Origin of the sequence: Moorella sp. E308F (assembly GCF_006538365.1) — a bacterium.
Taxonomy (GTDB): domain Bacteria; phylum Bacillota; class DSM-521; order Neomoorellales; family Neomoorellaceae; genus Neomoorella.
Genome location: NZ_BJKN01000001.1, coordinates 774,126 through 874,638, shown reverse-complemented (window position 1 = coordinate 874,638; position 100,513 = coordinate 774,126). Strand labels below are relative to the sequence as shown.

Sequence of the window (100,513 nt, the reverse complement as noted above, 5' to 3'; positions counted from 1 at the left end):
TTGTTTTTTTCTGCCCGATACTCCGTTTTGCTTATTCTTCCCTGGGACGCATGGTGGGGAATAGGATAACGTCCCTGATGGAAGGGGAGTCCGTCAGGAGCATTACCAGGCGGTCGATGCCGATACCCATACCGCCGGCCGGGGGCATACCATATTCCAGGGCGCGCAGGAAATCTTCATCCAGCATGTGGGCTTCTTCATCACCAGCGGCCCTGGCAGCCATCTGAGCCTCAAAACGCCGACGCTGGTCCAGGGGATCATTCAGTTCGGAGAAGGCATTGGCCAGTTCCCGCCCGGCAATAAAGGCTTCAAAGCGGTAAGTTAGTTCCGGGTTTTCTTTTTTCCTCTTGGCCAGGGGAGAAATGGCCACCGGGTAATCAAGGATAAAAGTGGGCTGTATCAGATGGGGTTCCACCCTGGTCTCAAAGATTTCGTTCACAATTTTACCCCAGTCCAGGCCGGGTTCGAGTTCCACGCCCAGTTCCGTTGCCGCCCGCCATGCCTCTTCCCTTGTTGTTATCCGGGAAAAGTCCACTCCGGTATACTTTTCAATGGCTGCAAACATGGTTAACCGCGGCCAGGGCGGGGTCAAATCCAGCTCTTCGCCCTGGTAGGTAACGGTGGTCGTCCCTACTGCTTCCCTGGCGACAAAGGCTACCATCTCTTCCAGGAGGGTCATCATATCTTCATAGTCGGCATAGGCCTGATACAACTCGATCATGGTAAATTCGGGATTGTGTTTGGTAGATATGCCTTCGTTGCGAAAAATGCGGCCCATCTCGTAGACCTTTTCCAGGCCGCCGACCAGCAACCGCTTTAAGTGCAGCTCCAGGGCAATACGTAAATAGAGATCGATATCCAGGGCATTGTGATGGGTAATAAAGGGCCGGGCTGCTGCGCCGCCGGGGATGGTATGCATGCTCGGTGTTTCCACCTCTAAAAAGCCCTGGTTGTCCAGGAAAGTGCGTATGGCCCGTAAAACCCTGGCTCTGGTAATAAATACCTGCTTTACTTCCGGGTTAACAATGAGGTCGAGATAACGCTGTCGGTAGCGCAAATCTACGTCCTTCAAACCGTGCCATTTTTCCGGCAAAGGACGCAAACTCTTACACAGCAGGGTTAGCTGATGGACTTCCAGGGAGATTTCCCCGCGGTGGGTACGAAAGACCCTGCCTTTAACACCAATAATGTCGCCGATGTCCAGTTTGCGGAAAAACTCATAGGTTTCCGCCCCAACATTATCGATACGAATATAAAGCTGGAGCCGTCCGTCCCGGTCCTGCAAATCAGCAAAGGAGGCTTTACCATGGCCCCTGATGGCCATGATACGGCCGGCCAGGGTTACTTCTTGCCCTTGCAGTTCTTCAAAATGCCGGTGAACGGCTGCTGTGGTATGGGTACGCTCAAAACGTCCCCCGTATGGGTCGATGCCCTCCTCCTGAAGTTCCTTTAACTTTTCCAGGCGCACCGCTATTAAATCGTTCTCGACTTCCAAATTATTGTTCCCCCTATTGCCCTCTGGTTATATTTACTATCTGGTAACGCAGGGTTCCGGCCGGTACCTGAATATTTATTATTTCTCCAATACGATGGCCCAGGATGGCCTTGCCTACCGGCGACTCGTTGGAAATCCGATTCTCTGCCGGATCGGCTTCCATAGAGCCGACAATTTCGTATTGCAGTTCCTCCCCTGCGTCCAAGTCCTTTAAAGTGACCCGGGAGCCGAGGGAGACAACGTCACCAGGTACCTCGCTGGCGTCAATAACCCTGGCGTTACGCAGCTTTTTTTCCAGGGTAAGAATACGGCCTTCAATGAAGGCCTGCTCGTTTTTGGCGTCCTCGTATTCAGAGTTCTCGCTGAGGTCGCCGAACTCAATGGCCTGCTTTAAACGTTCGGCGACCTCCCGCCTTTTTACAGATTTAAGGTACTCCAGCTCTTCTTCCAGCTTCTTCAATCCGCTCAGGGTTAATAAGGTTTCTTTTTCTGCCATCCTCTCGCTCCCTTTCAATTACCGCATCACTTATAAGCACCGGTGCTATCTCAATATATGTCCTTTTTCGCTCCTTTATGCGGCCGATCCACAGGTCCAAGTACCATAACAAGCACCGGAGGTTGCCCCAGTGCTTGTTGTGCCATAGTCCGCTCGTTTACTGGTATTATAGGCTTGCCCGGTTACCATGTCAATACCTTTCTAAAAGTTAACGAGGCAGGGCTGCTTTGCGTCGGGCCTGCTCGCGGATGGCTGCCACCCTGGCTTCGGAAACCGGGAGCTCAAAACTACGGAAGCCGGCCACGCGAAAGCCGTGTTTGGCCGCCAGGCGGTTAATGGTATCAATCTGTTCTACCGTTAACTCTCGGCCCAGGGTAAAGTTTTCAATTCTCCCCTCCAGGGCCAGGATCATGGTTTCGGCCATGCAGGCATAGGCTAAACCCGGCGGGTAACCAAAATTAAAGTTAAAGTTGACATTGCCCGGTACCTCGACCACCCCGCCGTCAATCACCAGCACGTCGTCGCGCATCTCGGCTACTCGCCGGGAAACATCCCGGGGCCGGGCTACGTCGCAGACTACCGCTCCCGGCTTCAGGTCCCCGGGCTCAATGATGGTGTCTACCGCTGAGGTAACGGTGATAATAACATCGGCGCGACGGATGGCTTCCTGGGAATGGCTGGTTATCCTGGCCTTTACACCAGTCATATCCTTTATCTCACCGGCCAGGCGGAACAGTTTAGCTTCATTGCGGGCAACAAGGGTTAGATGCTGGCAGCGCCGGGCCAGGATTTTAGCGCACACGGCGCCAATGGAACCTGTGGCCCCAACAATAGCTACCTCGGCCCGGGGCAGGTCAATATCCATCATGGCCGCCGCCTTTTCCGTAGCTTCTATGGCCGTAGCTACGGTATAACTGTTGCCCGTGGTCACCGCTATATTTAAATTGCGGGCCACGGTAATCCCGGCATCGCCGACTACGGAAGTCATGGCCCCCAGGCCCAGGATCTCGGCGCCCAGTTTTTCCGCCAGGCGGCCGGTGCTAATAATCCGTTCCATTACAAATTTTTCCGGCAGGCTTACCATCTGGCGTGAAGTCAGGGGACAGGCTACAAACCACCCTTCAGTTTCTGCGTAGGGAGAACGGACGCCGGTAATGTGCGAGGTTTTCAAAGGGGGGAGATAACGTGTCGCCCGTTCCAGGAGACTGGAGGGCAAGTGGCGGGCGAGAGGAAATTTCCTGGTAATATCACTGATATCCAGGGGGTGGATCATGAAGGCGAACTTGTGCAAGGAATGAGCCCTCCTTCGAAGAATAGATAGGGGAAGCGGCAGGTTTGTCGGAGGCCGCCCTCCTCCTTCTCCTGCGTCCGCTGGTGGCGCAGCACCGCCGCGGGCGGCTTTCCCATAATGTAGCTCAATTCAAATTTACGATGCGTGGTTTAAATTCCAGCCGGTCCAGGAGGCGGTTGTAATCTTCCGGGGTGACATCCTCCGGCTTTTTTCCGCTCAAGGTTAAGAGCACGCCTTCCATGACGTTGGTACCGAAGGAGCGGCCGTTAAATTCCGGCGTGGTAGTTATCAAAGTTTTAATACCCCGGCGGCGCAGTTCTTCGATGTCGGCGCTGGTAACGGTATTGGTGATTATTACCCGCCCCGGCAGCTCCGGGGGAAGGTAACGGCGAATAAAGAGGAAATCCCCGGCAACAATCTCCGCCCCTTCGTAATAACGCTGATAGCGGTTGTCGATCTTCTCCTGCTCTTTACCCGTAGGATAAAGGAGTTTAAAGGGCAGCAGGCGTACAAAGGGTGCCGCCAGGTAGGCCACCCGCTGGAATTTTGCCAGGGAACGGATGGGTACGGGTATACCCAGGCCAAAAATCAGGTCGCCGCAAATAAGATCGGCCCCGGCAGCGTCCAGGGCTTCAGCCATGCCAAAACGGTCGACGGCGCTAACCATGAGCACCCTTTTCCCCCGGAAATCCAGGATACCTTCCCGGGCCAGGTAGGCTATCACCCGGCGCTCCAGGGTATCCTTTAAGCCGCCGCCGTCCACTATGGGAGTCAGCCGGGCCGCCCGGACTATTTTAGCCGCATCCCGGAGGAGATAACGCCTGGTGCCTACCCGGATGTAGAGGTCCATCCCTCCCAGGCCGAAGGCATCCACCTGCCCGTCCAGTTCCCGGATAAGATTAATCATCCGCTCCATATCGCCGTCGGTACCGATGCGCTCGATGCGGAACTTTTCTCCCAGGAATTCAGCTTCCACCTGGTGATCCCGTTTAGAGGAACCCAGGCTGATGCTGACCACTCGTTTCATTTTTTATCCCTTCCTTTGTTTTTTCCCAGCTGGCGTACCAGGGCGCGCAATCCCTCGACATCTACCTCCCGGTCACCCTGGATGGGGGAAGGGCCGATCTCCACGCCCACCACTTCTCGTCCCAGCAGCGCTTCGCTGACCTTGATGCGGTAGTCGGAACCGATAATGATGACGACATCGTAGTCCCGCACCCGGCCTACAATCTCCATCAGCTGGTTCAACAACTCCAGCCCGCTTTTCTGGCGGACAAAATCCCAGCGCTCGGCATCGGTTAAAAGTAAGATGTATTCTACGCCCTCCTGCCGCAGCATATTTTCCAGCTCGGCTTTATTGGCTACCGGAAAACCTACCACAGCTATACGTCGGCCGCGCCGTACCTCGCCCAGGGTTTCTAAACGGGAGACAAAGGAGCGGTCGACGCCTATCTGCCGGGCTGTCTCCTGCTGGGAAAAACCCTGGCAGCGCAATGTAAAGATGCGCTCCAGGATGGAGTTAATCTTGCGCCGGCTGATAAGCCTGTCGCCAATCCGGATCAGGTCCATTAGAAAGTCTACTCCTCTGTGCACAGATATGTGCACAGGGAGATTATAACAAAATAAAACCGTCCTGGCAAGGTAGTTTAGCAGGTCCCTCAACAGACCGCTCCGCGAGGACGACAGAGCGAGCAAAACAATCTTTTCAAAACCCGTACATCATCGGCTTTCCGCAAACTATCACTTGCATCAAAAACATGGTATAATGGTATCAAGAAGAAGGTGATCCCTTGCCGGAAAACGAAGGGCAACCCCCGCCTCCCCACCACCCCCACGACAAGGGGTATCGGCAGCTCCTGGCCGACAAAAGAGTGTTCCTGGAACTCTTAAAGACCTTCGTCCGGGAAGAATGGGTGGCGGCCATCGACGAAAACGACCTTATCCTGGTGAATAAATCCTACGTCCTTCAGGATTTCAGCGAGAAAGAAGCCGATGTCGTCTACCGGCTCAAGACCAGGGATAATAATGTCATCTTTTACATCCTGCTGGAGCTGCAGTCAACGGTAGACTATCTGATGCCCTTCCGCCTTTTGCTATATATGGTCGAAATCTGGCGGGAAATCTACAACAACACCCCGCAGGGCGAACGGGAGAGCAAAAATTTCCGCCTGCCGCCCATCATACCGGCAGTGCTCTATAACGGGGCTAATAACTGGACGGCGGAACTATCCTTCAAAGAAATGCTAGACGGTTACCAGAATTTCAGCAGGCATCTGCTGGACTTCCACTACCTGTTGTTTGACGTCAACCGTTACAGCGAAGAAGAGCTCGTCAAAGCTGCCAATGTAATCGCCAGCATATTTTTACTGGACCAAAAAGCCAAACCGGAAGAACTGATGATACGCCTCCAAAAACTAGCGGGAGCAATAAAGACCATGACTCCCGATGAGTTCCGTCATATAACAACCTGGCTGAAGCACGTTATCAAACCTAAAATGCCAGCCGGCATACAGGCAAAAGTGGATTGCATCCTGGATGCCAACAACCCCTGGGAGGTGGAACAAATGATTAGCAACCTGGAAATAGCTCTGGATGAAATGAGGCAAGAGATTTTATTGCAAGGAAAACTGGAAGGAAAGTTAGAAGGAAAGTTAGAAGGAAAGTTAGAAGTAGCCAAAAACTTACTCCTGCTCAACGTCGACGTCAACACCATTATCAAGGCCACAGGGCTTACCCCGGAAGAGATAAACACCTTGAGAAGGCAACTTGAACATTGAACTTCTCCAGGTTTTTGGCTATTATAACCGTGTTTCTACCATCGTAGCTTTGAATTAGCTAACGAAATCACCGCGCATCGTAGCTTTGAATTAGCTAACGAAATCACCGCGCTGAAGAAACAGCTGGAGCAGTAATTTTATACGTGAGGTCGGCCAGGATAGACACGGCTATAAGCATTCAGGGTGGCGATGACTTCCGCCGCGGTATCGAGGGTATATAGGTGCTGGCGCAGGCGGGCTGCCCCCGGTAAACCCCGCAGGTAACAGGCCAAAACTTTCCGCATTTCTTTTACTGCCTTCTTTTCACCTTTCAGCTCTACCATCATGTTTAAATGGCGAATGGCCATAGCCATACGTGTGGCTACATCCGGTGGTGGAGGTTCCGACCGGCCTTCCAGGCGGGCGCGGATGGCCGTTAAAAGCCAGGGATTGCCTATCGCAGCCCGGCCTACCATGACGGCGTCGCAACCTGTCTGTTCCAGCATGGCTACGGCGTCTGCCGGTGTCCTGATATCACCATTGCCAATGACCGGTACCGGTACGGCTTCCTTTACCCGGCGGATGCAATCCCAGTCGGCCTGCCCGCTGTAAAACTGGCTGCGGGTGCGGCCGTGGATGGCTACCGCCGCCGCCCCGGCTTCAACCACCGCCCGGGCTGCCTCGATAACATTTACGGAATTTTCATCCCAGCCCTTGCGCATTTTGACCGTTACCGGCACCGGGCCGGCAGCCTCAACCATGGCGGCGACAATGGCCGCTGCCAGGGGTAGATCGCGCATCAAGGCCGCTCCCTCGCCATTTTTCACTATCTTGGGTGTCGGGCAGCCCATATTTAAATCAACAATATCCGCCCCAGCGGCCACAGCCAGTTTGGTAGCCCTGGCCAGGATTTCCGGCTCGCGGCCGAAGAGCTGGACAGTAACCGGGCCAGGTTCGTCCTTTACATCCAGGAGCGCCCAGGTAGCCTTGCTTTGATAGATAAGACCCTGGGCGCTGATCATTTCTGTATAGGTTAAGGCCGCCCCCGCTTCCCTGGCGAGGTGGCGAAAGATGCGGTCGGTAAAGCCCGCCATGGGTGCCGTCACCAGGGGTGCGGCCAGGGTAACCGGGCCAATTTTAACTGTTGCGCTCATAGACAATCCGCAAACCCTCCAAGGTTAACAGGGGATCAACCTTATCGATGCAGCTAACTTCAGGTGCTATCAAGCCGGCCAGGCCGCCGGTGGCTACCACCACGGCCCGCCCCCCCATCTCGGCCTGCATGCGCTTAACAATTCCTTCTACCTGGCCGATAAAGCCATACATTATCCCCGCCTGCATGCAGGCTACGGTATTTTTACCGATTACCTGGGGCGGCCTGACGAGTTCCACCCGGGGCAGTTTGGCCGCCCGGGCAAAAAGGGCATCCGTAGCGATGCCAATCCCGGGAGCGATGGCCCCGCCCAGGTATTCGCCGCTGGCGGAAATGGCGTCATAGGTGGTAGCGGTCCCGAAGTCCACGACAATGGCCGGGCCACCATACAGTTCATAGACGGCCACGCCGTTGACAATCCTGTCGGCACCTACCTCCCTGGGGTTGTCAAAGCGGATGGGCATCCCGGTTTTTACCCCGGGGCCGATTACCAGCAGCCGGCAGTTAAACTGATCTTTAAGCATCATGGTCAAAGTCTGGGTCAAAGTCGGCACCACGGAAGCCATGACCACGGCTTTAATGGCCTCCAGGTCCACCCCCTGGTAATGGCACAGTTGACGTAAAATCAGGCCGTATTCATCGGCTGTCTTCTGCCGGTCGCTGGCTACGCGCCAGTGGCATTGCAACTCCTTACCTTTATAAAGGCCAATGACAATATTAGTATTGCCGATATCTATGGCCAGTAACATGGCCTCATCCCCTCCATTCTTTTCAACTTCAATTATTCCACAGTACCCGGCTTTATCCTCTTTCCTGCCGGTAAAAAAATAACCCCGTTAAGGGGTTAGTTACCATCGGCAATAACCGCCGGCCAGCCAGGGGCAACCGGCGCAGAGGCGACCGGCCGCATTTTTATCAACTTTGCGGCCAACAAGTTCCCAGGCCGCGGCCCAGGTCAGGGCGGTACCGGGTACCAGGCCCAGATGCTTTAGCACCAGGTTATCCCGCGCCACCGCAGTGGTACAGTTATCTGTACCCTGGTTGGGGCAGGCCCGGCACCAGACATCATAATCATTAATGATGATTAATAGCGATTGGGGACTGAATAACTAACTGCTTTCCCCAGACTGCTCTTCCAACTCACGGGCTGGTAGATACCCTGCCTGCTGCAGCGCCCGCCGGACCTGGAGGCTGATGGCTGCTGCCAGGACCAGTTTGGCCAGGTCCAGGGGGATGTAGGGCAGAACCCCCAGGAGAAGACCTTTCATCAGATTAAGATGCAGGAGGTACATCAACTGTAAAGTACCCAGAACGTAGATTACTACCAGGCAGGTGAGCATGCCGGCAGCCAGGCGGCCGTAACCCGGCTCCCCTTTACCCCTTTCCAGGACCAGGCCCATGAGGTAGACCCCCAGGGCAAAACCCCAGAGGTATCCCCCCGACGGGCTGGCAAAGGCCGCCAGGCCAGCTCCGCCACGGGCAAAGACGGGTAAACCAATGGCCCCCAGAAGTAAGTAAACGAGCATGGCCAGGGTACCTCTATTTTTACCCAGGATGGCACCGGCCAGGAATACTCCCAGGACCTGGCCGGTAATGGGTACCGGTGAAAAGGGCAGGGGAATAGCCACCTGGGCCAGGACGGCTACCAGGGCGGCAAAAAGGGCCACCAAGGCCATATCTTTAGTACGCATAGAAGATTCCTCCTCCTAAATCAGCTATTGCGGGCTGGCATTTTCCAGCCCGCAGCTTACGGCGGCTCGCTACCGCAAATGGTTTCTTGTTTTTATTGTTAACCATTTGCTATATATAGGTTAACATATATGACAAAAAATTTAGCTTGCCGTCCGCAGGCTCACCTCCCCTGCGGTAAAACGCCGGACCTCACTACCAGCACCCCGGACCAGCAGCGCGCCCTCAGCGTCAATATCTACAGCCACGCCCCGGAAAACTTCCCGCCAGGAGTTAACCTCCACCTCCCGGCCCAGGGTCACGCTCGCCTCTTTCCAGGCCCGCCGGACAGGATCGAAACCCTCCTCCTGCCAGCGCTCATACCATTTTTCCAACTGGTACAATATCTCCTGGAATAAAGGCAGCCGCGCCACCGGTCGCCCCAGTTCTAAAAATAAAGAGGTAGCCAGGGGTCTAACCTCGGGGCTAAAATCATCCGCCTCAACGTTGACGTTTAAGCCTGTACCCAGGACAACATACTCGAGGGCATCAATTTCGGCTTTAATCTCCGTCAGGATGCCGCAGACTTTACGCCCGCCGGCCAGGAGATCGTTGGGCCACTTGATACCCGGGGGGAGGCCAGTTCTCTGGCGGATGGCTGCCGCCACGGCTACTGCCGCCAGCAGGGGCAGCTGGGAAGCCAGGACCGGAACCACCCGGGGGCGCAAGATAACCGAGAACCAGATGCCTTTTCGGGGCGGCGAGAGCCAGGAACGCCCCCGCCGGCCGCGGCCGCCTGTCTGGCCCTCGGCGACGACCACTGTCCCTTCCGGTGCCCCGCCGTCGGCCAGTTCTTTGGCCACCTGGTTGGTAGAACCCACTTCGTCGTAATAGTAAAGGTTCCGTCCCAGCCAGGACGTCTTGAGGCCTGCGGCCACTTCCTCGGGATAAAAGCAATCCGGGACGGACAGCAGGCAATAGCCGCGGCGGGTCTGGGCATCAATCCGATAGCCTTCCTGGCGTAAAGCCTGGATATGTTTCCACACGGCCGTCCTGGTGATGGCAAGCTTTTTGCTCAGCTCTTCACCAGAAATGTATTCGCCCCGGCGGCGGCGCAGATACTCTAATACCTGTTGCTTGCTGCCTTCTATGCCCATGATTATATTTTAATCTTCCTTTTTATGGTTGTCAACTATCCGCCCGCCATCTGGGTTAACATTTTTCCTGTCTTTCTTCACACCCAGACTTCCCGCGGCTGTTCCCCGCCCCTGACCTCGCTTATTTTATTCTGGCCATCCAGGAGAATGACCCGCGGTTGATAGGACCTGGCCTCGGCGTCGGTAAATATACCGTAGGAGATAATGATGACAACATCGCCGGGCTGGACCAGCCTGGCGGCGGCCCCGTTGGCGCAGATAACCCCGCTGCCGGGAGGCCCGGGGATGGCATAGGTTTCCAGGCGGGCGCCATTATTATTGTTGACCACCTGCACTTTCTCGTTGGGCAAAATATCGGCCGCGGCCATCAGTTCGCTGTCGATGGTAATACTACCGATATAATTGAGGTTAGCCTCGGTGACAGTCGCCCGGTGGAGCTTGCTTTTCATCATGGTGCGCCACATCGTCTTTTACCTCCAGGGTCAAATTATCAATTAAACGGGTGTTGCCCACCCAAACGGCCAGGGCCAGCAGCACCCGGCCCTTGATTTCGTCTAAAGGTTCAAGAGTCTCTGCGTCATTTACCGCCACATAATCTATTCGCGTCCCGGGCCGGGATAAAATTTCCTGAGCCATGGCTTCCCGGACTACGGCAGCACGGCGTTCGCCAGAGCGGATAAGGTCGGCCCCGATGTTCAAAGCCCGATAGAGGGACAGGGCTGATTGGCGCTCTTCCGGGCTTAAATATTTGTTCCGTGAACTTAAAGCCAGGCCGTCGGACTCCCGTACGGTGGGAACGGTGATTATGTCAACCGGAAAATTTAAATCCCTGACCAGGCGCTTGATCACTACCGCCTGCTGGTAATCCTTGAGGCCGAAATAGGCGCGGTCGGGTTGGACGATATTAAATAGCTTGCTGACCACCGTAGCCACGCCCCGGAAGTGACCCGGCCGGGAAGCGCCACAGAGAACTTCCGTCAAGCCCTCGACCTGGACATAGGTGGCATAGCCGGGCGGGTACATTTCTGCTACCGCAGGGGCAAAAATGGCGTCGACACCCGCGGCAGCAGCCAGCTTTTGATCCCTTTCCAGGTCCCGGGGATAACGCTCCAGGTCTTCCCCGGGGCCAAACTGGGTCGGGTTGACAAAAATGCTCATAATAACGACGTCATTCTGCTCCCTGGCCGTCCTGGCCAGGGTTAAATGGCCCTCGTGAAGGTAACCCATGGTCGGGACCAGGCCTATGCTCTTGCCCTGTTGCCTGGCTGCCGCCACAAACTTGCGTACCGCGGCAATTGTTGTCAACAGCTCCAATACCGTCAGCTCCTTTAAAAATAAAATCTTCTGCCCGCCTGCTCATCGCATCAAATTTGGTAGCCAGGATTTGCCCGAACAGGGCTACCTTGCGGGCGTCGATGCTGCCTTTACGGCCGGCCAGGTCGGCCGTATAGCGTCCCAGGGCGCGGTAAATCTCGCCCAGTTCGGGAACAGCGGCTTCCATGGCCTTTAAATGATCCCTGATGGTAACAAAGTCGCCCCTGGCAATGGGACCGGTCAGGGCCTGGGGAATTCCCTTTTCATTAATATTATCTAAAGTGCCTTTAATTAATGGCGCCAGGGCCCGGGCCGCCATCTCCGGTTCCATGCCGGCCGCCTGCATGAGCCGGCGACTTAAATCTATGAGGCTGACCAGGTAGTTGGAAGCGACGCAGGCGGCCGCATGGTAAAGGGGTTTGGCCCCGGGGCTGATGAGGAAATACTCACCCCCCAGTTCGGTTACCAGGCGTTTCCCCAGAGGCAGGGCTTCCCGATCGCCTTCCAGGCTGAAAACCGACCCGGGGAGGTTGGCCACCGCCCGGTCGGCATCGGCACAGGACTGGAGGGGATGGAGGCTCAAGGCCAGGGCACCGGCCCGCCGGGCCGGGTCCAGGACGGCTGAAGTTAACGAACCGCTCATATGAATGACCGTTTGCCCGGGGCGAAAGCCGTTTCTCGAGGCAATGGCGGCTGCCACCGGGCCGATGGCCTGGTCACTGGTGGTAATAAAGATCAGGTCGGCCTGCCGGGCTACTTCTTCCGGCTGCGCAAAGACCGGGCAGGCCAGCCTTGCTGCCGCCCGCCGGGCTGAAGCAGGGGTACGGCTGGCTACACCGGCGATGGTGTATCCCCGCCGGCGCAATAATATGCCCATCCCCGTACCGACAGCTCCGGCTCCAATTATGCCCACCCGCATAATTGCGACGCTCCTCCAAATAAAAAGCTTCCGACGAGCTGCCGGAAGCTTGATTCCTCATTCACCCGTCTCGGTCTTAAATAGATCCAAGCGGTATAATTTTAAGCCGGTATTATCGAAGGATAAATGCGTGCACTCCTTAAAGGTAGCGCCCAATTTTATTCTAACACCTGAAACCACTATACGGCAATACTTCCTGCCCGGGAAAACAGTCTTTAGCAGCCACATCTGCCCGCCGGCCATCCGGTAAAATAAGGTCCGGGGCAATTTCTGCCAGGGGTATCAGGACAAAGGCCCGCTCTTGCATCCTGGGGTGGGGAATCTGCAGGTCGGGTTCATTAACTGTTAAATCATCGTAAAGCAGGATGTCAATATCAATGTTGCGGGGACCCCAGCGCTCCCGCCGCACCCGGCCCAGGCGCTGCTCTATAGCCAGGACAGTCGACAGCAGCTCGCGCGGGTGCATGGAGGTTTTGATCCTGGCCACTCCGTTTAAAAACCATCCCTGGCCCGTCTTGCCCACCGGGGCCGTCTCATACCAGGAAGAAAGGCGTTCCACCTCGATCCCTTCGGTGGCCGTAAGTATTGCTACGGCCCGCTGCAAATGCCCTTCCCGATCACCCAGGTTGGAGCCCAAACCCAGGTAAGCCGTTGTAAAATCTTTCCCCTTTACCGGCATGCAATCATCCCCGCCATACAGGTTGGCCAGTAATAGCATATCCCTGCCGGCCTGCCTGTACACAGTTTTTACAAAAATGGATCAGGGTTCAGCTTCCACAATTAAAACAGAAGGATTGGTCAGGAGGCGGATAACCTCGCCGGCGCGGCGCCGGGGCTGCAGCACCTCAACCACCGGCCGCATGGGCACCTCCGGCTCCTGGGCTATTACCCGGGCTATTTCACCGGTCGTTAACCGCACCGTAGTGCCCACCGGGTAACTGGCAATAGCTTGCAAAAAGACTCGTACCAGTTTCAGGTCCAGGTTACCCATGGTGCTTTCTACCATTAATAATTCCATGCCCTCATGGGGAAGATACCTGGGGCGGTAGCAGCGGTCGGTAGTTACAGCATCGTAAACATCGGCGATAGCCACGCACCGGGCCGCCAGGCTTAACTCTTCCCACCTTAATCCTTTAGGGTAACCGCTGCCGTTGCAACGTTCATGATGATCCCGGGCCACCCGGCGAACTGCTTCGCTTACCACGCCCTCCAACCGCTCATAACCGGCCTGGGGATGGCTCTTGATAAGAGCAAACTCCTCGGCAGTTAACTTGCCCGGTTTTAATAAAACTTCAGGCGGTACTTCCAATTTGCCCACGTCGTGGAGCATGGCGCCAACGCCGATGACCAGGAGTTCTTTCTGGGAAAGGCCCAGTTTTAAACCCAGGAGGGTAGCCAGAACAGTCACATTCAGAGAGTGGCGTGCAGAGTAAGGGTCCAGGTCCTTAAGCATGGCCATCTGCAAAAACATGTTCTGGTTGTCCTGCATCCGGTTGAGAAAGTCGGCTACTATCTCCTGGATATTTTTAACCTCCAGCTGACTCCCCAGGCGGCAGCGGTGATAGACATCGCTCAGAGCTTCCTGGGCTTCCTGATAAATTTCCCCTACCGGCCCGTCAGGTAAATGGGGTATCCTGGCCGGATTCCTCTGCGGCGACGGATGGTAATAATCCCCGGTACGCTGGACGGTTGCAGAATGAAAATCATAAATTTGGGTTGTAGCTCCTGCCAGTTTATCCAATCCAGCCCCGCCTCGCCGGGGAGAATTGCCATCCATTGCGTACCTCCGCCTTTTTTTGTTAATTACTGACTGTAATAAATTTTTTTCGACACCAAATATGGATTTCCTGCCAGTGCCATTTTAGATTTGTAACAAGAACGCAGCCGATTATTTGATGAAATCGCTTTATAATTGTGACCGAGGTCACAGTTTGTCTTCGCGCCCTTGTTTATGATAAAGGTGTCTTTAGAATTCCACCAAAGGGGGAGAAACCATGTTTTGTTACCAGTGCGAGCAGACGGCCGGCGGTACCGGCTGCACCAGGGTAGGCGTCTGCGGTAAGAACGAAGATATCGCCAGCCTCCAGGATACCATCCTTATCGGCCTTAAGGGTATTGCCGCCTATGCCTACCATGCCCGGGAACTGGGTGCCCGGGACGAAGAAGTAGACGCCTTTATGCACGAGGCACTTTTTACCACCCTAACCAACGTCGACTTTGATCTTAACCGTCATATAGAGATGGCCTTAAAAGTCGGGGCCATGAACCTCAAGGTCATGGAATTATTGGATAAAGCCCATGTAGAGCGTTTCGGCGCCCCGGTCCCGACGAAGGTTTCTACCGGCACCAAGAAAGGACCGGGCATCCTCGTTACCGGCCATGACCTGCTGGATCTCTATGAACTCCTGCAGCAGACGGAAGGTACGGGGATTAATGTGTATACCCACGGCGAAATGCTGCCGGCCCACGCCTACCCGGAATTGAAAAAGTTCCCTCACCTGGTGGGCAACTACGGCTCGGCCTGGCAGAACCAGAAAAAAGAGTTTGCCGAGTTCCCCGGCGCCATCCTGGGTACAACTAACTGCGTGTTAATACCTGCGGAATCTTACCGGGAGCGCATGTTTACCTGCGGCATTGCCGGCCTGCCGGGAGTAACTCATATTAAAAACCGCGACTTTACGCCGGTTATTGAAAAGGCCAAGGCCCTGCCGCCCCTGGAGGAAAAGGCCGGCGGCGAGCTGACCACCGGTTTCCATCACACGGCTATCTTAAGCATAGCCGGCCAGGTGATCGAGGCCGTCAAGGCCGGCAAGATCCGCCACTTCTTCCTGGTGGGCGGCTGCGACGGGGCCAAGCCGGGCCGCAACTACTACACCGAGTTTGTGGAGAAGGTGCCGCAGGACTGCGTGGTCCTAACCCTGGGCTGCGGCAAGTACCGCTTCAACCACCTCGACCTGGGCGACATTGACGGCATCCCGCGCCTCATCGATATAGGCCAGTGCAATAACGCCTATTCAGCCATCCAGGTAGCCCTGGCTCTGGCCGAAGCCTTTAACTGCAGCGTCAACGAGCTGCCCTTGAGCCTGGTCCTGTCCTGGTTCGAGCAGAAAGCAGTGGCCATCCTGCTGACCCTGCTCCACCTGGGGATTCAAAACATCCGCATCGGCCCGTCCCTGCCGGCCTTCTTAACACCCAATGTGCTGAAGGTCCTCCAGGAAAACTACAACCTGAAGCCTACTACCACGCCGGAACAGGACCTGAAGGACATCCTGGGTTAATAATAAAACGCCACGTAGCTTAAGTGCGCTACGTGGCGTTTTTTCACAGGGGCAAAACCTTTACGGAGAAATTTTAGCCAGCCGTTTCAAGGCCTGAAGCTTATCAGTCCGGCCGATCTTTGCTGATGCCAGGGCCTGCTCCAGGACGGCAATGGAGCGATCGTACACCCGGCGGTCCACCGGGTAGGGGTGGCCGTCCTTGCCGCCGTGGCTGAAGCTGTACCGGACCGGATCCCGGAAGCTGGCCGGTGCGCCGTAGGCCACCTCGGCAACCATGGCCAGGGCGCGGACGGTTTTGGGACCCACGCCTTCCACGCCCAGGACGGCGGCAAAATCCCGGGGCTGGGCGGCATATACTTTGAGCAGGGCTTTATTGAGGTAGCTCGCCCGGGGAACATCATGACGCCAGGGGAGAGGGAGGTTGGGCAATTCCCTTTCCAGAATGCGGTTAAACTCGGCTACTACCTTTTGCGGCTGCTCCCGGGCCAGCTCCGTCACCACCTGGCGGGAGGCTTGACCCTCGCTGGCCACCATGTTCAGCACCTCACCCTTCACGTCGCAGCAAACAGCGGCATGGGGTTCGCAGACAAAGTCCCTTAGCCCTTCGCCCAGCCAGTGGTAGCGGCGGGCCAGGCGCGTGGTTTCATTCATCCCCTGCTGGACGACGGCCCACCGGCCGTCAAAGGTGAAGATAAAGACGTGGTGGTAGAGCTGGTAGCCGTCCTGGAGGGCCGTATTGTCGACTTTGGCGGCCATCCTGCTGGCGTAAATTAACTCTCCTGGTTGTAAAGAAGTCAGGGCCAATCTGTCGGCCGCCGTTGCAATTTCCTCCGGTGTCCGGCGGGAAGTACGACCTTTGCCCCCGGCAATGACAAAGCCCAGGTCCTTTTCCCGGCCGCGCAAACCCTCCTTAAGGGCGCCGCAGAGGGTGGTAGTTAAACCCGAAGAATGCCAGTCAAAGCCCAGAACGCAACCGAAGGCCTGAAACCAGTACGGATCGCTCAAGCGCCGTAACACCTCCCGGGGACCGTATTCCCGGACAATAATCTCCAGGATGGCCGGCCCCAGGCGTTTCATGCGTTCAAAAAGCCAGGGCGGGCAGTGGCCGCCGTGGAGGGGCAGGCTGGCCGTACCGGTACGCATTAAAAACCTTCCTCTAAAACCCTAGTATATGTATTTAGAATTTCTTGCGAGAAAAGCACAAAGCGTACTTCGGTAAAGATGCCCGGGTTGGCAGCTAAAAAATCCTTAACTGTGGCCAGGGCGATGCGGGCCGCCCGCTCCACGGGGAAGCGGTAGGCTCCAGTGCTGATGGAGGGAAAAGCCAGGGATTTTATTCCCCGCTCCCTCGCTAGCTGCAGGCTGCTGCGGTAGGCGCTGGCCAGCAGCTCGTCTTCTCCTTGCCGTCCGCCGCGCCAGACAGGCCCGACGGTATGGATAACGTAGCGCGCCTTGAGCAAGCCCCCGGAGGTGATGACCGCCTGGCCAACGGGACAACCGCCCTGTTCCTCCCGGATGCGGCGGCACTCTGCTGCTATGGCCGGTCCCCCGGCGCGGTGGATGGCGCCGTCGACGCCGCTGCCACCCCACAGGCCGGTATTGGCGGCATTGACAATGGCCTCTACCTCCTGCTCGACAATATCCCCCTGGAGGAGTTTTAGCAGGGTACCGGCAATGTTGACTTCCGTCATTACTAAGACCCTCCTCAAATAGCCTTAGAGCGGCTGGTAACCGCCGCTATTGAAAGCCTGGCTTTTAGTACCCCGGTCTGCTGTTATGTCAACTCCGGCTTTACTCATGCCACGGGTTCCGGGGCCAGATCGACAAATTTGGTGAATTCAGGTAAAAAGGCCATTTCCACCGTTCCTACAGGACCATTGCGGTGCTTGGCTACGATAACTTCGGCAATCCCCTTTTTATCGGTGTCGGGATCGTAATACTGGGGCCGGTAAAGGAAGATAATCACGTCAGCATCGGCCTCAATAGCCCCGCTCTCCAGGAGATCGGCCATGACCGGACGTTTATCCTGGCGCTGCTCAACACCGCGGTTCAACTGGGATAGGACCAGGACGGGAACATTCAATTCCCGGGCCAGGGCCTTCATGGCCCGGGAAATGATAGCAATTTCCTGCTGGCGGCTGTCCACGCGGCGGTGGGCCTGCATAAGCTGCAGGTAGTCAACTACCACCAGGCCCAGGCCGCTTTCCGCCTGCAGTCGCCTGGCCTTGGCCCGGACCTCCAGGGCCGAGACGGCCGGGGTGTCGTCAATATAGATGGGGGCTTCTCCCAGGATGCCGGCGGCATTGACCAGACGCGCCCAGTCGTCTTCGGTTAAGTAGCCCGTCCGCAAGCGGTGCTGTTCCACCATGGCTTCGGCGGCCAGCATACGCTGCACCACCTGTTCCCGGGACATCTCCAGGCTGAAAATGGCCACCGGCAACTTTTGTTTAACAGCCACCTGCTGGGCAATGTTGAGACAGAAGGAGGTCTTTCCCATCCCCGGCCGGGCGGCGCAGATGATGAGATCAGAGGGCTGCAGGCCGGAAAGGATTTTATCCAGGTCATGGAAGGTGGGTATACCGGTAACTTCACCCTTATGAGCGCTTAAACGCTCCAGATGGGCAAAGGTTTGCATCAGGACATCTTTAACGGGCACAAAACCGCTGCGGCGCCGACCCCCGGCCACCTCAAAAATTAGACGTTCAGCCTCATCTAAAATCTGGTCCACATCGCCGGCCTGACTTAAGGCCAGTTCGGTAATGCGCCCGGCTGCCTGCACCAGGGCCCTTAATGTGGCTTTTTCCGCTACCAGGCGGGCATAATAGCCGGCATTGGCTACACTGGGTACATCGCCCGTCAGGGAGCTCAAATAGGCAGCCCCGCCTGCCACCTCCAGCTGCCCCTGGCGGCGAAGTTCTTCCGTCACCGTCAGGAGGTCGACAGCCTCACCGCGCTCATTGAGATCCAGGATGGCGCGATAAATCAAACGGTGGGCTTCCCGGTAAAAGTCTTCGACTTTAAGGATTTCCAGAACGGTAAGCAGGGCTTCCCGGTCCAGCATAATGGCCCCCAGGACGGATTGCTCGGCCTCCAGGCTCTGGGGAGGAAGCTTTTCCAGTTCGCCTGCCATGGTTTTCAGGCTCCTGCCCGGGACCGCCGCCGGCCCCTGGCCCTGGCCGCCGGCATCAGGTAATCCAGGGCCTCGGCTACATTTTCCACGGGCTGGACGGCAATCCCTTTGAGACCAGCCGGTACCTCGGCTGCATTTTCCGCTGGAATTAAAACCATCTTCATGCCCGCCTGCTTGGCGCCATAGATTTTCTCCAGTACGCCGCCTACCGGCTTGACTTTCCCCTGGATGGAGATCTCGCCGGTGACGGCAATGTCCTGGCGCATCGGCCGCTCCTGGACGGCACTGATAATGGCCGCGGTAATGGCCAGGCCGGCCGAGGGCCCGTCAATGTTGGCCCCGCCGACAATATTGACGTGGACGTCATAGTTGTATAAATCCTCACCTGTCAGCAGGCGAAATACCACAGCGGAATTAAAGACGGAGTCCCGGGCCATGCTGCCGGCCGTTTCATTAAAGCGGATGCTCCCTTTCCCCGGTTCCCGGGCCGGGAAGGCCATCGCCTCAATCTCCAGGACTGAACCTACAAAACCGGCTACGGCCAGGCCCATGACGCGGCCCACTTCCAGGGTATCCCTGGCCTTCACGGTAACGCAGGGCGTCAAGCGGGCGCTTCTTAAAACCTGCATGACATGTTCTGCTGTAATCAACCGGCGCCGGCGGCCCTTTTTCCGCTGCTGTTGATAGAGACTGAGGCCGTAAGCTTCGGCCAGGATGTTGATGGCCTTACGGCCTTCAATGGTATATTCGGAGATTAGTTCCGGTACCGCCGGTTCCAGTTTGACCCCCAGCCGGCCAGCGGCTTCCCTGATAATAGTCTGGATATGGACAGGGGTGAGGGGTTCAAAAAATACCTCCGCGCACCGGGAGCGCAGGGCCGGGTTTAGCTCTTCCGGCTCCCGTGTCGTAGCGCCGATAAGGATAAAATCAGCCGGCGCCCCTTCCTCAAAGAGTTTTTTAATATAGCGGGGAACACTCTCGTCACTGGGGTCATAGTAGGAGGAATCAAATTCTACCCGCTTGTCTTCCAGGACTTTGAGGAGCTTGTTGAGAAGCAGGGGATCCATTTCCCCGATCTCGTCAATAAAGAGTATGCCCCCGTGAGCCTCAGTCACCAGCCCCAGCTTGGGCTCCGGCACCCCGCTCTCGGCCAGGTCCCGCCGCGCTCCCTGGTAAATGGGATCATGAACAGAGCCCAGGAGGGGGTTGGTCACTTCCCGGGGATCCCAGCGCAGGGTGGTACCGTCCACCTCGACAAAAGGTGCCCCGGGTTTAAAGGGGGAGCTGCTTATTTTCTTGGCTTCTTCCAGGGCCAGTCGCGCCGCCGTCGTTTTCCCCACCCCCGGCGGGCCGTAGATGATCATGTGCTGGGGAAAGGGGGAGGTGAGTTTAGCAAGTATTGACTGCACGGCCTGATCCTGGCCGACGATTTCCTCCAGGCGCCGGGGCCGCAGGGCTTCCAGGGCTGTCCGGGACAAGGTTATCTGGGACATCTTTTCCAGAATAGCCAGTTTTTTAAGGGTCTGGGCGTTTTCCGGCCCGTTATTTTCCTTTAGAACCTGGCGGCGAACCTCCTGGATGTACTCTTCATGGCGCTCCTGCAGCCTTTCGGCAATGCGCTGCTCCAGCTTTTCTTCCACCGTCCGCCGGGCAATAAAGTCGGCTATTTCTTCCTGCAGGGCGGTCAGGATCCGGGGTATCTCTTCTTCGGCCGGTAAATCAACGATGGTAGGGTCTTCATAGATCAATTTTTCCAGGGCCAGGACCCTGGCCGCCAGGTCATCGGAACGTATTAAATCCAGGGCTTCCAGCTTGCTGGCCCTTAAAACTACTTTCTCCGTACCGTAAATATCACATAATACACCATATAAAGCGGCCACCTGGCGATCCAACATATGACGATCGCTGGCCAGGACGGGCAAAATCTCTTTGGACATTCTTTTTAACTCCCCTCTGCCACCACCTGTACCCGCAGGCGGGCCTGGATTTCAGGATGCAATTTCAGGGTAACTTCATAGCTACCCAGGGCCTTGATGGGTTCTTTAAGATCTATTTTACGCCTGTCGATATCCACATGAAAAGTGTTTTTAATTGCCTGGGCTATCTCTTTATTGGTAACCGAACCAAAGAGTTTGCCCTTATCACCGGCGCGGGTGGTCACCTGTACCACAGCACCATTGAGCAGACCGGCCTGACGCCGTGCCTGTTCCAGTTCCTGGCTCTTTTTCTCCTCCTGGCGTTTCTTTTCCAGGTTTAACTCTTTCATACGCCCGGCAGTAGCTTCCACCGCCAGGCCCCGGGGCAAGAGATAATTGCGGGCGTAGCCCTCAGCCACTTCCACCACTGTCCCCCGGTTACCGAGTTTGGGGACATCAGCAACTAAAATAACCTTCATAATGCCTCACTCTCCTTCACCAGGCGAATTGATGCGCCGCCGGTAACTGAAAAACGGGTCAAATAAACCCAGGGTTACCAGGGAAACCAGGGCCATCGGGAGATTGATCATGGCCACAATAACCAGCACCGCCTTGAGAAAGGAAGCCAGTTTCAGCCGGTAAAAAATAAAGCTTACCGCGGCCAGGCCGTTACCCGCCAGCAGGGGCAAATATACATAAAGGATATTTATCCCTACCTTGCGGGCAAAAGCCAGGCCGTAATAATCTCCTAACTGCCACAGGCCCAGCCCGGCAATTACCCCCCAGATGGCGTGCCAGGGTAACTGCCAGTAACGGAAGGGCGGCAGCCCCCTCTCAATAAGGCCCAGGCGTTGCAGAACCTTTTCAGCTACCAGGTAATTAACGAAGGCGGCCAGGATAGAAGCAGAGATTAAAATCCCCGGTAACAGGAGTTTAAGGAGATTGATCATGCCGGTCAGGGCGGCCTGGAACTGCTCCGGAGTCATTCCCGATTCCAGCATTCCCGTACGGCGGTAAAATTCCATGGTATAGTTGACTGTAGCCTCAAATTCCTGGAGCAGCCCCCCCAGGGGCAATCCCGTCAGTTTAGAAGTCAGGACCAGGCTCAAAAGCAAAGAAAAGAGGGAAACCACTCCCCCGGCAATCAGCACCAGGCCTGGCCGGGCCTTAACTTTAAAAAGGTGACCGTAGACCAGTCCCAGCCCGGCAAACTGGACAAATAGCAATGTCGCATTTAGCGGCCCGGTAAAAAAAGCTATAGCCAGGCCGGCCACAAAGGTAGCCATTACCCCCAGGCGCAAGCTACGGCGTACGGTAAGGACAACAATGGGGACCGTCCAGATAATATTGGTAAATACCTGAAAAAGGGGTATAAAATAGCCCGTGAGCACCAAAACCACCGTCAGGGCTGCCATGAGGGCCCCTTCAGCCAGGGCTGCTACCCTACCTTCGGTCATGAAATTATCACCCAATTATTATCCATTAATTAAGCGAATATAGAAAAGAGGGAGTTGCTGTCCTCCCTCATGAACTTCGCCTTTATTATTCAACCGTATATGGCAACAGGGCCAGGATCCGCGCCCGTTTTATAGCCGTAGTAAGCTGGCGCTGGTGATGGGCACAGTTGCCGGAAATACGGCGGGGTAAAATCTTGCCCCGTTCGCTGATATAACGGCGGAGGCGGTTTACATCCTTGTAGTCTACCTGCTCAATTTTATCGACGCAGAAGCTGCAAACCCGTTTCCGGGAACGTTTCTTGTCACGCGCCAAATTCAGTTCCACCCCTTTACCTAAAAAGGTAAATCATCTTCGCCCATATCTACTTCTGTGCCAATATCGCTAAAATCCTGGCTGAAGCTATCAGCACCCATACCCGCAACGGGATTAACCCCGCTCGGGCCCTTTCCATCCTTGGGCCAGTCAAGGAAACGGACATCGTCGGCTACAACATCAGTAGCCTGGCGTTTCTGGCCATCGGGCGTTTCATAGGTACGCGTCTGGAGACGGCCTTCAACTGCCACCAGGCGGCCTTTATTCAAGTGGTTGGCACAGGTTTCTGCAAGCTTTCGCCACACGGTGATGCGAATAAAATCTGTTCCCCGTTCACCCTGCTGGTTGACATAATTCCTATCTACCGCCAGGGTAAAGGTTGTTACGGCGATACCGCTGGCCGTATAGCGCAGTTCGGGATCCCGCGTCAGCCGGCCAATTAGAACTACCCGGTTTAACATACCTCTCCCACCGCCCCTGTCTTTTAGCTGGCTTCTTCCAGACGCGTGATCAGGTAGCGAATTACCTCATCGGTAATCTTTAATACCCGCTCCAGTTCCTGGGCAACGACCGGCGTGCCTTTAAACTTCATGAGGACATAATAGCCCTCCCGGTACTTGCGTACCTCATAGGCCATCCGCTTTTTGCCCCACTGGTCTACCTCGATAACCTGGCCGCCCTTGTCGGCTACCAGCCGGGTAAATTTCTCCACCACTGCTGCCGTAGCTTCGGCTTCCAGGTCGGGCTTAATTACGAACACAACTTCGTAATTACGCAAATGACAGCACCTCCTCCCTGTGGACTTATGGCCCCACCCACCGGTGGAGCAGGGAAGCTTTTCTGGTTGATTATAGCATAATTGATCCCGGAGGGCAAGGTTGAGATTTGCTAGGTCGGGAACCATAACCCCCCCTGACCTGGAGGGCGGGTGATAATATCTTATCTCTTACCCTGCCGGCTGCCGCCGCTCCAGCCAGCAGGGTAGGGATAGATTAAGGCAGTGTTGACCGTGGTCCTTCTTGCCAGGGAAAGGGAGATGAGGGGTTATAGAAGGTAGAAAACCTTGTGAAATAGCCCTGGAGCAAATTATTGGCTGCCACCATTTTCTTGCTTTCCGTCGGGATAATCCTCTATAAGAGGATTATAGAAAATATCTACAACATTAACACAAAAACCCTCTATTACCCCGGAACGGACAATTCCTTCTTTCTCAATTTCCTGGTCCAGTTTAAATTTGCCTTCCACCAGGGAAAAAACCTGAATGGATTTATCCTGGGGATCTATAATCCAGTACTCCTTGACGCCATGTTTTCCGTAAACCTTGTATTTCTGGCGCAGGTCATAATAGGCTGTCGTGGGGGAAAGGATTTCCACCACCAGGTCCGGGGCGCCCTCGATCTTTTCAGGTTTAATAATATCCATCCGGTCGCGGGCAATGAAAATAATGTCCGGCTGGTAGGTTTCAGTTTCCTCGAGATAAACATCCATAGGCGCATGTAAAACTATACCTAAATTCTTTGCGGTTACATAAGCGACCATTTTAAATTCGAGCTTCATAGAAATAATCTGGTGGTAAGAAGTCGGCGATGGTGTCAATACCAGTTCCCCCCCGATGAGCTGGTAAGGAGCTCCCTCCGGTAGCCGGCAGTAATCGTCGTAGGTATAAACCTTATCTTTGCTAACTGCTATTTCCTTTAGGGCCAGGCTCACTATTGCCACCTCCCGCCTTTTTGCCTGAAGATATTTTACCGCTTCGCTTGGTGACCAATAACCTCTTTTACCATTACTATAATTCCACTTCTAACACGCGGTTGAAATAGGCAGGCATATACTGCCGGACACGGGCATAATCGGGCATGGTTTCGTAATCAAATTTCATCAGGACCGTTACTTTTGTTCCCTGCTGAAATTTACCGCTTTTCCGCAGGATGTTTTTAATGCTCTGGTCCAGCTCAACCAGGGTGCGACCCCTGGCCTCAAAACCAGCATCACCGGCTATCCATTCCCTCCCGTTGTGGATGAGCCTGACTTCTATATCTGCCCGCATTATCCTTAAGCTCCTTTGCCGTGAAGAACACAAAATATGACCGTAACAATAAATGATCTAGCGTTCCTGCCAGGATGTCCGGGCCAGGGTCAATTCCAGTTCCTTTTCCGGGCAGGTGAGGCGGTGGAGATACTGCCTGATGCCCTTCCCGGCTTTTACTTCCTGGCACTGGCTGAGGATATGATCGCCGTAACGGGCGTCTTTTTTATATACAACCTCAATGGTGGACGGAAAGGCCTGCCGGTGAACCTCCATGGGCACGCTCTCCAACAGCCAGTGGATATACCTCTTGTTATTGGCATGGTGGTTGATATCTATGTCTGCTGCGCCCACAGTAAATGCTGCCATCATAGTTGGGGTTTCCAGGCCAGGTAGCTCGCCAAATCCTTCCGGAATGGCCGCCTCAGGATAAAGCCCGTAAGGTTCACTTATCTCAGACGGTATCCGCAGGGGCTTTTTGCTGGCGATATCCAGGAAGATCCACACGGACGCGGCCCGGCCCAGGAGGTTACCCCCGGCATCATGGATGTAAAAATTGCGGTAAGCGAAACAGCGCTGGAAGCGTTCCACCCAGGTGGTGACGGTTATCTTTTCCCGCCAGCGGGGGTAGCGGTTCATCTGTAGATGGTAGCGGTAGACGACCCAGCCCCGTTCGGCGGCGTTTAATCTGGCAATGGTGTTGCCTACCGTTTCTGAATGCCAGGTGGCCGTTTCTTCCAGGTAACCCAGGATGGTGACCGGTGAGGCTTCTAACATAAAATTGGTTTCGTAATAGTGGACTTCATAGGACCTCTGGTATGTACTGACCAGCAAATTTATCACCAGCGTCTATTTGAGATTACCAGTTTATTGTATCATAACAAAGACCTGCGGGCCAGCGCCAGCTATTATCGTTTGGGCCCGTTTCTTGATCAGCTCCGGAAACAGCTAGGATAGCCGACTTCCTCATTGACCGGGGCATTGCCAGCTTCCAGCTACTTCAGCCGGGAAGTAATTATACCCAGCCTGGTTTCATTTTGTTGAACTGCCGCCACCTTCCGACATTTTTTTGAAGGAAAATATGCTAAACTGCTATCGTTATGGTAAAATCGAGGCCAATTGGTTAAAATGATAATTTTTGTAAAAGGGGTTTCTTAATATGCTGCGCGTTGGTATTATTTCCTGCCGTGATCACTGGAAAAGGGGCTGCCCCGGCTACCAGGCCCATATCCTCTGTTTCCTGGCCGTGGAGAAAAAAAAGGGACCTCTGGGGGAGCTTCCGGAAGCTAAAATCGTTGCCATACAGCCCTGCCCCGGTTGTCCGGGCACCGGCCGCCTGGAAGTGGCCCGCCGCATGGTTCGTCAAGAGAAAGTCGACTATTTCGTTTTTCCTTCCTGCATGTTTTTTGGCAACCGTTGCCCCACGGCCTTGGCCGGGGCAATGGCCATTGAGGATGAACTGGGCCGACCGGTGCTTATGGGGAGCTACATTGATGCAGCGACAGCCTACCACTGCTCCACCGTAATTCTAAAGCCAGATGACATCCCCAGCCTTACCGAATGCCGGCAGCGCCTCCTCAACCTCAATTATTTGCATTATTTGTATGAAAAACAGGCCGCCACTACCAGGAATACTCTGCCAATCCTGACCCTGCTCAAGGCAATTTAGCTATCACTTTTTTAATGCTCTTTTCCGCTTTTAGACGAGGAATAAGGATTAAACGACCGCATCCCAGGCAGCGTAGGCGAAAATCCATACCTACTCGTAAAATCTCCCATTGGTCGCTACCGCAGGGATGTTTCTTTCTGGTCTGGACGATATCGCCAACCTGCAAGTCCATCCAGATGTTCTCCTCCCATTTCTTGCTCGTCCCTTGCTGCCCCCAGCTCGGTGAGGGCCGCGCCGGCAGCTGCGCGGACTTCCCAGGTTGCATCGGCCAGGCAACTCTTAAGCAAATCCGTGGCATCCCGGCACTTTAGCCTTCCCAGGGCGCGGGCGGCGGCGGCCCGTACCTCGCCCACCGGATCGGCCAGTGCCTTCTTTAAACTCCCCGCGCCCTGGCTGCAGCCGGTTTCCCCAAGGGCCATGGCCGCTGCTCTGCGCACGGCAGCGCTCTCATCCTTAAGGCAGTGCTCCAGGGCCGGTAAGACCCGCTCATCCTTAAAGCAGCCCAGGATATTTATCACCCGTATGGAAACGTCTTCCGGCCCCCGTTCCAGGAGATCCAGCAAAGGCGGGATACTGTCTGTTCCTAAAGCCAGCAACACCTCGGCCACCCGCGCCGGTGGCCAGCGCCGGGGTTCCGCCAGAGCTGTAAGCAACGGTTCCAGGCAACGCCGGTCACGTAAACGGATAAGGGCTGCCGTTGCTGCCATCTGGACGCCTTCGTCCCGGTCTCCCAGGGCCGCGAGGAGGGAGCCAAGGGCACGTTTAACTCCCATCTCGCCCAGGATGGTAGCCGCCCTAGCTTTCTCACCGGCTTTTCCCTGTTCCAGGTCCCGCAGCCAGGCCTCAATAAAACCTTCTTCCTCCGCCAGAGCCGCCAGCTGCTCACGGGTAGCTTCCTCCAGACGCGGCCAGAGGCCGGCAAGGAGCCCGGCCAGGGCCCGGGCGTCCAGCCGGCACAACTCCCGTCGTAAACCTTTAGCTATTTTGCCCCGGCAACCTGCCAGGGCTGCTGACAGGCGCTCTTCATCCCGGTAACGCCGGCGCTGCCAGAGCAAAGTCACCACTCCCCTAGAGGGTAATTACCTTTTCCGCAGCCATAAGGTGTTCAATGATGGTATACATATTGGTAACGCTACCGGCACACAATTTTTCTTTCAGGTGGTAATAGTCCAGGCAGGTGCCGCAGGCCAGGATTTCCACTCCCTTTTGCTCCAGAGCCAGCAGGCTGTCCAGCACCGGTGAACCCTGGCAGCAGAGCTGGACACCACTGTTGATAAAGAGAACCCGCCGGGGCAGCACTTCCGTTTCACTCAAGCTGTAAAAGAAGCTGCGCATGAGGATGCTCCCCAGCTCTTCCGAACCGCGGCCCAGGCTGGCCGAGGTTACCAGCAATACCTGGCCCGGATTAACGCTTAACTGGGTAGCCGGTATGCTTTCCTTGCGAATATGGATATAGTATTCACTTCCCTGTTCCCTGACGCTGGTAGCGCACTCCAGGCTCCGCGCCAGTTTTAAAACATTGTCCCGGGCGACCTCATTATCGACAATGGTAACCAGCTCTCCATCCGGCCCCAAACTTTCCAGGGCCTTTTTGGTCTGGATAACCGGTTGCGGGCAGGCCAGCCCGCGGGCATCTACTATTTTTTCCACCATCCATGCCCCCTTTAAAAGAAAAGCACCTGGCGCCCATCCACTCTCAAGGTACCAGGGCCTTTTATATATCTTTTCTTCACGAGATTTTACTTTTCCTGCTTAAAAAATCATTAACTGGCTAGAAAAGCCTTGTAGGCCCGGTAGGCCATATAAATATCCACCTTGCTGGCTATCTCCAGGGGAGCGTGCATGGAGAGGAGGGCCGGGCCGCAGTCGGCCACATCCAGGCCGAAATAGGCCAAAAACTTGGCTATGGTACCGCCGCCGCCGGCATCCACCTTACCCATTTCGCCGCTCTGCCAGATGACCTGATTCTGGTTGAAAATGTCCCGCAGTCGGCCCATAAACTCGGCACTGGCGTCATTGGCGTCGTATTTGCCCCGGGAACCGGAGTACTTATTTAAAACCACGCCGTATCCCAGGCGGGAAGCATTGTGCATGTCGAAGACATTTTCATAGGTGGGATCGACACCGGCGGTCACGTCAGCGGAAATGGCCTGGGAATTGGCCATAATCCGGCCCACGTGGACAATGCTGGTATTACCCAGGCGAGCAGCTAGCTCGCTTAAAGCATATTCTAGGAAGCGGGAGTGGGCGCCGGTATTACCTGTACTGCCGATTTCTTCTTTATCTACCAGGAGTACCAGGGCCGTATGCCGGGGGCCCTCCAGGTCCAGGATGGCCTGCAGGGCCGTGTAGCCGCAGACCCGGTCGTCCTGGCCGTAACCTCCTACCAGGGAGCGGTCAAAACCCAGGTCCCGGGCCGGCCCGGCCGGTACCAGTTCCAGCTCTGCCGTAATCAGGTCCTCTTCCACCAGGCCATAACGTTCATTTAGCAACTGGAGAATGGCCAGGCGAATTTTATCTTTTACATCGTCTTCGCCGGGATAAGGTATGCTGCCTACCACCAGGTTTAAATCATCCCCGCTCAAGGCTTCTTCCATATTCTTTTTCATCTGCTCCTTGGCCAGGTGGGGTAACAAATCGCTTATGGTAAATATGGGGTCGGCGCTGTCTTCACCGATTACCACTTCCACCCGGCGACCGTTCCTTAACATAATCACGCCGTGTAGGGCCAGGGGAAGGGCCGTCCACTGGTATTTCTTGATGCCGCCGTAATAGTGGGTTTTGAACATGGCCAGGCCGTCTTTTTCATAGAGGGGCATGGGTTTCAGGTCCAGGCGCGGCGCATCAACATGGGCCCCCACCAGCCTTACGCCTTCGGTCAGATCAGCCGTACCCATTATACCCATGAGCAGGACTTTACCCCGCCATTCCAGGTAAAAACGGCTTCCGGGATTTAACCCCCGGCCGGGTGGCAGGTCAGCCAGGGAAATAAAGCCGCGTCCCCGGGCGGCTTCCAGGGCGGCCCGGATGGCTTCTCGTTCAGTTTTAGCCCGGCTTAAGAAGGTTTTATACCCCTCGGCAAAAGCAAATACCTTTTCCCTGGTGTCCTTTTCTAAAAGCTCCCAGGCACTCTTCTGAGGGAGAGCCAGTTCTTTTTGTAGTTTTTTGCCTCTGCTTTCTTCTTTTTCTGCCATAGGTAATTCCTCCTTTTATCAACCTGGAGGCAAATCCCCCATATTGATAACTTCCTCTTGCCAACCCCCTAGATTAGGGTATGCAACAGTCCGGCCAGCCAGTCATAAAAATTGCTCAGCTGGAGGGCCATGCCGGAGTTATAGAACTGCCGGGCCAGGGGTAAAAAACCCGGAGCTGCCGTCATGGCCGGTAGGGCCACGAGATAGCGCAGCATCCCTACCAGCAAAGCCAACCAGAAGACCTGCCCCAGGAGACCCAGGGCCAGGCCCAGGCCCCGGTTAAGCAAACCGGTAGAGGTCATATTTATCCCCATGGTGCTCCAGCGTGCCAGGCGGCGTAAAAGAAATAAACTGCCGTAAAAAAGGACCACCAGGGTTACTAATTCCAGGAGCAGGAAGACCAGCTGCCCGGCCAGGACCTGGCCCACCGTACCTCCGGGAGCCTTCTCCAGGCTCTCCAGCAGGCTTTGTTTTAACATCCCTGGTAACGGCGTGCCGTTTAAAAGGATTTCCAGCTGTCCGGCGGCAGCCTTACCCAGGGGCTGGCTGAGAACCGGCCGGGGTAATGGTAATAGGGGGGCCAGCCAGTTGCCCCAGCGACCGGTTAAGTGCCAGGCCTGGTCCACGGCTTCAGCCAGGGGCCGGGCATAGAGGGCTGCCGCCAGCCCAGCCACCAGGTAGCTGATCCACCCGGCTATCAGGTTAACAAAACCCAGGCGGTAACCCCGCCACGCACCCAGGGCCAGGAGCAGAAATAGAAGCAGGTCCAGGTAATTGAGCAACTAACAGCGTCCCTCCATACATTCTACCCTGAAATAACTTCGCTCCAGGCTGGCATTGTTTTTGCTCGCTCCAAACAAATGCCAGCCCGTTATTTTCATCCTTCTAATGTGTCGCGTTAGCGGTATGAGGGTCTTTTACCGGAAACTGTGTTCTTCACCGGGGAATTTCCCTTGGCGGACCTCTTCCCGGTAATCGGCAAGGGCCTTGACAATGGCTTCGCCCAGGTTTACATAACGCTTGACAAATTTGGGCTGGAAGCGGTCAAAGAGGCCCAGGAGGTCATGGTAAACCAGCACCTGGCCGTCACAATCAGGCCCGGCCCCAATGCCGATGGTAGGTACCGGTAATTCCGCCGTTATCCGCCGGGCCAGGTCCGCCGGTACGCATTCCAGTACCAGGGAGAAGACGCCAGCCTCCACTAATGCTTCCGCATCGGCGGCAATTCTATCGGCCGCATCTTTCTCCCGTCCCTGGACGCGATAGCCACCCAGCTGGACTACCGACTGGGGAGTTAACCCCAAATGACCCATGACCGGGATGCCGGCATCGACTATAGCTCGGACCATGGGTACCATAGCCCGACCACCTTCCAGCTTTACGGCATCGGCCCCACCCTCTTTGACCAGGCGGCCGGCATTATAAACGGCGTCCGTTACACTGGCCTGATAGGAAAGAAAAGGCAGGTCGGCCACCACCAGGGCTGCAGGATTGGCCCGCATAACGGCGCGGGTATGATGCACCATCTCATCCATAGTTACGGGTACTGTACTCTGGTAGCCCAGGACCACCATGCCCAACGAATCGCCTACCAGCAGCATGTCCATGCCGGCCTGGTCGGCCAGCAAAGCTGAAGGATAATCATAAGTGGTTACCATGGTGATCTTCTCCCCTCGCTCCTTCATGGCCTGGAGCTGGGGCAGGGTAATCTTAGTGCGTGCGGCCATTTTCCCCCTCCTTGTTCCATATGTTACCATGATAAAAGCTATAAGCTGGAAGTATTGACCAGCTATATGCTTATTATAACAGAAAATCCCCCTGCGGGGGATCGGCTGCCGGTTTAATTTCCAGTGGGAATTCCGGTGGTGAGGTCGCAGGATGGGGGACGCTGTTGGGCTGCGGCGCTTCCTGCGGATATTCAGGAGAGTCGATACGGTTGACCAGTTTAAATCCACCTGCCTTTTTTCTGTTATTATACCCGGCAGGGGAGGAGCGCATGCGCGGCCAGAAAAAGCCGCCCGGAGCGTTCCTCCGGGCGGCTCGTCATCTTCTCCCGCCTGGCGTGCGACCCAGGGCCCGGGGTCGTAACACCAGCGTTCCTGGATTTTATTTCGCCAGGCCGATCAGCTCTTCCGTATGTTTCTTCACCCACTCGGGGTCCTTCGGCTCGCGAGCCACGCCACTCTCCATGGCGGCCTTGGCTACGGCCGCTGCCACCGCCGGTGCCACCCGCAGGTCGAAGGCTTCCGGCATGACGAAATCAGGTGAGAGCCTGTCGCCCACCAGGTCGGCCAGGGCATGGGCGGCGGCAATCTTCATCGGTTCATTGATATCGGAAGCCTTCACGTCAAGGGCACCGCGGAAGATGCCGGGGAAGCCCAGGACATTATTGACCTGGTTGGGGAAGTCGCTCCGCCCCGTGCCCACAACGGCGGCGCCGGCTTCCCGCGCCTTATCGGGATAGATTTCCGGAACGGGGTTAGCCATGGCAAAGATAATGGGGTCTTTACCCATGGAGCGTACCATATCCTGATTAACGGCGTCTTTGACAGAGAGGCCGATAAAGCAGTTGGCGCCTACCATGGCGTCGGCCAGGGTGCCGCTGCGGTCTTCTTTGTTCGTGATCTTGAGCATTTCCTGTTTTTCCGCATTGAGGTCCTGGCGCTTTGAGGAGATAATTCCCCGGGAATCGCAGAGGATCACGTCTTTTACGCCCACGCTGAGCAGGAGCTTGGCAGTGGCAATGCCGGCCGCCCCGGCGCCGTTGATCACTACCTTGAGATCACCCAGCTCCCGCTTGGTGATCTTACAGGCGTTGATAATCCCGCTCAATACGACTACGGCCGTACCGTGCTGGTCGTCGTGGAAGATAGGAATGTCAGTGGTTTCCTTGAGGCGTCGCTCGATTTCAAAACAGCGGGGCGCGGCAATATCCTCCAGGTTGACGCCGCCAAAGGTGGGGGTCAGGAGCTGGACTGTCCTGACAATCTCATCTACATCCTGGGAATCGATGCAGATGGGGAAGGCATCGACACCGGCAAAGGTTTTAAAAAGCAGGCTTTTCCCTTCCATAACGGGCATGGCCGCCCGGGCGCCAATGTTACCGAGGCCAAGGACCGCCGAGCCGTCGGATACTACGGCAACCTGGTTCCAGCGCCGGGTGTAGACGTCAACGAGTTTGGGATCTTTATGGATTTCTTTGCAGGGCTCGGCGACACCGGGAGTATAGGCCAGGGAAAGATCCGTCCCATCCCGGACCTGTACCCGCCCCCGTACTTCGATTTTACCCTGCCATTCCTTATGCAGCTGCAGGGCTCTTTCCTGGGTATTCACAGCCTGTCGTCCCCCTTTTTCATATTTAAATATCGGTACGGGGTCACCCTCTACCGGGTTTCCCCGGCAACCGTATAGTTATAAAAGGGGCCGGCAGCTTTCCTGGAGGCCGCCAGCCCCGCTATCTCAACCTTTAAGCGTTCTTCTTCCTGGCGGCATCTTTAGCCTGGATCTCTTCGTAGGCGTTCAAGATATCCTTGGCGTTGAGGTAAACAGGCGTGTCGACCATCTTGCCCTGGTAGGAAATGGCAGCCTTACCCTGGGCAATGGCTTCTTCTTCAAAGGCTTTTACGACGCCGCGGGCCCATTCCACGTCGGCAGGGTCCGGGGAGTAGAGACGATTGGCAGGCTCAACCTGGCTGGGATGGATCAGCATCCGGCCTTCATATCCCATCTGCCGCCCCTGGAGAACACTCTTTTCAAATGCTTCCATATCCTGATAGGCAACAAACGGACAGTCAATGGCTACCACCCCTGCCGCCCGGGCGGCAACTGCCATATGGGCGCGGGCGTATTCCTGCTCTTTGCCTTCCGAGGTCAGTTTGACCCGCATATCCTTGCAGTAGTCCACGGCACCGAAGATGGCACTGACCACCCGCGGGCTGGCGATGCAGGATTCATAGGCATTGATAATACCTTTCGCGGTTTCCAGGAGCAGGGAAACCTTAATGCTCCCTATAGGTAGACCGCGGCGGCGTTCCAGTTCTTCCAGTTTCCAGTCCAGGCGCTTGACGTGGTCCGGATGCCCGCACTTGGCCAGGGTAACCCCGTGGAGTCCCTCATAAACAACGGCCTCCAGGTCGTCGTTGGTCATCTCGGTCTCCCAGTTGTTGATGCGCACGTATACCTCCGACCCGTTGGCCCCAACAGCCTTCAGGTTCTCGCGGATAAGTTTCCGCGCATTTTCCTTCTCCGCCGGGGGCACGGAATCTTCCAGGTCGAGGGTGATTATATCGGCGGGGAAAGTGGGTGCTTTGGCAATCATCCTGGGGTTATTGCCGGGAACGTAAAGGACAGAGCGCATTACAGGCATTGTTTATTACCTCCTAATGCTTGAGTACGTTTTTGAGGATACGCGGGATATCATTGGGGCTCATGGCCACGTAGCCACCAGCTTTCTGGATGGCTTCCATCTTGCTCTTGGCCGAACCGCGGCCCCGTTCCACAATGCTGGAGGCGTGGGAGAAGCGCTGGCCTTCCGGTGCCCAAGCACCTGCCACGTAGATGACGAAGGGTTTGGTAAATTTCCCGGCGGCAATTACTTCCGCGCATTCTTCTTCCTGGGTACCGCCGATCTCAGAAAATACCGCTACGGCTTCCGTCTGGGGGTCTTCTTCAAAAAGGGGCAGCAGGTCAGCGAAGGAAGTCCCCAGGACCGGTTCCGTACCCGTGTGAACGACGGTGCTGACGCCGTAACCGTTTTCCTTAAGGATCCAGGGAATAGTACCCGACTGGCCGCCGCTGCGGGAGAAAACACCGATCGGACCGGGCCGGAAAAAGGAGTTGGCCCATTCTACATTGCCGCCCAGCCAGCCGACTACCGCCTCTCCAGGCGTAATGATGCCGATGGAGCCCGGGCCGATGAGCCTGGTCCCCTTCAGCTTGCAGTACTCCACCATTTCCATGATGTCATGGATAGGGACCGATTCCACGCAGGGGACGATATTTTTCACGCCGGCGTCGGCGGCTTCTTTAACCGCTGTTTTCAAAGCCCGGCCGGGTACGAAGATAACGCTGAAGTCAATTTCCCCGTGTTCGGCTACGGCCTGCTTGACGGTATGATAGACGGGAATGCCCGCTACCTCTTCGCCGCCCTTACCGGGGCTCGTCCCGGCCACAACCTTCGTGCCGTAATCCTTCATATATTTGGCCCGGAGGGAACCCTCCCTACCGGTAATTCCCTGAACAATAACCTTGGTGTTTCTATCAATTAAAATCCCCATGCTTATCCCTCTTTATCCTTTTACTGGTTGGCGTTATCTTCAAGCAGGCCCCGCTTGCGCAGGTACTCATCCATTCCTTCAATGGGAACGTCAATTTTTATGGCGCTCTTGCCGCGGAACCAGCATTCATACTCGCAGGCAAGGCATTCTGTTCCCCGGCGTTTTATTTCATCTTCACTCAGGTGGGCCACAGAGGGTGCGCCGTCCTGGAGCTGCAGCATCCCCCGGGCAAACTTCTTGCATGCGTCGATACAGGCCTTTGTTTCACACTCGGTGCACTTGCTGGTGTCGATGGTAACTTTAATTGTTCTTTCCCAGAATTCAATCACTGGTTTCCACCCTGCTTTCGCTTTTCGGCTTGATATTCTTTAACAAGGGCCAATAACCTTTGCCCGATAAAATCAGTATCGGTAACATGCTCCCGGCCGTAGATCTCCACCCTGGTAGCACCCTCAACATTGCTTAACCCTTCGCGTAAAATGGCGAGGGATTCTTCTTCCTTGTTACCGCACAGCAGTAACACACAGGGCAGACCGGGTTTTTTGGGCAGGACTTCCCGCAGGGCCTTCACGACGGCGTGGGCGTGGTGCCATTGTTCCTGGTTGGCCATCATAAAGCCGCCCAGCAGGTAGCCATCAATGTTGGGCTGCGAGAGAACAACCTTGGCTACCCGGTACACTTTGGAAGCAACCGGATTGCCGCTGGTGTCTGCGTAGTTCGCCGGCTTCAGGTTGACCTTGTTCAGAGCGTCCATGCCCATCATGGCCGATCCGCCGCCGATGGGATGGTAGCCGATATAACCCGGACTTTTCTCGTCAAAGCCCATGCTCATGACGAAACCGGAACCGCGGGTGTCGGTCTTTTCAATGCCCCAACCGATACGGTCCAGTTCCGTGGGCTCGTGGGGGAAGTCCCTGGCAATTTCAATACCCATTTCCGGGTGACGGTAAACGCTGCTGTTGTCAACCTCCATCTTGCAGTCGGCCGCCACCAGTTCCCCGCTGGCGGTTAAGACCAAGGGGTTGATTTCCAGGGTAAAGCAATCATACTTTTTATAAGCATTCCACAGCTTGACCAAGATATTGGCAAAGGTCATCAGCTGGTCGTTGGGGATGCCGGCCTGAACCAGCATGTCGACAGCGTCATAAACTTCCAGGCCGTTTAAGGGTGAAATTAAAAGCTTAAAAATCTTCTCTTCCGGAACACTTTCGATGTCCATACCGCCCTCGGTGCTGAACATCATCATGGGGCAGCGGGCATTGCGAGCTGAATTAACAATAATAGTCACGTAATATTCCCGGGCGATATTAAGTTTCTCTTCCACCAGGACCTTGCGTACCGGATAGCCTTTAATTACCGTTCCAAGAATCGATGCTGCTGCCGCCCGGGCTTCTGCCGGGGTGTCGACTAGTTTTACCGCTCCTGACTTACCCCTGCCGCCAGCCTGCACCTGGGCCTTTACTGCGACGGGCTTACCCATCTCCGCCGCAATCTGTTCCGCTTCTTCCGGCGAGGATGCAGCCCGGCCCACAGGAACCGGAATCCCCGCCTTGCGTAACCATTCCTTGCCTTGATACTCTAATAGCTTAGCCATACTTTCGTCCCTTCCACAAAAATTTATTTGGTTGGAAAGACGACGTGCAAAATCCCTCCTGCTATCCCCCCTCTGTATCTATAATAGGCTGGCAAATGGTGTAAACCTACCCTATAGGGGTATCAATTCTTTATGCTATTATATATATTCTTGATGAAATTAAAAAATCCTGCTGGTTTGAAAAAAAATTATCGCAACCAGGTCAGCAGGTTTACCAACAGGGCGGCAATACCACCGGCCATCAGGGGCCCCACGGGAATACCGCCGAAAAAGGCAACGCCGATAATGGAACCTATAACCATACCGATCATCATCTGGGGAAAACGCTGAAGCAATTCCAGGCCCTGGCAGTTCATATGGGTGGCGATAATCCCGCTGGCGATGGCTATTATACCGGGTAAGGAAACAAAGGAGGCAAGCATATCCCGCGCTGAAACCCGGCCGGATGCAAAGGGCACTAGTACGGAAACCACCAGAAAAATAAGGCCGGCCTCCAGAGCGCGGCGTTCAAGAAAAGGATAGATTCTTTGCAGGTTAGTAAACTGGAGGAGTAAAAGAATAGCAGCAGCGGCTGCGATAACATTAGAGCGACCCAGGATGCCCAGCAACATAATAAGTAACAGGATCGCCGTTGTCGCGCTCATTGAATACGCCCCTTGTACCAGCCGTCCTGTACCATATATATGCCAGGGCACCCGGGACAATAACGCCATACGTGGCGTTAGCCGGCCTTTTTAATAATACCGCCCCCATACACCGGAACGACATCAATCGCGCCCACCCGGGAACAGAATTCTACATCCGCTTCCAGTCCCAGGTCAGCCAGGAGCCGGCCATGGAAACTAGCTTTCATAGCTGCCGAGGGATCATCCCGGTGGCAGTAATAATAATCCCTTGCAGTTAGAGCGCCGTCGCGCAAGACAAATTCTCCCAGCCCGGCAAGCCGGTCGACCAGTAACCCGGCTGCCAAAAAATCTTCCAGGGAGAAACGATCCCTGGTACCGGCACAAATTATGGTTATATCCGTTGCTGCTGCAGCAGCCAGCCCGGCCACAGCCGGAGCGTTGATCATGGCACCCAGGAATACCTGGCGGCCGCCTGCGGCCCGGCGAATGGCCCTGGTGCCGTTGGTAGTGGTCATAATCAACCTTTTGCCGGCAACAATTTCAGGGGTATACTCCAGGGGGGAATTGCCCAGGTCAAAGCCCGGTATTTTTAAAGCATTGCGCTCACCCCCAAGGAGTACCCGCTCGTCCTCCAGACGCTCGCGCATATCGATGGCTTCCTCGGGGGTTAGGACAGGAATTACCTCCAGGCAACCGGCCGCCAGGGCCACCGAAATGGTGGTCGTTGCCCGCAGCACATCAATTACTATGACCGCTTTATTATTAATGGCCTCATCCGGTATACCATTTATTCCCGTAAAGACATCGATTTCCAAACCCAATCGCACCTCCAACTCTTTCCGGTCAGTAGTTATTCGCGAAAGATAGGGCAGATTCCTGCCGCCGAAAGTTAAAGGTAATAATTAAACGGGAAGCAGGAACCCCGCCACCGGCTCCCGCTTCCCATATTTCTTAACTCTTAACTTACTTCAGCCACCTTCAGGGTAGTCCTCAAGGTATCGCCCCGCAGTCCCACCCGCAGGGCTTCCAGGGCCAGGACATCCCCTGGCTGGACATTGCCCAGGTTAACATTGGGTCCCAGGCGCATTATTAAGGCCTGCTGCTGCTGCTTCTGGGGAGCTTCCCAGATGACCCGTTCCGGCTCCTTGATGCCTGCCAGCAGGCTGTCCAGTATATCTTCTTTGACAGACCCGCGGCTGTCGTAAATGACGACTCCCTGACCTGATTCCCGGCCCTCGACGATGACATAGTCGGCTCCCGCCTCCAGGTCGACGGCAATCTGGCTCAGGAGATAGGCTGTGCTTAAGGCATCCCGTGGGTCCTTCTTGCCCACTTCAGTTATGACGCCAAAACCTGCCGCCCGGGCCTGACGCACCGCCGCCATCCGCACAGTTCGGCTCATGTCAATAGTTCCATCGGAGATTTCAATAAAAGAATATCCAAATTCCCTGGCTGTTTGCAGGTAAAGGTTCAGCCGCCCCTGGAGAACGGCGACTTCAAAGAAGGTGCCGCCGGGAAAAATATCAACACTATAAGAGCGTGCCAGGCGAATTTTTTCCTGTAAAATAGCCGCCGGGTAAAAGACAGAGGTGCCGAAACCAAGTTTTATAAAATCAATATAGGGTGCTGCCACCTCCAGCAAATCCTTGAACTCTGTAAGCCCCAGGCCCTTGTCAATAACCATGGTCAATCCTGCCCGCCTGGGTTTTTGCTGGCGTCCACCAATTGGAAATTCCAGGATATCATTCCAGGCAGCAGTTGATTTTTCCAGCATTCATTTCGCCCCTTCCTGCATGTTTATTTTTTAACTTGCTTTTTTATCTTTATGTCCCGGGCAGGAAGGGGGTAACATCTTTGCCGCCGGTACTTTTTCACAGGTCAGACGACTGTTACCCCACCATCTTTACCGCTTTACGCCATAAAAAATGAGTCCCACCCCCAGGATAATGGTCAGCATTTTTACAGGGGGGATCTTACCGGCCAGGCCCCAGAGTCCCAGGGCCGTCACCGTCATCATAACTGCCGGACCAACAAAAGCCAGGGTGGCATTTATTTTTAAAGCTGCTTCAACCCGGTTTAATTTTAACATCAGGATGGCTGCCGTCAATTCAATCATGCTGGACAGGACGCGCACTGCCGCCATGGCCAGCACATGTTTGTCCGGCACATAGAAAAACATGGCATCTCCTCCCATTATTTTTTATGCGCTGCCGAGAGAAAATAGAAGCAGCATCTTTTCTAGGAGGTTTTCAAGGTTGCAGCCATCTATAAAATTGCCCTTTGCCATCCTGTGTGCCGTACCGTTTATCATGGTCCTGGGCAACTCCATGCTGGTTCCCCTGCTACCAGTCATGCGCACCACTTTGAACGTCAGCCTGGTCCAGATCAGTCTTTTTATAACAGCCTTTTCCCTGGCAGCCGGCCTGGTCATCCCTTTTGCCGGTTTCCTGTCCGATGCCTATGGCCGCAAGCCCATTATGGCACCGGCCCTGATCATTTACGGTCTGGGGGGTCTGCTGGCCGGCCTGGCCGCCTGGCTGGTGGCTTCCCCTTATTACCTGATCCTGGGCAGCCGCATCCTCCAGGGTATTGGTGCCGGGGGTACGTACCAGCTGGCCATGGCCTTGACCAGCGACATCTTCCAGAGCAGGGAGCGTACCAAAACCCTGGGTTTGCTGGAAGCTTCCAACGGCCTGGGAAAGGTGGTGAGCCCCATTGCCGGCTCCCTTGCCGGCCTCATCGCCTGGTTCGCTCCCTTTTTTGTCTATGGCTTCCTGGCCATCCCCATTGGCCTGGCTGTGTGGTTCTTCATTAAAGAACCTTCGGGGCAAGATAAAAACAGGGTAACCTTCCGCACCTATTTCCGCGACCTGGGCCAGGTTTTCCAGACCAGGGGCTTGTCCCTCGTGGCCTGCATCCTGGCCGGAATGGTTGTTCTTTTTATCTTGTTTGGGGTTTTGAGTTATGTCTCTGATATCCTGGAAGCAAATTATAGCATCCGGGGCCTTAGCATCGGTCTGCTCATAGCCATTCCCGTGGCTACCATGGCCCTTACTTCCTATTTATCCGGTAGTTACCTGCAACAAAAGGCCGGCAACTTCTTGAAGATGACCGTTGTTGCCGGCCTGGTCCTGGAGACCGCTGCCCTGATAGTTATGGGCTTCTTTGATAATATCTATATCTTTTTCCTGGCCATGGTGGTCATGGGGATCGGCACAGGTATCGTCCTGCCCTCAGTCAATACCTTGATAACCAGTGTGAGCGCTAAGGAAAGGGGCGGCATTACCTGCCTTTACGGTTCCATGCGTTTCTTTGGCGTCGCCCTGGGACCCCCGGCCTTTGGCCTGGCCATGACCCTGGGCCGGTTGCCCCTTTTCCTGGGCGCCGCCGTCCTGGTAGGACTGATAACCTTTTTAACGGCGACCTTTATCCAGACGGAAAAAATGCTGCCCCCGGAACTGTTACCCGGTCATTAAAAGACCCGGGTTAGCTTACCCGGGGCTTTTAATCGTTTAACTCTTTCCGTTCGCCGGTGGCCAGGTAAATGGCTTCCTCGGCTATATTGGTGGCGTGATCGGCTATCCGCTCCAGATAACGGCTGACAAAGAGCAAATAGGTGGCCTGCGTAATGGTTTTAGGATCTTCCATCATAAAGACCAGCAGTTCCCGGAAGACCTGGTTGTGGAGCATGTCGATCTGGTCGTCCGCTCTGGCTACCGTATAGGCCAGTTCTGTATCTTCCCTGACATAAGCATCCAGGGCCTGCTTGACCATTACCTGGGATAATTCGGCCATGCGGGGAATATCGATTAAGGGCTTGATCAAAGGCTGGCCGGTTTCCAGGATACGCTGGGCAATACGGGCGATATCAACAGAATAATCGGCCATACGCTCTAAATCGGTAATAATCTTAAATCCGGCGGCAATTTTGCGTAAATCCTTGGCCATGGGCTGCTGGGTGGCAATAAGCTTTAAACACTGATCTTCAATCTGTAACTCCATCTCGTCGATAACAACATCGCCTCCAACCACTTCAGCGGCTATCCGGGCATCCTGCCTGGCCAGGCACTCTACTGACTTGGCAATGGTTTGCTCGACGATACTCCCCATGCGCAGGATGTTTTGCTGCAAATCTTCCAGGGAATGTTGAAAGCCCTGCCTGGTTGTAATGGCCATTGCTTGCCCTCCTGTAAGTTTGTTACCTTCCATTATATTCACCTCACTTCCTCTTTCTGACTTTTATGGGTTAAAAAATGTTTTCCCTTAATTAGAGGTAATTTAACCGAAACGACCGGTAATATAATCCTCCGTCCGCTGGTCGCGGGGCCTGGTAAAGATGATTTCCGTATTATCGTATTCCACCATCTCCCCGTTGAGGAAAAAAGCGGTATAGTCGGAAACGCGGGCTGCCTGCTGCATATTATGGGTGACAATGACAATGGTATATTTTTCTTTAAGGACACGGATGAGCTCTTCAATTTTTAACGTGGAAATAGGATCCAAGGCCGAAGAGGGTTCGTCCATGAGAACTACTTCCGGCTCCACGGCTAATAGCCTGGCAATGCACAGGCGCTGCTGCTGGCCCCCGGATAATCCTAAGGCCGGCTGGCGCAGGCGATCGGCCACTTCTTCCCAGAGGGCCGCTGCTCTAAGACTCTGCTCTACAATTTCGTCCAGTTTTTTTCTGTTCTTAATACCATGAATTCGGGGGCCATAGGCCACATTATCATAAATAGACATGGGAAATGGATTGGGTCGCTGGAAAACCATACCTACCCGTTTGCGTAAGTTGATGACATCAACATCGGGAGCATAAATATTCTCCCCATCTAAAAGAATTTCCCCGGAAAGTCGTACTCCTTCAATAAGGTCATTTAAGCGGTTTAAAGTCCGCAAAAAAGTAGACTTACCGCACCCCGAAGGGCCGATGAGGGCCGTGATGGAATTGGGTTTTATTTCCAGGCTAACATCCTTTAAAGCCCATTTAGAACCATAGTAAAAATTTAAATTGGTAACTTTTATTTTGGGTTGGATCATAAAAAATGATTACCTCCCGGTCGGGGCCAAACGAAACATGTCAATCACCAGGTCTAGAAATGAAGTGCATAAGCAAAAAGGGCACTCTTGCCCCTCCATTTTACCTTAAGAATATTTAAACGGCAATAGGAGTAACTTTAAGTTTAAGTTAACGCCGGCGTACAATGGCGTCGGCCATCCGGGCCACCCGCACCATGGCCCGGACGTCATGAACGCGAATTATATCGATCCCATGGGCAATACCAAGGGCCACCGTAGCAGCCGTTCCCTCCAGGCGCTGGTCAACGGGTAGATCGAGGGTCTTGCCAATCATTGACTTGCGTGAAGTGCCCAGGAGGATGGGTTTGCCCAGTACCTTTAGCTCTTGTAAACGGGCCATTACTTCCAAATTCTGCTGCAAGTCCTTGCCAAAGCCAATGCCCGGGTCGATAATAATCTTCTCCGGGGGTACCCCGTTTTCTTCTGCCAGGCGGATACTTTCTTGCAAGGAAGTGAGGATATCAAACATTAGATCCCGGTATGCGGTGCCCTGCTGGTTGTGCATGATAATGACAGGTGCCTGGTAGCGGCCACAAACAGCGGCCATATCGGCATCACCCCGGCAACCCCAGATATCGTTAATGATGTCAACTCCCAGGTCCAGGGCCCGCCGGGCTGTAACAGCCTTGTACGTATCTACGGATATAGGAACTTTGATTTCAGCCACCAGGCGCTTTAAAACCGGTTCCAGGCGGTGCCATTCTTCTGCGGCCGGCACCGGGTCGTGACCGGGACGGGTTGATTCCCCACCTACATCAATAATGTCGGCCCCTTCTTCCACCAGCCGGTGGGCATGCTCCACCGCCGCTCCGGGGTCATAAAAAAGGCCCCCATCGGAAAAGGAGTCCGGCGTTACATTGACAATTCCCATGACCAGGGTCCGCCGGCCCAGGACAAGGGGACCCCGCGGGCATTTGATCTCCTGAATGCCGGTCTTTTCCCATCTGTCCAGGGCAGCTTGAATAGCGACGGCCAGCTTGTTTAAGCCAAAATACTGCCGGGGCAGCTTTTCTACCAGAAGCTCCAGCTGGCGTCTGGTGGCAAAGAGCAGGACATCGGTCTTCTCGATCGACCAGCCGGCTACGCCTGCCGCCATGGCCGCCTCGCCGCCCCGGGCCAGCATTTCTTGTTTTAAGATATTGGCCGCCCTGGCCGGTACATCTTTTAGCTTGAGGCAGTAATGCAGGGCCTTGGGCACCATCAGCTCAATACCCCGGGCGTCAACGCCAATCTCCGCCATCAATTTTTGGGCCGTTGCTGCATCGGGAATGTTGATTATTTCTATGGTTTCATGCCAGGACACATAAATCATCCTCCGCATATATTATACCATTCTCTACACCTGGCAGTAAAAACCCCACCCGCAGGGGGGTGGGGTCCAGGCAAGGAATTATCAAGGGCTCTACCCTAGAACAGTCCGGTGATAACGCCGTCGGCATCAATATCAATATTGCAGGCTGCCGGGCGCTTGGGCAGGCCGGGCATGGTCATAATGGTACCGGTAATGGGGACGATAAAGCCGGCCCCCGCTGAGAGCCTTACCTCGCGGACGGTAATGGTAAAGTTCCGGGGCCGCCCCAGCTTGGTCATGTCGTCAGAGAGAGAGTACTGGGTCTTGGCCATAACCACCGGCAGGTTGCCGTAACCCATGGCTTCAAAACGCTCGATGGCCTTGTCGGCATCCGCCGTGTAATTAACCCCATCGGCGCCGTATATTTCTGTGGCGATTTTATTAATCTTTTCTTTGATGCTGAGGTCCAGTTCATAGAGGGGATGGAAGTTAGACGGTTTTGTTTCAATGGTTTTAAGTACTTTTTGCGCTAGTTCAATGCCGCCGGCGCCACCTTTAGCCCAGACTTCGGACAGGGCCACTTCGGCTCCGGCTTTGTTGCACAGGTCATAGAGGAGGTTTAATTCAGCTTCCGTGTCGGTGGGGAAGGCGTTAATGGCCACCACGGCCGGTACCCCGAATTTGCCAACGTTTTCAATATGCTTCTCCAGGTTCTCAAAGCCCTGACGCAGGGCTGCCAGGTTTTCCGTGGCCAGATCCGATTTCGGTACGCCGCCGTGCATTTTGAGGGCGCGGACGGTGGCGACAATGACGGTAACGTCGGGTTTGAGACCGGCATAACGGCACTTGACGTTATAAAACTTCTCGGCCCCCAGATCGGCGCCGAAACCGGCCTCGGTTACAACATAGTCAGCCAGCTTGAGGGCGGTCCTGGTAGCGGTTATACTGTTGCAGCCGTGGGCGATATTGGCAAAGGGACCGCCGTGGACGAAGGCGGGGGTGTTCTCCAGGGTCTGAACCAGGTTTGGTTTAATAGCATCCTTCATCAGCAGGGCCATGGAACCCTGGGCTTCCAGGTCACCAGCAGTTACGGGCTTGCCGTCATAGGTATAGCCGACGACAATACGGCGGAAACGCTCCTTCAAGTCCATGAGGTCGCTGGCCAGGCACAGGCAAGCCATGACTTCCGAGGCTACCGAGATATCGAAACCGGTCTCCCGGGGGACACCGTTGGCTTTACCGCCCAGGCCGATAACGACATTGCGCAGGGCGCGGTCATTGAGATCAATAACCCTTCTCCAGGTAACGGTCCTGGGATCGATGTTTAAAGCGTTGCCCTGCTGGAGGTGGTTGTCGACCATGGCCGCCAGGAGGTTATGGGCATAGGTGACAGCATGGATGTCACCGGTAAAGTGCAGGTTGATGTCTTCCATGGGTACAACCTGGGCATAACCGCCGCCGGCAGCGCCACCTTTGATGCCGAAACTGGGACCCAAGGAGGGCTCCCGCAGGCAAACCATAACCTTTTTCCCCAGGCGGGCCAGTGCGTCTGTGAGACCGACACTGGTGGTCGTTTTACCTTCACCGGCAGGGGTGGGGGTAATGGCCGTGACCAGGATGAGCTTGCCATCGGGTTTATCCTTGAGCCGGCGGTAGACATCAAGGGAGATTTTGGCCTTGTATTTACCATATAGCTCCACTTCATCTTCCTCAATGCCTAGAGCCCGGGCCAGCTCCATAACGGGTTTCATTTTGGCCGCCTGGGCGATTTCAATATCGCTGGGTATGTTGGCCAATTTGAACACTCCTTTCAATTCAAAAAAATGTACATCCACCCGGGTGGATATTAGTGAAATTCTACACAAAGTCCAAATTTCCTGCTGACCCAGCTACTTTATTTGAGTTCTAACCCCCTTACCCTGTACCTGCCCGGACTATCATTCCTAATTATACACGTTTCTTTGCAAAAAACAAACAATTAATTTTTGTGCTTCATAACAGCAGAAAAAGCAAATATCTTAACCTTTTGCGTTCTCACCAGGTTCGGGTGCAATAATGACTGGAGGGCTGTCAAGGAGTAAAGCCTGCCTCGCTACTTCCAAGATGGCTTCCCCGGGAGCAGGGCCTAAAACGCCCCTGCTTATCTGAATGTTAAAGGTCCTGGCAGCTGCACGGACCGTCTCCAGGACCCGCAGCAGGGGAAAGGCCTGCCAGTCCAGGAGGTGGACTACCACGGCAGTTTCCCGGCCGGCTTCCTGCCCCCTGGCAGCGATTGCTCCCCCTCCTTTCTGGTTAAGGACCCGGGCCAGGTGGTAGGCCACCCGGACGTCGTCGGTACTGAGATAAAGGGTATAGTCCAGGACCTTCACCCCTCCTCACCACCCTTTGACGTACATTCCTTAATACTATTCGAGAAGAAAACCTTCCCTGGCAAGGTTGCCGGCAATTATATCTAAAATATCTTCCCTGGCTGCTTCCACGGTATGCAGGTGCACACCATTGTTCGTAAGGGTATACAGGGGCCGCGCTCCGCTGGCCTTTAAATCGGCGACAAATTTTTGGACATCATAACGGGAGGCGAGCATCAAGTAACCGCGGATTTCCCCGTACAGGGGGTGTTCTACCACGACATCAATTACCTTTCCCCCGCAATCGACTATTATCTGCAATTCCTGCTCCAGGCCGGCCAGGTCATGCTGGCAGGCAAAAACACGCTGGCAACGGGTATCCGGACCCGGTAGGAGATAGCCCTGGGGAGTAGCCAGGATATTGTATCCTGCCGCCCGCAATACGGCCACGTCCTGGACAATAACCTGGCGGCTGACGCCAAGGAGGGCAGCCAGCTCGGTGCCCTTGCGGGGCTGGTTATTATCTAAAAGTTCGAGGATCCTCTGCCGGCGTTCACTGGCTTTCATGAAGCTTTCAGGCCTCCATTAAAGAAAAAGACCGGATTACACGGCCTGTTCTTCCCCCAGTTCGCCGGGGGTAAAAAAGAGGGCTATTTCCCGGGCCGCACTGGCCGGGGAATCCGAACCATGAATAACATTCTTGCCCACCTCAAGGGCATAGTCCCCGCGAATGGTACCGGGAACGGCATCTTTTGGATTGGTGGGACCCATCATCTGCCGTAAACCGGCAATAACACCGGGTCCCTCTAAAACCATGGCCACCACCGGACCCGAGGTAATGTGGCTGATAAGCTCCTGGTAAAAGGGTTTGCCCTGGTGCTCGGCATAATGCCTGGCTGCCAGTTCCGGCGTTAGCCGCAGCATTTTCAGGGCCACAATCCGGTAGCCTTTGAGCTCAAACCTGCTGATAATAGCCCCGATGAGGCCCCGTTCCACCCCCTCGGGTTTAATCATGGCAAAGGTGCGTTCCACTACCATACTCCTTTCAAACAATGAAGATAAGTTAATTTGATCGGCAGTTCCTTATGGGGACCATCGCCTGTGGTGCTTTCAGTTCCTGCCCCGCCGGACGCTACTGGCTGCTGGCTTTCCTTTGGCAGGTTCTCTTGCTTGTTGCCTTCCGGGTCGCGCTCGTTATAGGCTTCAATAATCGCTGTAAATTCTTCGGCTTCCAGGGTTTCCTTTTCCATTAATGCCCTCGCAACCAGGTGTAGTTCGGCCATATGCTTTTGGAGGAGTTCTTTGGCCCGGTTGTAGCATTCATCAATGATGCGGCGGGCTTCCTTGTCGATGGAAAAGGCTACTGCTTCGCTATAATTACGGTCCCGGGCTATATCACGGCCCAAAAAGACGGTTTCTTGCTTACGGCCGAAGGTCAGGGGGCCCAGTTCATCGGACATACCAAACTCGGTGATCATTTTACGCACCAGTTCTGTGGCCCGTTCCAGGTCATTCTGGGCTCCTGTACTGACTTCCTTTAGTACCAGGGCTTCAGCAACCCGCCCCCCAAGGAGCATGGTCACCTGGTCCAGGATCTGGGACTTGGTCATATAGCGGCGATCTTCCTTGGGCAGGAGCAGAGTATAACCTCCAGCCCGCCCGCGGGGGATAATAGAGACTTTATGCAGGGGATCGGTATGGGGCAGATAATGGCCAAGGAGGGCATGCCCGGCTTCATGGAAGGCTACCAGCCTTTTTTCATAGTCGCTGATAACCCTGGATTTTTTCTCCGGGCCGGCTATAACCCTCTCAATGGAATCCTCCATCTCTTCCATGCCGATCTTGCGCTTACCGCGCCGGGCAGCCAGTAAGGCCGCTTCATTAACCAGGTTGGCCAGGTCGGCACCGGTAAAGCCCGGCGTCCGCCGCGCCAGGACATCAAGGTCCACGGTATCATCCAGGGGTTTTCCGCGAACATGGACCTTTAAAATTTCTTTCCGTCCTACTACATCAGGTACATCGACCACTATCTGGCGGTCGAAACGCCCCGGGCGCAGGAGGGCAGGGTCCAGAATATCGGGCCGGTTGGTGGCCGCGATGATAATAATCCCTTCGTTGGCATTAAAGCCGTCCATTTCTACCAATAATTGGTTTAAAGTTTGTTCCCGTTCATCGTGACCGCCGCCCAGACCGGCACCCCTCTGGCGACCCACGGCATCAATCTCATCAATAAAGACAATACATGGTGAATTCTTTTTGGCCTGCTCAAAGAGATCTCGTACCCGTGAAGCACCTACGCCAACAAACATTTCTACAAAATCAGAACCGCTGATGCTGAAGAAGGGTACCCCTGCTTCCCCGGCAACGGCCCGGGCCAGCAAAGTTTTCCCTGTCCCCGGAGGACCGTAAAGAAGGACACCTTTGGGGATCCTCGCCCCCAGTTCATTAAACTTGCGGGGATTTTTGAGAAACTCCACGACTTCTTCTAATTCCTCTTTAGCCTCATCGGAGCCGGCAACATCGTTAAAGGTGACCTTGCGTTTTTCATCAGTATGCAACCGCGCCCGGCTCTTGCCGAACTGCATCACGCGCGAGCCGCCTCCCTGGGTCTGCTGCATCATAAAGAATACCAGACCCACCAGGAGGAGAATCGGCAGCAAACTCCCAAGTAAATTTGTCCACCAGGGTGGTTGCGGCGGTAGCTGGGCTTTGACAGTGACCCCCTTCGCGGTAAGTCTGTCAATCAGGTTGGCCGCCGCAGGTGCATTGACTGTAAACCGGGTATTATTTTTCAACAGCCCATCAATTTTAATAATGCTATCATGAGGTGTTAAAGTAACTTCCTGAACCTGACCCTGATCTACTGCCTGGTAAAAGCGGGTCAAATCCCATTCTTCAACAGCCCGCTCTGTTGGCGTCGATAACCTGATGATGGAAACGGCCAGTAATACTATGAGCAGATATACGGTCAGGTTCTTAAAAATTCGATTCAACGGGTCACCCTCCTCTTACCCCGCCCTGCATCTTATAGCTATATATTGTAGCATACGGTAAATATGATTGCAATTTAAGTTTTTACTTTAATTTTGCATGGCCAGGGTTCCAGTTTTAGATGCAGGGCCAAGCGGGTTGCCGGCGTAATTTTAAAATCTTCGGCCAGGCGTAAACCGGCCACCCACGCAATACGCCGCCCGCTTACAATTAAGGGCACCAGGCGACGCCTGGCTGCCGGTAAATGAATATCGCTGAAAAAATCCTGGAGTTTCTTGTTGCCGGTAAGACCCAGGGGCCGGAAATAATCCCCGGGCTGCCAGTTACGTACCACCAGGGGTTTTTCTGTTTTTTCCCAGTCCAGCCAGGCCTCATCTTCCCCGCCTTTAAAAACGGAAGGCGGTTCGGCCAGCTCGGCGCGGATGGCCTGACCCAGCTCTGGTAAAGGCGTTAACCCCGGTACCTGCAGCGGGTAGGAAAAAGTTATGGCCTGTTGCTTTTCTGCCGGTACCAGCAGGATTAACTCCGCCCCCCCGGCCTCTACCCTTAAATGCCCCGGCCAGGTAATGGTGCCACCCCGGAAAGCTATTTCCCTGGCCCCTTCCACCTGGTCGAAGCTTACCTTTCTCCCCAGGGAGGTAGCCGCAAGGCGTAAAACGCGGCGCTGGATTCCCGGGGGGAGAGATATCCACTTCTCCCGGTCCAAGGCCAGGCAGCCGGGCTCCTGGCGTATTTTTATCCTGGTAAAGGCTTCTTCGGCCAGATTAGCCAGGATCTCTTCTTCCTCCTGCAGGATAACGGCGGTCCGGCTTAAGGTTCGGACAATGGCCGGGTTAAATTCCCGGGCCAGGAAGGGCAATAACTGGTGTCGGATTTTATTACGCCGCAAGGTGACGTCCCGGTTGGTAAAGTCCTGGCGGGGTTCAAGGCCATGCCGGCGGCAGTAGTCCTCTATTTCCGCCCGGGAAATAAAAAGCAACGGCCTGATAACCTGGCCGCGCTGGGGCAGCATAGCTTTAAGCCCCGTCAGGCCGCTCCCCCGCAGGAGATTTAATAAAACCGTTTCGGCCTGGTCTTCGGCCTGGTGGCCAACGGCAATTTTACCGGCCCCGACCGCAGCGGCAACTTCCAGGAAAAAGCGGTAACGTACTTCCCGGGCTGCTTCCTCCAGGGATAGGCGGTGCTCCCGCTGGTAGGCAGCCACATCCCGGCTCTCTATTGTTACCGGCAGGCCCCATCTCCCTGCTAGTTTACGAACGTATTCGGCATCGGCAGCCGCCTCCGGCCGTAACCCGTGGTTTAAATGGGCGACATGCAGGCTATGGCCAAATTCATCCTGTAACGCCCGCAGGCTGTGCAACAGCGCCAGGGAATCCGGCCCCCCGGATACCCCCACCACTACTTTATCCCCTGGTACCAGGAGACCGTATCGCCGTACTGTTTGCCGGACCCGGTCGAGCATAAAGGTCCACCCTCAAAGGTCTTCATATCGCCTTTATTTCGGCATGACGGGCCTTTTTCCTGCTTCATCTGGTGAGTTTTTCCTTAATTAAAATACATTATACGCCCGTCCTTTCTATCCTGGCTACCATGACTGTCATATCATCCCTAGGCTTACCATCGACGAGGGCCCGTGCCTGTTTTAATAGACGGTCGGCTATTTCCTGAGGCCGGGCATCGCCTACCCGCTGTAAAGCTTTAGCCAGCCATCTTTCCTTTTCGTTTATGTCCCGGTGAGCTTCCAGGACACCGTCGCTGACCATGACCAGCAAATCGCCTTCCTGCAGCTCTTCGCGCATGGGTTCCAACTGCAGGTCTTCCAGGATCCCTACCGGCAAAGAGTGGCTGCTCAAGGTTTTGACCAGGCCATCCCGTTGGATAAAGGTGGGACACGCTCCCAGTTTATAAAATTCAGCCGTACCGTTACCACAGTTGATTAAAGTCAGATCGCAGGTAGTAAAGCTCTCTTGGGGTGTTCTTAACAGGAGGATCATATTAACGGTCCGCAGGGTCTTTTCCGGAGTAAAGCCGGCTGCCAGCAGGTCGCGCACCAGTTCGATGGCGGTAGAGCTTGTTTCAGCAGCCTCCCGCCCGGCGCCCATGCCGTCTCCCAGGACCAGAAGCTGCCTCCCGGGTTCCAGGTTGGCTACCAAACAGGCATCGCCAGAAACATCTGCCTTGTAGCGGGGCGTAGCCGCCGTCCCAACGGTGAGCTTCCACCGCGGTGATTCCCTTCCTTCCTCTTCCCCGACCCCTGCTTTGGCCTTCCCTTCCACCAGCATTGCCGCCAGGGTTTCAAAGGTGGCCGCCAGCCAGGTATTCAGGCTGTTCTCTGCTGGAAGGACTTGCATTTTGCTGGCCTCGCTTATCAACGCCGCCAGGAGTTCCCGGCAACGGCTGCAACGTGAGGCCAGCCATTCAGGTATATCGGCTGTTGTCAGGCAGCCATGGCTTCCCTTTTGTAATAGTTCCTGCAGCAAGGTTACCATTTGCACGCCTTCCAATTCCCAGCAGACCTTGCCGGCCGGGCAACCACGGCAGGTGGCCCGGGCTACCTGGCGCACGGTAACCTCGGGACTTTCCTTAAAACCGGTAAATTTAAGGCTCCGCGCCAGGCTTTTCAAGGCCTTCCTTAATGCCTCCTGCCGTCCGTGGTCTTCTTTAAGCGCCGGCGTGCTTACCGGTGCGGCAAGGAATCTCTGCAGGTTGTTGATCAGGAAAGAAGGAGTAGCTACCAGGGCCAGGGCGACCAGTACCCCTTCCTTTAAAGCCGCCAGGACACTTTCTTGTCCAAGGAAATAGTTGGCTAAAAGCAGGTGGTCCAGCAGGAAGCCGCTGATAACCCCCGGTTTGCCCAGGCTTTTTAGAGAACCGGCAATTAAACCGGCAAAAGCGAGAAGCCCTGCCAGGGCCGGCGTCACCAGCTGGGAGAGGCTGGGCAAAAAGCCGACCGCCGCCCCGGCTGCCGCCCCGGCCCCCGGCCCGCCCGCCAGGGATACCAGCAGGATGATATAGCGACTAATCACGCCCTGCAGGGAAAGATCAAAAAAACGCCATTCCTGCAGGCCCAGGAGTACCCCCACGAGGAAGAGACCTCCACCCAGGAGGCGCTCTTCCTGCCGCGTGGTTATGGAGGCATAGAGAAACGCGAGGCTCAATCCCCAGGCCAGAAGGGCTTCAAAGATTACCTGAATCCAGCCATAAAAGGAAGGCTGCCAGAGAGTAAGGCTCAATCCTCTGACCAGGATAATGGTCGCCGGCGCCAGGGTGGCCTGGGTTAAGATACTGCCCCGGCGTAAAGCAGGATAAAGGCTAAAAATTAGTCCCAGCAATAAAAAAAGGAACAGGCGGCTGTAGACTGGAGCAGTGCTGCTGAACCAGCTGCCGGCCATGCTGATCAAGACCACTGGCCAGAGGAGGCGCGGCCGCCGCACAGCGGCGGTAATAACTGAGGCCGGGCCAAAGGGGAAAAGTTCCTCCAGCAAAACCCCCCGTGCCAGGAAAAATGCCGCCACCAGGAAAAGAAAGTCGAGTCCCAGGCGGGTTGTCGCCGTTAGTTCGATTTCCCGCCGGTAAGGATGAATTCCGGGTTGGCCGGACATAAAACCACCGCCTTTACCATTACCTGGCAACTATTATACGCCCTTTTCCGCTAAAATCTTGTCATCTTCAGGCAGCGGTGGCGGACAATCTTTCGACAAAAAAACCACCCTTTTTTCAGGGTGGTTTTACTGGTGGCCCGTAGGGGATTCGAACCCCTGTTACCGGCTTGAAAGACCGGTGTCTTAACCCCTTGACTAACGGGCCAGATCATAAAATGGTAGCGGTGGTAGGATTCGAACCTACGACACTGCGGGTATGAACCGCATGCTCTGACCAGCTGAGCTACACCGCCATGCAGAAGATATTATGCCTGAATCTTACCCTTTTGTCAAGGGGTAGGCGGCTCAATTCAGCATCAGCCTGGCGCCGGTAGCCAGGAGTACCAGGCCGGCGGCCTTCCACCAGGTAAAGGGCATTTTATCCAGGCCAAATAAACCAAAATGATCAATTAGCAGGGCGGTAGATACCTGGCCGACAATAATAGCCGTGGTGGCCAGGGCCACGCCTACCCTGGGGATGCTGGCCACTACGCCGTAAGTTATAAGAACGCCAATGAGGCCTCCCAGCCAGAGGTACCAGGGGCAGTGGAGCAACTTACTCAAACTGCCGCCGCTTAAAGGGGTAAAAAGAAGGATAATCACTGTCAGGGTGGCCGTGAGGTGAACGACCAGGGTAGCCTGTAGTAGGCCAATAATTTTTCCCAGGGCCGAATTTAGAGAGCCCTGAAAGGCCATGGCTATACCTGAAACCAGTGCCATTAAAAGCGCCAACCACATAAAATAACCTTCCCTAGTTTTTTATTTTATTCCCCGATTAATGTACCCCTAACCCTGGCCGGCTAAACCCCCGGTGCAAGTTATCAAGGTGAAGGCTGTAAAGGAAAACGGTTCTGGGAAATACTATATTACGCGACAGTCACCTTTGAGGTGTTCGCCATTTGATTTGCGGGGGTAATACCCTCAAGGGTTCGCCGACATAAACGGTACCTCTACAATCAGCTACTGTGAGGGAGATACATTGCAGCAGCGCAAGTTGTCCTGGCTCCTAGTTTTCCAGGTCATCTTTATTTTTATAATGCTATCTATAGCACCGGCAGCGGCCTGGGCCCACGAACCGTGCCCCTGCTACGACGAAGAACGGTTGTTAAAGCTGACCCATCCCCCCATGCGCGGGCCGGACGTCAGCAACCTCCAATTGCGCCTGGCCCAGCTTGGTTATTACATCGGCCCCATGAGCGGCGTTTATGACAGTGCCACCAACCGGGCTGTCGTTAACTTCCAGAAAGACCGGGGGTTAGCCCCTCTGGGCCAGGTAGACCCGGCAACCTGGTCGGCCCTGGCCCAGGGTGCCGCAAACTCCAGCAACGCTTCCAGGACGGCCCCGCCACCGGGTAAAAACCTTATAGTTATCGTTGATACCGATCGCCTGGTCCTTACCATCCTGGTAGAGGGCCAGGTCTTCCGCCAGTACCCCGTGGCCATTGGCAAATATACCAGCCCTTCGCCGGTTGGGGAGTGGAAAATTACCGATAAAGCTTATGAGGCCGGCGGCGCCTTTGGCACCCGCTGGATGGGCCTCAATGTCCCGTGGGGTAACTATGGCATCCATGGCACCAATCGTCCCTGGTCTATCGGCTGGGCGGCCTCGTCGGGCTGCTTTCGCATGTACAACAAAGATATTGAAGAAATCTATTCCTGGTTACCTGTAGGCACTCCGGTAATCGTTAAAGGGCCCTACATCCCGCCGACCGGTCCCTTGAAACCAGGTTCGGGTTCACCGGAAGTAGTAACCCTGCAGGCCAGACTCCGGGAAAAAGGGTTTTACCTTTTTGGCCCTACCGACGGCGACTACGGTCTGATGACGGAACTGGCCGTCAGGGAATTTCAGCTCCACCATGGCTTAAAGGCCACCGGAGTGGCTGATATAACTACTTTGAGGGCCCTCGGCTTTGCAGTTCCCGATGCCAGACCTTGATGATACCCTCCACCGCCCGGCGGGTATTAGCCTCCAGGCGAGCCAGCTCTTCAGGAACGGCCCTATCTATATGCACCCCGGCAACTACCACCACCGGCGCGTTCAAACCGGCCGCGAGCTTCGCTGCCGCCGGGCGGGCCAGTTCATCATCCTTATGGCCCAGGAGGGTTAATACCGAAGTGGTGGCACTCATGCAGTTTTCTTTTAGGCTTGGCCGCGGTAAACCCAGGGCCACAGCACCTACATGGGGTCTGGTACCGCCCATAAGGTGGGCTATATAGCCCTCCCTGGTAGCGAATACCCGGCAGAATATACGATACCGGCCCCTGCCGGCGATATAAGTTAACGGTCGCAATTCCCTCTACCTCACAAAATTTATTGTTTTTGGCCAGGTGGTTGACCTCTTCGTCAACGGTCCTGGGGTGGTAATAAAAGGCCATGGGTGGCATAATGACTGCCCCCAGCCGGGCCAGGGATATCATATTTTCCCAGCTTTTCCCCCCGAGCCCGGGCCAGCAGTAAACCCCAAAGGAGGTCGGCCTCGCTAACTACCACATCCCTTGCAACCAGTCCGGCGAGGATAATTTCCAGGATGGTCACGCCAGCGACAATGATGTCGGCTCGTTCCGGCTGCAGGCCGGGAAGCTTCCGTCTCTCTGCCAGGGGCATGACCGCGAGACGCCGGCGCCAGCTTTGCACCTGTTCAGTAGTTAAGAGCATACCGTGAACCAGTTCCGGTTGATAATGCTCCAACCCCAGTTCTAAAGCGGCGACGGTAGTTATGGTGCCGCCGGTTCCAATAATTTGCCCCGGCCGCACTTTTCGTGCTCGGGCGAGCACAGGGGCCAGCATGGTCTCCATAGCCACCCTTGACATGGCCGTTTCCGTGGCCCGCACGGCACCTACCTTAACGCTCACCAGCTGTAGCCGGTCTTCATCCTGCCAGCTGAGTTCCGTACTGCCGCCGCCGATATCGATTACCAGCGGATTGGCGACGGGCTCCTTAAAGCCTGCCAGGGCGCCCTGGTAAGCCAGGCGGGCTTCTGTATGGCCGTCGATAATGATCAGGTCCAGCCCGGCATCATCGCTCACCCCGGCCCGCAAAAGTTCCGGGTTACGGGCCTCCCGGGCGGCACTGGTAGCAACGCATACCACATCCCGGGGCTGGTAGTCCCGGGCCAGGGCGGCCAGTTCGGCGACGGCTGTCACCGTCCGCTGGACGGCTTCCTCCTGCAGCCACCCGTTTACTGCACCGGCCAGCAGCCTGGTGCTGCGGAGTGCGGTCCGCAAGGGCTGCACGGAGGTACCCTGCACCTTACCCACCAGCAGGCGGACGGAATTAGAACCAATATCCAGGGCTGCATAGCATGTCATTCCAGCTCACCTGCAAAATAAAGGGCACCCCTAGGTGCCCGTCTGGTTTGCCTCAAAATCCGCGTGCGCCCCGGCCGCCACGTTTGGCTTCCGTGTGCCGCTTTAAATCCTGTAAACGTTCGTCGCTTTCCTTCAAGAAACGAGCCAACTTGTCCTCAAAGGAAGCTGACGCAGCAACCCGTCCGTGGCGGCGCCCGCGCCGGTTTTCGTCATAATTGGGATCAGCACGCTTAATAGAAAGGCCTATTTTACCATTTTCGTCAATGTTGATGACTTTAACCTTTACCCGGTCCTTTTCCTTAATAAAATCCTTTACATCTTTCACAAAGGTGTCGGCCACCTCAGAAATATGGACCAGACCAGTGAGCCCACCGGGTAATTCAACAAAGGCACCGAATCTGGTGATCCCGCTGACCACTCCTTCCACTACGGTGCCCACGGCAATGGACATACGAATGTTATTCCTCCTGTTCTCGTTAAAGCTAATCACATTATATGTAAGAGTTAAGAAATTTGTCAATAACCTGGAGGAATTTTAATCACGAAATTGCTGCCCCGGGCGAGGAGGAATATAGGGTCGCACCTGGCCCGGTACCGCCGGTATAATTACTGTTTCCCCGGGTTTTACAAGCCCCAATTCTTCCCGGGCCATCCGCTCTATGTAACTATCGTTATGGAGTTCTTTAATCTGCTCATGGAGGCGGTTGCTTTCGGCCATTAAAACTGCTTTCTGTTCCTGGCAGGCCTTAATCTGGAGGTTGGTCTGGTACAGTGCCAGGCCCAAACGAATAAAGGAGTATAAAAAATAGATTGCGATGATGGCCGCTAAAATAGCTGGCCAATGAGAACGCTTTTTGGGAAATCGCACTACCTTACCCATCTTCTTCACCTGCAAATATCCCCAGGACGTCACCGGGCATGACAATTACCACCTGGTAGCCTTTGGTCCGGGCCCGGTGGTAAAGGGTGGCCACGCTGCTGGTGCTCAAGTTCAAGCGACGCGCTACTTCCTCATTGCTGAGGCCCATTTCTTTCAAAGCCACCACCTGGCGTTCCCGGAAACTCAGCTTTTCTGCTCCACGAATCTCAATCTGCACGCCATTTTCCCCACGTTTATCCACAAGTTATGCACATGTTGTGGACAAATATTGGACAAATTTATATTTCGCCTTTCTGGGAAAAAATCCTCCCGGTGGTAAAAATAATTATGGTGGCGGACCACCAGGGTGATGGCGGCGCAGGAAAAGTTTCAAGGCTGCGACAGGGAACCCTACCCACCTAAAAATCAGCCGCCCCGGAATAATAACAATAAGAAATGTCTGCCTTATAAAATGGCGGCCGGAGGCTATCATCCCGGCCAGGAGACGCCCACCAGTGTATAACCGGCGGCGCGTTCCCCGGCTTAAGAAACCGGTATAGAGAGCGAAGCCCAGGCCCAGGGCCAGGAAAACATAGGCCCGTATCTCACCCCAGTTAATTAGCATCAGCAAAATAAAGGTTAGCACGGTAAAAATTAGCCAGAACAAGGCATCGCCTATATGGGTGCACAAACGTTCCGGCCGCCAGAAATAGCGGCCGACGCGGTAACAATCAAAGGCGAAAGCCAGCAGAAGCCCTGCCCCGCACAGCGCCAGAAATATCTGCCACTGCTCCAGTACAGGGATCATTTAAGCAGGCGCTGGAGCAAACCCTTACCCCTGGCGCCCTTTCCCTCGCTATAACAAAGGTTATTTACGGTACCGCTGGCCTCAAGATTACCTGTCTCTAAGCTCAAATTGCTGATATTAAAATCTTTGCCCTTAACAGAGAGAAGTCCCATGGTTGTTTCCACGAGTATTTCTTCTTCATCGTAATTAAGAACATGGAGGACTCCGCTGATAACTAGTTTTTGCCGGTTGATAATGGTGAGCTGGTGCTGCCCGTCGGCCATAACGCCATCCCCCCTCCTTTATTTTTATGAAGGAGAAGGGTAAAAAAGTAATAAAAAAGCTGGCCGGCTACCAGGCCTTGACCAGCTCCACATCTTTAAAAAAGTATTTAATAATCTCCTGGGGTGATTTGCCCTGTTCGGCCAGGGCTTTGGCCCCCCACTGACTCATACCCACGCCGTGGCCGTAGCCCTCGCCCTTGAAGGTTACCCGACCATTGCCGGCGGTTATACCCGTCAGCAGGGTCGAACGCAGGCGGTCATTGCCCAGGGCAAGGCGCAGGGCGGGGGCATCAACTGTAAGCTTACCGACCTTTAACTGGGTAGCCCGGCCCGAAGGGCCTTTGGCGGCAATACTTACCGAGGTAATAGGTCCCGGGTCCTGGCCGGTAACTTTTCTTACTGCCGCGGCCACTTCGGCAGTACTGAAGGTCGCCGTCCAGCTTTTATTCTCCGGCGTAGTAATGGCCATTCCCGGGTCAGGGACACTCTGGATGTACGGTGCCGGTTCTTGACGGAAATTTAACCCTTCTACGGCTGAAGCAGCCGTCCGGGAGCCGCCGGAAGCATAAAACCAGGCATTGATGTAGTTCCCCTTATATTTTATTACCTGGCCGCGGGTCATTTCTACTGCCCGGCGAACATTATCGTTGACCCTGGCAGGGTTGTAAGCCTGGAACTCCTCCACGCTGGTGGAGGCATCGGTCCCGTGGGCCTTGACACCGCCCTCCTGCATCTTTTTCACAGTAAAGGTCCGGGCAATTATTGCCTGGGCCGCCAGGGCGTTAAGGGGCCAGGTGGGCTCCATTTCCGCCGCTACTACGCCGGGCAGGTATTCTTCTATTTTTAACCTTTTAACCTCGCCGGTCTGGTTAACATAAAGGGAGATGGTGGGTTCTTCGGCCGCCGGTCGCCTGGCCGGTGCCCGGCAACCTCCCAGAAAGTGGCTTAAGAACAATAGCCCGACTATACCTGCTATAACTTTACGCCTTAACGCCATGCTTGCTCCTGCCTTTCAGGTTTTTCCTTAGTATAAGCAGGAAGCATTCATGGCTATGCATCCAGTTAGGGCTCGCCGGTCTCAGTTTTGCCTTCAGCCAGAACCCGGTAGGTTTCTTTAGCCCGGTCGGCAGCTATACTTTCCGGCGTGGCCAGCACTTCTACCGTCTGCCAGCGGTTGCCCAGCTTCAAGGTTATAATATCGCCGGGTTTTACTTCTGTACCGGCCTTGGCCGGTCGGCGGTTCACCTCTACCCCGCCGCCGTCACACACTTCCTTGGCCAAAGTCCGCCTCTTGATTAACCGGGAGACCTTCAGGAACTTATCCAGGCGCATGATGGACCTCCAAACAGAAAATCAGGCCTGATGCCTGATTTCCCTCACCGCATTTATTTGGCCACAGCTTCCTTCAATGCCTTGCCGGGTTTGAAAACCGGCACCCGCGTGGCCGCAATTTCGATTTCCTCGCCGGTCCGGGGGTTGCGCCCTACCCGGGCGGCTCTTTCCTTGATCTCAAAGGTTCCAAAGCCGACAAGCTGAACCTTGTCGCCCTGGGCCAGGGCTTCTTCGATGCTGGCCAGTACAGCGCTGACTACCTTTTCAGCTTCTTTTTTAGTCAGATCGGTTTTTTCTGCCACGCTGGCAACTAAATCCATCTTATTCAATTGTCATCCCTCCTGCTTATCGGTTATGCCCTTGTTCACATTTATTCGCTATAATCCAACAATCTCCTGCATTAACTATTATTTTCCTTGATTTTTTTTGCTTCTTCCCACAAAGCATCCATCTCTGCCAGGGAAAGCCCTTCAACATCCAGTCCTTTTTGCCGGGCCCTCCTCTCGATATACTGAAAACGTTGCATAAATTTAGCAACAGCAGCCTGTAAAGCAGCTTCCGGCTCCACCCCGAGCCAGCGGGCCAGGTTCACCAGGGCGAAAAGCACATCTCCCATTTCAGCAGCCTGTTTCCGGTGCTTTTCACCGGCCACTGCGTCTCTTAATTCTTCCAACTCTTCCTCTACTTTGGCCCAAACACCGGTTACGTCACTCCAGTCAAAACCCACCCGGGCTGCCTGCTCCTGAATCTTCAGGGCCTTCATGAGGGCCGGCAGGCCCCGGGGTACACTTAATACGGAAGGCTCCTCTTCCCCGTTGCTTTTCTTTTCGGCCGCCTTAATTTGATCCCAGCGAGCCAGCACCTCCCCGGCTGTATTTAAAATAGCCGTACCAAAAACATGGGGATGGCGGCGACGCATCTTGGCACAGATAGCTTCCAGGCAGTCAGCCAGGGTAAAATCGCCGGTTTCCTCAGCCAGCCGGGCATGGAAGACTACCTGTAGCAGTAAGTCTCCCAACTCCTCACACAGTTTATGCATATCGCCGCTATCAATGGCTTCCAGGACTTCATAGGCTTCTTCAATAAGGTAACGTTTAAGAGATTGGTGACTCTGTTCCCGGTCCCAGGGGCAACCTCCTTCGCCGCGAAGCCTGGCCATAATGGCTTTCAGCCCCGCCAGGGTCCGGTCCCGCCCCTCCGGATAGGGTGGCAGGTAAATGCTGGTAAGGTGATCAATCCAGGGCAGACGGTCGATGGCATAGAGCGGTACCGTTGCCACCTGTTCTTCCCCGGGCAGGCCGGCACCCCGAATCACCGTTACCGGATATTCATCCGGGTAAAGGCCCATAAGGGTCAATTTGGTGTCGGAGGCTATCCGCTGGTTGTAAACCTGGGTAACTATAAGTCCCAGGCCGGGGTCCAGTCCATCTACCGTCAAAGTCAGGGCATCGGTTACAGTTAAGCCCCGGGTGGGGTCAAGACGCAGAGTGGCATACAGGGCATCCAGGCAGCTCATGGCCGGTATTACCCGGGTATCTACTCCGGATGCGGGGGCAGCTTCCAGGAGCAGGGTTACACTCCTTTCGGCCACCAGGGGATGTCCCGGTACGACGTAGGCCAGCTCTTTGTTTCTGGCCTCATTAAGTAAGGTAGTAACTATCAGCTGGTAAAGTTCCTCAAAATCTCCCGCCTGATCATAATAGCTATCAAAGGTTTCCCACTGCAATCCCCGCTCTTCTAAAGCCGCTACTGCCGGATGCCGCCCTGTCCGCAAGTATATCTTGTCCACACCTTTGAGGATCTCCAGGACTGCCGGCGGCACCTGGGCCGGGTCACCTGGTCCCATGCCGGCGATAATAACCTTGCCTGCCATCTACCTCGCCTCACAGGAAAAGTATACCGTTTTATTGTACCACAACACCCGGCCAAAAAAAAAGCGGCGCCTGGGCGCCGCGCTATTGTTCCATTTGTTTGGCCAGGAAACCTGCCGCCGTCTCGGCCAGCTTCAGCTCCATATCCCCCATTTTCACACCCGGCTCCCGGGAACAGATAATTACCGCCCCGATGGGATCGCCCTCGGCAATTATGGGAGCAATCACTTCGGCAGTAAATTTATAGGCCTCTCCTTCGCCGTCAATGGGGAACCACTCTTCTGTTGGGGAATTAATCAGGACAGGTTTCCGGTCTTCCATGACCTTTTCCACGGCAGGACCAATGGGTTTATCCAGGAATTCCTTTTTGGGGGCACCGGCCACCGCAATAATGTTGTCCCGGTCAGCAATACAGGCTATATGCCCGATAGCTTCATGGAGCGAATCTGCGTATTCTTTGGCAAAGTCTCCAAGCTCACCAATGGGCGAGTATTTTTTTAAAATTACCTCGCCTTCGCGATCAACGAAGATTTCCAGTGGATCACCTTCGCGAATCCGCAGGGTGCGCCTGATTTCCTTGGGTATTACCACGCGTCCTAGATCGTCAATACGCCGTACAATGCCTGTTGCTTTCACTGCTATCTATCCCCCCTTTACCCTTTTCCGGGTAACCCTTTCAAGAATTAGCTTTCAATGTTAGTATATAATCCACGCGGATGGTTTATTCATTTTTTCCCTGCCTTTTCTATAACTGGTACCATGGATAAAATCCGGCTCCCAGGCAAATACTAAAATTTACGGAAAGCTTCCATTCGCCCCCGGGCAGTCACCTGGCTGCCGACATAAACCCTGTTGGCCAGCATCACGGCTGCTTCAGCCCGCCGCTTCCGCGACCAGGTATTTAATCCTGGTCAGGACATCCTCCAGCAAGGCCAGCAACCCCTGCTGGTCCAGGCCCGCCGTTCGCACCTTGATGGTCAAACCGCCAGCAGATGAAAAAGAGAGCTTGCGGGGAAAATACTTGGTCAGGTGCATCAGCCTTTCGCCCCGCAGGTCGTGACGCTGACCAAAATTCAATTCTACTTCCCTGCCCTTCTGGTGGACGCTGCTTACTCCAACTTCCTGGGCCAGGAGGCGTACCCGGGCAAGGCCCAAAAGATTTTCCGCCGCGGCCGGCGGTCGGCCAAAGCGGTCTTCCATTTCGCTGGCAATAGCTTCGACTTCGTTTAAATCCCTGGCCGCCATTAAGCGGTGGTAGATTTCCATCTTCAAGGCGGCATCAGGGATATACTCGTCACTTAAGAAAGTATCCACGCTTAATTCTACGGGAGCCGCCGGCGGTGCTGCCGTCTGTCTTGTTTCCGGTACGGCTTCGCCACGCTGGCGTTTTAGTTTTTGCACGGCCTCCTCCAGGAGCTGGCAGTAGAGATCAAAGCCCACGGCCAGCATGTGGCCATGCTGTTCGGGTCCCAGGAGGTTCCCTGCGCCCCGGATTTGCAGGTCCCTGAGGGCAATTTTATACCCGGAGCCAAGGGCGGTAAACTCCCGTATGGCAGCCAGGCGCTTTTCGGCCACTTCACCCAGGACTTTGTCCGGCCGGTAGGTGAAATAAGCATAGGCCAGGCGGTTGCTCCGGCCTACCCGGCCGCGGAGCTGGTAAAGCTGGGCCAGGCCGAAACTATCGCTCTCATCGACAATTAGGGTATTGACGTTGGGGATATCGAGGCCATTTTCCACAATGGTAGTACAGACAAGCACATCGTAACGGCCTTCGATAAAGTCCAGCATGATCTTTTCCAGCTCCCTTTCCTCCATCTGGCCGTGACCCACTCCCACCCGGGCTTCCGGTACCAGCTGCTGGACGTGATAGGCGAAGCGATCAATATCGGCCACCCGGTTGTGAACAAAGTAAACCTGGCCGCCACGGTCCAGTTCCCTCCGGATGGCCTCTCGCACCAGCTCCGGGCTGTATTCAACCACATAGGTCTGGACGGGAAAGCGGTCTTCCGGCGGTGTTTCAATCAGGCTCATGTTGCGAACACCGGCCAGGGCCATGTGCAGCGTGCGCGGAATAGGGGTAGCCGTCATGGTCAGGACATCGACGCTGTAACGCAGTTTCTTTAACTTCTCTTTATGGGCCACGCCAAAGCGCTGTTCTTCATCAATGATGACCAGACCCAGGTCCTTGAAGGAGACATCACCGGACAACAGGCGGTGGGTGCCAATGACAATATCCACCTCGCCCCTTTTTAAAGCCTTAACAACCCGCTTTTGCTCCCCGGGTGAACAAAAGCGACTCAGGACGGCTATCTTTACCGGGAAATTCTCAAAGCGTGCCTTAAAGGTATTATAGTGCTGTTGGGCAAGGATGGTTGTCGGCACCAGGACGGCCACCTGCTTGCCGTCCATGACGGCTTTAAAGGCCGCCCGCATGGCCACCTCCGTCTTACCATAACCGACATCGCCGCAGAGAAGGCGGTCCATGGGCCGGGGCCTCTCCATATCCGCCTTCACCTCAGCGATGGCCTTGAGCTGGTCCGGCGTCTCGGTATAGGGAAAGGCCTCTTCAAATTCCCGCTGCCAGGGCGTATCGGGTGAAAAAGCATAGCCGGGGATAGCCTCCCGTTTGGCGTAGAGCTCCAGCAATTCCTCGGCCATGGCCTGGACAGCTTCCTGGACCCGGCTCTTAACCTTATGCCATTCATTGCCTCCCAGGCGGTACAAACGCGGTACATGACCTTCGGCCCCTACGTACTTTTGTACCAGGGAAACCTGATCAATGGGCACATAGAGGCGGTCCTGGCCGGCGTACTGGATGAGGAGGTAGTCTTTTTTAATACCTCCTACCTCCAGCTGCTTCAGGCCCAGGTAACGGCCAATGCCATGGTGAACATGGACAACGTAATCACCTTCCCGGAGATCGCTAAAAGAAGTGATTTTGCTACCTTCCATGGCCACCTTGAGCCGTCGCGGCCTTTTAACCCCGCCATAAACTTCCGTGTCCCCCAGTACCGCCAGCCGCATCTCGGGCCAGGAAAAGCCCTGGTGCAGGCGTCCGGACACAAAAAGTATTTGCCCGTTCCCGGGAACGGCAGCCACTTCATCCAGAACCTGGCTGCCTATACCCTGATCGGCCAGGGCCTGGCGCAAACTGGCCATCCGCTCCGGGTCGGCTACCATAAAGATGGTACGGTAGCCATCCCGCCGCCAGCGACTGAGTTCGTCAACCAATAAATTCATCCGCCCCTGAAAGGCCGGGATGGACTGGGCGCCAACACCCATGGCCTGCCGGGGGCTGGTCCCCGGCGCCCGCCGGGGTAAGAGGGAAAAATAGAGGCGCTGGTGGCAACTGAAAAGACGCTCCAATTCATCCGTTTCCAGGTAGGCCTCCCCCTGGGAGGGTAAAGCCAGGCCGCCGGCCAGCATTTCGGTAAAAACCCCTAAGCGTTGCTGTTCCCGCCGGCGCATTTCTTCCTGCAAACGTGCCGGGTCATCGAGAACCACCAGGGGTGGGCGCGAGAAGTAATCGAAAAGGGTGGCCAGACGCGGGTAGAAAAGGGCCTGGAGCTGGTCAATACCTTCCGGCCAGTCTCCCATCTCCAGCCGGGCCATTAAATTCTGGATTCTCTCTTTTAACTCCCGGGCTGCCTGGGGCTGGCGGTTGCGCAAGGCAGTATAGGTCTGGGAAAACTCGGCCTGCAAAGCCTCCAGCCCGGGCTTTATATCCTGGGGAGGGAGAACCTCCCGGGCCGGCCCGATGGTTACGGCCCGCGTCTCTGCCACCGACAGCTGGGTATCCGGATTAAAAAAACGAAGAGAATCAATCTCATCGCCAAATAATTCTAAACGTACCGGTTCCCCGGCACCCGGGGGATAGATGTCAATAACGCCCCCCCGGACGGCCATCTGGCCTGGGGCTTCGACTACTTCCTGCCGCCGGTAACCGAGGGCAATTAACCTCTCCAGGAGAGCCTCGCGATTAATGGTCTGGCCGATTTCCAGGGAGAGAAGGGCCTCCTTTAAAATTTCCGGCGGCGGCAGCTTCTGGAGCAAAGCATCCACCGGAACCACTAGGAGTCGCATCCGCCCGCCGACCATATCCGTCAGGGCCTTAAGGCGCTGGCCCTCCAGTTCCGGGCTGTGGGCGTATACCTCTACCGGAAGGAGTTCCTTCGCCGGTAGAAAGCAGGTGCCTGAACCCGGCCAGAAGGAATCGATGTCGGCTACCAGGCGCCCGGCTTCATCGCTCCCTGCTGTAACCACCAGGATTGGATGGTAATCGAGGAGCATGGCTGCCAGCCACAGCCCCTTTAGGCCTTCCGGGAGTCCGTAGAGCTGTTGCTCCGCCAGGCCCTGGTTCAAGCCTTTTACTATGCTGTGAAATTGAGAACTATCTCTGACAATTTGCAATATACCATAATTATACATTTATATGCACTCCAACCAGCAAACAAGCCTTTGTTGATTAAGAAAAGGCCCTTTTCCAGGGCCTTTTCTTCACAACACTCCTCATCCGGTATTTATTATATTCTGCCCCCGGGAAAGAAGTCAAGTTTTGATTGTATTGTAAAATTAATGCAGGGCTAAAATTAGCCGGTTCCAGGCCAGGTGAGCCAGGAAATCGGTGGCCAGGGCTACGTCGGCCCGGCCGGAACGAGCGAAAGCCAGGGATACCAGCAAGCCAAAAAAAGAATGGCCTGCCACAGCCGCCAGGGCTGGTTTTAGCTTGCCACGTTTTTTGGCCGGAGATGTACTGGCCAGCTCCCAGGCGGCTTCAGCGAAACCAAACACGGCATGCACACCGGCCAGGGAAGCCCCTGTCAAAAGGCCCAGGCCAGTCTTTAGGGTCTCTTCCCCAAAGGGCCCTATAAAAGCGAGGATGGCTCTATTATTCAACCTCAGCCCCAGGAGAACGTAATTAACCCCCCAGGCTACCAGGGCCGCCAGAAGGCCTGCCATTAAGGTTTGAAGAAAAATCATGGTTTAATATTAAAACGATTCATGGCCTCCTCCAGTTCCCCTCCTTCCAGGAGGAAACGGAGGGCTCGGGCCGCCTTCAGGAGGACCGGGCTCACCAGGGCCCAGTCATCTTCACTGAAGGGCTGTAACACATAGTCAACTACATTTTGCCCCTCTTGAGGCCGGCCAATACCTATTTTTAATCTTGGTACGGCCGTAGTCCCCAGGGCGTTGATAATCGACTGCAAACCGCGGTGCCCCCCGGAACTGCCCGCAGGCCTGATACGCATCCGCCCCGGCGCCAAGTCCAGGTCATCGTGAACAATTACCATTTCAGCCGGGGCGATACCGTACCAGCGCGCCAGGGGGGCTACGGCCCGACCGCTATTATTCATATAGGTCTGGGGTTTGACCAGGAGGACCCGCCTTTCCCCGACCATCCCCCGGCCGATGAGCGCCTGGTGCTGGCTGGAATTAAAGTCAATTCCCAGTTCGTCGGCCAGGAGATCAAGGACCATAAAACCCGCATTATGCCGGGTCGCCTCATAACTGAGCCCGGGATTGCCCAGGCCCACCACCATCTGCACCGGCAAATTAGCGCCCCCAACTCCAGTTGTCTTCACCGGCTTATTCCGCTACCGGTGTTTCTCCTTCTCCCACCGGCGCTCCAGCGCCTTCTTCAGCTTCCACGGCCCGGGTACTTACCACCGTGGCAATTACGGCATCCGGTTCGGAAAGAATTTTTACCCCCGGCGGTGCTTTAATGTCAGCCACCTCCAGGTGTTCTCCCACGCCAAGGTTACTAATAGTTATAACCTCCGGCAGGTCGGCGGGCAGGCCCTCAACCTCTACCTCCCGCAAGCCGTACTGGAGGATACCGCCTTGTTCCACACCTTTAGCTTCCCCTTCCAGGATGACCGGTACAGTAGCCCTGATTTTTTCATCCAGGGAGATCTGGTAAAGGTCCGCATGGGTAATTACACCTTTGATGGGGTGACGCTGAACCTCCCTGATTACCGCGGCAAATTCTTTTTCTTTCCCGTTCCCGGTGACGATTACCTTCAGTAAAGCATTTTCCCCTTCCCGGGCGAGAAGCCGTTCCAGCTCTTTCAGGGGAATGGCCAGAGGTATATTACCGGCTTTTTTCCCATAAATAACCCCAGGTAATTTACCCTGCCGGCGTAAACGCCTGGCCGTCTGTTTACCAGTGTCAGGCCGCACTTCTACAAACAGTGTCTGGGTTTGCATATTCCCAACTCCTTTCAGTATTTAAGTTTAGCCTACCTGGAAACAGCATAAACCCCCTGCCGGCTGAATAAGCATGTTATAAGCCGGGAGGTGAGAAGGATGTTTTATACCAGCAAGAAGCTCATGGGTATGCCCGTAGTCAGCCTGGCCGACGGCCACCAGCTGGGGCGCATCAAGCGCCTCTTAATTGACCAGCAAAAAATGATCATTGCTGCTTTCACTGTTGACCGTAAAGGATGGTTCAAGGAGCAACCGGTAATCCCTTATAGCCATGTTAAAAGCGTCGGTAACCATGCCGTCACCGTAGACCAGGCCAGTGCCGTAGTGAAATTAAGTTCCCTGCCAGAACTGGAAGTCCTGGCCAAACATCCCCTCCCCCTGCTGGGTGCCAGGGTTATTACAGAGGATGGTACCGTCATGGGTACCGTAGATGACTTTCGTTTCGACCCCCAGGACGGCAAGATTTATTACCTGGATATTAAAAGCGGCCTCCTCCATGGAACCAGGAGCCTCGAAACCACTCAAATCATCACCTGCGGTCGCGACGCCCTGATAGCCAGGGCAGGGGCCGAAGAATTCCTCCAGAAACCCGGGGGCCTGTTAAACGTCAAATGGCAGGAAACCTCCGCCGGTGCCGCCAAAGTTTTCCAGGACGCCTGCGGGGTTACCCGCCGGGCAGCGGAGGTCTTTAACCGTTACCGCCAACGCCTGCCCTTTAGCCGCAAAAAAAACGGCGATCCGCCCCCCGAGGATAGGAACTAATCGAAAAGTTTACTGACGGACAGGTCCTTGTGGATGCGGATAATGGCTTCGCCCAGGAGGGGGGCTACTGAAAGGCGCCGCAGCCGGGCCATTTCCTTGCTTTCCGGTACGGGAATGGTATTGCAAACGACTACTTCCTGCAGCGGTGCTGCGGCCAGGCGTTCCAGGGCCGGCCCGGAAAGTACAGGGTGGGTACAGCAGGCGTACACAGCCCTGGCGCCGTGCTCCATTAAAGCCCCGGCCCCCTGGCAAATGGTCCCCGCCGTATCGATGAGGTCATCGATCATGATGACCGTTTTATTTTTAACATCACCGATGAGATTCATAATCTCAGCCACATTGGGTGCCGGACGCCGCTTGTCGATAATGGCAATTTCGGCTCCGATGCGTTCGGCAAAATTTCGCGCCCGGGTCACCCCTCCCAGGTCCGGAGAGACGACTATAGCCCGGTCAAAGCCCTTACTGTTGAAATAATCGGCAAGTATTGGTACTGCCGTCAGGTGGTCAACCGGGATGTCAAAGAAACCCTGGATGGCCGCCGCATGGAGGTCCATGGTCAGTACCCGGTCGGCACCGGCAGCAGTAATCAAATTGGCTACCAGCTTGGCCGAGATGGGGTCCCGGGCCCGGGTCTTGCGTTCCTGGCGGGCATAGCCATAATAAGGTACCACCGCTGTAATGCGCCAGGCTGAAGCACGCCGCAAAGCATCAATCAAGATTAAAAGTTCCATCAGGTTATCATTGACGGGCTCACAGGTGGGCTGGATGACAAAGACATCCTCGCCCCGAACGCTCTCATCGATAGCGATACTGATTTCACCATCGCTGAAACGGCTAACCTTGGCCGCGCCCAGAGGTACGCCCAGGTAGGCGCCAATCTCCCGGGCCAGCTCGGGGTTGGCATTGCCGCTAAAGATTTTTAAACGTGCGCTCTCTGTTTCCATTTTCTTTTTAATAACCTCCAGGTTCCAGGGGAAAGGTTTAACGCTGTATTTACTTCGCCTTTTTTAACTTTTTTCCTGCCTTTTTTCTTCGCCTTTTTTACCCCTGGAGGGTAAATTAACCTGCTTTTCCCGGGCCAGGGCCAGGGACCCGGCCGGTACATCTTCGGTAATGGTAGAGCCGGCACCTATCAGGGCCCCGGCCCCTACCCTGACGGGGGCAACCAGGTTGGTATTACTGCCAATGAAAGCCCCGTCTTCAATAATCGTCGGCCACTTTTGCCGGCCGTCGTAATTGCAGGTAATGGTCCCGGCGCCTATATTTACCTCCCTACCCACGGTAGCATCACCCAGGTAAGTCAGGTGCGGCACCTTGGAACCCCGGCCAACCCGCGTAGCTTTAATTTCGACAAAGTCTCCCACCTTAACGCCTGCTTCCAGGATAGTCCCCGGCCGCAAATAAGCAAAAGGGCCTATCTGGCAGCCCGGGCCAATAGTGCTTTCCAGGACTAGGGCGTGGATTATGGTACTACCATCACCTACCTGGCTGTCCCGAATGGTAGTACCGGGGCCCAGGCAGCATCCGGCACCAATAATAGTATTCCCCTCAAGGAAGGTACCCGGATAAATAATTGTGTCCCGGCCAATGGTTACCGTGACGTCTATATAAGTCGTTTCCGGATCGATGATAGTTACTCCGCTCTGCATATGGGCGGCATTGATCCGGCGCCGCCAAACGGCCCCGGCTGCTGCTAGCTGGGCGCGGTCATTGACCCCCAGGACCTCCTCGGCGTCCCCGGCAACAAGCGTCTCGACCCGGAGTCCCTGGCTTACGGCAAGGGCCACGGCGTCGGTAAGGTAATATTCACCCTGGTCGTTATCAGGTTTTAACCGGGTCAAGGCCGGCCAGAGAAAGGCGGCAGCAAAACAATAAATACCGGTATTGATTTCATTAATCGCCTTCTCGGCCGGGGTGGCATCCCTTTCTTCGACTATACCCTTGACCCGCCCCTGCCCGTCGCGGATAATGCGGCCGTAGCCGGTGGGATCGGCAATCCTGGCCGATAGGATTGTAACAGCGGCTCCCGTATCCCGGTGCTGCTGTAACAGCCCGGTTAAAGTAGCCGGCCTGATCAGGGGGGTATCGCCACATAGGACCAGAATAGTAGCAGCTTCCCCTGCAGCCTCCCGGGCCTGGGCCAGGGCATGGCCGGTGCCCAGTTGCTGCTCCTGGAAGGCGTATTTCTGCTCCGTTCCCAGGGCTGCTTTGACTTCCCCGGCCCCATGGCCTATGACGATGATGTTATCCTCGATGCCGGCTTCCCTGGTTGCCGCCAGGACGTGTTCTAAAAGACTGCGCCCGGCTACACGATGGAGCACCTTGGGCAGCCGGGAATGCATCCGTTTCCCCTGGCCGGCGGCCAGGATAACGGCAACTGTTTCGGCCATTGGATCTCCTCCAAATCAGGGTTCTGCCAAAAACGGTGCCTTCTGGTAGGGATATGTCCCCATCATAACACCCAATAAATTTTCATTGTTTCGTAGGGGGAGACGTTAGCCCTCTACGAAAAACTCCTTCGGCCTACTGCCTAAAACCCTCCTGGCGAGTTCCAGGTCGCTTTCCTTATCAACGTCAATACCGATTTCGGGATACGGGGAGATTATCCCTACCCCCCGGGCTCCCAGCAGGCGGGAGAAATGCTTTTCTGCCTCGGCAATGGTTAAGCGGTGCGTTAAAAACTTTACTATAAACTTAAGACCTATCAGCCGGCTTAAAGCCAGGGGGCTCTTGCGCAATCTTACCAGTTCCCGGCCCCGGCGGGCACAGGTAAGTAAGGCCGAGGTCTTAATTAAAACCATATTGCCGCCGGTGAAAGTTCCATCGCGCAGGCGGACATAGGTGCGCTCTACCCCGGGGTAGCTGGCCTCATTGCATTCCCGGCTGACGATGGGGTAATAAAAATCGGCCGGCCGTTCCCGGCAACGGTCCAGGAAGTCCCTGACTGCCTCGGGCTTCAGCAAGGGAATATCGGCAGTAACCAGAAGCAGCCATTCGGCTTCCGGAAAGGCTGCCGCCCCGTTCAAGGCGCTGTCTACAGCCGTCCGCCCCGCAGGGACAAGGGTAACATCAGGAGGGAGGGCCGAAGCAAGTTCCGGCGGACCGGCAACTACCAGTCTGCGGATGCGGCCCGAAGCCAGGAGAGCTTCCACCACCCAGGCAATTATGGGCCGAGAACCAACAGGTAACAGGGACCGGCCTTCTTGATCCCCGGCGAGGATAACAGCATCTACCTCCAACCTTTAACCCCCTCTTTTATTTTTAGGGCTGCTGCTGGCACGCATTTCTTCCCGGATGGCCTCCATCATCCGATTCTCGGCATTTTCGATGTGTTCCTGGGCTAGGCGCCTGGCAAGTTCCACGTTGCGGGCGGTAATAGCTTCCACCAGTTGTTTATGTTCTTCCAGGGTTTCCCGCATCCGGCCCGGCGTTCCCAGGGAGGTGGTACGGAAACGCTGGATTTGTTCCCGCAGGTTATTGATAATTTGTACCAGGCGGTCATTACGGCTGGCCCGGTACAGGACATCATGGAACTGGGTGTCAACCACAATGAGGGCCTCCAGGTCCTCGGCCGCTACACAATCAGCTACTTTTATTAACAGGCGTTCCAGTTCTTCCAACTCTTCTTCCGTAATACGTTCGCAGGCCAGAGCGGCGGCCAGGGCCTCTAGGGCGGAACGAATCTCAAAAACATCGGCAATATCCTTGGTAGAAAGGTCGGCCACATAAGCTCCCTTGCGGGGGACCATGACGACGAAACCTTCCAGCTCCAGCTTGCGAATTGCTTCCCTGACAGGAGTCCGGCTGACACCCATTTCTTCCGCCAGCTGGACTTCCATAAGCCTTTCGCCGGCTTTTAGCTGGCCGTTGATAATGGCTTCCCGTAAAGCCTCAAACACTATTTCCCGTAAGGGTTTATAGTTTTCCAGTTTCCCGTTGAGGAGATTCTTCATTGTACCACCTTTGTCATAGCCGTTTACCAAATATACCCCCCCTCGCAAAACTTCGTCCAGAACCATGGCAGAGCGCCTCTGCCCTCAGCTCATTCAAGCGGCCCCTCCTATAAAGTGCAGGTTACTATTGTCTCCGGGTAAGTTTGCCGCAGCCGGGAAGCAATGTTAATGGCCGTCTCCCGGTCGGGAGCCACCCCGAAGACCGTAGGGCCGCTGCCGCACAAGACAGCCCGTTCCGCCCCGGCGGCCACAAGGCTTAATTTAATGGCCATCACCTCCGGGTACAGCCGGCAGGTCACTATCTCCAGGTCATTGCCCAGCGCCCTTACAAGCTGCTCCCGGTCACCAGCCCTTAAGGCCGCCAGAGCCTTTTCCTCATCAGGGGGTTCCGGGTTCTGCCGGGAGGGGGCGGCATCCCAGCCCTGATATACAGCTGCCGTGCTGACGCCAAAGGGAGGTTTCACCAGTACCAGCCAGAGCCTGGGAGCCGGCGGTAAAAGATATAATTCCTCCCCCCGGCCCCGGCCCAGGGCCGTGCCTCCCAGGACGCAAAAAGGTACATCCGACCCGAGCCTGGCCCCTTCCCGGGCTAACTGCCCGGGTGTCAGACCCAGATTATACAGGTAATTAAGCCCCAGTAACGTCGCCGCCGCATCGCTACTGCCCCCGGCCAGGCCAGCCGCCAGGGGAATCCTTTTAGTGAGGGTAATGCGCACACCCGGAAAACCATACCGCTGTTGAAGTAAGGCGGCTGCCCGGTAAACCAGGTTGTCGGGACCGGCCGGAAGAGGTGCCCCCTTAACTTCAAGGTTAATACCCTCAGGGCACCGGCTGAAGGTCAGGGTATCCTGCAGGGCAATAACCTGAAAAATGGTGCTTAAGTTATGGAAACCGTCCGGCCGGCGGTCAAGGACCTTTAGGGTCAGATTTATTTTACCATAAGCCCGCACTTTCAGGGCATCCAAAAAAAGGCATCTCCTTAATTAAATTTTTTGCCAAGTAATTATTAGGTATTATTAGGCATTGCAACGCTAATTCCTCTTTTGAGGACTACAGCTATTCTCACCAGAGGGGCAAGTAGGTATACCAGTAATAGTCGCGTTATTTTAATATTTAAATCCAGGGGAAAAGAAGGAAGGAAAATGGTTAAGGCGAATATTATTTAGGCTAAAAGCAAAAACATAATTGCCGGTTGAAAGGTGGAAAGAGAAGCCAATGGCCAAAGAACTCTTTTTAAAGAACTATATGGAGGACTGTGTATGGGAGCTGCTGGACCAGGTCCTGGACCAAGAGCCTCAAGCCTGCCGCTGTGACACCTGTCGTCTCGATATAGTAGCCCTGGCTTTAAACCAGTTGCCGCCCCGTTATGCAGTCCGGGAAAAAGGCGCAATTTACTCCAAACTGGCCATGCTGGAAGCCCAGCACCGGGCCGATATTTACCGCGCCCTTACCCAGGCAACAATGAAGGTCAAAGAAGCTCCCCGACACGACCGCTAATTAATCGCGAAATTTATACCCCACACCCCGGACGGTAAGAATGTATTGCGGGTTGCTGGGGTTTTCTTCTATTTTTTCCCGCAAATGGCGGATATGAACATCGATGGTACGTGTATCGCCGTAATATTCACCTTCCCAGAGGCGTTCCAGCAGTGCTTCCCGGCTGAAAACCCGCCCTCGGTTTTCCGCCAGCAGGTGCAGGAGCTGGTACTCCTTCAGGGTCAAATCTACGGGTTTACCCTTTACCGTGACCACATGGCTGGCCGGGTTAATCACCACATCACCGATGGTGATGATTTCGTCCGGCTGGCGCATGTTTTCTGCCGCCCGTCGCAATATAGCGCGTACCCGGGCCACCAGCTCCCGGGGACTGAAGGGCTTGGTGAGGTAATCATCGGCTCCCAGTTCCAGCCCCAGGACCCGATCTATCTCTTCCCGGCGGGCTGTAAGCATAAGGATGGGGGTATTGCCCCTGGCCCTCAGGCTGCGGCAGACTTCAAAGCCGTCCACTTTAGGTAACATTACATCTAAAATAATAAGATCCGGCTTTTCCTTGGCCGCCTTTTGCAGGGCCTCCGCTCCGTCACTGGCCGTGACGGTAGTAAAACCCGCCTGTTGCAGGTTAAAGGATACCAGCTCCAGGATCGCCGGTTCATCATCAACAATCAGCACCTTGGGCACTGCCCTCACCGCCTTTCGCGCCTATTATAGCGTAGTTAATTAAAAGCCTGCAAGAGTTAGTAAAACAAATCTTCGTAAACAACCAGTCAGGCCAAAAAAAGACGCTGTTTCCCCGCTACCTGCATTTCTACCCTGAAAATAACTTCGCTCCAGGCTAGCATTGTTTTTGCTCGCTCCAAACAAATGCCTGCCCGTTATTTTCATCCTTCTGCTGGTGCCGCGTTAGTGGCATAAGGGTCTTATTTATTTGCAGTTTCCTTACAATAAAGTACGGCGGGTCAAGGGGCAATGACATGCGGCAGTGCCGACTACGCCGGAATCAGGTGCACGGCTTCCGGCGGGAAGGTGGCCAGAACTTCTCCTCCAGGCTGCAGGCAGCCCTGGCGCAGCTGGGAAGCCCCGGCCAGGGCCACCAAAGGCAGGCCGCAGTCGAGTTCAATCCGATACAGGCCCCCCTGGGGTATAATGTGCTTGATCCGCCCCCGCAGGTTGTTAGCCAGTGGCACAGCAGCATTAACACCCTGAATAATTATTTCTTCCGGCCGCAGGCAGGCTACCACCCGCCCACCCACGCGCGTACCGGCCAGGATGGTCATCCCCCCTTGGAGGCGGACCTGGACGGGGCCGCTGCCGTTTAAGCGCGCTTCACCCGGCAGGAGGTTGGTAATGCCGACAAAGGCTGCCAGCTCCACACTGGCCGGCTGTCGGAGAATATTTTCCGGGCTACCGCTCTGGACAATTCGCCCCCCCTGGAGGGCCGCCACGCGGTCCGCCAGGAAAGGCAGCTCGGTAAAATCGTGGGTAACAAAAATGGCCGTAATCCTCGTCTGCCGCAGGATAAGGTGGAGTTCTTCCAGCAGGGCGCTCCTGGTGGGAGCATCCAGGGCGGCAAAGGGTTCATCCAGGAAAAGGACCCGCGGCTCCAGGGCAAAAGCCCTGGCCAGGCTGACTCGCTGGGCTTCACCGCCAGAAAGCCGCCTGGCCGGCCGGCCGGCCAGGTGGCTGATCCGGAGAACTTCCAGCCAGCGTTCAACCCGCTCCTTTACTACCGGCCAGGGAATACCCCGGAAACGCAGGCCCACAGCTACGTTGTTAAAGACTGTCGTATCCAGTAACAAGGCCTCCTGGAAAACCACCGCCAACTGCCGGCGCCAGGAGAGAGCCCGGTGGTAATCGATTTTTTGCCCATCGAAGAAAATGCTGCCGCTATCCGGCTCTTCCAGTAAGGCCAGGACCTGGAGCAGGGTGCTTTTACCGGCACCGTTGGGGCCGATAAGGCCCCATACCTCTCCCCGACCGATTTCCAGGTTATCAACGGCCAGAACCTCACGCCCGCCCTTGCTGACCCGCAGTCCTTCAGCCCGGATGCTGATACCCATCGAACTTCCCCCCGCGGTATAAATTCTTCCTGCCGTCCGGTACAACCCGCGTCCTCTGCTGTAAAAGGGTCAGGAGGACTGTGATGCTGAAGGCCAGGCCCAGGAGGATAAAGCTCAGGGCCATGGCAATATCAAAATGTCCCCTGGACACCTCCATTACCGTGGCCGTGGTCAGGACCCGGGTCTGGTGCATGATGTTCCCGCCAACCATCATTGCTGCCCCTACCTCGGAAATAACCGCGCCGAAACCGGCAATAATGGCCGCCAGGATGCCCAGGCGGGCTTCTTTGATGAGGGTCCAGTAAAACTGCCTCGGTGAAGCCCCCAGGGCCAGGACCTGGGTCTTAAGTTTGACCGGCAACTGCTGGATGGCAGCCATGGTCAGGCCGGTTACCAGGGGGGCGGCAATAAATGCCTGGGCAATTACCATGGCTGCCGGGGTATAAATGAGCCCCAGCCGGCCCAGGGGGCCGCTGCGCCAGAGGAGAAAACTCACCCAGAGACCAACGACTACCGGCGGCAGGCCCATGCCGGTATTGACCAGGCTGACGATGAGCCGGCGGCCGGGAAATTCCTTCAGAGCCAGGAAAGTGCCCACGGGGACCCCCAGGAAAACGCTAACGGCGGTAGCCAGGCCACAAACCTTGAGGGTCAGGGCTACCACTTCAATAACCCCAGGGTCCAGGCTAATTAGTAAATAGAAGGCTTGTACCAATCCCTGCCAGACTACATCCACAGTTTATCCCCTTACTGGCCCAGGGTATTTTCATCTTTACCGGCATCGGGAAAGAAGAGGGGCTGGCCGAATTTATCTTTGCCAAAGTCGCCGATGATCTTCTGCGTCTCCGGGGCTATCATGAAGTCCACAAAGGCGCTGGCCCCTTCGCTGTTAATGGCCATCCCCGGGAATTTATCCGGGTTCACCTGCATGACATGGTAAATATTCAGCAAAGCCTTATCGCCCTCCACCATGATGTCCAGTTTAAGGTTCTTCTTCAACGCGAGGTAAGTGGCACGGTCCGTCAGGGTGTAGCCGCCTTTTTCAGATGCGATGTTTAAGGTCTGCCCCATACCGGATCCGGCCTCCTGGTACCATTTACCTTCCGGTTTAATATTGGCTGCCTGCCAGAGGCTTTTCTCCATCTTATGGGTGCCGGAATCGTCGCCCCGGGAGATAAAGATGGCTTGTTTAGCGGCAATCTCCTTAAAAGCATCCGCCGCCTTTTTGACCCCTTTAATCCCGGCCGGGTCACCGGGGGGGCCAACAACAATGAAATCATTATGCATGACCAGCTGGCGGTTAATAACCGTCCCCTTTTTTACCAGCTCCATTTCGGCCGCCGGGGCGTGGACGAGGAGCACATCGGCATTGCCCTGGTCGCCCATGGCCAGGGCCTGTCCCGAACCGACGGCATTGGGCTTAACGGTATAGCCAGTTTTTTGCTCAAATATTGGGATCAGGACATCGAGTAAGCCGCTGTCCATGGTACTGGTAGTGGTTGCCAGAATCAGGTCTTTTTTGGCGTGCCCTTGAGCAGTATCCTTATTGGACACAGGGGCAGGCTGGTTGTTTTCCTGCCTGACAGCCCGGCCGCAACCGCCTGTCACGACTACCAGGAGGAAACCCAAGGCGAGTAAGGCAGCGGTACATTTTGTAATTTTTCCCATTATGTATCCCCTCTCATTATGTTTATCCCAGCATAGCGCTGGTATAAAAAAATTAACCAAAATGACGTTGAAAAGCTGCTTCAATGGCCTCCCCAGCATCGCGCCTAAACTGCTTGTAACGCTGCAAAAACCACCTGCCGGCAGGCGTTAATTCGGCTCCGCCTCCCGTCTCACCTCCCACCCGGGTAGAGAGGAGCCTTTCCCCCAGCCGGCCTTCCGCCTTTTTAACCTGACCCCAGGCCTGACGGTAGGACATGTTGAGGCTCCGGGCCGCCTGGTTAATGGAACCCCGCCGGTCAATCTCCTGCAGAAGCTCAAAGAGGCCCTCGCCAAAAATATGCTCACCGTCTTCCAGCCAGAATTTATAACGTACCCGCATACTCTCCACCTCGGACAACTATATTTAATTGTAAATTTCCGAGAAAGCACGGTCAAGGTTTTTATCGTAAAAAACTATTTGCACCTTCCGGCTTTGGGTGTACAATAGCTCCAGGTAAAGTATAATTCTTATTTCCCCGTGGGGAACCTTAATTTGGGAAAATACGTCTATAATTTATGATAGGTATTCTAAATAAAGGAGAATATATATGCGGAGAGGTTTATCCATATCTCTAGCGGCTGTTTTCATCATCCTGATCCTGGGCGGTTGCCAGACCCGCAAAGAGACAGCGGCTACCTTTAATGAATTTAAGGATGAGATTACCGGCCTGGAGTTTTATGTAACCCAGCAGCCAGGCGGAGAACCCCGCCAGGTTATTAACCTTGTCGACAAGCAACTGACCCAGCGCTTTTTACATCTCCTCGGCCCGCTGCCCAAAATTGACCCGCCACCTAAATCTTGGTACGGCAGCAAGGACTATCTTGCCTTCAAATACATAAGAAACGGTGAAACCATCGCCAGCAAGCAATATCCTTACTGGCATCAAGATAACAACCCCGGTTACCTGAAATTGGAAGACGGCTGGCGCCAGGTACCGGCGGAGTTTGCCGCAAAACTGGCTCCCCTGGCCGAATACCCCGATGCCTCCAGTGACATCGACCCGGCCGATGCCGCCTTTCTAAAACAGTACGGGTGGACTGTTTTCTATAAAATTAAAAGCTATAACGGCCGCCTCCCCGAAAGGTTTATCCATGAATCGGGGGAATATCCCGTTTCCCTTTACTATGCCTATAACAATGAACTGAGTAAGGATGTGGGCCTCGATCTCAGCCCCTACCTGGGTAAAAGCGTCACCGTTAACCTTTATAAAATCGAAGAGCCCCTGCCGGCTTTCATGGCTCCCCGCCAGGAGGCTAACCGGGCCGTTATTGTTAAAGATGGTCCGAAAATAATAGGAGCCTGGCTTGATGCCGGACGGCACTATGCCTTTGCCTGTTCCCTTAAAGGCCGGCGGCTGGAGGAAATCACCGGCAAAACCTGGGGCGAGTGGGTAGACCAGTATATTGACCATGATAACCCCCAGGAGAAGCTGATCAGCCAGATGACGCCGGAAAAAGTTATTGAGACCTACTACGAAGCCATAGACAACAAAGATCCCCGTACGGCTCATGCCACGGAAACGCGCCGGCGCCTGGTAAGTTACCTGTTCCGCAACATGGACAACAACCGCCTCTATAATTATTCCTACGCTACCAATGATGCCGACGAAATAAACAACATCACCCGGGCCAAAGTGATCCGTATACAGCCCTACCATGATCCGTCGTCAGAGCAGGCGGATGTTAAGAAATACGTGGTGGAAGTAGACATCAACGTCAGGCGTGTCATCAGCTACGACAGCGGCCGCCAGATTCGTTTTATTACCCTGCGGCGGGAAACTCCGACCACCGGCTGGCGCATTGATGATATAGGTACGGGGCCCTAAGAGGTTTTCGGTTCAGGCAAACCTGTTTTTGCTTGCATCCGGACAGGATGTTCCCGGCTATGGTATCGCCGGGAACATCTCCCTGCTAGGTCTTTTTTGTGTAATTATTTTGTATTCTTATTATTATATTTTATATGTATTATGTGTATTGCATACTTGGTATTGACCATTTTTTTTTCTAATGATAGATTAATATATGGAATCAATATAGGGACCAGGGGTATGGCTTAAATTTCTTGGTGAAGGAGAATGCCCATATGCCCAAGCAACCATTTGATGGTAACACTGCAGCCGCCCATGTGGCTTATGCCATGTCCGAGGTGGCTACCATTTACCCCATTACGCCATCCTCGCCCATGGCCGAAATTGCTGATGAATGGGCCGCCCACGGCCGCAAGAACATTTTTGGTAAGACGCTGAAGGTTATTGAGATGCAGTCGGAGGCTGGGGCCGCCGGGGCTGTCCACGGTTCCCTGGTCGGTGGCGCCCTGACGACCACCTTTACTGCTTCCCAGGGTTTGCTGTTGATGATCCCCAATATGTACAAGATTGCCGGTGAACTTTTGCCCACTGTTTTCCATGTAGCTGCCCGGGCCCTCTCCACCCATGCCCTGTCCATTTTCGGCGACCATGCCGATGTCATGGCCGCCCGGCAGACAGGTTTTGCCATGCTGGCTTCCGCCTCGGTGCAGGAAGTCATGGACCTGGGCCTGGTAGCCCACCTGGCTACCCTGAAGGCGAGGGTGCCCTTTGTCCATTTCTTTGATGGTTTCCGGACCTCCCACGAGATCCAGAAAATCGACGTCATTGAATATGAAGATATGGCCAAACTGGTGGATTGGGAGGCGATTCGTGCTTTCCGCGCCCGCGCCTTAAATCCGGAGCACCCCCACCAGCGGGGTACAGCCCAAAACCCGGATATCTACTTCCAGCAAAGGGAGGCGGCCAACCCCTATTACCTGGCCACGCCGGGCATTGTCGCCCAGGTAATGGAGCAGGTCGGCGCCCTCACCGGCCGCTATTATCACCTCTTTGATTATGTCGGCGCCCCGGATGCGGAAAGGGTCATTGTTTCCATGGGGTCGTCCTGCGAGGTCATCGAAGAAACGGTCAATTACCTGGTGGACAAGGGCGAAAAGGTTGGCCTCATTAAGGTCCGCCTCTACCGACCCTTCTCGGCCGAGCACTTCCTTAAGGTGTTACCGGCTTCAGTGCAACGGATAGCCGTCCTGGATCGTACCAAGGAACCCGGTGCCGCCGGCGAACCCCTCTACGAGGATGTGCGGGCGGTCCTGGCCGAAAACGGCAGGAATATCCTTGTCGTTGGCGGCCGCTACGGTCTCGGCTCCAAGGAATTTTCCCCGTCCATGGTGAAGGCCGTCTTTGACAACCTGGCGGCGGACACGCCCAGGAACCATTTCACCGTCGGCATTATCGATGATGTGACCAATACTTCCCTGGAAATCAAAGAATATATCGATACGGCACCCAAAGGAACTTTCCGCTGCAAGTTCTTTGGCCTGGGTTCCGACGGTACCGTTGGCGCCAACAAGAACTCCATTAAAATTATTAGCGATCATACCGAACTTTATGCCCAGGGTTACTTTGAATATGACGCCAAAAAATCAGGTGGTGTCACCATCTCCCACCTGCGCTTCGGGCCCCAGCCGATTAAATCGTGCTATTTAATCGATCAGGCGGACCTCATCGCCTGCCATAATCCTTCCTATGTCACCCGTTATGACCTGCTGGAAGGTATCAAACCGGGCGGGATTTTCCTCCTGAATTCCCCCTGGAGCGCCGAGGAGATGGAAATCCGCCTGCCGGCTGCCATGAAGCGGACCATCGCCAGTAAGAAACTGCGCTTCTTTAATATCGATGCGGTAAAAGTCGCCCAGGAAGTCGGCCTTGGCGGGCGCATTAACACCATCATGCAGGTCGCCTTCTTTAAGATTGCCAATGTTATCCCGGTAGACGATGCCATCAAGTTTATTAAGGACTCCATCGTCAAGACCTACGGCAAGAAAGGCGAGCAAATCGTTAACATGAACCTGGCCGCCGTGGATCGGGCCCTGGAAGGCCTGGAAGAGATTAAATACCCGGCTGCCTGGGCCGAAGCCCGGGACGAGGCCGCAGCCACGACCCCCAATGACGAACCTGAATTCATTCGCAAGGTCGTGCGGCCAATAATGGCCCTGAAGGGCGACCAGCTACCGGTCAGCACTTTTACTCCCGATGGGGTCTTCCCCACCGGTACCACTAAATATGAAAAACGGGGGATTGCCGTTAATATTCCTCAGTGGCTACCTGAAAACTGCATCCAGTGTAACCAGTGCTCCCTGGTTTGCCCCCATGCGGCCATCCGTCCCTACCTGGCGCGGCCCGAAGACCTGGCTCAGGCCCCGGCTTCCTTTGTCACCAGAGATGCCATTGGCAAAGAGGCTGCCGGCCTGAAGTTCCGCATCCAGGTGTCACCCCTGGACTGCACGGGTTGTGCCAACTGCGTTGATGTCTGCCCGGCCAAGGTCAAGGCCCTGACCATGGTGCCTCTGGATGAAGTGGCGGCCGTGGAAAACGAAAACTATAAATTTGCCGAGCAGTTGCCGGAAGTAAAGGTTAATTTCAATCCGGCCACCGTTAAAGGCAGCCAGTTCCGCCAGCCCCTGCTGGAGTTCTCCGGTGCCTGTGCCGGTTGTGGCGAGACACCTTATGTTAAACTCGTTACCCAGCTCTTTGGCGACCGGATGATTATTGCCAATGCTACCGGGTGTTCTTCCATCTGGGGCGGCAGCGCACCGACCTGCCCGTACACCGTCAACCGCCAGGGCCATGGTCCGGCCTGGGCCAGCTCCCTTTTTGAGGACAACGCCGAGTTCGGTTACGGTATCAGCCTGGCCGTGGAAAAACGCCGGGAAGAGCTAACCGACGCCATTACCAGGGTCCTGGCCGCACCGGTCAGCGCCGCCTTCAAGGCCGCCTGTGAGGCCTGGCTGGCCGGCAAGGAAGACGCCGACCGTTCCCGGGAGTTAGGCGATCAAATTAAAGCCCTCCTGCCGGAAGAGATCAAGCAGGCCGACGGCGGCGTTAAGGAACTTCTGCTAGCCATTGACGGGCTGAAGGATTACCTGACGAAAAAATCCATCTGGATCATCGGCGGCGACGGCTGGGCCTACGACATCGGCTACGGCGGCCTGGACCATGTTCTGGCCAGCGGCGCCAATGTCAACATCCTGGTCCTGGATACCGAGGTCTACTCCAACACCGGCGGTCAGTCCTCCAAGGCCACCCAGACCGGTGCCGTGGCCAGGTTCGCTGCCGGCGGTAAATACACCAAAAAGAAGGACCTGGGCCTCATGGCCATGTCCTACGGTTATGTCTACGTGGCTTCCGTAGCCATGGGAGCCAGCCATACCCAGCTGTTAAAGGCTCTGGTAGAAGCAGAAAAATACGAGGGTACTTCCCTGATTATCGCCTATGCGCCCTGCATTAACCACGGTATCGACATGAGCCACAGCCAGCTGGAAGCCAAAAAAGCAGTCGAATCCGGATACTGGCCGCTGTATCGCTACAACCCGGACCTGATCAAAGAAGGTAAGAACCCGTTCATTCTCGATTACAAGGCTCCTAAAGCCAGCTTCCGGGACTTCCTGATGGGCGAGATTCGTTACACCTCCCTGCAGAATCAGTTCCCGGAAAAGGCCGAAGAACTCTTCGCCAAGGCCGAAGCCGATGCCAAAGCCCGGCTGGAATACTACAAGAAGCTGGCGGAAGGGTAGACCCTATAGCCTGTAATCAAAAAGGCCAGGAGTTAAAACTCCTGGCCTTTTTAACTCTCAACTAAACATGAGCAACCGTCTTCTTAAAACTTATCTTCCTGCAGCCGCTTAATCAGGTCTTCTTCCCTGGCTTTTTTAATGGCCAGCACCCGTCCATCCTGCCAGTCGTAAAAGCCGCGGCCGGTCTTTACACCCAGTTCTCCCCGCTCTACTTTTTCCTTGAGAAGCTGTGACGGCCCCCGTTCATGGCAGAGGTCCTGGTTAAGGTAAGACTGGATGCTATAAAACACATCCAATCCGCCCAGGTCGGCGCTTTCCAGGGGACCGGTAACTGCCAGGCGTCGGCCAAAACTGTATTTAACGGCCGCATCCACATCCTCTGGCGTCGCCCAGCCCTGTTCGACGATGTACAGGGCCTCGCGCAGGAGGGCGAACTGCAACCGGTTGCCCACAAAGCCGGGAATAGCCTTTTTGACTTCAATAGGTTTCTTCCCCAATCTGGCAACCAGAGCCATGGCAACTCCCACGGTAGCGTCAGTCGTTTTTTCTCCCCGCACTATCTCTACCAGGGGGAGTAAATGGGGTGGATTCCAGAAGTGGGTAACAATAACCCTTTCCGGCCGCCTGGTTAATGCCGCCAGCTTTGTGGGGTCCAGGCCGGATGTGGTTGAAGCCAGGATGGTGTGGGGTGGAACCAGAGCCTCGACTTCGCGAAATACCCCTTGCTTAACAGCCAGGTCCTCAACAATGGCTTCAATGACAAAATCGGCCCCTGCAGCGGCCTCAGCAAGGGTCGTGAACCCTTTAATGTTCGTCATAACTCCTTCAGTCCGGGAAGCCTCCACGAGGCCACCCTTTGCCAGCAACTCCAGGCCGGAGCGAATGTTCCGGAAGCCGCGGTTAAGGCTATCCTCACTACGGCCAAAAAGCCGCACTTGATACCCTGCCAGGGCGCATAATAAAGCAATACCATGGCCCATGGTGCCGGTACCTAAAACGGCTATTTCCTTGATGTCTTCAAGTTGCATGATATCCCTTCTTTACCACAGTCTAGTTATTGCGAAAACCCCTTAATAATTCTTCCTCCACCCTTGATTTCCTCCTGGAAGTATCGAGTAGGAGGGGGCGGCTAGCCCCCGTCCCCTCACACCACCGGACATGCGGGTCCGCATCCGGCGGTTCACCAAGCTTGACGAAGACTGAGATAGCGTTCGGTTAAGCTCATGAGGCCCTGGGACTGCCAGTAGGTATTGCCCAGGGCTCTATTCATTGGCCCATGGGCCATCCGCCATGGCCCTTTGCGAGCGTTGGCGTATTCATGTACTACCCATTCTGGTAAACCCAGTGCGCGTAGTTCGCGATACCTGGTCCGTACTCGCTTCCACTGCTTCCAGAGGCACATGCGCAGCCTCCTCCGCATCCAGCCTTCTATGTTCTTAAAAGTGCTGGGCGTGTCGGCCAGGGCGAAGTATCCTATCCATCCGCCCAAATAGGCGTTCAGGTGCTCTATGCGCTCGGCCATGCTTACGGGTTTATTCCGGGCAGTTATCTCCCGGATTTTCGTTTTCACCCGGTCGATGGTCTGCGGCGCCAGGCGGATGAGGATTACTCCTGCCTTAGGCTTATACATACTGAACCCCAGGAATTTCAGTTTCCACGGTCGGTCTACCGCGCTCTTTTGCTCGTTAATCTTGAGCTTTAACCGCTCCTGCAGGAAGTTGCGGATACTTTCCATGACCCTTTCTCCCGCTCGTTTGCTTTTGACGTAGATGTTGCAGTCATCGGCGTAACGGACGAACTTGTGGCCCCTCTTCTCCAGTTCTTTGTCCAGGTCGTCCAGGAGGATGTTGGCCAGGAGCGGGCTTAAGGGTCCACCCTGGGGCGTTCCTTCTTCCCTTTCCATGACCACTCCGTTCACCATAACCCCCGCCTGGAGGTAACGGCGGATGAGTTTTAGTACCCTCTTATCCGTTACTTTCCGGGCCACCCGGGCCATGAGGATGTCGTGATTTACCCGGTCGAAGAATTTCTCGATATCCAGGTCTACCGCCCATTCGTATCCTTCTTCCACGTATTGACGCGCCTTCTTTACCGCGTCATGGGCTCTCCTTCCGGGTCGGAACCCGAAACTGCTTTCTGAAAACTGCGGTTCGAAGATGGGCATCAATACTTGCAGGAGGGCCTGCTGGATCAGGCGGTCCATCACGGTGGGTATCCCTAACATCCGTTTGCCTCCCCCGGGTTTCGGGATTTCGACCCGGCGTACGGGCTTTGGTCTGTAGGTTCCCGCGAGCAGTTCTTCCCGGATACGCGGCCATTCGGCGCGGATTTGGTCCCGCAGCCGTTCGGTCGGGATGCCGTCCACGCCGGGTGCGCCTCCGTTCCGCTCTACCCGCTTACACGCGGCCAGCATGTTTTGCCTTTCCACCACCTGTTCCATCAGGCCGCTACCTTGGCCTCCGCGAGGTGACGTCCCGCTTTGTGCCGGAGAAGAACTCGGCCCTCCCGCGGTCCCCTGTGGCTTCACCACTTCCTCCCGCGGGCAGGCCCCTTCCGGGGGTTTCTGCTGTCTTCGCCCTTCTCGCGAACGCATCGGTCTCACCTCTGACTTGATGTTCGGGCCTTCCCCTGGAGTTCATGACCCCCAGGGTACTATGCCTTCTGCTGACTCCTGCCGGTTCAGCCGTGCCTTTCGACACGGGTTGCCAGCTTTTCCTGGCTTATCCGGCAGGCCTCCCCGGGTAAGAGCGTTAACCTTCGCCCCGCGCCCGCCCCATATACTCTACCATCCCTTGGCAGCCTGGGATTTCGCTGTGTTTCGCCAGCTCATCCGGATGGTCTAGCCTCCTATGGGGTTCTTGTTCATCGGGCCGTGACTTTGCCTCCGGCTTCCTCCGGATCCCACCTCGCGATGGGCACCCTTGCCTTTGGCTAGCAGACTCGTGCTGCCTCGCCTGCAGTGGACTTTCACCACCAAGTTAACGCCCATGCCGGGCGCACAAAAAGCCCCCCTTCAGGGGGGTTTTGTATCCGGATCTCTTCTATCAGGCTGGAATAGTACGCCTGGCCAGGTTTCCTTCCCGGTCAAGCCATAGCCGCACTCCCCATTCTTCCTGAACAAAAGAATACTGGCGGGAACCTATCCGGATGGAAGTATTCTCAAAAGCATGAGCTATGGTCACAGTAGCCCCGGCCTGGGTTTCGACCCTGGTACTCGTACCGGTACGGGAGCCCAGTTCTTTAATATAAACGTCACCCTGGGCCTGGATCTCCCCACCGCGGAACACACCATGCACAGCTACCGCTTTCCCGGCCTGCAACCTGGTATGATAACAGCCATCACCTATTACTTTAATGTTACCGGTGGCTATAACGGTTGAGTTAATGGCGTAGTGAATTATAATGTCGGCCGCACCTTGAGGCGGTATATTAATCTCATCCCGCCAGGTTATAATTTCTTTCAACATTGATTCCAGTTGTTCTAAACTGTTGATGGCCAATGGTGTCCTTACCAGGCGTTCCAGTTCATTTATCAATGCCGTCGAACTATTCATTGATATAGCAGGAAGGCTGTGGGCTTCCTTTTTTAGTAATTCTACCGCCGCAGGAAGCTCGCGAAATTTCTTCTCTAAAAGCAGTAATACCAGGGGACCAATACCACCTTTAAGGTCATCCTTTTTGAAGGAAGGATGATGGAAAAGCTGGATAGCAGCGGCTACAAATTGCTCCAGGATGGTAGCAACCCTGGCAAGTATTGAGCCGAATTTCTGCTGCAAAGCCACCGTACTCCCGGCGGCCAGCAGGGAAGAAAAAACGTTGCCGCCTACCTCAATTAAGCCCCCGGCCCGGACCATGGCCCTGGATACAGCGCCCTCTATATAAATATTACCGCCAGCCTCAACACTCATCCCTTCTTCAACCTGGCCGGCAATCATTACATCGCCGGTGAAAGAAATGTTTCCCGAGGTAATATCAACATTACCAGGGTGCATGAGGGCGGGGAGCACACTGATAACAACCCGCCCTTTAACCCCCCTTGCCACGGGGCGGCCGGCTATGGTAGCAATGATCTCCAAACCATCTTTGCTTAAAACAGCGCCGGAACCGGCTGTCATTTGAATATCCCTGGGCTCGGGGGGCACGATTATTTCCCCCGTTACCGCCTTCCCCGGCCGCCCAACTTCGGCCGGGTGTTTCCTGGCCAGGACCATTCCGGCTTCAACCGCGGTAAAACGAAACCTTTCCCGGAAGTTCACTGTCTCCTCTTCTCCGACTGCTACTGGAACCTTTTGCTGGGTAGTAAAGAATAATTCTACCGTGGCGTCTTTACCTGGTACTGGTGGTTGCCCCCGGGCAATAATTAAAGTACCCTCGGTTGAGGCTTCAAGTCCCCGGGCACAGGCCTGCCAGTCGATACCATACTTGATACCCTGGCGCCCCATTTCCCTGGTTAAATCTTCCAGGGTAAAGGGTTTATAGAAATCTTCGTGCTCCAGGACCTCCAGGTATAAAACCCGCGCCGGTGGCAGGTCCCGCACTTGCCGCCGGACTAATACCCAGGGTTTTACCTGTAAAAATGCCTCCTGTTTATCCGCACTAACCTTTACCTGCCAGTATCCTTCCCGCCTTTCATCCAGGACGATTATTTCCACCCTGTCCTTCTCATTTACAGGCGTCGGTTCGCTTCGTTCTTCCCCATTTACTACCAGGCGCAACCCCGGGCAGGGCACGATCACCGGATAAGGGCCTCCGGGCGGGTGTTCTATTACCAGCTGTCCGTTTATTATGGCCGCCCGGGGTGCCACGCCCTTTTCCCCGGGCTGTTCAAGGGCTCCAGTCTTTAAAGATTCCACATGCAATCACTCCCCTCCACTTTGAGGGGCGCCTTTAAGGGTTTCTAAGACGCGGAAAAAGCCGATTATTTCCAGGTCATGGCGAATATTTGCGGGGATATGGGTAATTTTCAAAACGCGGTTCTGCTGGCTCAACAACCTGGCCTGGTTAAGAAGCATCCCGGCACCGGAGGAATCCATGAACTGCAGGTCCTTAAGAACTACCTCCACCACGGGAGCCTCCTGCCTTTCAATCTCTTGCTGCAGCTGAGCAACATTGCTGTAGTCCAATTCCCCCGCTACCAGCAGGGTGGCCTTTTCCTTTTCTTTATTTACCCTGATCTCCATGACACTCACCCCCCTTTTCCAGCTCTTTCTTAAGGATTACCAGGGTTACATCATCCCTTTGCTGCCTGCAGCCGGTAAAGGTAAATAAGTCATTTAAGATAACCTCCTGGAGTTCAACTGCATCCAGGCAGGTATTGGCGGCAACTATCTCTTTGAGGCGATTTAAACCATAATTTTGACCGTTGGCATCGCGGGCTTCTACCAGGCCATCGGTATACAGGATAACTACATCGCCGCGAGACAGGACAACTTGTTCCGGTCGAGTACCCTGGTATTCTTCCAGGAAGCCCAGGGCCACCCCCCTTACCCGGGGTACGTGGATATTACGGCCTGAAAATATTACCGGAGACGGGTGTCCGGCGCTGAGGCAGGTTAAACAATTATGCTGCTGTTCATAAGAAATAAGGCACAGGGTAGCAAAGGAACCGGCGCGGTGCAGCTGTTTTCCTCCGATTGCAGCCAGCTGATTTATGATTTCCAATAGGGACAGATCTTTCCTGGTACAGGCATGTAAGATTGTACAAAGCTCCTTCATTTGCCCGGCGGCACGCATACCTTTACCCATTACATCTCCGATAGCAACAATAAGTTGGTCTTCACCCAGGGGAATAAAATCAAAAAAGTCGCCGCCTTCCAGGTCTGCTGGAATACTACACCCCGCACCCTGTATACCGGCATGTATTATTTGTTTCCCCTTGCCACCGGTATCCAGGGACATTTAATATTCACCCCCGGTTGCCTTGCTCTGGTCACTACAATCTAAAAGTTCTTCCATACCTACCAGCCGAAAAACTTCGGCAATCTCCGGACAGGGGTTAATAACCCGTACCTTACCTCCCTTCATTGACCACCGGCGCTGTATTTCTAATAAACCCCTGAGACCTGTAGAATCTATAAAGGATACTCCTGCCAGGTTTATTTCCAATTGCCCCTCTCCTTCCTGTACTTCTGCTGCTCGCTCCAGCGTGGCCAGGGTTTCCATGTCTAACTCCCCTTTAAGGTTTAAACAGCGCCCATAAGTGCCTTTGGTTACAGAAATTGCCAGCATAATATCGCTCCTCCTCTTTCTTTACTTAAGAAGCTGGAGAACAGATATCTTCATCTGCTGATTGATGGAAATCAAGGACCAGGGTGGTTCCCCTGGAACCGGTAGTTAGATAAACTTTATCAGCATAATAAAGCATTAAAGTAAACCCACAACCAAGAGAATTTTTTGTGGAGTAATGTCGCATTAAAGCCGCTTTGGGTAAATCTTTTATCTTAATTCCCTGGCCCTGGTCTTGAATAATTACCCGGATGGCCGCATCCGTCTGCCGTACCACCCATTCACCACCCGTAGCGTGTTTTAATGTATTGGTCAAAGCCTCCGTTAAAGATAAGGCCATGCCGTACGCGCGGGCGCTAAAAGCCGCAGGTAGCAAGCTGCATAACTTGCTGCGAGCCAAAGCTATGTCAGCAGCCTTGTTAACTACTCCCCTTGCCAGTTCATTCCCCTCGGATAATACAGCTACCATTTCTTCTGAAGTCAAAAGCTGCAGGCGCCCATTGGTGACGGCAGCCACGGCTTCCCGGTAGGCCTGCATCTCCTGGCAGCGCATCTGCCTTTCCTTTTCAATAATTTCGGTAAGATCAAAGGCCAGCAGGCCCCCTGACCGGGAGTCAAGGGGTATACCGTGCAGGTCAAAAATCCTTTTACCGTCATCACTTACTATCACTTCCCGGCAGTGGGTTCCCCGGTGTATTGCCTGGCGCATTAAATTTTCTATTGCCGGCAGGGGCAGTTCCAGGTCAGCCTGTCCTGTCAGATGGCGAAAACGCCCCTTTTCGTAACGCATTACCTTGCCCAACCGCATGGCATTAAAAATCTCCGAGCTTTCTAACTCGGCACGCAGTCGTTCTTTAACCAGGTCCTGTAAATGGGCGGGAACTAATTGGGATACTTGCTCAATGAAGTCCCCCGTACTACCCGTCAGTAAACGGTATTCTTCATTACCCAGACGGCTGGCTGTTTCCTCGCCCCGGTAAACGGCTATGATATCAAAGAGGTGGATGTCACCCTTGCCCTTGGTCGGTACCCCTGCTACATCCAGGCTAAGATGCTGCTTTAAATAAATCCGGTATTGACCGGGAATGGGAGCTTGTGTTTCCAGGCCCAGTTCCATGGTATTCAATACGAGAATACGGCCAGCATAACGTTTCCCATCGGGGGCAACCAGGCTAATGCCTATGGGTACCGGTGGCTTACGGCGTAAAGGGCCGGGGCTCATGAAATAATCGCAATCGACACAAGAACGATCTGGGGTCTTGCGGGCACACTGGCTACACTCTTGCATAGCTGACCCCCCCTCTACTGCTCTGGCTTTAAACCAGGTTTAAAGATTCTCTTTCTCCCATAAAGAGAAGTTTTTTCCTTATCTCAAGTAAAATTTGGGTAACTGTATCCCTTTGCACTGAACCCGCCCCCGCCTTCGTTCCATCTAGAAATAGCAAGGCAGCCACGAGTAATTCGCATGGCTGCCCTTTACTTTAAAGTGGCAGCCTGGCAGTCATACCAACAAGTGGCTACAGACCCATGGCTTTGCGTCCCACCCTTTCGAGTGGTTTGCCCTTGAACACTTTAAGCTATTTACATAAGAAAGATATCTCTTAGGAAACCCTGGGAGCAGAGGAGAAGGTATGGTGACGGCTGTCCAGTGACCCCTGGACATTTTTCCGAAAAATCACAAGGAAATTCTGGTTCCTGGAGGTGTTATGGAAGGTAACACTGGATGGGTTGGGAGGAATGTTATTTGCAGTAATTTTAAGGGGGCTAATAGAGGGGAAACTTTTTTCCAATATTTTACATACAAGGCATATAATCCCCCCCCCCCCCCATTGGTTATTTTTATTTTTTATGTTAATTTCTGTTATGCTCTTTGCCATCGCTGGAATTATCCTCCAATAATTTGCTTTAATATTTTTATATTCGACCCCGCTCAACAAATTCCTTCTCTCGGAAAAAAGCAATCGTTAATTTACCCCGCCCATGGTTGCCAGAGCCGTAACAAAAAAATTGCCATGGCACTGGTTGCTTCATCCATGGCTTAGGGGGCAAAACGGTGTTATCTTACCTTCTGGATACCCAGGGCCTTCTCCAGGTCAATAATATGTTCCTGCTCAACTACGGCAATCTCCCTGATGACCTGGGCGACATCGTACAATTTCAAGGCTTCCAGTTGTTCAATGCGCTGCAGGTAACGATTCAGGGCGTCATACTCGGCTTCCAGGTCCTGGCGCAGCATTTCTACGTTATTGAGGGAGGTCTTGATTTCCTGCACCTGGACGGTAGGAATGCCGCCCAGGTACTGGATCTTGTCGCTTAACTTTACGGCATGCTCGTGTTCTTCCTGGGCATGCTGGAGCTCTTCATCGATAATAGCAACATACTGGGGACCGGTAAGCATGCTGGCATGCTGGATATACTGGATCATGGCGGCGTATTCCCAGGACAGGTCCAGGTTGAGAAGCTTGATTATTTGCTCGATGGTCATAGGGCCACCTCCAGGAGTATACTTATACTACATAATATTAGTTTTCCTGGTAAGTGTGCCCATACAAAAAAATCAAGTCCAGGTATTGGTTTAACCATATTTATAAAGGATGCCGAAGCCGCCGCGGGGATAACGCCAGTCAATGTTATCGTGGGCGCAGCCGTAGCGACAGGTGCCACACTCCACGCAACCCTCGTAGGCCGTCTCGATCCGTTTCTCCCCTTCATTCCAGACATATACCCGGGCCGGGCAAATAAAGGTGCAGGGCCTGCCGTCACAGTGGCGGCAGACCTCCCGGTCCTTGATCCTTAAGTGAGGGTGCTTATCCGTTTGGTAACGGTTGAGGAAGAGTTTATCTTCCAGGCGCATCATCCCATCACCCTCCAGAGGTGGTAAAGGTCCCCGGCCAGTTGTATACGGCTGCGTTGGGCCGTAATTTCTCTCCAAATGCGCTTCTGCTTTTCCCCCTTGGGTACATTATCGACAGTTAAAAACTCCCTGGCGGCCCGGGAAAGGAGCTGCGGATACAGGGTAAAGAAGTGGGGATTTTGGTCAAAGAAAAAGGGGGCCCGTTGGTATTTCTGCAAGTCTTGCAAGACAAAGCTCTCCGCCAGCATCTCCCGGTAGGGCGCCAGGTTGGCCGCGCTGTAGTCGCCCTTTTCCCGGGCGGCCAGGATGGTTTTCGCTGCCAGCAGGCCGGAGGTCATGGCGAGATTCGAGCCTTCCCGGTGAATCCCGTTGACCAGCATGGCGGCGTCACCGGCTACCAGGACGCCGTTGCCATAGAGTTTAGGAATGGCCCGGTAGCCGCCTTCGGGAATCAGGTGGCCCTGGTATTCCTTGCTCTCCCCCCCGGCCAGGAGCCGCCGCACCATGGGATGACTTTTCAGGTGTTCCAGGAGATCGTTGGGGTTCAAACGGCGGCGGATCAGGCTCGACAGAAGGACGCCTACACCAACGGATAGGGAATCCTTGTTGGTATAGATAAAGGCCGTACCCATCATACCTTTAGTGGCTTCACCGAGGAGTTCAATGGTGCAGCCCTGGCCTTCTTCCAGGTTAAAGCGGTCCTCAATCTTTTCCCGGGGCAGGGCAATGATCTCTTTGACGGCTACGGCCAGCTGGTTGGTATTGATGCCGTCCTTTTTCAGGCCGGCCTTCTGGGTTAAAAGGGAATTGGCGCCCTCGGCCAGGATGACTACCTCCGCCCGGACATCGCCCTCAGCCCGGCCCGCCCTTACCCCAACGACGCGATCCTTCTCCCAGAGGAGGTCCTCGACGACGGTTTCATTAATCAGCAAGGCCCCGGCTGCCACGGCCTGTTCCGCCAGCCAGCGGTCAAAGCGGGCCCTCAGCACGGTAAAGGCGTTGTAAGGCTCGACGGCAAAGGCCATGCTTTTGTAACCCAAAGTAAGGGCCGCTTCATCGGTTAGCAACCACAGGCGCTGCTCCACCACCGGCCGCTCTAAAGGGGCCTCCCGGTAAAACCCGGGAACTATCGTTTCGGTGGGGTGGCGGTAAAGGACCCCGCCCATGACGTTTTTGCTCCCGGGGTGCTCGCCGCGTTCAAAGATAATTACCTCCACGCCGGCCCGGGCCAGGGTTATGGCCGCCGCTAGCCCGGCCGGCCCGGCGCCCACAACGACGACTTCAAACCTAAGCGCCATAATAATGCCCCCAAGTCAAACTGCAGATAAACTGTGTATACTATTAAATAACCCTGTTTGTTGCCGGCCTACGCGGGTCCCGGGGCCAGCCGGCGGCGAAATTCCGCTGTTAATGCCGGAACTACCTCCCGTAAATCGCCGACGATACCATAGGTGGCAATTTTAAAAATTGGGGCCTGCGGGTCATTATTAACGGCTACGATAACGTCGGCACCCTGCATGCCAACCAGGTGCTGGATGGCTCCGGAAATGCCGATGGCAAAATAGATTTTGGGCCGCACGGTAACCCCCGTCTGGCCCACCTGGTACTCCGGAGGCAGCCATCCGGCCTCCACCGCCGCGCGTGAGGCGCCCAGGGTGCCGCCCAGGACCCCGGCCAGTTCTTCCAGGAGGCGTAAGTTTTCCTTCGACCCCACGCCGCGGCCACCGGCAACGATGATCTCCGCCCGGTCAAGGTAGACGGCTTTGTTTTTTTCTTCGATGACCTCTATAACCTCGGCCCGGGCCTCGGCTTCATTGAAGGCCATATCCAACCGCACCAGCTCTCCCCGGCGGCCTTCCTGGCGGGACGGCATGGGCATAACCCGCGGCCGGACGGTGGCCATCTGGGGACGGTGCCGGCGACAGAGAATGGTGGCCATGACATTACCGCCAAAGGCCGGCCGGGTCTGCTCCAGGAGGCGTGTTTCCGGGTCAATGGTGAGACTGGTGCAATCTGCCGTCAGGCCGGTGCCCAGGGCGGTGGCCACGGCTCCCGCCAGATCCCGGCCCAGACTGGTGGCCCCCAGGAGCAGTATCTCCGGTTGGTACTGTTTTACCAGCTGTACCAGGGCCTGGGCATAGGGGGCCGTACGGTAGTGTGCCAGGACGGGGTTCTCGACCAGGTAGACCTTATCCGCCCCGTAGACCCACGCCCCGTCAGCCAGGCCGGCCACCCCCTGGCCCAGCAGGACCCCGGCCAGCTCTACCCCCAGGGCACCGGCCAGTTGCCGGCCTGCCCCCAGGAGTTCCCAGGAGACGGGGGCTACTTCTCCCCCCACCTGTTCAATAAAGACCCAGACGCCGCGATAACCGGCATTCGCTGTATTAGCCGGCATGGGTATTCCTCCATTATTTATCAGCTATAACCTTCGTCTGTACGAGTTTTTCTACCAGGAGCGCCGCCGCTTCCCGGGGATCGCCGGGAATTATCTCTCCGCCCGGCCGTACCGGTGGGGCAAAGATGCGCCGGACGGAGGTAGGAGAGCCTTTGAGGCCAATTTGCGCCGGGTCAAGGTCCAGGTTGTCTTTACCCCAGGTGGTGATGGTTGCCCGGGCCGCCCTGATTAAGGCTGGCAAGGAAGGGTACCGCAGTTCATTTAAGTCCTTAACCACCGTTAATAGGGCCGGCAACCGGCCGCGGATGATTTCCCGCTTTCCTTCCAGCTTGCGCTGGACATGGATGTAACCCTGTTCCAAATCTACGGCGTCAATGGCCATACAATAGGTCAGCTGGGTGAAACCCAGCCGGGTGGCTATTCCCGGCCCTACCTGGGCCGTATCGCCGTCAATGGCCTGCTTACCGCAAAAGACCAGATCAACCGGCGTTTCCCGGCTTATGGTTTCGATGGCTCGGGCCAGGATATAGCTGGTGGCCAGGGTATCGGAACCGGCAAAGGCCCGGTCGGTGAGGAGGATAGCCTGGTCGGCCCCCATACCCAGGGCCCGCCGCAGCACCTCTTCAGCCTGGGGCGGCCCCATGGACAGGGCCGTAACACGGCCGCCGTACTTTTCCTTTAGCCGGACCGCGGCCTCGACAGCATGGGCATCAAAGGGGTTGATAATGGCCGGTACCCCGGCCCGGACCAGAGTATTGGTCCGGGGGTCAATCCTGACTTCAGCCGTGTCCGGTACCTGTTTGACACAGACCACTATTTGCAACAAAAAACCCCACCCCTGCTGGTAGTATGGGGTAGGGTAACTTAAAATATGCAATCATTGCGATACAAAAAGCTATCAGGTATGACCTGATAGCCCCTTAATGTTTGGCGCCAAGTTTTTTAACGCCGGTCTCACCCTCGACCATTAATTCTACTGTATTGGTAAGGACATCGGTATAGCTGAAGGATATCCGGCGTTCCGGGCTTTTACTCTCTTCCAGTCGGATTACAAAGATGTTGGGGTAAGTCTTTTCCAGTATACCGGTCCTCTCCAGGATCTTTTTCCGCCCGCGGTTGGCCCTCAGCCTTACCTTCTGGCCTACCCGGGCCTCCAGGTCCTCTCTGATAGTTGCCAGTACTTCCTTGCCCGCCAAAAAGACCACCCTCTTTCCGCGTATACCTTATTATACAACAGCAGGAGGGTGGTGTCAAGTTATTCATTTTATTCTACTAGAGAAACCGGCTTATTGTCAAGGGGAATAATGGTATAATTTTCGCCTTTGTTATTAAGATATCTTCAATAAGGGGAAGTAGGGTAACCAAGGCGCAGTTTGCCTTTAATCTCTATGCCCCCTATACCTTCATTGCCGGTGATGGTATCTTTAATTATATCCGCAGGGCCCAGGGTTTTTTCAATGGTTGTATAGGCAATGCGCTCCACTACAAAAACCGGGTCGTAGGCATGAATTAAAACCCGGCGGGGCGAACTGGCAAAGGTGGCTCCGGCTTTAAGCAGGGCTTCATAATGGGACTGGCAGGCCCCGGCAAAAATAGCCAGGTCATCATGGGTAGGCCTCAAAGTCCGAGCCGCCCTTACTGCCGCTACAAAGTGCTTCGAATGGCGGTAGCTGTCCAGATCGGTATAATTGCTGCTCTTTTCCCGTAGCAGGCCATCATGACCCGTAAGGACCAGAATATCGGGGGTATATTCCTTTAAAAGCTCCTCCACTTTAGCTGCCTGCTGTTCTTCAGGCAGGCATACGCCCTGGGCCGGTATTTTTAGCTGCTCATAGGCATGGAGGCATTTATCGAGGTATTCCTCGTCGCCGTCAATATGCAGCACCCGGCCCGGTACCTCAAAAAAACCATCGCCAGGGATGTCTTCCCTCTTGTCCGGTTCCCTTTCTTCCCGGCCCGGCCTTTCACCCCGCAGTAAAAAAACCTCCCTCTCGGCTTCCCGGCGCTGCAAAATCCGCCGGAAACAAAGGCTGTGCTTTTGAATGTCGCAATGGCGGTAACGCAGCACTTTTTCGGCCGGCTGCAGTTCCAGGTCCTCCAGGGGGGCATCAGCTACCAGCCTGACATCCAGTCCTCTTAAAATAGCAGTCGTTTCTCCCGCATCAGTTATAATAAGTGACTTTACTTTAAAAAAAATATCTTTGCCGTATTTTTTCCGCGCCACGATATCCCCGGGCTTAATGTTATTCAACCTTCTCCCCTCCCCCGTAAGCCCTGTATCATTCTATTTTATGCCCCGGGATTTAAGGAGGTGAGGGCTGTACCCGGGCAATAACCTTTCATCTTGCCCTGATGATTATGTAAAGTTACCATAATGCTCCGATGCTGGTAACTATTTAACAATGACGGGCCATGATAATTAAATGTATAATTGTAGTAAGCTGGATGACAGGCCGGGAGATATAGCAAAAATAGTTCGAAGGAGTTGATGGCAATTTCCAGAACAGTTCTTCCCAGCCTGCGGCTATTTTGCCTGGCTTCTCTCCTGCTAATCGGTATCCTCGTCTTTGCCGGCCCAGCAGGTGCCGCCACCTACACCGTCCAGCCCGGCGATACCCTCTATCTCATCGGCCTGCGCTACGGTATCAGCGCCTGGGATCTCCAACAAGCAAACAACTTGACCAGTACGTGGATCTATCCCGGCCAGACCCTCTGGGTACCTGACCGGGATGGTAGTACTTACGTCGTCCAGCCCGGCGATACCCTATTCCTTATCGGTCAACGCTACGGCCTGTCCTACCAGCAAATCATGGCCGCCAATAATCTCACCAGCGATGTTATATACCCGGGACAAATCTTACGCATCCCGGCCGGACCCTACCAGCCTGCGGCCTCCCGGGGTACAAGCAGTAATTACAGTTCCAGCGATCTGGACCTGCTGGCCCATCTAATCTATGGTGAAGCCCGGGGTGAACCATATGCCGGCCAGGTAGCCGTGGCCGCAGTAGCCATTAACCGTACCCGGGACGGGCGTTTCCCCCGGACCATCGCCGGTGTCATCTATGAACCTGACGCCTTTACTTCGGTAAACGACGGCCAGTTTTACCTGACCCCCGATGCTACTGCCTACCAGGCGGCCCGCGAAGCCCTGCGGGGCTACGATCCAAGCGGCGGAGCCCTCTATTTCTGGAATCCGGCTCTAGTTCCAGCAAATTCCTGGGTCTGGACACGGACCATTATTACCCAGATTGGCAACCATGTCTTTGCTCGTTAAAAATTGCATTAAAAAATTGAGGTGGCGGCCTTAAAATTAGGCCATGCCACCTTTTTTACATAACCGCCGGGCTTGAAAAGGCCGGTGTCGACCTGCTTTAACCGCTCTTGGTATATTTATCGGCCACCTTGGAGGCCCCGCATGAATAGGGTTTGATCCTGGCGGCAAAACCGCTGCCCACCACCATGCCGACAATTTCCCGGATTAAATCCCTGGTATTGCCGTTGGGCCCGATGTCCAGGTGGATCTCCAGGTTGAGATCAGCATGACCGCTGGCTGATAGCTTCTGAGCGATAAAGGTTGCCGTTTCCAGGCTCAAAGCCGTTTCATAAAAGATCTTTTGGCGTAAGGAAGTAATCTTGCGCTGGTACCTTTTTCTGTAGTAGTAACGGGCTCCCCTGCCTACCTGGTGAACTATTACAGCTGTAACAAAGCAGGTGCGGAGCCGAGCCTGGGAATCCGTGCCAATAATGATCTTGTACTGGGCTTCGGGATTGGCCTCGATAAACTGCATCATGTCGGCAAACATTTCTTCAGCCGTCAGGCGACCCTTGGTAGGACTGATATAATACACCGTCATCACCTTCTTTCTATTTGCTGTTGTAACGCTTTACTCAAGTTGGCAAACTCTTCAATCGTCAAGGTCTCTCCCCTTCTCCGGGGATCAACTCCGGTAGCTGCCATCGCTTTTAGTAACAGGGGACGTTCCAACCCCAGGCTCCCCAGGGCGTTTAATAGAGTCTTACGCCGTTGGTTAAAGGCGGCCCGGACCACCCGGAAAAAGAAATCTTCATCCCCTACCTGTACGGCCGGCTCAGGTCGGCGGGTCAGTTTCACAACCAGGGAGTCGACCTCCGGCCGCGGGTAAAAGACGGTGCGCGGTACCTTCAAGATAATAGCTGGTTTTGTATAATACTGGACCACTACACTCAAAGCGCCGTAATCCTTGCTTCCCGGTAAGGCCAGCATCCGGTAGCCCACTTCAGCCTGGACCATTAAAACAAGTTCCGTAATCTGAAATTTACCGGTCAGTAAATGCATCAGGATGGGGGTGGTTATATAATAAGGAAGGTTGGCCACCAGCTTATATGTGGGCAACCTTCCTCCTCCATCTCTCTTAAATCTGGCAACTAGCTCGTCAAAATTAACTTTTAAGGCGTCGCCGGCAACCAGGCGCACATTGACCTTATCCTTTAAGTTTTCTTCTAAAGCAGATATTAAATCCCGGTCGATTTCAATGGCAATTACCAGTCCCGCCTGTTCCGCCAGCTCCTGGGTAAGGGCCCCCAGGCCGGGGCCTATCTCGACAACTGTATCATCAGGGCCAAGGCCGGCGGCCCTGGCGATCTTTCGCACGATGTTGCTATCCACAAGAAAATTCTGGCCCCGGGATTTACGGGGTACCAGCCCTTTTTCCCGGATCAGGGCCAGGGTTTTACCTGGCGTGGCTACAGAATCCACCCCTATCCCTCCATAGAGGTATTATACTACATCTGCAGCCACGGTACAAATATATGTAAATGGAAAAAACCTAAATTGCAGGCCGGATGGCATAAAACAAAAAACCACCCGCCGGAGGGTGGTTTTAGCGCAAAATATAAACCTTCACCCGGCGGACGCCCCAGCGGGCCGTATCCGCCTCCGTGTCCAGAAAAACGTCAATGCGGTTACCCTTGATAGCACTGCCCACGTCCTGGGCAATGCCAAAGCCATAGCCTTCCACGTAGAGCCTGGTACCCAGGGGAATTACATTGGGGTCCACGGCAATGGTCCCTACCCGGGGATAAACCCCCGTCGCCGTCCGTGAACCAGTGTGGGTGTATGCCGTAGCGACGGCCCAGATAACCCGCTCAAAGCGAAAACTGTACCCCCCACGGGAAGCCATATCCAGGGTTCCTACAGCTATTATCTCCGGTACAGGTTCTTTAACTACCCTGGTTACTACCAGCTCGCGGCCTGTTTCCTGCCCGTCTTCATAGACGATCCGGTATGTTTCTTCCTGGATACCCTTTTGCCCCCTCTGCACCAGGCGGGTAATACCTTTTTCTATTTTCCCGTCGGGTCGGCGCTCCACCCGGTAATTAATTTCCCTGTTAACCGTTTCCATTTTGTAGGTGACCCTGGTAACTTTAATTGTGTCTCCTGCCCTTACGGTGGTGGTTAGACCCGGGGTAACCCGGTCTTGCGGCTGCAAGGTTACTCCCACCTTATTTAAAACCTCGGCCACCGTCACCGAAGGAGTCCATATTTCCCTTTCCTGCCCATCGGCAATTATCTTTACCGGAACGGCCCTTTTGACCGTCACCACCATGCCTTTAGTCACAGGTGCGTCCAGGGCCGGCAGAACAACATCCTCTGGCCCCAGGGTAATCTGCTGCTCATTTAAAAATTGCCCTACCTGGCCGGCAAAGGTCCGGGCCTCGATTTCACGCCCGTCTACCTGAAGGGTTACCTGCTTCCAGGCAAAGTTCATTACTCCCCACCCAGTGCCGGTAAAAAGCAGCAATACCGCCACCAGGAGCCAGAGCCAGGGCCGGCGGCGCCCCCGGGAAGTCTTCTGGCGCCAGTGAGTAATCCACCCGTCCAATGGGTCACCTCCCTGCAAAATATCGGTTTTACGCCTGCCTCTTGAGAGGCATCGACGAATAAATACTTCGACGCGGGGGAAGATTTTCCTGCCCCCATATCTGGTATTATTTTCCTAATAACCGAGAATCCGCACCGTAACCGGCCGCCGGCCCCACTGGATGGCTTCGGCCTCACTTTCTAAAAACACGTCAATGCGGTTGCCCTTAATCAGGCCACCCGTGTCCTGGGCCACGGCATAGCCGTAGCCTTCTACGTAAAGCCTGGTCCCCAGGGGGATGACCCGGGGATCGACGGCCACTATTCCCCGGTAGGGCCAGATGCCGGTAGCCGTCCGGTTACCGGTGTGGGTATAGGCCGTAGCTATCACCTTCAGGGTATCCCCCACCCGGGCCGCCGTAACTGCCGGGTAGGCGCGGCTACCGTAGGCCACTATCCGTGGCTGGGGCTGGACTTCGATCCAGGTGTCCAGGAGCTGGCGTTCGACTTCGACGCCATTCTCTTTCTTTACCTGGTATTTATAATAACGAACACCAGGCTGACCTTCCTGGACAACCTTTTCCTTCCCCGGCTGTAAAGTTCGATCCGGCCGGCGCACCAGGGGAGGCGGTACTACTTCCTGGCTCAGTTCAATAGCATTTTCCACCCTGATGACCCGGACATACTGGTATGGATCATTGCTGCCCAGATTGCTTTCTACCCGGTCTTCAGGACCCAGGGTTATGCCCTCCTGGGCCAGGATGCCGGCTGCCGCCGGTAACGGCACCTGGGACCAGAGGTTCTGACCGGCAATCTCAGCCGCTACCGGCACACTGCCGGCCATGATCAGCTTTAAACCTGGCCAGAACCAGGCGCCGGGCAGGGGTAAAACCC

General features: G+C 55.0%; 107 protein-coding genes, 2 tRNA genes and 1 riboswitch (1 of these 110 running past the window's edge). Of the genes, 10 read left to right on the top strand and 99 right to left on the bottom strand.

Annotation, left to right across the window (positions count from 1 at the left end; translation table 11 throughout):
- Positions 1-31 precede the first annotated feature (31 nt).
- From lysS to E308F_RS04400, 5 genes are all read right to left on the bottom strand, one after another.
- Positions 32-1,495 (bottom strand): lysine--tRNA ligase, encoded by a 1,464-nt coding sequence (gene lysS / locus E308F_RS04420; RefSeq protein ID WP_141263727.1) that lies wholly within the window; start codon positions 1,493-1,495, stop codon positions 32-34.
- Positions 1,496-1,508: 13 nt separating this feature from the next.
- A complete protein-coding gene (gene greA / locus E308F_RS04415; protein ID WP_141263726.1) occupies positions 1,509-1,991 on the bottom strand; it encodes a transcription elongation factor GreA in 483 nt (160 codons plus the stop codon).
- 208 nt (positions 1,992-2,199) lie between these two features.
- The gene (locus tag E308F_RS04410; protein WP_141263725.1) at positions 2,200-3,282 is read right to left on the bottom strand and encodes a polysaccharide biosynthesis protein; all 1,083 of its coding nucleotides are present in this window, start codon (positions 3,280-3,282) and stop codon (positions 2,200-2,202) included.
- Positions 3,283-3,406: 124 nt separating this feature from the next.
- Positions 3,407-4,309: a quinate 5-dehydrogenase gene (locus tag E308F_RS04405; RefSeq protein ID WP_141263724.1), complete on the bottom strand. Its 903-nt coding sequence runs from the start codon at positions 4,307-4,309 to the stop codon at positions 3,407-3,409.
- Positions 4,306-4,851 carry a helix-turn-helix domain-containing protein gene (locus E308F_RS04400; protein WP_141263723.1) on the bottom strand — a complete coding sequence of 182 codons (546 nt, stop codon included), beginning with the start codon at positions 4,849-4,851 and terminating at the stop codon, positions 4,306-4,308. Before E308F_RS04400 ends, E308F_RS04405 begins: the two co-directional genes overlap by 4 nt.
- A gap of 221 nt (positions 4,852-5,072) precedes the next feature.
- Between E308F_RS04400 and E308F_RS04395 the strand changes: the two genes are divergently transcribed.
- Positions 5,073-6,059, top strand: a complete 987-nt coding sequence (locus tag E308F_RS04395; RefSeq protein ID WP_141263722.1) for an Rpn family recombination-promoting nuclease/putative transposase — start codon at positions 5,073-5,075, stop codon at positions 6,057-6,059.
- Positions 6,060-6,196: 137 nt separating this feature from the next.
- On the opposite strand, the gene dusB is transcribed toward E308F_RS04395, so the two are convergent.
- From dusB to E308F_RS04345, 10 genes are all read right to left on the bottom strand, one after another.
- The gene (gene dusB, locus E308F_RS04390) at positions 6,197-7,192 is read right to left on the bottom strand and encodes a tRNA dihydrouridine synthase DusB (RefSeq protein ID WP_141264099.1); all 996 of its coding nucleotides are present in this window, start codon (positions 7,190-7,192) and stop codon (positions 6,197-6,199) included.
- The gene (locus E308F_RS04385) at positions 7,176-7,940 is read right to left on the bottom strand and encodes a type III pantothenate kinase (protein WP_141263721.1); all 765 of its coding nucleotides are present in this window, start codon (positions 7,938-7,940) and stop codon (positions 7,176-7,178) included. The genes dusB and E308F_RS04385 overlap by 17 nt, the downstream gene beginning before the upstream one ends.
- 99 nt (positions 7,941-8,039) lie before the next feature.
- Positions 8,040-8,276 carry a DUF1284 domain-containing protein gene (locus E308F_RS04380; RefSeq protein ID WP_141263720.1) on the bottom strand — a complete coding sequence of 79 codons (237 nt, stop codon included), beginning with the start codon at positions 8,274-8,276 and terminating at the stop codon, positions 8,040-8,042.
- A 24-nt stretch (positions 8,277-8,300) separates the two neighbouring features.
- Entirely contained in the window at positions 8,301-8,882 is a 582-nt protein-coding gene (locus tag E308F_RS04375) for a biotin transporter BioY (protein WP_141263719.1), read from the bottom strand.
- Positions 8,883-9,023: 141 nt separating this feature from the next.
- Positions 9,024-10,016, bottom strand: a complete 993-nt coding sequence (locus E308F_RS04370; protein ID WP_141263718.1) for a biotin--[acetyl-CoA-carboxylase] ligase — start codon at positions 10,014-10,016, stop codon at positions 9,024-9,026.
- 77 nt (positions 10,017-10,093) lie between these two features.
- Positions 10,094-10,480 carry an aspartate 1-decarboxylase gene (gene panD / locus E308F_RS04365; protein WP_141263717.1) on the bottom strand — a complete coding sequence of 129 codons (387 nt, stop codon included), beginning with the start codon at positions 10,478-10,480 and terminating at the stop codon, positions 10,094-10,096.
- Positions 10,425-11,291, bottom strand: a complete 867-nt coding sequence (gene panC, locus E308F_RS04360; protein WP_253256536.1) for a pantoate--beta-alanine ligase — start codon at positions 11,289-11,291, stop codon at positions 10,425-10,427. The genes panD and panC overlap by 56 nt, the downstream gene beginning before the upstream one ends.
- Complete coding sequence (locus E308F_RS04355; protein WP_253256414.1) at positions 11,185-12,249, bottom strand: Rossmann-like and DUF2520 domain-containing protein; 1,065 nt, start codon at positions 12,247-12,249, stop codon at positions 11,185-11,187. The genes panC and E308F_RS04355 overlap by 107 nt, the downstream gene beginning before the upstream one ends.
- A 163-nt stretch (positions 12,250-12,412) precedes the next feature.
- The gene (gene folK / locus E308F_RS04350; RefSeq protein ID WP_253260388.1) at positions 12,413-12,991 is read right to left on the bottom strand and encodes a 2-amino-4-hydroxy-6-hydroxymethyldihydropteridine diphosphokinase; all 579 of its coding nucleotides are present in this window, start codon (positions 12,989-12,991) and stop codon (positions 12,413-12,415) included.
- A gap of 18 nt (positions 12,992-13,009) precedes the next feature.
- Positions 13,010-14,026: an HD-GYP domain-containing protein gene (locus E308F_RS04345; protein ID WP_141263715.1), complete on the bottom strand. Its 1,017-nt coding sequence runs from the start codon at positions 14,024-14,026 to the stop codon at positions 13,010-13,012.
- A gap of 217 nt (positions 14,027-14,243) precedes the next feature.
- Here E308F_RS04345 and hcp point away from each other — a divergent pair, with 217 nt between their 5' ends.
- Positions 14,244-15,527 carry a hydroxylamine reductase gene (gene hcp, locus E308F_RS04340; protein ID WP_141263714.1) on the top strand — a complete coding sequence of 428 codons (1,284 nt, stop codon included), beginning with the start codon at positions 14,244-14,246 and terminating at the stop codon, positions 15,525-15,527.
- Between the two features lie 60 nt (positions 15,528-15,587).
- Here the strand turns inward: hcp and E308F_RS04335 are convergent, their stop codons facing one another.
- The 12 genes from E308F_RS04335 to E308F_RS04280 all read right to left on the bottom strand — a co-directional run bounded on the left by E308F_RS04335 (position 15,588) and on the right by E308F_RS04280 (position 25,212).
- Entirely contained in the window at positions 15,588-16,670 is a 1,083-nt protein-coding gene (locus tag E308F_RS04335; RefSeq protein ID WP_141263713.1) for a DUF763 domain-containing protein, read from the bottom strand.
- Positions 16,670-17,218 (bottom strand): O-acetyl-ADP-ribose deacetylase, encoded by a 549-nt coding sequence (locus E308F_RS04330; RefSeq protein WP_141263712.1) that lies wholly within the window; start codon positions 17,216-17,218, stop codon positions 16,670-16,672. Before E308F_RS04330 ends, E308F_RS04335 begins: the two co-directional genes overlap by 1 nt.
- A 104-nt stretch (positions 17,219-17,322) precedes the next feature.
- A complete protein-coding gene (gene dnaB / locus E308F_RS04325) occupies positions 17,323-18,657 on the bottom strand; it encodes a replicative DNA helicase (RefSeq protein ID WP_141263711.1) in 1,335 nt (444 codons plus the stop codon).
- A gap of 5 nt (positions 18,658-18,662) precedes the next feature.
- Positions 18,663-20,594, bottom strand: a complete 1,932-nt coding sequence (gene lonC / locus E308F_RS04320) for a Lon family ATP-dependent protease (protein WP_141263710.1) — start codon at positions 20,592-20,594, stop codon at positions 18,663-18,665.
- A 5-nt stretch (positions 20,595-20,599) separates the two neighbouring features.
- Positions 20,600-21,052, bottom strand: a complete 453-nt coding sequence (gene rplI, locus E308F_RS04315) for a 50S ribosomal protein L9 (RefSeq protein ID WP_141263709.1) — start codon at positions 21,050-21,052, stop codon at positions 20,600-20,602.
- 6 nt (positions 21,053-21,058) lie between these two features.
- Entirely contained in the window at positions 21,059-22,030 is a 972-nt protein-coding gene (locus tag E308F_RS04310) for a YybS family protein (RefSeq protein ID WP_141263708.1), read from the bottom strand.
- An 85-nt stretch (positions 22,031-22,115) separates the two neighbouring features.
- Positions 22,116-22,343: a 30S ribosomal protein S18 gene (rpsR, locus tag E308F_RS04305; RefSeq protein ID WP_141263707.1), complete on the bottom strand. Its 228-nt coding sequence runs from the start codon at positions 22,341-22,343 to the stop codon at positions 22,116-22,118.
- A 20-nt stretch (positions 22,344-22,363) separates the two neighbouring features.
- Entirely contained in the window at positions 22,364-22,804 is a 441-nt protein-coding gene (locus E308F_RS04300; RefSeq protein WP_141263706.1) for a single-stranded DNA-binding protein, read from the bottom strand.
- 23 nt (positions 22,805-22,827) lie between these two features.
- Complete coding sequence (gene rpsF / locus E308F_RS04295; RefSeq protein ID WP_141263705.1) at positions 22,828-23,121, bottom strand: 30S ribosomal protein S6; 294 nt, start codon at positions 23,119-23,121, stop codon at positions 22,828-22,830.
- A 308-nt stretch (positions 23,122-23,429) separates the two neighbouring features.
- Positions 23,430-24,053 carry a Uma2 family endonuclease gene (locus E308F_RS04290; RefSeq protein ID WP_141263704.1) on the bottom strand — a complete coding sequence of 208 codons (624 nt, stop codon included), beginning with the start codon at positions 24,051-24,053 and terminating at the stop codon, positions 23,430-23,432.
- Between the two features lie 76 nt (positions 24,054-24,129).
- Entirely contained in the window at positions 24,130-24,390 is a 261-nt protein-coding gene (locus E308F_RS04285; RefSeq protein ID WP_141263703.1) for a DUF5395 family protein, read from the bottom strand.
- Positions 24,391-24,447: 57 nt separating this feature from the next.
- The gene (locus E308F_RS04280) at positions 24,448-25,212 is read right to left on the bottom strand and encodes an acyl-[acyl-carrier-protein] thioesterase (RefSeq protein WP_216364439.1); all 765 of its coding nucleotides are present in this window, start codon (positions 25,210-25,212) and stop codon (positions 24,448-24,450) included.
- A 316-nt stretch (positions 25,213-25,528) separates the two neighbouring features.
- Here E308F_RS04280 and E308F_RS04275 point away from each other — a divergent pair, with 316 nt between their 5' ends.
- On the top strand, positions 25,529-26,038 hold the full coding sequence (locus E308F_RS04275; protein ID WP_141263701.1) for a CGGC domain-containing protein: 510 nt from the start codon (positions 25,529-25,531) through the stop codon (positions 26,036-26,038).
- Here the strand turns inward: E308F_RS04275 and E308F_RS04270 are convergent.
- From E308F_RS04270 to E308F_RS04200, 15 genes are all read right to left on the bottom strand, one after another.
- The gene (locus E308F_RS04270; protein WP_141263700.1) at positions 26,025-26,210 is read right to left on the bottom strand and encodes a DUF951 domain-containing protein; all 186 of its coding nucleotides are present in this window, start codon (positions 26,208-26,210) and stop codon (positions 26,025-26,027) included. The two genes, E308F_RS04275 and E308F_RS04270, sit on opposite strands and share 14 nt — an antisense overlap.
- Complete coding sequence (locus E308F_RS04265; RefSeq protein WP_172613466.1) at positions 26,155-27,102, bottom strand: HEAT repeat domain-containing protein; 948 nt, start codon at positions 27,100-27,102, stop codon at positions 26,155-26,157. Before E308F_RS04265 ends, E308F_RS04270 begins: the two co-directional genes overlap by 56 nt.
- 4 nt (positions 27,103-27,106) lie before the next feature.
- Positions 27,107-27,691, bottom strand: coding sequence for a sulfurtransferase-like selenium metabolism protein YedF (gene yedF / locus E308F_RS04260; RefSeq protein ID WP_253260387.1), 585 nt, complete (start codon positions 27,689-27,691; stop codon positions 27,107-27,109).
- Between the two features lie 110 nt (positions 27,692-27,801).
- Entirely contained in the window at positions 27,802-29,232 is a 1,431-nt protein-coding gene (locus E308F_RS04255) for an aminopeptidase (RefSeq protein WP_141263697.1), read from the bottom strand.
- Between the two features lie 68 nt (positions 29,233-29,300).
- Positions 29,301-30,014 carry a CvpA family protein gene (locus E308F_RS04250; protein ID WP_141263696.1) on the bottom strand — a complete coding sequence of 238 codons (714 nt, stop codon included), beginning with the start codon at positions 30,012-30,014 and terminating at the stop codon, positions 29,301-29,303.
- A 135-nt stretch (positions 30,015-30,149) separates the two neighbouring features.
- Complete coding sequence (panB, locus tag E308F_RS04245) at positions 30,150-30,959, bottom strand: 3-methyl-2-oxobutanoate hydroxymethyltransferase (protein WP_141263695.1); 810 nt, start codon at positions 30,957-30,959, stop codon at positions 30,150-30,152.
- Between the two features lie 379 nt (positions 30,960-31,338).
- A complete protein-coding gene (locus E308F_RS04240) occupies positions 31,339-32,565 on the bottom strand; it encodes an NAD(P)-dependent malic enzyme (RefSeq protein ID WP_141263694.1) in 1,227 nt (408 codons plus the stop codon).
- 133 nt (positions 32,566-32,698) lie between these two features.
- Complete coding sequence (locus tag E308F_RS04235; RefSeq protein WP_141263693.1) at positions 32,699-33,598, bottom strand: HpcH/HpaI aldolase/citrate lyase family protein; 900 nt, start codon at positions 33,596-33,598, stop codon at positions 32,699-32,701.
- A gap of 13 nt (positions 33,599-33,611) precedes the next feature.
- Entirely contained in the window at positions 33,612-34,508 is an 897-nt protein-coding gene (locus tag E308F_RS04230) for a succinate--CoA ligase subunit alpha (RefSeq protein WP_141263692.1), read from the bottom strand.
- 20 nt (positions 34,509-34,528) lie between these two features.
- Entirely contained in the window at positions 34,529-34,837 is a 309-nt protein-coding gene (locus E308F_RS04225; RefSeq protein ID WP_141263691.1) for a hypothetical protein, read from the bottom strand.
- Positions 34,834-36,102, bottom strand: a complete 1,269-nt coding sequence (locus E308F_RS04220; RefSeq protein WP_141263690.1) for an ATP-grasp domain-containing protein — start codon at positions 36,100-36,102, stop codon at positions 34,834-34,836. The genes E308F_RS04225 and E308F_RS04220 overlap by 4 nt, the downstream gene beginning before the upstream one ends.
- 188 nt (positions 36,103-36,290) lie before the next feature.
- Positions 36,291-36,746, bottom strand: coding sequence for a DUF441 domain-containing protein (locus E308F_RS04215; RefSeq protein ID WP_141263689.1), 456 nt, complete (start codon positions 36,744-36,746; stop codon positions 36,291-36,293).
- A gap of 77 nt (positions 36,747-36,823) precedes the next feature.
- Positions 36,824-37,549 carry a 2-phosphosulfolactate phosphatase gene (locus tag E308F_RS04210; protein WP_216363852.1) on the bottom strand — a complete coding sequence of 242 codons (726 nt, stop codon included), beginning with the start codon at positions 37,547-37,549 and terminating at the stop codon, positions 36,824-36,826.
- A gap of 137 nt (positions 37,550-37,686) precedes the next feature.
- Complete coding sequence (locus E308F_RS04205) at positions 37,687-38,502, bottom strand: phosphosulfolactate synthase (RefSeq protein WP_141263687.1); 816 nt, start codon at positions 38,500-38,502, stop codon at positions 37,687-37,689.
- A gap of 129 nt (positions 38,503-38,631) precedes the next feature.
- Positions 38,632-38,907, bottom strand: coding sequence for a YqhV family protein (locus tag E308F_RS04200; protein ID WP_141263686.1), 276 nt, complete (start codon positions 38,905-38,907; stop codon positions 38,632-38,634).
- A gap of 76 nt (positions 38,908-38,983) precedes the next feature.
- Between E308F_RS04200 and E308F_RS04195 the strand changes: the two genes are divergently transcribed.
- The gene (locus E308F_RS04195) at positions 38,984-40,204 is read left to right on the top strand and encodes an MFS transporter (RefSeq protein WP_141263685.1); all 1,221 of its coding nucleotides are present in this window, start codon (positions 38,984-38,986) and stop codon (positions 40,202-40,204) included.
- Positions 40,205-40,232: 28 nt separating this feature from the next.
- On the opposite strand, the gene phoU is transcribed toward E308F_RS04195, so the two are convergent.
- The 13 genes from phoU to E308F_RS04130 form a co-directional block, all read right to left on the bottom strand.
- The gene (phoU, locus tag E308F_RS04190; RefSeq protein ID WP_253256417.1) at positions 40,233-40,904 is read right to left on the bottom strand and encodes a phosphate signaling complex protein PhoU; all 672 of its coding nucleotides are present in this window, start codon (positions 40,902-40,904) and stop codon (positions 40,233-40,235) included.
- A gap of 102 nt (positions 40,905-41,006) precedes the next feature.
- A complete protein-coding gene (pstB, locus tag E308F_RS04185) occupies positions 41,007-41,765 on the bottom strand; it encodes a phosphate ABC transporter ATP-binding protein PstB (protein ID WP_141263683.1) in 759 nt (252 codons plus the stop codon).
- Between the two features lie 148 nt (positions 41,766-41,913).
- The gene (gene folP, locus E308F_RS16710) at positions 41,914-43,107 is read right to left on the bottom strand and encodes a dihydropteroate synthase (protein WP_141263682.1); all 1,194 of its coding nucleotides are present in this window, start codon (positions 43,105-43,107) and stop codon (positions 41,914-41,916) included.
- Positions 43,108-43,211: 104 nt separating this feature from the next.
- Entirely contained in the window at positions 43,212-44,882 is a 1,671-nt protein-coding gene (locus tag E308F_RS04175) for a formate--tetrahydrofolate ligase (protein WP_172613685.1), read from the bottom strand.
- A 231-nt stretch (positions 44,883-45,113) separates the two neighbouring features.
- A complete protein-coding gene (locus E308F_RS04170) occupies positions 45,114-45,464 on the bottom strand; it encodes a hypothetical protein (RefSeq protein ID WP_141263680.1) in 351 nt (116 codons plus the stop codon).
- Positions 45,465-45,500: 36 nt separating this feature from the next.
- Positions 45,501-46,010, bottom strand: a complete 510-nt coding sequence (locus tag E308F_RS04165; protein WP_141263679.1) for a transcription repressor NadR — start codon at positions 46,008-46,010, stop codon at positions 45,501-45,503.
- 36 nt (positions 46,011-46,046) lie between these two features.
- Positions 46,047-46,475 (bottom strand): nucleoside-diphosphate kinase, encoded by a 429-nt coding sequence (gene ndk / locus E308F_RS04160; RefSeq protein ID WP_172613468.1) that lies wholly within the window; start codon positions 46,473-46,475, stop codon positions 46,047-46,049.
- The gene (gene ftsH, locus E308F_RS04155; protein WP_141263677.1) at positions 46,475-48,436 is read right to left on the bottom strand and encodes an ATP-dependent zinc metalloprotease FtsH; all 1,962 of its coding nucleotides are present in this window, start codon (positions 48,434-48,436) and stop codon (positions 46,475-46,477) included. The genes ndk and ftsH overlap by 1 nt, the downstream gene beginning before the upstream one ends.
- A 74-nt stretch (positions 48,437-48,510) precedes the next feature.
- On the bottom strand, positions 48,511-49,896 hold the full coding sequence (tilS, locus tag E308F_RS04150; protein ID WP_141263676.1) for a tRNA lysidine(34) synthetase TilS: 1,386 nt from the start codon (positions 49,894-49,896) through the stop codon (positions 48,511-48,513).
- A 97-nt stretch (positions 49,897-49,993) separates the two neighbouring features.
- Positions 49,994-52,036 (bottom strand): SpoIIE family protein phosphatase, encoded by a 2,043-nt coding sequence (locus tag E308F_RS04145; RefSeq protein ID WP_141263675.1) that lies wholly within the window; start codon positions 52,034-52,036, stop codon positions 49,994-49,996.
- A 130-nt stretch (positions 52,037-52,166) separates the two neighbouring features.
- Positions 52,167-52,241 (bottom strand) — tRNA-Glu (locus E308F_RS04140).
- Positions 52,242-52,252: 11 nt separating this feature from the next.
- Positions 52,253-52,329 (bottom strand) — tRNA-Met (locus E308F_RS04135).
- Between the two features lie 52 nt (positions 52,330-52,381).
- A complete protein-coding gene (locus tag E308F_RS04130; RefSeq protein ID WP_253256418.1) occupies positions 52,382-52,795 on the bottom strand; it encodes a DMT family transporter in 414 nt (137 codons plus the stop codon).
- A 274-nt stretch (positions 52,796-53,069) separates the two neighbouring features.
- Here E308F_RS04130 and E308F_RS04125 point away from each other — a divergent pair, with 274 nt between their 5' ends.
- Positions 53,070-54,011, top strand: a complete 942-nt coding sequence (locus E308F_RS04125) for a L,D-transpeptidase family protein (protein WP_216364438.1) — start codon at positions 53,070-53,072, stop codon at positions 54,009-54,011.
- Here the strand turns inward: E308F_RS04125 and E308F_RS04120 are convergent.
- From E308F_RS04120 to E308F_RS04045, 16 genes are all read right to left on the bottom strand, one after another.
- Positions 53,965-54,366: a hypothetical protein gene (locus E308F_RS04120; RefSeq protein ID WP_141263673.1), complete on the bottom strand. Its 402-nt coding sequence runs from the start codon at positions 54,364-54,366 to the stop codon at positions 53,965-53,967. The genes E308F_RS04125 and E308F_RS04120 overlap by 47 nt on opposite strands.
- A 53-nt stretch (positions 54,367-54,419) precedes the next feature.
- Entirely contained in the window at positions 54,420-55,385 is a 966-nt protein-coding gene (locus E308F_RS04115) for a Ppx/GppA family phosphatase (RefSeq protein WP_141263672.1), read from the bottom strand.
- Positions 55,386-55,437: 52 nt separating this feature from the next.
- Positions 55,438-55,836 (bottom strand): S1 RNA-binding domain-containing protein, encoded by a 399-nt coding sequence (locus tag E308F_RS04110; RefSeq protein ID WP_141263671.1) that lies wholly within the window; start codon positions 55,834-55,836, stop codon positions 55,438-55,440.
- Between the two features lie 84 nt (positions 55,837-55,920).
- Positions 55,921-56,265, bottom strand: a complete 345-nt coding sequence (locus E308F_RS04105) for an FtsB family cell division protein (RefSeq protein ID WP_141263670.1) — start codon at positions 56,263-56,265, stop codon at positions 55,921-55,923.
- On the bottom strand, positions 56,258-56,482 hold the full coding sequence (locus E308F_RS04100) for an RNA polymerase sigma factor (RefSeq protein ID WP_141263669.1): 225 nt from the start codon (positions 56,480-56,482) through the stop codon (positions 56,258-56,260). The genes E308F_RS04105 and E308F_RS04100 overlap by 8 nt, the downstream gene beginning before the upstream one ends.
- Positions 56,483-56,590: 108 nt before the next feature.
- A complete protein-coding gene (yabQ, locus tag E308F_RS04095) occupies positions 56,591-57,052 on the bottom strand; it encodes a spore cortex biosynthesis protein YabQ (protein WP_141263668.1) in 462 nt (153 codons plus the stop codon).
- Positions 57,049-57,315 (bottom strand): sporulation protein YabP, encoded by a 267-nt coding sequence (gene yabP / locus E308F_RS04090; protein ID WP_141263667.1) that lies wholly within the window; start codon positions 57,313-57,315, stop codon positions 57,049-57,051. Before yabP ends, yabQ begins: the two co-directional genes overlap by 4 nt.
- Positions 57,316-57,382: 67 nt before the next feature.
- Positions 57,383-58,312 carry a SpoIID/LytB domain-containing protein gene (locus E308F_RS04085; RefSeq protein WP_141263666.1) on the bottom strand — a complete coding sequence of 310 codons (930 nt, stop codon included), beginning with the start codon at positions 58,310-58,312 and terminating at the stop codon, positions 57,383-57,385.
- 65 nt (positions 58,313-58,377) lie between these two features.
- A complete protein-coding gene (locus E308F_RS04080) occupies positions 58,378-58,647 on the bottom strand; it encodes an RNA-binding S4 domain-containing protein (protein ID WP_141263665.1) in 270 nt (89 codons plus the stop codon).
- 53 nt (positions 58,648-58,700) lie between these two features.
- A complete protein-coding gene (locus E308F_RS04075) occupies positions 58,701-58,967 on the bottom strand; it encodes an HU family DNA-binding protein (protein WP_216363929.1) in 267 nt (88 codons plus the stop codon).
- 80 nt (positions 58,968-59,047) lie between these two features.
- The gene (gene mazG / locus E308F_RS16440; protein ID WP_141263663.1) at positions 59,048-60,520 is read right to left on the bottom strand and encodes a nucleoside triphosphate pyrophosphohydrolase; all 1,473 of its coding nucleotides are present in this window, start codon (positions 60,518-60,520) and stop codon (positions 59,048-59,050) included.
- Positions 60,521-60,602: 82 nt separating this feature from the next.
- Entirely contained in the window at positions 60,603-61,154 is a 552-nt protein-coding gene (spoVT, locus tag E308F_RS04065; protein WP_141263662.1) for a stage V sporulation protein T, read from the bottom strand.
- A 237-nt stretch (positions 61,155-61,391) separates the two neighbouring features.
- The gene (gene mfd / locus E308F_RS04060; protein WP_141263661.1) at positions 61,392-64,946 is read right to left on the bottom strand and encodes a transcription-repair coupling factor; all 3,555 of its coding nucleotides are present in this window, start codon (positions 64,944-64,946) and stop codon (positions 61,392-61,394) included.
- 144 nt (positions 64,947-65,090) lie between these two features.
- The gene (locus E308F_RS04055; protein ID WP_141263660.1) at positions 65,091-65,498 is read right to left on the bottom strand and encodes a hypothetical protein; all 408 of its coding nucleotides are present in this window, start codon (positions 65,496-65,498) and stop codon (positions 65,091-65,093) included.
- A complete protein-coding gene (gene pth, locus E308F_RS04050; protein ID WP_253260412.1) occupies positions 65,495-66,064 on the bottom strand; it encodes an aminoacyl-tRNA hydrolase in 570 nt (189 codons plus the stop codon). Before pth ends, E308F_RS04055 begins: the two co-directional genes overlap by 4 nt.
- Positions 66,065-66,104: 40 nt before the next feature.
- Complete coding sequence (locus tag E308F_RS04045; RefSeq protein ID WP_141263659.1) at positions 66,105-66,725, bottom strand: 50S ribosomal protein L25; 621 nt, start codon at positions 66,723-66,725, stop codon at positions 66,105-66,107.
- A 99-nt stretch (positions 66,726-66,824) separates the two neighbouring features.
- Here E308F_RS04045 and E308F_RS04040 point away from each other — a divergent pair, with 99 nt between their 5' ends.
- Positions 66,825-67,487 carry a PRC-barrel domain-containing protein gene (locus E308F_RS04040; RefSeq protein WP_141263658.1) on the top strand — a complete coding sequence of 221 codons (663 nt, stop codon included), beginning with the start codon at positions 66,825-66,827 and terminating at the stop codon, positions 67,485-67,487.
- On the opposite strand, the gene E308F_RS04035 is transcribed toward E308F_RS04040, so the two are convergent.
- The 5 genes from E308F_RS04035 to ispE all read right to left on the bottom strand — a co-directional run bounded on the left by E308F_RS04035 (position 67,484) and on the right by ispE (position 72,405).
- Positions 67,484-68,431, bottom strand: coding sequence for a ribose-phosphate diphosphokinase (locus E308F_RS04035; RefSeq protein WP_172613469.1), 948 nt, complete (start codon positions 68,429-68,431; stop codon positions 67,484-67,486). The genes E308F_RS04040 and E308F_RS04035 overlap by 4 nt on opposite strands.
- Positions 68,432-68,494: 63 nt before the next feature.
- Positions 68,495-69,877, bottom strand: coding sequence for a bifunctional UDP-N-acetylglucosamine diphosphorylase/glucosamine-1-phosphate N-acetyltransferase GlmU (glmU, locus tag E308F_RS04030; RefSeq protein ID WP_141263656.1), 1,383 nt, complete (start codon positions 69,875-69,877; stop codon positions 68,495-68,497).
- Between the two features lie 105 nt (positions 69,878-69,982).
- A complete protein-coding gene (locus E308F_RS04025) occupies positions 69,983-70,726 on the bottom strand; it encodes a nucleotidyltransferase family protein (protein WP_141263655.1) in 744 nt (247 codons plus the stop codon).
- A gap of 3 nt (positions 70,727-70,729) precedes the next feature.
- A complete protein-coding gene (locus E308F_RS04020; protein WP_141264095.1) occupies positions 70,730-71,440 on the bottom strand; it encodes a GntR family transcriptional regulator in 711 nt (236 codons plus the stop codon).
- Positions 71,441-71,547: 107 nt separating this feature from the next.
- Positions 71,548-72,405 (bottom strand): 4-(cytidine 5'-diphospho)-2-C-methyl-D-erythritol kinase, encoded by an 858-nt coding sequence (gene ispE, locus E308F_RS04015; protein WP_141263654.1) that lies wholly within the window; start codon positions 72,403-72,405, stop codon positions 71,548-71,550.
- Positions 72,406-72,655: 250 nt separating this feature from the next.
- Between ispE and E308F_RS04010 the strand changes: the two genes are divergently transcribed.
- Positions 72,656-72,937 (top strand): late competence development ComFB family protein, encoded by a 282-nt coding sequence (locus tag E308F_RS04010; protein ID WP_141263653.1) that lies wholly within the window; start codon positions 72,656-72,658, stop codon positions 72,935-72,937.
- Here E308F_RS04010 and E308F_RS04005 read toward each other — a convergent pair whose 3' ends face one another.
- The 5 genes from E308F_RS04005 to E308F_RS03985 all read right to left on the bottom strand — a co-directional run bounded on the left by E308F_RS04005 (position 72,938) and on the right by E308F_RS03985 (position 77,053).
- Positions 72,938-73,618, bottom strand: coding sequence for a response regulator transcription factor (locus E308F_RS04005; protein WP_172613817.1), 681 nt, complete (start codon positions 73,616-73,618; stop codon positions 72,938-72,940).
- A 308-nt stretch (positions 73,619-73,926) separates the two neighbouring features.
- Positions 73,927-74,997: an ABC transporter ATP-binding protein gene (locus E308F_RS04000; protein ID WP_141263651.1), complete on the bottom strand. Its 1,071-nt coding sequence runs from the start codon at positions 74,995-74,997 to the stop codon at positions 73,927-73,929.
- Complete coding sequence (locus E308F_RS03995; RefSeq protein ID WP_141263650.1) at positions 74,975-75,733, bottom strand: ABC transporter permease; 759 nt, start codon at positions 75,731-75,733, stop codon at positions 74,975-74,977. The genes E308F_RS04000 and E308F_RS03995 overlap by 23 nt, the downstream gene beginning before the upstream one ends.
- A gap of 11 nt (positions 75,734-75,744) precedes the next feature.
- Positions 75,745-76,665: a substrate-binding domain-containing protein gene (locus E308F_RS03990; protein WP_141263649.1), complete on the bottom strand. Its 921-nt coding sequence runs from the start codon at positions 76,663-76,665 to the stop codon at positions 75,745-75,747.
- Positions 76,666-76,717: 52 nt separating this feature from the next.
- On the bottom strand, positions 76,718-77,053 hold the full coding sequence (locus tag E308F_RS03985) for a winged helix-turn-helix domain-containing protein (RefSeq protein ID WP_253260411.1): 336 nt from the start codon (positions 77,051-77,053) through the stop codon (positions 76,718-76,720).
- Between the two features lie 199 nt (positions 77,054-77,252).
- Here E308F_RS03985 and E308F_RS03980 point away from each other — a divergent pair, with 199 nt between their 5' ends.
- Together E308F_RS03980 and nifJ are read left to right on the top strand one after the other, a co-directional pair.
- Complete coding sequence (locus E308F_RS03980) at positions 77,253-78,530, top strand: DUF4829 domain-containing protein (protein WP_141263647.1); 1,278 nt, start codon at positions 77,253-77,255, stop codon at positions 78,528-78,530.
- Between the two features lie 257 nt (positions 78,531-78,787).
- Positions 78,788-82,306: a pyruvate:ferredoxin (flavodoxin) oxidoreductase gene (gene nifJ, locus E308F_RS03975; RefSeq protein ID WP_141263646.1), complete on the top strand. Its 3,519-nt coding sequence runs from the start codon at positions 78,788-78,790 to the stop codon at positions 82,304-82,306.
- An 83-nt stretch (positions 82,307-82,389) separates the two neighbouring features.
- Here nifJ and E308F_RS03970 read toward each other — a convergent pair whose 3' ends face one another.
- The 14 genes from E308F_RS03970 to yabG all read right to left on the bottom strand — a co-directional run bounded on the left by E308F_RS03970 (position 82,390) and on the right by yabG (position 96,031).
- Positions 82,390-83,334, bottom strand: a complete 945-nt coding sequence (locus E308F_RS03970; RefSeq protein ID WP_141263645.1) for a 3-hydroxyacyl-CoA dehydrogenase family protein — start codon at positions 83,332-83,334, stop codon at positions 82,390-82,392.
- A 152-nt stretch (positions 83,335-83,486) separates the two neighbouring features.
- Positions 83,487-84,899, bottom strand: coding sequence for a group II intron reverse transcriptase/maturase (gene ltrA / locus E308F_RS03965; RefSeq protein ID WP_141263644.1), 1,413 nt, complete (start codon positions 84,897-84,899; stop codon positions 83,487-83,489).
- Between the two features lie 451 nt (positions 84,900-85,350).
- Complete coding sequence (locus E308F_RS03960) at positions 85,351-87,159, bottom strand: DUF342 domain-containing protein (RefSeq protein WP_172613816.1); 1,809 nt, start codon at positions 87,157-87,159, stop codon at positions 85,351-85,353.
- A gap of 6 nt (positions 87,160-87,165) precedes the next feature.
- Positions 87,166-87,486: an STAS domain-containing protein gene (locus E308F_RS03955; RefSeq protein ID WP_172613815.1), complete on the bottom strand. Its 321-nt coding sequence runs from the start codon at positions 87,484-87,486 to the stop codon at positions 87,166-87,168.
- The gene (locus E308F_RS03950) at positions 87,467-88,204 is read right to left on the bottom strand and encodes a PP2C family protein-serine/threonine phosphatase (RefSeq protein ID WP_141263642.1); all 738 of its coding nucleotides are present in this window, start codon (positions 88,202-88,204) and stop codon (positions 87,467-87,469) included. The genes E308F_RS03955 and E308F_RS03950 overlap by 20 nt, the downstream gene beginning before the upstream one ends.
- Entirely contained in the window at positions 88,205-88,534 is a 330-nt protein-coding gene (locus tag E308F_RS03945) for an STAS domain-containing protein (RefSeq protein ID WP_141263641.1), read from the bottom strand.
- 25 nt (positions 88,535-88,559) lie between these two features.
- Positions 88,560-89,819 (bottom strand): ATP-binding protein, encoded by a 1,260-nt coding sequence (locus E308F_RS03940; protein ID WP_141263640.1) that lies wholly within the window; start codon positions 89,817-89,819, stop codon positions 88,560-88,562.
- Positions 89,820-90,016: 197 nt separating this feature from the next.
- Positions 90,017-90,103, bottom strand: a riboswitch (cyclic di-GMP riboswitch).
- A 484-nt stretch (positions 90,104-90,587) separates the two neighbouring features.
- The gene (locus E308F_RS03930; protein WP_141263638.1) at positions 90,588-91,016 is read right to left on the bottom strand and encodes a ferritin-like domain-containing protein; all 429 of its coding nucleotides are present in this window, start codon (positions 91,014-91,016) and stop codon (positions 90,588-90,590) included.
- Positions 91,017-91,106: 90 nt separating this feature from the next.
- Positions 91,107-91,385 (bottom strand): ferredoxin family protein, encoded by a 279-nt coding sequence (locus tag E308F_RS03925; protein WP_141264093.1) that lies wholly within the window; start codon positions 91,383-91,385, stop codon positions 91,107-91,109.
- Complete coding sequence (locus E308F_RS03920) at positions 91,385-92,683, bottom strand: FAD-dependent oxidoreductase (RefSeq protein WP_141263637.1); 1,299 nt, start codon at positions 92,681-92,683, stop codon at positions 91,385-91,387. The genes E308F_RS03925 and E308F_RS03920 overlap by 1 nt, the downstream gene beginning before the upstream one ends.
- 68 nt (positions 92,684-92,751) lie before the next feature.
- The gene (locus tag E308F_RS03915) at positions 92,752-93,780 is read right to left on the bottom strand and encodes an electron transfer flavoprotein subunit alpha/FixB family protein (protein ID WP_141263636.1); all 1,029 of its coding nucleotides are present in this window, start codon (positions 93,778-93,780) and stop codon (positions 92,752-92,754) included.
- A 13-nt stretch (positions 93,781-93,793) separates the two neighbouring features.
- Positions 93,794-94,603, bottom strand: coding sequence for an electron transfer flavoprotein subunit beta/FixA family protein (locus E308F_RS03910; protein ID WP_172613687.1), 810 nt, complete (start codon positions 94,601-94,603; stop codon positions 93,794-93,796).
- A gap of 97 nt (positions 94,604-94,700) precedes the next feature.
- The gene (locus tag E308F_RS03905; protein ID WP_141263635.1) at positions 94,701-94,976 is read right to left on the bottom strand and encodes a Veg family protein; all 276 of its coding nucleotides are present in this window, start codon (positions 94,974-94,976) and stop codon (positions 94,701-94,703) included.
- 143 nt (positions 94,977-95,119) lie between these two features.
- Positions 95,120-96,031 carry a sporulation peptidase YabG gene (yabG, locus tag E308F_RS03900; protein WP_172613473.1) on the bottom strand — a complete coding sequence of 304 codons (912 nt, stop codon included), beginning with the start codon at positions 96,029-96,031 and terminating at the stop codon, positions 95,120-95,122.
- Positions 96,032-96,268: 237 nt separating this feature from the next.
- On the opposite strand from yabG, the gene E308F_RS03895 reads away from it, so the two are divergent.
- Positions 96,269-97,054 carry a LysM peptidoglycan-binding domain-containing protein gene (locus tag E308F_RS03895; RefSeq protein WP_141263634.1) on the top strand — a complete coding sequence of 262 codons (786 nt, stop codon included), beginning with the start codon at positions 96,269-96,271 and terminating at the stop codon, positions 97,052-97,054.
- A gap of 97 nt (positions 97,055-97,151) precedes the next feature.
- On the opposite strand, the gene E308F_RS03890 is transcribed toward E308F_RS03895, so the two are convergent.
- The 4 genes from E308F_RS03890 to E308F_RS16700 all read right to left on the bottom strand — a co-directional run.
- Positions 97,152-97,634 carry a ribonuclease H-like YkuK family protein gene (locus tag E308F_RS03890; RefSeq protein ID WP_172613474.1) on the bottom strand — a complete coding sequence of 161 codons (483 nt, stop codon included), beginning with the start codon at positions 97,632-97,634 and terminating at the stop codon, positions 97,152-97,154.
- Positions 97,634-98,515, bottom strand: coding sequence for a 16S rRNA (adenine(1518)-N(6)/adenine(1519)-N(6))-dimethyltransferase RsmA (gene rsmA / locus E308F_RS03885; RefSeq protein WP_141263632.1), 882 nt, complete (start codon positions 98,513-98,515; stop codon positions 97,634-97,636). The genes E308F_RS03890 and rsmA overlap by 1 nt, the downstream gene beginning before the upstream one ends.
- Before the next feature lie 124 nt (positions 98,516-98,639).
- Complete coding sequence (locus tag E308F_RS16705; RefSeq protein ID WP_172613814.1) at positions 98,640-99,641, bottom strand: ubiquitin-like domain-containing protein; 1,002 nt, start codon at positions 99,639-99,641, stop codon at positions 98,640-98,642.
- A gap of 114 nt (positions 99,642-99,755) precedes the next feature.
- Positions 99,756-100,513 carry the 3' portion of a 3D domain-containing protein gene (locus E308F_RS16700; RefSeq protein ID WP_141263631.1) on the bottom strand. 229 nt of this gene lie beyond the right edge of the window, so only the last 758 of its 987 coding nucleotides appear in the window; the start codon falls outside the window, past its right edge — the gene reads right to left on this strand; it ends in the stop codon at positions 99,756-99,758.

What these genes read in the sequence shown, in the direction of transcription:
- E308F_RS04055 (WP_141263660.1), bottom strand. Translation starts at nt 65,498, where the DNA reads ATGATTTTTCTTCAAACCTTAATGGCAGGCCTTCTGGCGGCCCTGGTA.
- E308F_RS04205 (WP_141263687.1), bottom strand. Translation starts at nt 38,502, where the DNA reads ATGCTGGAAAAATCAACTGCTGCCTGGAATGATATCCTGGAATTTCCA.
- nifJ (WP_141263646.1), top strand. Translation starts at nt 78,788, where the DNA reads ATGCCCAAGCAACCATTTGATGGTAACACTGCAGCCGCCCATGTGGCT.
- E308F_RS03930 (WP_141263638.1), bottom strand. Translation starts at nt 91,016, where the DNA reads ATGACCATCGAGCAAATAATCAAGCTTCTCAACCTGGACCTGTCCTGG.
- E308F_RS04235 (WP_141263693.1), bottom strand. Translation starts at nt 33,598, where the DNA reads ATGCCTGTAATGCGCTCTGTCCTTTACGTTCCCGGCAATAACCCCAGG.
- E308F_RS04115 (WP_141263672.1), bottom strand. Translation starts at nt 55,385, where the DNA reads ATGACATGCTATGCAGCCCTGGATATTGGTTCTAATTCCGTCCGCCTG.
- E308F_RS03895 (WP_141263634.1), top strand. Translation starts at nt 96,269, where the DNA reads ATGGCAATTTCCAGAACAGTTCTTCCCAGCCTGCGGCTATTTTGCCTG.
- greA (WP_141263726.1), bottom strand. Translation starts at nt 1,991, where the DNA reads ATGGCAGAAAAAGAAACCTTATTAACCCTGAGCGGATTGAAGAAGCTG.
- hcp (WP_141263714.1), top strand. Translation starts at nt 14,244, where the DNA reads ATGTTTTGTTACCAGTGCGAGCAGACGGCCGGCGGTACCGGCTGCACC.
- E308F_RS04275 (WP_141263701.1), top strand. Translation starts at nt 25,529, where the DNA reads ATGCTGCGCGTTGGTATTATTTCCTGCCGTGATCACTGGAAAAGGGGC.
- dnaB (WP_141263711.1), bottom strand. Translation starts at nt 18,657, where the DNA reads ATGGCAGGCGAACTGGAAAAGCTTCCTCCCCAGAGCCTGGAGGCCGAG.
- E308F_RS04330 (WP_141263712.1), bottom strand. Translation starts at nt 17,218, where the DNA reads ATGACGGAAGTCAACATTGCCGGTACCCTGCTAAAACTCCTCCAGGGG.
- tilS (WP_141263676.1), bottom strand. Translation starts at nt 49,896, where the DNA reads ATGCTCGACCGGGTCCGGCAAACAGTACGGCGATACGGTCTCCTGGTA.
- E308F_RS03915 (WP_141263636.1), bottom strand. Translation starts at nt 93,780, where the DNA reads ATGCCGGCTAATACAGCGAATGCCGGTTATCGCGGCGTCTGGGTCTTT.
- E308F_RS04105 (WP_141263670.1), bottom strand. Translation starts at nt 56,265, where the DNA reads ATGGGTAAGGTAGTGCGATTTCCCAAAAAGCGTTCTCATTGGCCAGCT.
- E308F_RS04230 (WP_141263692.1), bottom strand. Translation starts at nt 34,508, where the DNA reads ATGGGGATTTTAATTGATAGAAACACCAAGGTTATTGTTCAGGGAATT.
- E308F_RS03970 (WP_141263645.1), bottom strand. Translation starts at nt 83,334, where the DNA reads ATGCAACTTGAAGACATCAAGGAAATAGCCGTTTTAGGTACCGGCACC.
- lonC (WP_141263710.1), bottom strand. Translation starts at nt 20,594, where the DNA reads ATGTCCAAAGAGATTTTGCCCGTCCTGGCCAGCGATCGTCATATGTTG.
- E308F_RS03890 (WP_172613474.1), bottom strand. Translation starts at nt 97,634, where the DNA reads ATGACGGTGTATTATATCAGTCCTACCAAGGGTCGCCTGACGGCTGAA.
- ltrA (WP_141263644.1), bottom strand. Translation starts at nt 84,899, where the DNA reads ATGCGTTCGCGAGAAGGGCGAAGACAGCAGAAACCCCCGGAAGGGGCC.
- yabQ (WP_141263668.1), bottom strand. Translation starts at nt 57,052, where the DNA reads ATGATCCCTGTACTGGAGCAGTGGCAGATATTTCTGGCGCTGTGCGGG.
- rplI (WP_141263709.1), bottom strand. Translation starts at nt 21,052, where the DNA reads ATGAAGGTTATTTTAGTTGCTGATGTCCCCAAACTCGGTAACCGGGGG.
- E308F_RS04285 (WP_141263703.1), bottom strand. Translation starts at nt 24,390, where the DNA reads ATGCGGGCAGATATAGAAGTCAGGCTCATCCACAACGGGAGGGAATGG.
- E308F_RS04255 (WP_141263697.1), bottom strand. Translation starts at nt 29,232, where the DNA reads ATGGCAGAAAAAGAAGAAAGCAGAGGCAAAAAACTACAAAAAGAACTG.
- E308F_RS04300 (WP_141263706.1), bottom strand. Translation starts at nt 22,804, where the DNA reads ATGTTAAACCGGGTAGTTCTAATTGGCCGGCTGACGCGGGATCCCGAA.
- E308F_RS04000 (WP_141263651.1), bottom strand. Translation starts at nt 74,997, where the DNA reads ATGGGTATCAGCATCCGGGCTGAAGGACTGCGGGTCAGCAAGGGCGGG.
- E308F_RS04345 (WP_141263715.1), bottom strand. Translation starts at nt 14,026, where the DNA reads ATGGATGGCAATTCTCCCCGGCGAGGCGGGGCTGGATTGGATAAACTG.
- panB (WP_141263695.1), bottom strand. Translation starts at nt 30,959, where the DNA reads ATGGCCGCACGCACTAAGATTACCCTGCCCCAGCTCCAGGCCATGAAG.
- E308F_RS04355 (WP_253256414.1), bottom strand. Translation starts at nt 12,249, where the DNA reads ATGCGGGTGGGCATAATTGGAGCCGGAGCTGTCGGTACGGGGATGGGC.
- E308F_RS04335 (WP_141263713.1), bottom strand. Translation starts at nt 16,670, where the DNA reads ATGCGTACCGGTACGGCCAGCCTGCCCCTCCACGGCGGCCACTGCCCG.
- E308F_RS04405 (WP_141263724.1), bottom strand. Translation starts at nt 4,309, where the DNA reads ATGAAACGAGTGGTCAGCATCAGCCTGGGTTCCTCTAAACGGGATCAC.
- E308F_RS04110 (WP_141263671.1), bottom strand. Translation starts at nt 55,836, where the DNA reads ATGTCCATTGCCGTGGGCACCGTAGTGGAAGGAGTGGTCAGCGGGATC.
- yedF (WP_253260387.1), bottom strand. Translation starts at nt 27,691, where the DNA reads ATGGTGGAAAAAATAGTAGATGCCCGCGGGCTGGCCTGCCCGCAACCG.
- E308F_RS04215 (WP_141263689.1), bottom strand. Translation starts at nt 36,746, where the DNA reads ATGAGCGCGACAACGGCGATCCTGTTACTTATTATGTTGCTGGGCATC.
- E308F_RS04040 (WP_141263658.1), top strand. Translation starts at nt 66,825, where the DNA reads ATGTTTTATACCAGCAAGAAGCTCATGGGTATGCCCGTAGTCAGCCTG.
- E308F_RS04385 (WP_141263721.1), bottom strand. Translation starts at nt 7,940, where the DNA reads ATGTTACTGGCCATAGATATCGGCAATACTAATATTGTCATTGGCCTT.
- mazG (WP_141263663.1), bottom strand. Translation starts at nt 60,520, where the DNA reads ATGGCAGGCAAGGTTATTATCGCCGGCATGGGACCAGGTGACCCGGCC.
- E308F_RS04375 (WP_141263719.1), bottom strand. Translation starts at nt 8,882, where the DNA reads ATGCGTACTAAAGATATGGCCTTGGTGGCCCTTTTTGCCGCCCTGGTA.
- panD (WP_141263717.1), bottom strand. Translation starts at nt 10,480, where the DNA reads ATGTGGCGCACCATGATGAAAAGCAAGCTCCACCGGGCGACTGTCACC.
- E308F_RS03950 (WP_141263642.1), bottom strand. Translation starts at nt 88,204, where the DNA reads ATGTCCCTGGATACCGGTGGCAAGGGGAAACAAATAATACATGCCGGT.
- glmU (WP_141263656.1), bottom strand. Translation starts at nt 69,877, where the DNA reads ATGGCCGAAACAGTTGCCGTTATCCTGGCCGCCGGCCAGGGGAAACGG.
- E308F_RS04080 (WP_141263665.1), bottom strand. Translation starts at nt 58,647, where the DNA reads ATGCGCCTGGATAAGTTCCTGAAGGTCTCCCGGTTAATCAAGAGGCGG.
- E308F_RS03945 (WP_141263641.1), bottom strand. Translation starts at nt 88,534, where the DNA reads ATGCTGGCAATTTCTGTAACCAAAGGCACTTATGGGCGCTGTTTAAAC.
- E308F_RS04200 (WP_141263686.1), bottom strand. Translation starts at nt 38,907, where the DNA reads ATGTTTTTCTATGTGCCGGACAAACATGTGCTGGCCATGGCGGCAGTG.
- E308F_RS04370 (WP_141263718.1), bottom strand. Translation starts at nt 10,016, where the DNA reads ATGGGCATAGAAGGCAGCAAGCAACAGGTATTAGAGTATCTGCGCCGC.
- E308F_RS04035 (WP_172613469.1), bottom strand. Translation starts at nt 68,431, where the DNA reads ATGGAAACAGAGAGCGCACGTTTAAAAATCTTTAGCGGCAATGCCAAC.
- E308F_RS04045 (WP_141263659.1), bottom strand. Translation starts at nt 66,725, where the DNA reads ATGCAAACCCAGACACTGTTTGTAGAAGTGCGGCCTGACACTGGTAAA.
- E308F_RS03940 (WP_141263640.1), bottom strand. Translation starts at nt 89,819, where the DNA reads ATGCAAGAGTGTAGCCAGTGTGCCCGCAAGACCCCAGATCGTTCTTGT.
- phoU (WP_253256417.1), bottom strand. Translation starts at nt 40,904, where the DNA reads ATGGCCATTACAACCAGGCAGGGCTTTCAACATTCCCTGGAAGATTTG.
- pstB (WP_141263683.1), bottom strand. Translation starts at nt 41,765, where the DNA reads ATGATCCAACCCAAAATAAAAGTTACCAATTTAAATTTTTACTATGGT.
- E308F_RS04165 (WP_141263679.1), bottom strand. Translation starts at nt 46,010, where the DNA reads ATGAAAGCCAGTGAACGCCGGCAGAGGATCCTCGAACTTTTAGATAAT.
- yabP (WP_141263667.1), bottom strand. Translation starts at nt 57,315, where the DNA reads ATGGCCGACGGGCAGCACCAGCTCACCATTATCAACCGGCAAAAACTA.
- mfd (WP_141263661.1), bottom strand. Translation starts at nt 64,946, where the DNA reads ATGTATAATTATGGTATATTGCAAATTGTCAGAGATAGTTCTCAATTT.
- E308F_RS03990 (WP_141263649.1), bottom strand. Translation starts at nt 76,665, where the DNA reads ATGGGAAAAATTACAAAATGTACCGCTGCCTTACTCGCCTTGGGTTTC.
- E308F_RS04145 (WP_141263675.1), bottom strand. Translation starts at nt 52,036, where the DNA reads ATGTCCGGCCAACCCGGAATTCATCCTTACCGGCGGGAAATCGAACTA.
- E308F_RS03925 (WP_141264093.1), bottom strand. Translation starts at nt 91,385, where the DNA reads ATGCGCCTGGAAGATAAACTCTTCCTCAACCGTTACCAAACGGATAAG.
- E308F_RS04010 (WP_141263653.1), top strand. Translation starts at nt 72,656, where the DNA reads ATGGCCAAAGAACTCTTTTTAAAGAACTATATGGAGGACTGTGTATGG.
- E308F_RS03920 (WP_141263637.1), bottom strand. Translation starts at nt 92,683, where the DNA reads ATGGCGCTTAGGTTTGAAGTCGTCGTTGTGGGCGCCGGGCCGGCCGGG.
- E308F_RS04020 (WP_141264095.1), bottom strand. Translation starts at nt 71,440, where the DNA reads ATGAAGAATCTCCTCAACGGGAAACTGGAAAACTATAAACCCTTACGG.
- E308F_RS04130 (WP_253256418.1), bottom strand. Translation starts at nt 52,795, where the DNA reads ATGGCACTGGTTTCAGGTATAGCCATGGCCTTTCAGGGCTCTCTAAAT.
- E308F_RS04085 (WP_141263666.1), bottom strand. Translation starts at nt 58,312, where the DNA reads ATGGCGTTAAGGCGTAAAGTTATAGCAGGTATAGTCGGGCTATTGTTC.
- E308F_RS04270 (WP_141263700.1), bottom strand. Translation starts at nt 26,210, where the DNA reads ATGGACTTGCAGGTTGGCGATATCGTCCAGACCAGAAAGAAACATCCC.
- E308F_RS04220 (WP_141263690.1), bottom strand. Translation starts at nt 36,102, where the DNA reads ATGGCTAAGCTATTAGAGTATCAAGGCAAGGAATGGTTACGCAAGGCG.
- E308F_RS03980 (WP_141263647.1), top strand. Translation starts at nt 77,253, where the DNA reads ATGCGGAGAGGTTTATCCATATCTCTAGCGGCTGTTTTCATCATCCTG.
- E308F_RS04400 (WP_141263723.1), bottom strand. Translation starts at nt 4,851, where the DNA reads ATGGACCTGATCCGGATTGGCGACAGGCTTATCAGCCGGCGCAAGATT.
- E308F_RS03955 (WP_172613815.1), bottom strand. Translation starts at nt 87,486, where the DNA reads ATGGAGATCAGGGTAAATAAAGAAAAGGAAAAGGCCACCCTGCTGGTA.
- E308F_RS04075 (WP_216363929.1), bottom strand. Translation starts at nt 58,967, where the DNA reads ATGGATTTAGTTGCCAGCGTGGCAGAAAAAACCGATCTGACTAAAAAA.
- dusB (WP_141264099.1), bottom strand. Translation starts at nt 7,192, where the DNA reads ATGAGCGCAACAGTTAAAATTGGCCCGGTTACCCTGGCCGCACCCCTG.
- E308F_RS04310 (WP_141263708.1), bottom strand. Translation starts at nt 22,030, where the DNA reads ATGACCGAAGGTAGGGTAGCAGCCCTGGCTGAAGGGGCCCTCATGGCA.